The sequence below is a fragment of the Burkholderia sp. 572 genome, assembly GCF_040545135.1.
Lineage (GTDB): Bacteria > Pseudomonadota > Gammaproteobacteria > Burkholderiales > Burkholderiaceae > Burkholderia > Burkholderia cepacia.
The window spans coordinates 1-114,726 of record NZ_JBEPLH010000003.1 but is presented as its reverse complement, the minus strand read 5'-3'; the positions used below and the strand labels follow the sequence as shown (position 1 = coordinate 114,726).

Below are 114,726 nucleotides of genomic sequence, written 5' to 3'. Positions count from 1 at the left end.
CATCGCCTGGTCGGTCGTGCTCGAGCACACGTCGAAGCCCGGGTCGACGTCGTTGATCATCGTGAGGCCGCCCTGGCCGTCATTGATGTAGTACGAGCTGGACGCGAGCGTCGACGGCTGCTTCGACGTCTTGACGATCTGCATCCCGTTGGTCTGGCCGGACACCACGTTCAGCGCGCCCGGCGTCGACGGCCCATAGACCGTCGTGTACGTGTTGTCGCTCATCGCGAAGCGCTGGGCGTAATTCCACAGCGCGGTCACGGTGTTGCCGTCGAAGTAGCCCATCACCTGGCCCTTCGTGCCGAACGCGCCGGCGCCGCCGGACGAGCCCTTGCCGGTGTATTTCGGGAACAGGTCGGCGAGGCCGTTGTCCTCGGCCTGCTGTTCGGCCGTGTACGCATGGTTCTGGTCGGCGGTCGCGGCTTGCGTGCGGTCGAGGCGGAACGGGTTCGCCGCGTCGGCGCCGTTGGCCGTGTTCGTGAAGTTCGGGTTCGCGGTGAGCAGCGTGCCCGTCAGGCCGTTCGGCGTCGGCGTGCCGGCCTTCGCGGTGAACGCCGGTTCACCCGACGGGTTCGTCGCGTTCGGGTAGGTGCCGAAGTAGTGGTCGAACGAGATGTTTTCGCCATAGATCACGACGACGTGCTTGATCGGCGTGGCGGTCTGCAGCGCATCCTGCGACGACACGGCAGGCGTCGACGTGGGATCGTCGCTGCCGCCGCAGGCGAACAGCGCCAGCGCCGCGGCTGCGCAGGCGGTGACGAGCAAGGCTTGACGGAACATCGGGAAACTCCAGGTAAGGTCTTCGATGGTGGAGAGCGGCCCCGTCGCCGTGTCGGTTCGGCGCGGAGCTCGTGAGAGAGCACGCGCATTGGAACAGTCCCGTATGAAGATATGGGGACGGAGTGGTTTCGCGCCGATTGCGCTACGGTATCGATTTCATTACGCCGGGGCGCGAACCGAAAGAGAACGGAAAGGGGCGGACCGGCTGCCACCTTTGCGTCACATTCCGCGGCGGGCGGGACGATTGCCGCGGATGCCGCACGGGGCGGGCGGGACAGGCGAAACGGCGTGGCGGCGCGGGGGCACAGGACGCTGCGCAGCGCAGGTTTTTTGACAACCGGATGACGTATTCATACGATGAACGCCCTGCGGCGACGATTTCGCGTGGCCGACCGTCAGCGAGTACGCATCGTGCCGATCCCCGTTCTGTTTGCCGTTCTGTGTGCCGCGTTCCTGCATGCGTCATGGAATGCGCTCGTCCGCAGCAGCGGCGACCGGCTGCGGTCGGCCACCGTGCTGCAGATCGCCATCGGGCTGTTCGCGCTGCTGTTCCTGCCGGCCGCCGCGCCGATCACGCCCGCGAGCTGGCTCTGTGTCGTCGCATCGGCCGTGCTCCACGTCGTCTATACGCTGCTGCTGGTGCGCGCGTACGAGCACGGCGACCTGACCGTCGCATACCCGGTCGCGCGCGGCACCGCGCCGCTGCTCGTCACGCTCGGCGCGGCGGTGTTTGCGGGCGAGCACCTGAATGCCGGCGCGCAATGCGGGCTCGTGCTGATCTGCGCGGGCATCCTGGCGATCGGCTTGGAGCGCGGGCGCGACGCGAAGCACCGGATGATGCAGGTCCTGCCGACCGCGTTCGCGACCGGCGTGTCGATCGCGGCCTACAGCGTGGTCGACGGAATCGGCGTGCGGGAAAGCGGCAACACGGTCGGCTATACCGCGTGGATGTTCGTGCTGACGGGCGCGATGATGGCCGCGTACTACCGGCTGCGGGCGGGGCCGTTACGGCTGACGCAGGATGTCGGCGAAACGGCGAAGGCTGCGTGCGGCGGCGTGTTCGCGGCGCTCGCGTACGGCATCGTGATCTGGGCGATGGATCGCGCGCCGATGGGGCCGGTGTCGGCGCTGCGGGAAACGAGCGTGGTGTTCGCGGCGCTGATCGCTCGCGTATATCTTGGCGAGCGGCTGACGCCGCGCCGGGCGGCCGGTTGCCTGGTGATCGCGGCGGGGGCGTTGCTGATCAGTGCGTTCGAGGCAGTGAGGTAAGCGGGCCGGTGCTTCAGCCTTCCACCGGCATCGCGCTCGTGCACTTGATCTCGTCGAGGCACACGCTCGAATGCACGCCGCTCACGCCGGGAATGCGCATCAGCGTTTCGAGCAGGAACGTGGACAGCCCCTTCAGGTCACGCGCGACGACTTTCAGCACGTAGTCGATATCGCCCGTCACTGAAAAACACTCCTGGATCTGCGCGAGATCCGACACGAGTTTCTGGAACTTCGACAGGTCGCGGATATGCCCGCGCTCCATCGTCACGTGCACGAAGGCGGTGACGCCAAAGCCGAGCGTGTCGGGGCACAGCCGGGTTTCGTAGCGGCGGATCGCGCCGATTTCCTCCAGCCGCCGGTGGCGGCGCAGTGTCTGCGCGGGCGACAGGCCGACCGCCTTCGCCAGATCGAGGTTCGACGCGCGGCCGTTCTCCTGCAGGATCGCGAGCAAGTGGCGATCGAGGCGATCCAGAACCGGTTCATGCATTTTTATTTCCTCATCCGTCTCCTGGGTGCAATCTTATCTCATAATGTAGGGTTTGCATGAACGGGTTACGAAACCCGATTTCGCCGTCGCGACGCTAAACTGACGCCGGATTTTCGTGTGCGATCGCAGCAAGGCGGGCGCGGCGACGGTCGGCGGCCGGTCTGGCGGGGACGCCGACGCGAATCGGGCGCCGCCACGCGAAGATTGCAGTCCCCAACCCGGCGGCTCCACGAACGGCCCCGGCACAGCAAAACAGCGCCCGGCACACCGAGGCGCGCCGCACCCCGCTTCAGGCGGAGGCGGACAGAGTGGAGAAGACATGGTTTCTGGAAACGAGAGCGACGGCCTGAAGCGCGGGCTGAAGAACCGGCACATCCAGCTGATTGCGCTCGGCGGCGCGCTCGGCACGGGGCTGTTCCTCGGCATCGCGCAGACGATCAAGATGGCGGGCCCGTCCGTGCTGCTCGGTTACGCGGTGGCCGGCATCGTCGCGTTCTTCATCATGCGCCAGCTCGGCGAGATGGTCGTCGACGAGCCCGTCGCCGGCTCGTTCAGCTACTTCGCCAACAAGTACGTCGGCCACTTCACCGGCTTCCTGTCGGGCTGGAACTACTGGGTGCTGTACATCCTCGTCAGCATGGCCGAGCTGTCGGCCGTCGGGATCTACGTGCAGTACTGGTGGCCCGGCGTGCCGACCTGGGTGTCGGCGCTGGTGTTCTTCGTCGCGATCAACCTGCTCAACCTGGCGAGCGTGAAGTCGTACGGCGAGACGGAATTCTGGTTCTCGATCATCAAGGTCGCCGCGATCGTCGGCATGATCGGCTTCGGCGGCTGGCTGCTCGCGAGCGGCCATGCAGGCCCGGAGGCGAGCGTCCGGAACCTGTGGCAGCACGGCGGCTTCTTCCCGAACGGCGTGTCGGGGCTCGTGATGTCGATGGCCGCCATCATGTTCTCGTTCGGCGGGCTGGAGTTGATCGGCATCACCGCGGCCGAGGCCGACGATCCGAAGCGCAGCATTCCGCGCGCGACCAACCAGGTGATCTACCGGATCCTGATTTTCTACATCGGCGCGCTCGCCGTGCAGCTGTCGCTGTATCCGTGGGAAAAGGTCGTCACCGGCGGTAGCCCGTTCGTGCTGATCTTCCACGCGCTGAGCAGCAACCTGGTGGCCAACGTGCTGAACGTGGTCGTGCTGACGGCCGCGCTGTCGGTCTACAACAGCGGCGTGTACAGCAACAGCCGGATGCTGTTCGGCCTCGCGCAGCAGGGCAATGCGCCGAAGGTGCTGTGCTCGGTGAACAAGCGCGGCATTCCGCTCGCCGCGCTCGGCGCGTCGGCGCTCGCGACCGGCGTGTGCGTGCTGGTCAACTACTTCATGCCGGGCAAGGCGTTCGAGGTGCTGATGGGCCTCGTCGTGTCGGCACTGATCATCAACTGGGCGATGATCACGCTGATCCACCTGAAGTTCCGCCAGGCGAAGCGTGCGGCCCGGGAGGAGACTTCCTTCCGCAGTCTGGGCTATCCTTTCACGAATTACCTGTGCCTGGCATTCATGGCCGGCATTCTCGTCGTGATGTACCTGACGCCGGATCTCCGCCTGTCGGTGTACCTGATCCCGGTATGGCTCGCGGTGCTCGCGGTCGGGTATCGCTTCCGTCAGAAGAATGCAGGCTATGCGGTGCACGACGGCGCATCCGCACGCTGACGCAGGCCGGCCCGATCATTCTTCCAAACGAGACAGACTCAAGCCATGTTCGAACACATCGACGCGTACCCGGGCGACCCGATCCTGACGCTCAACGAGAACTTCCAGAAAGATCCGCGCGACCAGAAGGTCAACCTGAGCATCGGCATCTACTTCGACGCCGAAGGCCGGATTCCGGTGATGGGCGCCGTGCGCGAAGCCGAAACCGCGCTGCAGCGCGACCTCGGCGCGAAGCCGTACCTGCCGATGGTCGGCCTCGCCGCGTATCGCGACGCCGTGCAGGCGCTCGTGTTCGGCGCCGATCACCCGGCCCGCGCGGCCGGCCGCATCGCGACGCTGCAGACGCTCGGCGGCTCCGGCGCACTGAAGGTGGGCGCCGATTTCCTGAAGCGCTATTTCCCGGATTCGCAGGTGTGGCTCAGCGATCCGAGCTGGGAAAACCACCGCTTCATCTTCGAACGCGCCGGCTTCACGGTGAACACGTATCCGTACTACGACGAGGCGACGGGCGGCCTGAAGTTCGACGCGATGCTCGCGGCGATCGACGCGCTGCCGGCGCGCAGCATCGTGCTGCTGCACGCGTGCTGCCATAACCCGACCGGCGTCGACCTCGACGAAGGCCAGTGGGAGAAGCTGATCGACGTGATCGAGGCGCGCGGGCTGCTGCCGTTCGTCGACATGGCCTACCAGGGCTTCGGCGCGGGCCTCGACGCGGACGCGTTCGCGGTGCGCGAACTGGCCCGCCGCGGCGTGCCGGCGCTGGTCGCGAACTCGTTCTCGAAGAACTTCTCGCTGTACGGCGAACGCGTGGGCGGCCTGAGCGTCGTCTGCGAGGATGCCGCCGCGGCCGACCGCGTGCTCGGCCAGCTGGCCGGTGCCGTGCGCTCGAACTACAGCAACCCGCAGACCTACGGCGCGAAGGTCGTGGCCACCGTGCTCGGCACGCCGGCGCTGCGCAAGCAGTGGGAAGAGGAACTGGCGGCGATGTGCCGCCGCATCGCGCGGATGCGCCAGTCGATCCATGACGGCCTGCGCGACCACGTCAGCGGCGAGGCACTGACGCGCTACGTGAAGCAGCGCGGCATGTTCACGTACACGGGCCTGACCGAATCGCAGGTCGACGCGCTGCGCGAAGTGCACGGTGTGTACATCCTGCGTTCGGGCCGGATGTGCGTCGCGGGCCTGAACGACTCGAACGTCGCCATCGTCGCCGATGCGATCGGCAAGGTGCTGAAGAGCGGCGTCTGATCGCGGCGCGCCCCGGCGCGCAACGCGGCTGGCCGAACCGGCTGTCTCCCGCAAGGGGGCAGCCGGTTTTTCTTTGTGCGGCCGCAATGTCCGCCACCCGGCTGACGGGGGCGCAGGCGCGGCGGTACGATCACGCAATCGGACGCAACACGAAAAGGAGCGACATGGGCATCCGGATCATCCAGCTCGGCACGCCGCGCGCGGCCGGCGAGGGCCTGCGGATCGGCACGGTGCGGCGGCCGCCGCGCGGCGTGCCGAAGGCGGAATTCGCGTCGCGCAACTACTATGATGTATGGCTGCCGACGTTGTCTCCGAGCCCGGAACTCGTCGCGCAGGCGCAGGCCGCCGAAACGGACGCCGAATGGAACGCGTTCCGGCGTCACTTCCGCGCGGAGATGGCGCATGGCGACGCGCCGAAGGTGCTCGACCTGCTGGCGGCGCTGTCGGCGACCACCGCGTTCTCGATCGGCTGCTATTGCGGCGACGAACGCCATTGCCACCGCAGCGTGCTGCGCGAACTGCTCGCGGAACGCGGTGCGACGATCGAGCCCGACGCGGGTTGAACGTGGGTTGAAGCGGGTTGAAAGCGAGCGAGGGGGCGTCGCGCAGTCGCGGCCGGCACGCTGCCGCGCCGACCATCGTGCAGCGCAGCGAACCCGTTGACGTGGGTCAAGCGTGGAGGCGCGCGCGCCACTATGCTCTTGTCATGGAGCCATCACGACGATGACAGGCGGACAGATGCAGATTGCCTTCCCGCCGGAACCGCCCGAATATTGCGCACGCGACCTGGTCGTGGCGTTTTCGGCGCTGGTCGACGGACGTTGCGTGCAGTGCGCGGTCACGGCCGAGGCGCTGGAGGATCATTTCGGCGCGCCGTCGCTGCTCGAACGCGACCTGCTGGCCGCATTCGAAGCGCACCGGTCGGCGATCGAGGCGATGGCGCGACGCATGCTCGAGGAAATCGGCGGCCGGCCGGTGCTGTTGCACAGCGGCCACTTCCGGCTCTGAAACGGATACAGCAGGAGGGTGCATGACACTGCAGGGCAACATTCACGAACGCGACTGGTCCGTCGAAGTCGAGACGCGCCCGTGCGAATCGGGCGAATTCCGCTGCCGCGTGTCGGTCGAGCATGGCGCCGGCGCCGCGCGCTTTCACCATACGTTCGAGCACAGCCATGCGTATCCGACCGAGCGTGAGGCGATGATCGAAGGGCTGCGGGCAGGCATGACATGGATCGAGATGAAGGCGTCGCAGACCTTCAACGTATGAACGATCCCGCGCCGACGAAGGCGCGGGCAGACTATCGGCCGGGCAGCGATCGAAGAAATCGCGCCGTGCCACGGGCAACACGTGCCGCCGCATGTCGATGCGGGCGGCATATGCAAGGCGGTCGACGAGCGGGCGGCCCCGTCAGGAGACACGACATGGGCGTGGGCATGCAGATCGCCTGCCATGGATTCGCGGGTACCGCCGCGATCGAAGCCGAAGCCGGCGCGCTGCTGGTGCGGCTCGAGCGCTTCCGCGCGCTGATCGGCGGCTGCCACCTCGCCATCGAATCGCGTGCCGCCGCCGATGGCGCGCGCCGGTACGACGTGCGGCTCGACCTCGTGATGCGCGACACGTCGCTCTGGCTGCTGCCGGCGTGTGTCGGTGACGACATGGACGACACGCTGCGCCGCGCGTTCATGCAGGCCGAACAGGCGCTGATCGCGTGCCAGGCGGGCGGTGCAAGGGTGGGGCTGCGCGATGCGGCGGCAGGCAGCGCGGCGCAATGAGGCATCGCACGCGATGCCGCGCCGGCGCGCCCGGTCAGACCCGGGCGAGCGCTTGCGAGTCGATGATGCGCACGCGCTTGCCGCGCGTCTCGACGAGTGCTTCGCGATGGAACCGCGAGAACATCCGGCTGACGGTTTCGAGCTTCATCCCGAGATAGCAGCCGATTTCCTCGCGCGTCATCCGCAGGTTGAATTCCGTCGCCGAATAGCCGCGCGCCTCGAAGCGCGACGACAGGTTCAGCAGGAATTGCGCGACGCGCTGTTCGGCCGACATCGTGCCGAGCAGCAGCATCTGGCTCGATTCGCGGACGATCTCGCTGCTCAGCATCTGGTAGAGGAAGTGCTGCATCGGCTTGATCTCGCGGCACGCCGCTTCGAGCGCGCCGAACGGGATGATGCATACGACGCTGTCTTCGAGCGCGATCGCGTCGCAGCAGTGCTGGCCGCTGCCGATGCCGTCCATCCCGAGCGTTTCACCGGCAATCTGGAAGCCCGTCACGTGCTCGCGGCCGTCGCGATGCATCATCACCGTCTTGAACGACCCCGCGCGCACCGCGTAGATGCTCTGGAACGGATCGTCGGTGCGGAACAGCGCGTCGCCCTGGCGTACCTGCCGGGTCGTGCAGATGATCGCGTCGAGGCGGCCGTATTCGGCGGCCGTCAGTTGCGGCGGCAGGCACATCGAGCGCATCGCGCACGCCGAGCAGCGCGCGGCGGGATGCTTGGCGGCGTCGGCACGCGTGACCGCGCGAAGCGAAATCGTCGGCCGGGGCGTGATGGATACGTCGGCGGCGCAGGCGGTGGCTGTGGACATGAGTCACTCCGGCTCGTCAGGGGCGGTGCACGCGAGCGTGCACCAGGGATTCGATGACGCGGCATGCGGCGTCGAATTCGACGGTCTTGTCGAAGAAGTAGTCGGCTCCGGCCGACGCGCATGCCTCTCTGAATGCCGGCGCCGAGTGATTCGTCAGCACGATCGTGACGATGCGCGGCGCGGCCTTCGACAGCGTCCCGATCAGGTCGAGGCCGCTGCCGTCCGCCAGCCGCAGGTCGACGATCACGACATCCGCCTGGCTGCTGCGGATGTGCGTCCACGCGTCCTGGCCGTCTTCCGCCTCGCCCACGACGGCGACACCGCGGATCGCGCCGACGAGCAGCGCGATCCGCTGTCGGACGGCGACGGCGTGATCGACGAGAAACACCCGGAGCGCGGCGGGCAACTGGCTGGCATTCATGCCGGCAGTATCGTGTTGCGCCGCCGAAAATGAAATCGGCCGAATTGGAAGTTGATGTAGGCCGCGGCGACGCGTTGTAGGGCGATTCCTACAACGCGTACGGGAAACCGCCGGAGCGGCCCCGGTGTGACGTGCCGCCTGTGGGGCAGGCGGGTCGTGCTGCCGGATCAGCCGGCCCGGCGCGCGTCGAGCGCATCGCGCGCGGTTCGGCACGCGGCCAGATCCCACGCCGCACAGCCGACGCTCTTGAACAGCAGCGGCCCGGTGCGGTCGAATGCGCCGCCCAGCACGTCGGCGAGCGACGCGACCTGCTGCCAGTCGACCTGCGCGACGATCAGGTCGCCGGCTTCGTGGCGGGCGCCTGCCGGATCGTCGACGACCAGCCGGCTGGCACGCACGGTATTCGCGTCGATTTCCGCGGCATCCGCGGTGAACGCGCCGACGCCGACCACGAGCCGGCCTTCGCGCGCGGCTTCGCGGTAGACGGGCGTGCGGCTCGTCGTCAGCGTCACGACGACGTCGATCGCATCGGGAACCGTGTCGCCGTCGAGCGGGGCGAGATGCGGCGCATGCGCGCGGTGCGCGGCGCAGAATGCCGCCGCGCTGTCGGCGCGATTGCCGCGCACGTGCAGGCGCGCGTCGGGAAAGATCGCCGCGAGCGCTTCCGCGTGATTGGCCGCCTGCTTGCCGGTGCCGATCAACAGGATGTCGCGCGGCGCGGCGCCGTGCAGCGCCTGGATGCCGAGCGCGGTGATGGCCGCCGTGCGGCGTCCGGTGACCGTCGGGCCGTCGAGCGCGAAGCGCATCTCGCCGGTGGTCGCGTCGTACGCGGTCACATGGCCGAGGATCGTCGGCAGCCCGCGCGCGCCGTTGCCCGGGCACACGTTCACGAGCTTGTGGGTCGCGAGGTCACGCGCGCTCGACGGCATCGACAGCATCACGCCGCCGGCCTGCAGCGGCACGACCAGACGCTCGGGACTGACGATCTCGCCCGCCGCATAGTCGGCGACGGCCTGCCTGAGCGTGGCGAGCAGCGCCGGGTAGTCGAGCAGCGCGGCCGTGTCGGCCGCATCGAAAACGGGAATCGGGGAAAGCGCGGTCATCGTGTACGTCGCATGCGTCGGTGAGCGTGGACGACGGGCGCGTGCCGCGCCCGCCACAAATCTGCCGGGTACCGTGACACAGGGCAGTGTGGATCGAATCTATACCACTTGCTGGCCCGTCTGCAACCCAAAAAATAAAGCGCCTTGCCGGTTTTGGTTCTAATATCTGTCCAGAAGGGCCGCCATGGCCTCGATGCCGGCGCGCTCCGGTATAGTGCGAACCCATTCCAGATTCACGCCCTCGACCGGGCAGGAGCTACACGATGATGTCCGCGCGTCCCGACTCACTCGAAGGCGGTTTCAAGCCGCTGCAGATCTACGAGCAGGTGGCCGAGAAGATCCGCGACGAGATCCGCGCGGGGCGCTACGCCGCCGAGTCGCGGCTGCCGTCCGAGCGCGAGCTCGCGGGGCTGTTCCAGGTCGGCCGGCCGGCCGTACGCGAAGCGCTCGGCGCGCTGCAGAACGAAGGGCTCGTGTTCACGAAGCGCAATTCGGGCACCTACGTCGTCGCGGCGCCGCTCGACGTGCTCGCGCAGCGCGGCGACACGCACGAGGCGTCCGAAGCCGATTTCAGCCCGACGTCGACGCTCGACGTGCGCTTGATCCTCGAGCCGGCGATCGCGCGCCTCGCGGCCGCGCACGGCCGGGCCGACCCCGGCGCCGAACGCTATCTGGCGCAGATGGAAACCATTACCGACGTCGACGATCCGCATCAGCGGGCCCTGTGGAACGAGAGCGACCGGTTGTTCCACCGGCAACTCGCGTTGATGACGGGCGACGCGCTGATCGTGAAGATCGCGGACGAAGTCGCGAAGACGATGGATCAGCCGCTGTGGAAGCGGCTGAAGGACGACGGCATCTACGACGCGGGCCGGATCCGGCTCTACGTGTCCGAGCATCGGCTGATCTACGAGGCGATCGTGTCGGGCGACGCCGATGCGGCGGCGTTCTATGTCGAACAGCACATCCGCCGCGTGCGGCGCGACATCGCGCCGAAGTGACCGCGCCGAAATCGTTCTGGTCTGAAAAATGACCAGAATCGAACACTTTATTTTGAAATTGCTTGCGCGGTGACCACACGTGTCCTACATTGGTTTCACACAAAACCAATCAGGAGACATCATGCGACATCTCGTTACCGCGCTTTCGGTGGCCATCGCCGCCGGCGCGCTGACTTCCGCGCACGCGCAGGAAGTCGTGATGATCGGCCATTCGGCGCCGCTGACCGGCCCGCAGGCCGCGAACGGCAAGGACAATGAAAACGGCGCGCGCCTGGCCGTCGACGAACTCAACAAGGCCGGCATCAAGGTCGCCGGCAAGACCGTCACGTTCAAACTGGTTTCCGACGACGACCAGGCCGACCCGAAAGCGGGCGTGCAGGTGGCGCAGAACCTCGTCGACAAGGGCGTCGTCGCGGTGCTCGGCCCGTACAACTCGGGCGTCGCGATTCCCGCATCGCGCGTGTACTCGAATGCCGGCGTGCCGATGCTGCCGGTCGCATCGAACCCGGCGCTGACCAAACAGGGCTTCAAGAACATCTTCCGGATCGGCGCGAGCGACGAGCAGCTCGGCGGCACGATGGCCACGTTCGCCGCGAAGACGCTGAACGCGAAAACCGCCGCCGTGATCGACGATCGCACCGCGTACGGGCAGGGCGTCGCCGAACAGTTCATGAACGTCGCGAAGGCGAACGGGATCAGGATCGTCGACCAGGAATTCACGAACTCGTCGGCCACCGATTTCCTCGGCATCCTCACCAAGATCAAGGCCGGCAACCCCGACGTGATCTTCCTCGGCGGCTATGCGGCGCAGGGTGCGCCGATGGCCAAGCAGATGAAGCAGCGCGGCCTGCGCGCGAAGCTGCTCGGCGGCGACGGCATCTGCTCGGCCGACATGGGCAAGGTCGCGGGCGACGCGGCATCGATCGTCTACTGCGCGCAGGGCGGCGTCGCGCTCGAGAAGACGGCGGCCGGCCGCGAATTCCTGAAGAAGTACCACGACACGTATCACACCGATACGCAGGTCTACGGCGTGAACTACTACGACGGGATGAAGCTGCTCGCCGACGCGATGGTCAAGGCCGGTACGACCACCGACAAGGCGAAGCTGATCGCGCAACTCGCGAAGTCGAACTACGCGGGCGTCGCGGGCACCTATTCGTTCGACGCGAACGGCGACCTGAAGGGCGCGCCGACGACCGTCTACGTGATCCGCAACGGCCTGCCGGAGCCGTACGCGAAATAAGCGACGCACCAAGCCTGTCACCGGACGGCGGCGCGACCGCCGTCCTTCGTTTCCACGCATCCGATCGACCATGAAAATTTCCCGATCCCTTTCCACCGTCGAAGTGCATACGGGCGGCGAAGCGTTCCGCATCGTCACGAGCGGGCTGCCGAGACTGCCGGGCGACACGATCGTCCAGCGCCGCGCGTGGCTCAAGGAGAACGCCGACGAGATCCGCCGCGCGCTGATGTTCGAACCGCGCGGCCACGCCGACATGTACGGCGGCTACCTCACCGAGCCGGTGTCGCCGACTGCCGATTTCGGCGTGATCTTCGTGCACAACGAAGGCTACAGCGACCATTGCGGACACGGCGTGATCGCGCTGTCGACCGCCGCCGTCGAGCTCGGCTGGGTGCAGCGCACGGTGCCGGAAACGCGGGTCGGCATCGACGCGCCGTGCGGCTTCATCGAGGCTTTCGTGAAGTGGGACGGCGAGCATGCGGGGCCGGTGCGCTTCGTCAACGTGCCGTCGTTCATCTGGCAACGCGACGTGTCGGTCGAGACGCCGTCGTTCGGCACCGTGACCGGCGACATCGCGTACGGCGGCGCGTTCTATTTCTACGTCGACGGCGCGCCGTTCGACCTGCCGGTGCGCGAAGCGGCGGTGGAAAGGCTGATCCGCTTCGGCGCTGAAGTGAAGGCCGCCGCGAACGCGAAATACCCGGTCGTGCATCCGGAGATTCCGGAAATCAACCACATCTACGGCACGATCATCGCGAACGCGCCGCGCCATCCGGGCTCGACGCAGGCGAACTGCTGCGTGTTCGCGGATCGCGAGGTCGACCGCTCGCCGACGGGCTCCGGCACCGGCGGCCGGGTCGCGCAGCTCTACCAGCGCGGGTTGCTCGCGGCCGGCGACACGCTCGTCAACGAATCGATCGTCGGCACGGTCTTCAAGGGGCGCGTGCTGCGCGAAACGACGGTCGGCGGGATGCCGGCCGTGATTCCGGAAGTGGAAGGCAGCGCGCATATCTGCGGGTTCGCGAACTGGATCGTCGACGAGCGCGATCCGCTGACCTACGGTTTTCTCGTGCGCTGAGTCGCCGCGCCGATCGGCCGCGCGTTGCGCGGCTTCCCGTTTGTCGTACCAGGCTTGGCGCGTCGTTCCCGTGAGGGAGCGCGCGCCTTTTTTGCGTGTGAACCGGCGCCCGGCCGCCCGTGCAGGCGGGCGCGACGCCGTCGCGGTTCGGCGGGCCGCGCGAGTTTGGTACGATGCACCCTTTTCAGCCGAGCTCCACCCGCGTGAATCGCCGAAACGTGTCGTCAGTGCGTGACTTCTGTGCCAGATGGGTCGCGCGCGCCCAACCCGTCGCGGCTGCCGCCGTCGCGCGGGTCAAGCCTCTCGCCGCCGTTGCGTGGCACCACCTGCGTCATCCGACGCGCCGCGGCGTGCTGCTCGCGGGCGCCGCCGTGCCGGCGCTGTTCGTGGTGTACGTGGTCGTGCTCATCCCGTTTACGCCGGGCATCGGCGACATCCGCAAGGCGCGTGTCGACCAGCCCGCGCAGGTGCTGTCCGCCGACGGCAAGCTGCTGGCCGAATTCAAGCCGTCGAACCGGGAATGGGTGCCGCTCAAGCAGATTTCGCCGCACATGGTCGACGCACTGATCGCGACCGAGGATCACCGCTTCTACGAGCACCACGGCCTCGACTGGAAGCGCACGGCATCGGCCGCGCTCCATACGTTCTCGGGCAGCCGCCAGGGCGGCTCGACGATCACGCAGCAGCTCGCGCGCAACCTGTATCCGGACGAAATCGGCCGCGCGCCGACGCTCACGCGCAAGGTGAAGGAGGCGATCACCGCGCTGAAGATCGAGGCCGTCTACAGCAAGGACCAGATCCTCGAGACCTACCTGAACACGGTGCCGTTCCTGTACAACGCGTACGGCGTCGAGATGGCCGCGCGCACCTATTTCGACAAGTCCGCCGACGAGCTCGACGTGCTCGACAGCGCGACGCTCGTCGGGATGCTGAAGGGCAACAGCTACTACAACCCGGTGCTGAACCCCGAGCGCGCGCTGCAGCGGCGCAATACGGTGCTCGGCCAGATGGTGAAGTACGGCAAGCTGTCGCCCGCGCAGTTCGCGCAATTGCAGCGCCGGCCGTTGCGGATCGATTTCGAGCGCCAGAAGGAGCCGCCCGGGCCGGCGCCGCATTTCGCGCAGCAACTCCGCAAATGGCTGATCGCGTGGGCCGACCGCAACGACTACAACATCTACGCGGACGGGCTGATCGTGCGCACGACGATCGACTCGCGGCTGCAGCAGATGGCGACGCAGGCGCTCACGCTGCAGGGCAACCAGTTGCAGGGCATCGCGAACAACGCGTGGAGCGGCCGCGACGGCTGCGGCACCGACAACGAGGTATTCCGCACCTTCATGCGCGAGTCGCCCGAGTACAAGGCCGCGCAGGACGCCGGCAAGGACGACGCGGCCGCGATGAAGCTGCTCGCGGCCGACCGCGGTTTCATGCGTGCGCTGTGCAAGACCAAGACCGACGTGCAGGCCGGTTTCCTCGCGATCGACCCGCGCAACGGGCAGATCCGCGCGTGGGTCGGCAGCCGCGACTTCACCAGCGAGCCGTTCGACCACGTCGCGCAGGCGCGGCGCCAGCCGGGCTCGACGTTCAAGCCGTTCGTCTATGGCGTCGCGTTCGCGAACGGGATGAAACCGGACGACACGTTCATCGACCAGCCGGTCGAGATCCCGTTGAAGGGCGGCGAGATCTGGCGGCCAAACGACGACGTGCCGCCGACGGGCAAGCCGATGACGTTGCGCGACGCGGTCGCGCTGTCGCGCAACCGGATCACCGCGCAGGTGATGGAGAAGGTCGGGCCGGCCTCCGTCGCCAGGCTCGCGCGCGACATGGGCGTGCGGGAAAGCCCGCTCGAACGCGTGCCGTCGCTCGCGCTCGGCACGAGCCCGGTCACGCTGAAGGAGATGGTCGCGTCGTACGCGACGGTCGCGAACGGCGGGCTGTATGTCGAACCGCAGATGGTGACGCGCATCGAGAACCGCCAGGGCGACGTGCTCGCCGAATACGCGCCGGCGCCACCCGAGCGCGCGCTCGACGCCGAGACCGACAAGACGCTGCTCAGTGTGATGCGCGACGTCGTGACGCGGGGCACGGGCGGCAGCATCCGCACGCGCTTTGGGATTCGCGGCGACGTGGCCGGCAAGACGGGCACGACGCAGGACAACGCGGACGGCTGGTTCATCCTGATGCAGCCCGGCCTCGTTGCCGGCGCGTGGGTCGGTTTCGACGACGGCCGCGTGACGTTGCGCAGCGATTACTGGGGGCAGGGCGCGCACAGCGCGCTGCCGATCGTCGGCGATTTCTTCCAGCGTGCGCAGCGCGCCCGGATCGTCGACACGAAGGCGAAATTCGATACCGAGCCGTCGCCGGGCTGGTTCGCGTCGCTGCGCGAGCGCGTGACGGACCTGTTCGACACATGGTTCCCGCCCAAGCCTGAGAAGGCGCCCGCGCCGGTCAGGACGCAGCGGGTGGAGCGCGCGCCCGAGGCTGACACCGGCGCGGAATCGACCGCCTCGGCCGCCTCCGCGCCGGAGGCGGCATCGGGTGGCATCGTCGAGGAATGGGTACCGGCGTCCGAAGTGGCCGCGTCGGCTGCCGCGCTGTCGGCCGGCGCTTCGCAACCGCAGCCTGCTCAGCCGCCAGCGGGTGCGAGCATGCCAGGCGGGGGCAGTTCGGGCCTCGGTGCTGCGCCGGCCGCCGCCCCTTCGGCTGCACCGGCCCAGCCGCCCGTGCCGGCCGCTCCCGACGCGAGCGGCGCGTCGCAGTAACGGAGCCGTTCAGATTTCGCGCGCGGCTGCCGTAATCATGGTGTCACGACAGCTCGCGCGGTCGCTCCGCGCCTCTCCGATGAGGCTATCTTCCGACTACGTCGCGCTCGCGCGCGACGATCTCGCCGCCGGTGTTCCGCTCGCCTTCGATCTCTACGATGCCGACGGCGCCGCGCTGCTGCCGGCGGGCACGACGCTGCGCGATGCCGCGCAGCATGCATTCCTGTTCGACCATTTCCGGCCGGTACGCCGGCGCGACGACACCGAAGCCGTAGCCGAAACCGAAACCGCGCCGCGCGTGCCCGACGCGGTGCCGCATGCCACGCGAATGGGGTTGTCGGCGGGCGCCGCGATCGGCATCCGCCGCCGGGTCGGCACGACTCGCGGGTTGCAGCGCTACCGGCTGATCGGCATTGCCGCCTCGGGTGCGCTGTTCGTCGAGCCGCAGCCGGCGGCCGCGTTCGACTTCGCGAGTGGCGACGACATCGAGGCGGTGGCCATCGGCCGCGCCGCAGTGTCGCGTTTCGGTGCGACGGTGGAATCGGTGCACGAGGCCGGCGGCGCGCGGTTTCTGGTCCTGTCGCCGCCGGGTTTCGTCGACCGCCTGCGCACACGCGCGGAGCCGCGCGTGCCGGTGCGGATCGCCGCCTGCTGCGCAGGCGGAGCGGAGGGCGCGGAAGGCATCGGGATGGTGCACGACATCAGCGTGAGCGGGCTGTCGATTGCCGTCGACCGGCCGATTGCCGCCATCGGCGAGCCCTTGCGCGTGCTGCTGCCGTACGCGACGGGCGGCCGGGTCGAGCTGCTGGCGCTCGACGGCACGGTGCGGGCCGTCCATGCCGACCCGGCGGCGCCCGCGCTGACGCTGCATCACGCGGCGTTCGGCGAGACCGGCGCCGACGACCTGATTCGCCTCAAGGCGCTGCTGTTCGACCGGCTGATGGCGTCGTCGGGGCGCTGATGCCCGGCGGGGCACGCCGGGTACCGTATCGCGGCATTCTGTGCGCGAACGCCGATAATCGTCTGACGATTCAATGAATTCCGCGACGATTGTATGTTTTCCGTCAACAGTGAATTCGTGATTTAAGTATTTACCCTGATAGGGCCGCCTCCTAGACTTCTACTCATGCGCAACGACCCCGAGTCCGAAGCGCCTGACAAAACAATCCTGGAGGTAACGCATCATGAAATCGCTGATCAAGGCAGTTGCACTGGCCGCCCTGGTGGCCGCACCGGTCGTTTCGTTCGCCCAGAGCCAGCAGCCGCTGACGCGCGCGCAAGTGCGCGCCGAGCTGGTCCAGCTCGAAAAGGCCGGTTACAACCCGAACGACTGGATCAATTACCCGGAAAACATCCAGGCCGCGCAGGCAAAGATCGCCGCCGCACAGAACACCGGCGCGCAAGCCGATGCAACGGGCTACGGCTCGAACCCCGTCGGGACGTCGCAGTCGGGTCAGCGCGTGCTCGTGCCGACCGCCGCCGACCGTTCGTCGGTGTACTTCGGCCACTAAGCCTGGCAGCGCCCGCAAGGGCGCCCGGCGCTTGCCGTCTCTTCCGAAACCCGCGCACGGTGTCCGTGTGCGGGTTTTGCATTTTGGCTGCCTGATTCGTCGGGTCGGGCGCGAGCGCGTTGCGCCCGATGCGCATCAGCGGCGGCTGCCCGCCTGGCGCGCCCGGGTCGCGAGCACGGTCGCGACACCGCCGAGGATCGCGGCCGATGCGAGCGCGAGCCGCCAGGTCGGCTGTTCCGACAGGAACAGCACGGCGCCGCATGCAGCGATGGGGGGAACGGAGAGCTGGACCGCCGCGGCGCGCATCGCCGTGAGGTGCCGCAGCGCGGCGTACCAGAGCACATAGCCGAGGCCCGAGGTCAGCGCGCCGGAAAGCACGGCGAGTACGGCGCCGGCCGGCGTGACGTGAAAGCGGGCGGCGAGTGCGACGCTCAGCGCGAGCGCCAGCGGCGCGGCGCGCAGGAAATTGCCTGCGGTTGCCGCGACCGGATCGACGGGCCGACGGCCGCGTACCGAATAGATTCCCCATGCGATGCCCGCGGCCGTCATCAGCGCGGCGCCGCGCGGCGTCGGCGCGGCGAGCCCGGGCGACACGAGATACACCAGTCCGCCGAGCGCCGCGCCGAACCCGGCCCAGCCGGTCGCGGCAAACCGTTCGCCGGCGTGCCATCCCGCCGCAAACATCGTCAGTTGCACCGCGCCGAACAGGATCAGCGCGCCGGTGGCCGCGCTGACGGTCAGATACGCAAACGAGAAGCACGCGACGTACACGAACAGCATCGCCGCGGCGGGCCAGTCCGCAGGCGGGGCGGGCCGCCGCGCCCCCGCGCGCGCGACGATCGCGAGCATCAGCGCGCCGGATACGAGACGCAGGCTGCCGAAGCTGGCCGCGTCGATTCGTCCGGCCTGCAGCGCGAGCCGGCACAGCAGCGAATTCGACGCGAACGCGAGCATCGCGATCGACGTCAGCGCGGCGACGCGCATGCCCGGCCTGACATGCAGCGCGAACGTGGAGGCAAGCGGTCGCATCGCGGCCTCACGCGTGGCTGGCAACGATCAGCACGGCCGCACCGAACAACGCGGCGCCAAGCGGCGCGGTGAGTGCCTGGCCCCAGGCCGCATTCTTCTCGAGTGCCATCAACGCGGCGAGCGCCAGCATCCAGCCGAGACTGCCGGCGCCGACGACGAACATCAGCAGCATCAGCGCCCAGCAGCAGCCGACGCAAAAGAGCCCGTGGCTGACGCCGAGCGCAAACGCGTGACGCATCGGCGTGCGGCCACGCCAGCGGCTGATCACGAAACTGAACGGCGTGCGGCAACGATCGAGACAGTGCGTCTTCAGTCCGCTGAACTGGAACGCGCCCGCGAGCGCGAAGACGGCCGCGCCGATCAGCCAGCCGTGCCACGCGAGCGCCGGCACGCGCGCGACACCTGCCAGCACCAGCCCGTGCAGGCCGTGCGCGACGAGGCCGAAACCGCTCCACGTGGCGACGTAGCCGATGCCGACGAGCGCGAGCAGGCGCGTCTGGTCGGGGCGGCTCGCGACGACGCGGGCGAACGCATCGAACAGCGACAACGTCGTCGGCAGCATCATCGCGAGGATCATCAGCGTCCAGCCGGCCGCGTCGAACGCGGCCGGCAACCACAGCGTGCCGCCCGGCAGCGCGCGGCACAGCGCGCTGAACGGTGCGGACAATGCGCTGTCGCCGTGGTCGAGGTAGCGCCCGTACGGGCTGCGCGTCCATGCCCACAGCGTGAGCCACGCGAACGCGACGAGACTCGCGAGCACGAGCGGAAACAGGCGCCGATGCAGCGAAGCAGCCATGACCGTGGGCGTGCGATCGCGCTTCACGCGTCGAACAGGAACGTGCTCTGCAGCGCGTTGTGATTCTTCAGATCGACGTCGATGCCGATCGCCGCGTTCTTCGACCGGTAGACCGGCGCCTTGCCGACGAACACCGGTGCGCCGGGTACCGTCGAGAATACGGTGTCGGTCAGCGTCGTCTGCGCGCCGCTCGGGCCGAGATACGGCTCGAGTTCCGCGTGGTAGTCGGTGCCGATCGACAGTGTGCCGCGTGCCCCTTCGACGTTGAAGGCGATGGGGGCGCGTTCGATCGACACGACCGTGCCGATCAGTTTCGCGAGTTCGGCGATCGGGCCGCCGGCCTGGCCGGTGTAGACCTTCAGCAGCGCCTGCTCCTGCGCGTCGGATGCCGTGTCGCTGACGTAGATCGCGGCCGTCCAGTTGCCTTGCAGGATGTTGCCCGGCACGCGGCACACGGCGGCGATCGTGTTGCCGCTCACGTCGACGCCGTCGACGGTGCCCTTGTCGACATGCCATGCGACGATCGTGTCGCAGACGCCGAAATCCGGGTCCTCGCCGATCCAGCACGGGCAGAGTACGCGACAGTTGCAGACCTCGAGCAGACGGCCTTCCAGGTGATAGCTCATGATTCCCTCCAGGGAGCGACGGCGAAAGCACGTTGGGCCGGGTGGAGGAACCTGACTGACGAGTCGTCACCCCGCTCGGCGATGCGAACGCGAAATGCGCTGAGGAATGCGCGGAAGCGGAGACGGGATGGATGCGATAGCGCGGGCCTGAAGCGGCGTATCGATTTTCCAGTGTAGGTGCGCGGGGCCGATATGCAAGCCGTCGCGGGCGCTGCGATGCCGGCTGACAAGCCGGCGCGCGTGCGCTAGCATCGCGATCGGTATCGCCGCCGCACGGCGGCCGATGCGCGACAGCGCGACAGGCCCGGCACCGGGTTCCACGACTTCAACGAACAACAAGGAGCATCCATGCGTGTCTTGACCGGTTTGCTGTGCGCACTGGCGCTGGCGGCGAACGTCGCCCATGCGCAGGCGAATTGTGCCGACGCGACGGACCAGGCGGCGATGACGGCGTGCGCCGATCGCGCGTACAGGAAATCCGACGGGGAACTGAACCGGATCTACCAGGCCGTCACCGCGCGCCTGCGCGATGCGCGGCCGCTCGCCGACAAGCTCGTGAACGCGCAGCGTGCGTGGATCGCGTACCGCGATGCCGAATGCAGCTTCTCCAGCGCGAACGCCGAGGGCGGCAGCGCGTATCCGATGGTCGTGTCGACCTGCCTCGACGATCTGACGAAAGCGCGCACCGAAACGCTGAAGGGCTATCTGTCGTGCGAGGAAGGCGATCTCGCGTGCCCGGTGCCCGCGAAGTAGGCGTGGTGAGCCGCCCGCGGCCGGGCGCACGGCGCGCGGCCGGCGCACGCCATCCGCTGCCAGACGTCGCTAGACGTCGTCCGTTTCGTCGAGCAGCTTGTGCCGCATCGCGTAGCGCACCAGCGCCGCTTCGTGCGGCATCTGCATCTTTTCCAGGATCCGTGTCTTGTACGTGCTGACCGTCTTCGCGCTCACGCACAGCGCGTTGGCGATCTCGGTCAGCGTCTGGCCCGCCGCGATCCGCCGGAACACGTCGAATTCGCGATCGGACAGCCGCTGGTGCGGCAACGTCTCGGCCGGCTCGTTCAGGCTCTGCGCGAACTGCTCGGCCATCGCGAGGCTCACGTAGACGCCGCCCGACGCCACCTTCGTGACCGCGCCGACCAGCTCGGCGCTCGCGCTTTCCTTCGTCAGATACCCCGACGCGCCGGCACGGAACGCGCGCACCGCGTACTGCTGCTCCGCGTGCATGGTCAGCACGAGCACGCGCAGCGCGGGCTTCTCGTCCTTGATCTGCTTGATCAGTTCGACGCCGTTGCGGCCCGGCATCGACAGGTCGAGCACGAGCACCTGGGCGGGCGTGGCGCGCACGAGCGCGATCGTTGACGGGCCGTCGCAGGCTTCGCCCGCCACTTCGAACCCGGTGGCGTTCTGGAGGATGTGCCGCAGACCGTCGCGTACGAGCGTATGGTCGTCGGCGATGAGCACCTTGATCATGTGATGAGCGTTTCCTGTTGTACGGTGCTGAGCGGGAGTGCGACGGTGATCGAGAAACCGCGCGCGAGCGCGGTGTCGATCGTCACGGTGCCGCCCAGCATGTGGGCGCGTTCGCGAATGCCGATCAGGCCGAACGATTTGTCTTCGTGGGCCGGGCCGCCGGGTGCCGAGCCGCGGCCGTTGTCCGCGACGCGCAACACGCAGAAGCCTTCCTCCACGTCCAGCCGCAGCGCGACGCGCGTCGCATCCGCATGGCGCGCGACGTTCGTCAGCGCTTCCTGGACGATCCGGAACAACGTGGTCGCGCCCGCGCTGGTGAACGTGAGGCCACCCGTTTCGATGTGCCGCTCGACGTCGATCCCGTAGCGGTTCGTGAAATCGTTCGCGAGCCATTCGATCGCCGGCACGAGGCCGAGATCGTCGAGCATCACGGGCCGCAGGTCGGCCGCGATGCGCCGCACCGATGCGACCGTCGCATCGATCAGCCGCCGCATGCCCTGCAGGTGCGACAGCACGCCCGCGTCGGGCAGCGCGCGGCCGGGCATGCGCAGTTGCTGTTCGACCACCGACAGATCCATCTTCAGCGCGGTGAGCTGCTGGCCGAGGTCGTCATGCAGTTCGCGCGCGATGCGGGTCTTTTCCTCTTCGCGCACGTTCTGCAGGTTCGCCGACAGTTCGCGCAATTCCTCGCGCGACAGCTTCAGCGCATTCTCCGCGCGCAGCCGCTCGGTGATGTCGCGCAGCATGACCGTGTAGAGCTTGCCCGACGCGTCGCGGATCTGCGAGATCGATGCCTCGATCGGGAACTCCTCGCCGTTGGCGCGCAGCCCGAACAGCACCCGCTGGCGGCCCATCTGACGTTCGGACACGCCCGTCACGCCGAACTGGTCGACGTGCTTCGCGTGCGCGGCGCGGAACCGTTCGGGGATGAAGCGCGACAGCGGCGCGCCGATCGCTTCCATCGCGGACACGCCGAACACCTGCTCGGCCATCGGATTGAAGATCACGACCGTCTGCTTCTCGTCGATCGTGATGATCGCTTCCATCGACGAACGGATGATGCCCATCATCCGCGCCTCGTTGAGGATGCCGCGGCTGCTCGCACCGGAATCGGCGGCACCGGTGCGGCGCAGCAGTGCGTGGACGAGCATCGCGAACGCGATCGACGCGATCAGCCCGGCGGCGAGCACGGTGCCGGCCGCGCGTTGCGCGCCGGTTGCGCTCGGGCGGCCGTCCGCGGAATAGGCGAGCGCCAGCACGGTGCCGCCGAAGTTCAGCTCGTCGGTGCGCCGCATCAGGTCGGGCGATGCCGACGCCTCGTCGGTCGTCGTTTCGACGCTGACGATCGCACGCCGGTCGCCGCCGGCGGTCATCGACACGTCGATTCCGCGTTCCGCGTCGAGCGCGCGCTCGATCAGGCGACGCGGGCTCAACGCCGCGAACAGCACCCCGTCGGCGGAGGCTTCGCGCGTGCCGGACGGCGGGGCGGCCGCATGCGGCGACGCGGCGACCGGCACGAACAGCGTGAAGGTGCGGGCGTCGCGGGATGTGTCGTCGTCGGCCGGGTGGACGCCGAGCGCGATGTCGCCGGTCTGCAGCGCGCGCGCGAGCGGTGCCGCGTCGGAGGCGCCGAAGCGCACGACGGGCGAATTCGACGCCGGCGCGCTGAGCACCGCGGTCGCGAGCGTGCCGGCCGGCATCGGGTTCGTGCCGGCGAGTGCGGTGCGGGTCGCGGGCGGCAGCGGCGCATAGCCGATCTGGCGAACCGGCGAGCGGCCGCTGTCGAGGTCGAGCGTGTCCACGTACCGGCGCCACTGCTCGGGCGTCATGTCCGGGACGAGGCTGAACGCGCCGCGCGCGCCTGCGAGCACGGCAACGCCGGACTGCAGCTCGTGGCGGAGCATGGCCGTCACGTGCGACGTGCGGCGTTCGAAACGCGTATGGACGGCGCCTTGCCACTGCTCGCGCACGAGCAGCGCGACGCCGAGCGACAGCGCCGCGCCGGCGCACAGCGCAACGACGCCGGCCGCGAGCGGCTGGCGTAACATGATCTGGAGGCGCTTGGGCCCTCGGGCGTCACGCGTCGGGGTTCCACTGGCGGTCATTCGATGGCCATTCTGTTGTCGGGGGCCGCCCCGTGGCACGGGGGCAGCGCAGCAAAACCGGGCAAAACTCGCACCGGCTGCACGCAACGTCTAATTTCAAGATGAAATTGTGCGCGATTTACACGTTTTTTGTAATGGGGTCACTAGAAATTGCGGCAAACGGCGTGAAGCAGCGGGTGCGCCGGCCGCACTTGACGCGCATCAACGGGCGCGTCGGCACGTGGGGCAGACTGTTCGGCAGGCCAGCCGGCACCGGGCCGGGTGGCGATAACGGGCCGCCGTCGCGCGACGCGCGAGGCGTGCCCGGTCGGAGGGACGGACCATGTACAAGCGGATTTTCGTCGGGCTCGACGGCAGCCCGAGCGCGCGTCTCGCGCTGAACGAGGCGATCCGGATCGCGGCGGCGTCGGGCGGTGAAGTCACCTGCGCGTATGTCGTCGAGCACCGGCCGCAGCTCGTCGACGTCGATGCGGGTTTCGCGGCCGAGCGCGATGGCGATGCGGCCGCGACCGATGCCGCGACACCGGTGCTCGACGCTGCGAAAGCGGTGCTCGCCCAGGAGCACGTGCCGGGCACCGTGCGCGCGCTCGACGCCTACGGCGAGGATGTCGCCACCGTGCTGATGCGCACGGCGGCCGAAACCGATGCCGACCTGATCGTGATGGGCACGAGCGGGCGGCACGGCCTGCGCAGGCTGCTGCTCGGCAGCGTCGCCGAATCGCTGCTGCGCGCGGCCGACCGGCCCGTGCTGCTGGTGCGGCACAGCGAGCCGGGCGCGCCGTCGGCTGCGTGACGTACGCGGGCGCGGCGCCGACGCATGGGCGGCCGCGGGCGGCGGCTGTCGCGCGGATTCGCCGGATGACGGCCTGACGAAACGGAAACGCACGACGCGCCGTCCGACGCTCGGCGTGTGAACGCGACGGCCGTTACCGTCGCACCGGCCGGGCGAGGGCGGTACACCCGATGCGCCCCATGGGCGCAATCGCGTGCCCATGGTTGCATCCCGATGCGCAGTTCTGGCAGCATCGGCCGGTGTCCGCTTGTTCGCCGCGCGCATGGCCGCGGCGTTCGACCCAGCGGCATCCGGCGGCATGCGGTCGCGTTCGCGACGGGCGAAGCGATCCGGTGCGCCGGGTGTCCGGTTCCTTACCTTACCGACGTCATCCGCCATGCCGATTTCCGCTACCGACCTGATTCGCCAGTTCGACCTGCAGCCGCACCCCGAGGGCGGCTATTTCCGCGAAACCTACCGTGCGACCGATTCGGTCGTGCGTCCCGCCGACGGCGCGCCGCGCGCCGCGTCGACGGCGATCTATTACCTGTTGTGCGACGGCGCTTACTCGTCGTGGCATCGAATCCGTTCCGACGAAGTCTGGCATTTCTATGCGGGCGATCCGATCGAGGTATGGGTGCTCGACGAGCGCGACGGGTTGACGATCCACCGGCTGGGCAACCCGCTCACGCATCCGGGCACCGTGTTCCAGGCGGTCGTGCGGGCCGGGAGCTGGTTCGGCGCGCGCTGCGCGGCGCCGGAGCACGTCGCGCTCGTCGGCTGCACGGTGGCGCCGGGTTTCGAGTTCGCGGAATTCGAACTGGCCGACGCAGTCGCGCTGGCCGCCGCGTTTCCCGACTACGCGGAACACGTCGCGCGGCTTGCGCAGCGCCCGGACGCATGAGCGCGACGGCGGTGCCGGCAGCCTCCTGAAGCCCGCGCCGAAGGCGCGGGTTCCGCGCGATCGCGGCCAAACCCGTTTAGAATGCCCGTCATGCACTGGTTGGCTGCGGACGTGCCGCGGCGGCCGCTGCCCAGCCGGTCCGACGGCCCTCGTCGCGCGGCCGCATGTCTTCCAGGAGCGCCGCCGTGTGGCACTTTCCCATCGCTATTCCATCGTCGCTCGGCCCGTGGGCCGTGTTCGCGAGCGTGTTGATCACGCAGCTCGGCGTGCCGGTGCCGGCCGTGCCGATGCTGATTCTCGGCGGCACGATGGCGGCAATGGGGCAGGCATCCTGGGTCAGCATGTTCGCGGCGGCGATCGGCGCGACGATGCTGGCCGATTCGCTGTGGTTCTTCATGGGCCGCACGCGCGGCCGGCGCCTGCTGAACGGCCTCGTGCGCTTCTCGCTGTCGCTCGACACCACGCTGCGTTTCGCGCGTAACGTATTCGAAAGGTACGGCGCGCCGCTGCTCGTGCTGTCCAAGTTCCTGCCGGGGCTCGGCCTCGTGTCGGCGCCGCTGCTCGGCACGACCGCGATCGGTGTCGGCGTGTTCCTGTTCTGGGATCTGGCCGGCGCGTCGCTGTGGGCCGCGTTCTGGCTGGTCGGCGGTGCGGCCATTCACGACCAGATCGTCCAGTTCGTGCTGTGGGTGCGCGCGAGCGGCGGCACGATCCTCGACGCGTTCCTCGCGATCTTCCTCACGTTCCTGCTGTACCGCTGGGTGCGTCGCGTGCAGTTCCGCCGTTATCTCGCGCAGGTGCGCATTTCGCCACCGCAGCTCGTCGAGATGATGACGTCGGACGAACCGCCGCTGATTTTCGACGCGCGGCCGAAGGCGATTCGCGAGCGCGAACCGTACCGGATCGCCGGCGCGGTGCCGGTCGATCTCGATTCGCCGGACCTGCTCGACCCCGAATTGCTGAAACGGCCGATCGTCGTCTATTGCGTGTGCCCGAACGAGGCCACGGCCAAGCGCCTGATCGCGAAGATGCAGCGCAAGAAGATGATCCACAACATCCGCGCGCTGAAGGGCGGCCTCGATGCGTGGGAAAAGCACGGCTACCCGGTCGAGCCGATGCCGGCCGATCTCGACGCGTCGCGTTATTTCGTGCGGCCGGAACACGGGGCGCTCGAAGGCGAATATACGGTGCGCGCGACGCTGTCGAAGTAACGCCCGGAGAGGCAGTGCGTGACGAAAACTCCCAATAGCACACCCAATTTCGGGTAGGTAGTCGTCTGCCCCGGGGCGCTCAGAGGCCTCAATCCGAAAACCAAACTCATCTCGTTACGGGATTTGTCGGCGTATAACATTCGCGTTCAGTCAGTTGCATGGGCGCCATTTCAAGAAGATCTTGGTTTCGCCGCCGGTCTGGATCGGAATTTTATCCGTCAGATTGGCGGGCGCGGAAACGTATCGGGCGACAATGTCGAACGAATCGCGGTAGCGCTGGATATCGATCCGGCTCAATAGTGTTCGCGCCCCTGAGCGGGGGAGTCCCCACCTTCTTCGGCACACTTGGTAACAATCGGCGATGACCCCGGCCGGTCGCGCGACGCATGCGGTGCGCGCGCCGCTTTCGGCGGCTCTGCGGAAACGTTTGTCGAGTCGGTAAATATTCCTCAGACTTTAGCTACAATCGCGCGAGAGCGACCTTTCGTCGCCGCCGGCTGACCGTCTGTGTGTTGCTTCTCTGACGGTAGCTCGAACCTGAGAGAAGGACGACAAGAATGGCACTCAGACCACCCGTAATCGGGGACCTGAAGAATCGCGACCTGTACGAGGCCGTTCATCGCGGTTTGTTGCAGCGCGACCGGCTGTTGATGCTGGATACACCACTCGGCAAGAACGCGTTGACCCCGTTGCGGGCGCGCGGATCGTCCGGGATTGGCGGTGACTATCACTGGACTGTAGATGTCGCGTCGCTGCGCGACGATACGGCGCTGCTGTCGCTGATGCATCAGCCCGTCACCCTGTGGATTCAACAGCGTACGGCGCTATACGCAGATTCGGTTTATCGACCCGTGCACGGTTTCGTGCATCAGGTTGGATATTTGGGTGGTGACGGTAGCGTATCAACGTACCAACTTGAATTTTCATCCGCGCTGATTTTTCTGAGCAAGACCCGCAACGATGAAGGGTGGCTCGAAAAGGACGCGCGCGAAATCATTTCCGACGTGTTCAACCGCTATCCGCAGCTGCAGGGGCGGTTCCGGTTCGATCTGACGCGCGAACCTGCGGTGCGCTCATGGTGCCGGCAGAGCGAATCCGATCTTCATTTCGTGTACCGCCTTCTCGAAGATGAAGGCATGTATTTCCGTTGGGTCCACGAACCGACGAAAGAGGGTGAGCCGCCGAAAACGACGCTCGTTATCGTGGACCGCGTATCGTCGCTGCCGGAAGCGAAACTGGCCGAATATTATCGCGGCAATACTGATCACGAGGCGGACGGGTTCACGCAGTGGGCGGTCATGCAGACCATGCAGAGCCTGCGTTATATGTCGCGTGCGTTCGACTATAAGCACCCGACATCCCATTTCCAGACGGAAAGCGCCCTGCAATCCACGACCTACGAAATGGACGGCGGGCGGCAGTCGGAATCACGCAGCATCCCCGTTGCACCGATGACGATCTATCAGCCGACGGCGTACGGCTACCCCGATTCGAACAGCGGCGAGGGGCGTGCGCGGCGTCGTGTTGAAGAGTGGGATTCGCGTGCGCGTCGCTATTTCGGTGTTGGTGGTCTGCGATGGCTCGATGCCGGATCGCGATTCACGTTGGACAATCATCCGCGTCATCCCGATAGCGATCCCAAGAAGCGGGAATTTCTCGTCGTTGAGGCGCGATGGTTCATCGAAAATAACGTGTCGATTGGTCAACTGGCGACGGAATATCCGCGCAGTCTGCGCGCGACGCTGGCCGAGCAGCAGGCAGCACACGGGGCGCGATTCAAGACGCCGGAGCACCCGCAAGACGGAACAGCGGGATTTTTCGTCATCGAGGTTGAGGCGCAAGAGGCGAGCGTCGAATATCGCAGCCCGCTCGCGCATTCCAAGCCGAACATGACCATCGAGCATGCGATCGTCGTGACGCAGCAAGGATCGGAAGCGTGGACGAACGAGCGGAACCAGGTACGTGTGCATTTCGCATGGGACCGCAAGAACCCGGACGGCACGTTCGCATCGTCGCCGCTGCTATCGACCATGCAGGCGGATACGGGCAACGGCTACGGCTCGGTGCACGTGCCACGGGCCGGTGAATGGGTTTTAATCGCCTACTGGGCAAACGATTGCGACAAGCCGTTCATTTTGGGGCGCGTCAACGGCGGCACGACGCCTTCGCAATGGCATTCGAATGTGCTGCTGTCGGGATTCCAGTCGCAGGGGTTCGGTGGCACGGGCGCGTTCAATTCGTTCGTCCACGATGACGCCACAAATCAAAGCGGTACGCGGCTCGTCAGCTATACGGGCAGCAGCTACGCATCGATCGCGCAGGGATACCTGATTCAGCAGAGCGGCAATACGCGCGGGCGATATCTCGGTTCGGGATTGCTGTTGCACGCCGACCATTACGCATCTGTGCGCGGCAGCCGGGGCGTGTCGATCAGCGCCCATCCCGTGTCGCGTGACAGTGATCAACTCGATGTTGACGAAGCGCGTGAACAGCTTACACGCTCAAAAGACCTGCTCGGCAGTATTTCGGACGCAAGTGAACAGCATCAGGCCGAGAGCCTGAAACTCGGTGTCGATGCGCTGACGACGTTCACCGACGCAACGAAGCAGTCGGCATCCGGCGAAGCAACTGGCGGACGTACAGCGGGCGGTGGCACAGGTAACGCCAACGCGTTCGCTGCACCGCTGTTGCTGCTCGGCAGTCCGGCCGGTATCGGTCTGTCTACGCATCAGTCGCTTCACGCGAGCGCCGACCAACAGGCGAACTGGATCAGCGGCCAGGATTCATATTTCGCGGCGGGCGGATCGATGCACGCGGCCGCGATTGATCACCTGAGCCTGTTTGCGCGTAATCAAGGCATCAAAGCCGTAGCTGGCAAGGGCAAGGTCGAAATACAGGCGCAGGACGGCGATCTTGAAATGATCGCGCAGCAGCTTGTGAAACTGTTGTCGGTGGCCGGCCGGATGGAAATCGCAGCCGATCAGGAGCTAGTCCTGTACTGCGGCGGTGCGACGATCCGCATCAAAGGCGGCAACGTCTCGATACACGCACCGGGCAATGTTGACTTCAAGGGCGCGTCATTCAGCTTCGCGGGGCCGGCCAGCCAGTCATACGCGATGCCGCAGTTCAAACCGTCGTATCAGGCGCAATACGTCCTCAAAAGCGAGAACGACGGCACGCCGATGATTCGACACGCCTACGAAATGAAACTGCCATCGGGACGAACCGTGCTCGGCCATACGAACGATCTAGGCGAGACAGTGCCGGTTTTTACGCCGAGTGCACAGAGTGTGAGCCTCAAGGCGTTCGAGCAAGAAAAGCAGGATGTCGAGCCGTGGAAGTATGCAGGTGGTGGAGAGCCTGATATTTGGGCCGATTACCTGAAGGTTGACCCTGACGAGCGCACGTGAGTGCCGACGATACTTGGAGAACAAAATGGGCGGATCACTTCAACCGGCAGGCGCGTGCGAGACGATCAAAGAGCGCGTACCTGAGTACGCATATTTGCCGCCGGGAACCAAGGGATATTTGCAGGAAAAGGTCGAGAAAGCACTGAAAACGGCGGAATACGTTCCCGTCAAGTTGCGCGATGGATCGATCGTTCACCGGTTGCTCATGCAGTCCGCGATGAGTGTGCCGATGATCATCGAGGAAGAGTTCAAGTGGAAGTGGATATTTAAGTACAAGGCCGAAGTCAGCTTCGATATGACACCGGCAGATGCAATGATCGGTGGTATTCCTATTCCGTTCCTAAGTAACGAGAACCCCTACGGGGCGGAACGTCGCCGCAGTTTGAATCCATTTCCACCGGGGGCAACTGTCGGCCTGCTACGACGTCCTGATGTAATCATTGTTGATAAGGAAGCGATTCTTTGGCCGGGGCGTGGGACGATTGATCGCGAGGGCGGCCGCCATGTTCCGAATTTGTTGCGGCTTGTCGAAGTAAAGTTTCCGGGGGACTCTTTGGGTGAGGCTCAGCAAGAAGCCTATAAGCTGATCGCTGGTGACTACAAGAATCGCATGACCGTGATCGACGTGACCGATTGCAACGGTGAACTACAAAAGATCCCCAAGCCCGCGCCCGTTCCCGCACCGAAAACCAACGATGAGAAGGAGCGGCAGACTGTACCCATCCGCAGTGTTCCCGCTGTCCCGCACCATGTCTGGTATGAGGACTGGTGGCAAAAGGCGCACGAGTTCGGCGAAGAGGTCGAACATGCGGTCGCCCCTGTCTGGGATGCTGTTCATCGTGGATATTCATACGTGTCTGCTGAAACCAGTGCGTTCCTGCATCAGCATGCGGCGTGGATGTTTACGGCGGGTCAGTGGGTCGCTGACAAGGCACATAGCGCTTGGGTATGGGTTGACGAGAAAGGGCACGAAATATTCCGCTACACGGCTGCGCAACTCAAGGCCGGATGGGAGGCAATTGTGCAAATGACCGATATGACGTGGGATGTGCTCACGCATATCGATTGGGCGCAGGTCGGCGTGACGATGCTGAAGGGGGCCGCGATAGCGGTAGCCATTGTGGTCGGCGTTGCGATCGTGATCCTGTTGTTGCCTGAGTTGATTGCGATATTTGCTGCTCTGTGTGCGATTATCGCGGCTGGCGCGGAAGCTGCCGCGGGCCTGGCTGCGGCGCTTGGCGTAGTGCTTGGCGGTGGGAGTGCAGTAGCAGCGCTGGCTGCGAACTGACTGAATTTATGCCCGACTGATCAATAGACGACCCGATTATGACTTTGAGTGATCCGAAACCTGTCTTGACGCCGTTGCAGGCGCTTTCCCGCTATCAAGAAGATTTGAGCGTGCGCCTTGCCGACAACTCGATGGGTGTGTTGCCGGGTGTCATCGGTACGGTGTTCTTCGAGCGTGGTTCGCAGCCTGAGGTGCGACAGGCGATCCTCGACTGCTTCGACCGCTTCGCCGAAATGTTCGGTGAGCATCTGAAGGGAGGCAAGGACACTGACCTCGGTAAGTTTACGAAGCGGAACGACAAGGGTATCGAAAAAATTCGCCGTGCGATCATCGATTCGCCGCCGCATTTGAAAGTGAGTGTTGTTTTGTCTAGTGCGACGGATCAAGACACTGCGGCTGAATATAGCATCAAGACGCTCACGGGGTCGGCACTGGCACAGGACTATGTTCATCCCAACGGGTTGCTGCGCGTGGCGAAAGGGAGGGAATCTGGATTGTCGTATCTGAAGTTCAATGTGCCAATGAACTTGATGGCGACCAGTGAAGGAATTGCGCAGTACGAGGATTTTTTGAGATATATCTGCGGGAAACTCGTTGTGCGTGCTGGTTACGGTGGATTAGCGCCGATACTTGCATTTAATTATAATCGGTACATGCCGCAGGAATGGGCGCTTGCGGAACGTTTCAGTGGATTGGATATTGATAGCACTGCTCACCTGCAGAAATCAGATTACGAGGCAAACTCGTATGAGGGCGATTCTCTCGAAGAAATGACGGCTCAGTATGATTACCTGCGTCCTGGCGCTAAGGTTGCTCGATGGGGTTTCATCAAAGGAGTGAGTTGGTACACGATCCTGGGCGAATTGTTCATCGAGCGCTTGGGCGGCGAAGCGGTGATTCGAGAAAAACTGGATCGCCCTGATATTCACATCGAGCGCGCGAATGCATGCTTGATGATCCGTGCGGGTGACTTCCCGCGCCTTGGCGCTCCTGAAGAGGGTTTGCCTGAGCCGTACGTGTTCGTGAATAGCGTCCTGCGGACACTGCGCGATCCCAAGCCTGATGCACTGCATACCTACATTCCCGACCTTCCGAGCGCGGATGTGAAGAACGCGCGCAAGTGGGTAGCACGCTTCGATTTGCCCGATGCGCCGCCGATCCCTGAGCCGCCGACTATCGTTCCGCCGCCCGTGAATCGCGAACCGGCCCGCCAAAGTGTGCGGGGCGGCAGTGCATGCCCGGAAGCGGGGTGGTGGCATACACCAGCTAAGGCCGGAAGCCGTCGCTATTTCGAAGCGGGCGAAACCATGCCGGTGATCGAAGGCAGTTCTTGGGGTAGGACAAACTGGCACTGGTCGCCAAGTGAGAAACAGAACGGGTAGCGTTGCATATTCGACGTTGGGGGAAGAATGACTGGTGAAATTGAAGCGATCGTCAGGAAAAATATTTCAGGTGTTTGCGATTCGTTTGTCTTGAGTACAGTGTGTGTCGCGCTTCAGGACAATGGCTTTATCGAGGCTGCGGGACAGAACTTGTCCAGCGTTCGAGCAATTCATCGGGCAAGTGAGAAAATTTGCCCTGAAATAATAAAAAAAGACTTGCGATTTCAAGATTTTATAGTTGATCGCATTATGGTTGCGAGTGTAAGGCCGCAGCGACACTGGCTCATCGAGGCGCTTGGAAACCTAGACTCGTGTGTTGACCGGGGGAACATTTTCAAGCATGCGATTACACCTCAAACGTCTTTGCTGACGTTAGCTTGGGGGATTCCGATGCTCCTTGCAGATGTTGCTTTCGGGATTAAATCTAGCTATTTTCGGAAATTTACTGCTCATGGGAAGTTTGATCGGTTGGTGGAAGGGCACGTAAATGCTGAGACAATTGACGCACGCGTGATACTTGAAGAGCTATTGACCGGTAATGATGGAGCGCCTGCGAAATACCGTCAAGGACTCGAAGAGGCTTTGAAGAGGTATTGACGTGAGTAGAGTTTCGGTCTGGAGGTTGGTTATTGGCCCGTCCTCGCGGTAAGCAGGAAGTCAGTGCCAGTTCGAGAGAGGCATGAGCTCCGCCTGTCCTTGAACAGAGCCAGTTGGGTACGACACCTGACGAGAAATACAACACGGCTAACGATCATGACGAGATACATGATTTTCGACGGCGATCACACGACCGTGGCCGGGACGGTCCAAGCCAAGGCTACGCCGTTCGCGCTCGACGGCAGGCACATCGCGCATGAGGATGACGATGTGTTCTGCCCGGTATGCAAGACGATCGGCAAGATCAAATGCATCGGCCCGCGAGTTCCGATGACCGGGCCAGATGGTCGCCGCGTAGCGCTGAGTGATGATCTGTGCGTTTGCAAGTGTCCGGCGCCGCCGTTACTCATCCCGTCGCAGCACGTCATGTCGGTGGACGTGTGAGGTGCATCGGACGCAGTTGACGGTCGATGTTGTGACGTTCAATTGCGTGCTAACGTCAACTCACGTGTCGTCGTATTCCCGATGCAAGAAACGTTCGCCGACTCGATCATGTATCGCACCGAATCGAAAATAGTGCCGCTATCCCGTCAGTTTCTTGAGTCATCAATCGAGTTGATTGACGCAGCGTTCTTGCGTGATCCAACGCTTGCATGGTGCCTGTCTGCTCAAACCCCGGGATTTGATGCCCGCCGGGCGAATTACCTCAGAAGCTACCTGCAATATCATCACGACGCTTCCCTTCCTGTTCTCGGTGTATGGGTGCGGGATGCACTGGTTGCCGCCAGCTATTTTACGCCGGGTTCAACTACGGAAAATACATCCAGTCTTGCAGAACTAGGGCATCAGATCGCATCTGGTTGTGGCAAGCGATCTTTGCACAGAATTGACTTGCTCCGGAGGGTCGTAGAGTCAAAACTCTCGTGTCACGACTGCAGTCGGATTGAATTCATCGGCGTTTCTCCGTTGATGCAGGGTCACGGAATTGGCGCATCGCTCCTACGGGCTACGCTGGCATATCTCCACGATATCGAGCCAGACAAGAATGTATTCCTTGAGACTGGCGAGGTACGAAATCTTCCGCTCTATTTACGACACGGATTCTCCGTTCGGCAGCGGATTGGTTTTCCCGGACTAGATCAGTATCTCCTGCAGAAGGATGCGGTGTGCGGTGGTCTGGCAACGTCATATGAGTGAAGTCCGCAACGGTTCCTTAAGAGCCTGCGTTTGCCACGAACTGATCCAGACGGACATGAGCCGTCGCGATCACGCGAGTCGGAGCCCGCTACGATTTCCACGAAAATCGACTGGCGCGAAAACGCTGATCCTCCATATAATCCCGCCTGCATATTGCGTGCGCATGATCGCGCACATTCGACGCGTGTTCGTTCGCGCCGAAAGCGATTGATCCCGGTGCCGTCCGTTACGCGCTCAGCTGCGTCACACGGGCCGCACGGGCGTATTCCGTGAAAGGCCCGATCCGTTTTCCGGATTGTTCCGGAAGATACGGATAATCCGCGGCGATTCCCATCGGATTGACGCAGTATCCGTTTCATTTCTTATTCGGAAAATGACAGCGGAGATTATTTCGTTTTCGGCATGCCGGGTTCGGCATGAACGGTCGCGCATTGATATCGACAATGACGGCGGCCCGTTCACGGCTGCCAGGAGACGGACTTGAAACAACCAGAAGACCAGTTGCACCGCGGGCTGGAAGAGCGGCACATCAACCTGATGGCGCTCGGCGCGACGATCGGCGTCGGCCTGTTCCTCGGCTCGGCCAGCGCGATCCGCGTCGCCGGCCCGGCCATCCTGCTGACCTACCTGCTGGGCGGCATCGCAATTTTCCTGATCATGCGCGCACTCGGCGAGATGGCGATCGCCAATCCCGTCGCCGGCGCATTCAGCCGCTACGCGCGCGACTACCTCGGGCCGCTGGCCGGCTACCTGACCGGCTGGACCTACTGGTTCGTGTGGATCGTCACCTGCATGGCGGAAATCACCGCGGTCGGCGTCTACATGCACATGTGGTTCCCCTCCGTGCCGAACTGGATCTGGGCGCTCGCGGCGCTCATGGCGATGGGCTCGGTGAACTTCATCGCGGTCAAGCTGTACGGTGAATTCGAGTTCTGGTTCGCGCTGATCAAGATCGTCACGATCGTGCTGATGATCATCGGCGGCGGGTTGATGATCGCGTTCGGCATCGGCAACGGCAGTGTCGCGATCGGCCTGTCGAACCTGTGGGCGCACGGCGGTTTCATGCCGAACGGCATCAACGGCGTGATCGCCGCGCTGCCGATCGTGATGTTCGCGTATCTCGGCGTCGAGATGCTCGGTCTCACGGCAGGCGAGGCGCGCAACCCGGAGAAGTCGCTGACGAAGGCCGTGAACTCGGTGTTCTGGCGCGTGCTGATTTTCTACATCGGCGCGCTGTTCGTGATCATGTCGCTCTATCCGTGGGATCAGATCGGCACGCAGGGCAGCCCGTTCGTGATGACGTTCTCGCGGCTTGGCATCCCGGCTGCCGCCGGCATCATCAACTTCGTCGTGCTGACCGCGGCGCTGTCGTCGTGCAACAGCGGCCTGTTCAGCACCGCGCGGATGCTCTACAACCTCGCGCAGCAGGGCCAGGCGCCGGGCAAGCTTGGCAAGGTCAACCGCAACGGCGTGCCGGTGTACGGCGTGATCGTCTCGGTCGCGCTGCTGCTGATCGGCGTGCTGCTCAACTATCTCGCGCCGCAGCACGTGTTCACGTGGCTCACGTCGGTGTCGACGTTCGGCGCGATCTGGACGTGGTGCGTGATCCTGATCGCACAGATGCGCTTTCGCCGCACGCTGTCGGCCGACAAGATCGCGCGCCTGCCGATCCGCGTGCCGTTCTATCCGCTCGGTTCGTTCGTCGCCCTCGGTTTTCTCGTGCTGGTCGTCGTGCTGATGGCGTTCACGCCCGACACGCGCGTCGCCCTCGTGATCGGGCCAGTGTGGATCGTGCTGCTCGGCATCGCGTATGCACTGTTCTACGCGAACCGCCCGGCGGCATCGGTGCCGACGAAGTCGTAAGCGGCGCGGGCAGGGGCCCGCGCGACCCTTGATCGCGATCATGCACGCGCGGGCCGGACGTCCTATGCTGAACGCATCGATTGTCCGCGCTTCGCGTAACACCCCGCCGATCCCCGCGACCGCGGCGGCCGTCCGGCCGCCGCGCGCCGCTTCCGCGCGAAGCTCCCGTCGTCGTTCCGCGACGACGCGCACGCACGGAGGCCTTCGCCATGCAGCTTGCCCAGTCCATCCCGACGCTTGCGCGGATCGCGCTGGCCGTCGATCCGACGCCCGAATCGCTGTCCGCCGCACGCTACGCACGCACGCTGCTGCGTCCCGGCATGCGATTGCGCATCGTCTGCGCAATCGACAACCCCCGCCTCGTATTGCCCGACATCCCGCGCATCGACGCGCTGCTGACGTCCGCGCGCGAGGACATGATGCGCGAAGCGCAAGCCACCAACGAGCGGATCGCCGCGCTGTTCGCCGATAGCGGGATCGAGGTCGAGCAGGCCATCGTCGATACGTCGGTGACGGGTGGCTCGGTGGCCGATGCACTGGTGAACGATACGTCGGAATGGCGTGCGGACGTGCTGATAGTTGGCGCGAATCCGCATCACGGGCTGCTGCGGCTCGTCGAAGGCGCGATGTCGGACACGCTGACGACACGCGCGCGCTGCGCGCTGCTGATCGTGCCGGCCGCCTATGCGCTGCCGTCGAATGGCGGCCTGCAGCGGCTGATGTTCGCGGTCGACGGCAGCGAGCCGTCGCTGCACGCGGTGCGCGTCGGGCTCGGCTTCGCGACGCCGACAACGTTGCTGTACGCGGCATACGTGATCGATCGCGCGGTTCGTCTGACGGATATCGTGCCGGTGCGCGCGCTCGAGGATGCCTATCGCGCGGAGGGCGAGGATGCACTCGCGAAGATCGGCCCGCTGTTCCATGCGACCGGGAACCCGACCAAGCGCGGTATCGTCGAAACCCGCCCGACCAGCGACGACGTCGCCCATGCACTGATGCGCGACGCCGTGCACTGGCGTGCCGAACTGCTGGTGGTCGGCACGCACGGCCGGCGCGGCATTGCCGCCTGGCTGATCGGCAGCGTCGCGCGTCGCGTGGCGCATCTCGCCCAGGTGCCCGTGCTGCTCGTGCGCGGTACCGAGTAAATCGCGCGGTGTCGAGATCGAAACCGGCCTGGTTTGATCTGCATCAGAAATGGCGCAAGTATCGCGTGAGACATTGACGGAACAACCGGCCGCGCGGCCGGTCTGTCGTGCATGCACCGCGCAGCCGCGCGAGCGTCGAAGGCCGTGATCGACGGTGCATTCACCGGCATCACATCATTTTCCGGAGCCGCGACGTGCGATGCACGGCGCGTCATCCGGCCGAGAACTCTCTGGCACGAGGGTAGGCAGCCGTCGGCTGCCTTGGAGGACGGGCGGGGTGCAAGTCACCCCGTCCGCTTTCCGCGTTGGTGTTGTCGTTGGCCCCGTCTGAAGTGCATTCCCCGCAGGAATCGTTGTCATTGCGACCGTGTGGAACGGCGCGTGGTGATGCGTGATGGCGCGCGGTTGCGCCGATGCGAAGCGGTGAAGGTCGCGGCAGGCTCACCGTTGCCGCGCCGTCGTCCTACAGGCTCGGCGTGCGGCAGGCGCTGCCGACGTTGCGCGGTGAGCAGCCATTGCACGGCCCCGTGCCGTGCCGGCCGCTTGCCCGCTCAGCCGGTGCGAAGCATCGACCGCAAGTCGTGTCGCCGGCCAGCGCCGCGGCGTACCCGCGGGCGCTGGCGCGCGACGTGCAGCGGCGCGCATAGGCCGCATGTACGGTTGCGCAGGCGGTTTGCATGCGGCCAGCCGGGGCGCGCCTTGCGGCGTGCCTCGACCGCGGCCGGCGCGTCGGGTGCGGCCCGTGCGCATAGTGCCGCGGCAAACCGTTGCAGCGCGAGAACCGAGCCCGCGACGCTCTGGTACTTCTCGCGGCCGATCTGCCCGTCGAGCGTGACGAGCAACCCGGCTTCGCGAGCGAGCGCAAGCAAGGTGTCGATATCGTCCGACGGACGGTTGCCGGCCGGCACGGCCTGGGCGGGCAGGGCGCGCGTGTTGCCCGACGCGCGCCGTTGGCCGTCCCGGCCCGGTAAGTTGCGATGTGCCATGGTTGGTCTCCTGCGCCAGGCCCCGCATGCCGGCTCGACGGCCGGCTGAGCGATGACCTGTATGAACGTTTCGTCCATGTCACCAGTATCGTGGGGCGCCAGTACCCTGCCAAGCAGCGTGCGCTGAAGTCGCTGTCAGGGATTGCGCGGCGCGTATCGGAATCCGCTGACACGCGGGGCGCCCGATCGGCCGTCCGGGCGACGATCCGGCCCGTTCGTTCCGACGAATGGCCGGCGCGTGGCGGAGCGCGCTTGACGCATGATTTCGGCCGGTCTAAGTTCGCGGATGCATCGGCGTCGCGCAGCGTCCCATCGTTCGCCCGCCAGCCGGTGCCGCGCCCCGGGGTGGCGTGGCAGGTTTCCAGTCTCGTTCGCGGGCCGTTTGCGCCGCGAATCTTGCGCGGCCGGTTCGGGGACGGATCGGCACGGCGGCACGCAACGTGCCGTTGATCGCGCGCAAACACGCGCCGGCGCATCGCACGCCGCGCGGCCGTTCAGTCTTTAAGCTTCCAGTACCTTCTTCTTTTCGTTCCTCGACCGTCAGGAGTCTGTCGATGTCCAAGGACAGTTTGCTCGATTCACTCAAGGAAGCCGCCAGGCAGCGCGCGATCGGCGCGGATCAGTTGCGTGCGATGCTCGACGACGAAGTGCGCGTATTGTCGTCCGACGCGCGGGTGCACGATTACATCCACGTGTTCGCGATCCGGCACCTGCGCGAACGGATGCGCCGGCAGGACGAACTCGACAACGACACGCGGGCCGACGGGCCGCCCGCGGAAGCCGATCCGCGTCCGGGCCATCGCCTGTGACGGGCGCGCGCCGCAACTGATGACGCGGGCGCGGCGCGATCCGTCGCCGCGCCACTGCCGGGTTCCAATCGACACGCATGCATCCGTCGACCGAGAACCGGCCTGTCTCGACCTCCTTTTCGACGCCTCCTGCCCACGCTCGCAGGTACCGTCGTCGCGTCCCGGCGGCGTGAGCGCGCGTCGCAGGACCGCGCAGTCATCCTGACGATTCGCCGACGATCCGCTGACGATCGGCATTGCGTTTTGTCAGACGTTTCACTGAATTGTCACAGTGGCCTCAAGTAAGCGGCGCGATTGCCGTTTACCCGGTGAATTCGTCCACCGGGCGTTCGCGCTCCCTTACCGAGTCGTTGCCATGTTCTCGTCCATCCGCGCCCGCATTCTCGCCGCGTGCGTCGCCATCGTCGTATTCGCGCTCGTCGCCACCACGCTCATCAACTACTTCATCGCGCGCTCGTACAACGACGACGCGATCGACCGCAACCTGACCTCCGTCGCGAGCGGACACGTGGTCGGGATCGCCGACTGGGTCGCCACCCGGAGCCGGATGATCGCGTCGCTGCAGGATGCCGCGCTGACGCCCGATCCGCTGCCGGTGTTCAAGCAGATGGCCACGGCCGGCGGCTTCACGAACGTCTACGCGGGCTACGCAGACAAGGCGTTCCACTTCTCCGACCCGACCGGCATCCCGCCCGACTACGATCCGACCGGCCGCCCGTGGTACAAGCAGGCCGCGCAGGCCGGCAAGCCGGTCGTCACGCCGCCTTACGTCGATGCCGGCACGGGCAACCTCGTCGTCACGTTCGCGGTGCCGATCCTGCGCGACGGTACGCTGAAGGGCGTCGTCGCCGCCGACGTCGCGATGGACACCGTGATCGCGAACGTGAAGTCGATCCACCCGACGCCCGCAAGCTTCGGGATGTTGATCGACAGCAGCGGCCATGTGGTCGCGCACCCGGATCCGAAGCTCACGCTGAAGCCGGTCGCTGACGTGTCGCCCGAACTCGGCGCGACGAACGGCGCGACGATCGCGGCCGCGACCGCGCCGGTCGAGGTGAGCGTCGGCGGCGACGCGAAGCTGGTGCGCGCGCGCCCCGTGCCGGGCACCGACTGGTACGCGCTGGTGCTGCTCGACAAATACGAGGCGACGGCCGGGATGCGCTCGCTGCTGACCGCTTCGCTGATCACGCTGCTCGTGATCGTCGGCGTCGCGTCGCTGATCATCGGCGCGATCACCGCGACCGCGTTCCGCCGCCTGTCGCAAGTGCGCCAGGCCATGGCCGCGATCGGCTCGGGCGCCGGCGACCTGACGCAGCGCCTGCCGGCCGACGGCCGTGACGAAGTGGCCGACATCGCACGCTCGTTCAACAGCTTTGTCGACAAGCTGAACGACGTGATGCGCGAGATCCGCGATGCGAGCGAATCGGTGCGCACGGCCGCGAACGAGATCGCGGCGGGCAACCAGGACCTGTCGTCGCGCACGGAATCGGCGGCGGCGAGCCTCGAGGAAACGGCCGCATCGATGGAAGAGATCACCGCGACCGTCGGCCAGTCGGCGGCGGCCGCCGGCCAGGCCGACGAACGCGCGGCAGCCGCGTCGCGGATCGCGTCACACGGCGGCGTGGTCGTGTCGGACGTCGTCGCGACGATGGAGAAGATCGAGGAAGCGTCGGGCCGGATCGGCGACATCATCGGCGTGATCGACGGGATCGCGTTCCAGACCAACATCCTCGCGCTGAACGCGGCCGTCGAAGCGGCGCGCGCGGGCGAGCAGGGCCGCGGCTTCGCGGTGGTCGCCCAGGAAGTGCGCAGCCTCGCGCAGCGCAGCGCGCAGGCCGCGCGCGAAGTGAAGGTACTGGTCGAATCGACGGTCGCGAGCGTGTCGGCCGGGTCCGGGCAGGTGCGTCAGGCCGGCGATACGATGCGCGAGATCGTCTCCAACGTGTCGAACGTGACGACGATCATCTCCGAGATCACGCACGCGGCGAACGAGCAGACGCGCGGCATCCAGGAAGTGAATCGCGCCGTGACGCAGCTCGACGAAATGGTGCAGCAGAACGCGGCGCTCGTCGAACAGTCGACCGCCGCCGCGACCGCACTGCAGTCGCAGGCGAACGCGCTCGCGACCACGGTCGGGCGGTTCAAGGTCGCGTAATTCATGTTGCGCACCGCGCAACCGCGGCATGCGGTGCGCGGGCGACACGGCCGCGCCGCTCAGGAGCGGCCGTTGTCGCGCATCAGCGCGAGCCGGTTGTAGAGCGTTTTCAGGCTGATGCCGAGCGCTTTCGCGGCGCGCGGCTTGTTGCCGTCGAAGTGGCGCAGCGTCGCCGCGATGAAGCGCTGCTGCGCATGGTGCAACGTCGCGCCGAGCGGCAGCGCCATCGTGTCCTCCGACAGACGCTCGGGCGGCACCGCGGGCTTCGGCAGCGTGACGTCGATGCCTTCGTCCGACAGGATGTACGCGCGCTCGATCGTGTTGTGCAGCTCGCGGACGTTGCCGGGCCACGAATACGCGCGCAGTGCCGCGATCGCCGCGTCGGTCAGCCGCTTGTGCGCGCGGTGCCGCGCGTTGAGCGCGTCGACGAACTCCAGCGCGATCGTCTCGATGTCGCTGTCGCGCTGGCGCAGCGGCGGCACGTACAGCGCGAACGCGGCGAGGCGATAGAACAGGTCCTCGCGCAGCCGGCCGTCGCGCACGGCTTCGGCCGGGTTGTGGCGCGTGGCCGACACGATGCGCACGTCGAGCGGAATCGGCTCGGTGCCACCCACCCGGACGATCGCATTCGATTCGAGCGCCCGCAGCAGCTTCACCTGCAGCGACGCGGGCATTTCCGCGATCTCGTCGAGCAGCAGCGTGCCGCCGCGCGCGGCTTCGAAGAAACCTTCCCGCTGCGCGATCGCGCCGGTAAAGCTGCCCTTCTCGTGCCCGAACAATTGCGATTCCGCGATATCGGGCGGAATCGCGCCGCAGTTCACGGGCACGAACGGGCCGTCCCGCCGGGCACTGAGATCGTGCAGCCGGCGCGCGACGATATCCTTGCCGACCCCGCTTTCGCCGGCAATCATCACGCTGGCGCGGGTCGGTGCAATTTTTTCGATGCGGCCGAGCAGCGTGCGCATCGCGGACGAGCGGCCCGACAAACGGCGGGCGTCTGCACGCTGCTTCGAACGGTTTGCGGTATCTCCCATCGGCATTAGCGGGTCGTTTTGAAAATCGGCATCACCCGTTCCGTTGATTGCAATATTTATCATCGACAGCGAAACGGCCACGAAGGTGCCGCGGAATAGAAATTTCCAATGTGCGTGGCGGGGACGGAAGAAACAGGCCATCGATTCACGGCACGAATCGCGGCACTTCCGAGGTCCAGGCGCACATCGGTGCTTTTTTACAGCGCGCCGATGAAAAAGACGGTCGCGACGCCTTGCGTCGATGCGTACCCCGATACCGGCCGGCGCCCAGCCGGCCGCGGCCTTCGGAGCAGCCCGGCAGGCTGGCACCGGCCTGCCGCCTGAAGCACGCAGCGGGCATGTCGCTTGCGGGTGCCATCAGGCTCGCCCGACACGCTCGACGGCAGGCTGGTCGACAAGCGGCATGACGCCGTGCGACGGGAGCCGGCGCGAGGCAAGGATGCAATGAGGACCCTGACCCGTGAGCTGTTACGGCAGGGTGCATGGGTCGTGCTGGCCGTCGGGCTGGCGTCCGCGCTGCAGGCGTGGACGGTTCGCGTCGTCGGCGGGCACGCGCCATTTGCGCCGCTGCCTTTCTATGCAGGCGTTGCGGCCGTCGCATGGCTGGCGTCGTTCGGCGGCGGCCTGGTCGCGGCCGCCGCGAGTGTGGCCGTGATCTGCGCGCTCTGGTGGCGCAATGCGCCGCTCGCCACGCTGCTCGAGCAGGCCGGCGCGTTCGTCGCGATCAGCTTCGTCGAGTGTGTGCTCGTGATGGCCGTGAAGCCGCTGCTCGCGAGCGATCGTCTCCGCGAATTCCATGACGATGGCGACGCCGGTGCCCGCGAGCCGCATGGCGAGCCTTCGCCGGCCGCGCGCGTGCCCGTACCCGACGACGGCCTGCTGCGTCGGGTGGTCGATGCGTCGCCCGACGCGATCGTCGGCGTCGATACCGCACACCGGATCACGAGCTGGAACCCGGCCGCGCGACGGATCTTCGGCATCGATGCGGCGCAGGCCGCCGGGCTCGACGTCGCCGAGCTGATCGCGCCGCGCTGGTTGCGGCGGCATCCGTTGTCCGGGTCGTTCGCGACGCTACGTGCGCCGGTCGGTCCGTTCGACGTGCTCTGCGTGCGACGCGACGGCGGCCGCTTTCGTGCGACTTTCGCCGCGTCGCCGATCGTCGATGCGCGGGGCGACTGCACGGGGCTGTCGATGACGCTGCGCGACGCGCACGAACGGCGCCACGGCGAACGGCGCAACATGCGCTCGCTGCGCGGCGCGCGCGACGCACGCGCACAGGCGGACGCGTCGAACCGGCTGAAGGACGAACTGCTGGCCACGGTGTCGCACGAACTGCGCACGCCGCTCAACGTGATCTACGGCTGGGTCGAGGTACTGCGCAACGTCGACGGCGACGGGCTCGCGCAACAGGCGGTCGACGCGATCGACCGCAGCGCGCGGTCGCTGTCGCACATGGTGGCCGACCTGCTCGACGCGTCGTCGCTCGCGACGGGCCGATTGCGCCTCGAGCGCGTGCCGGTCGATCTCGTGCGGATCGTGCGCGATGCCATGCGGGAACTCGACGCGACGGCGCAGGCGAACGGGCTCGATCTCTCGACGAAATACGAAATGGCGACCTGCGTGATTCCGGCGGATCGCGAGCGCGTGCGCCAGATCCTGTCGAACCTGCTGTCGAACGCGATCAAGTTCACGCCGTCCGGCGGCCGCGTCGTCGTGTCGCTGACCCGGGCGGGCGAGCGTGTGCGGCTGTCGGTCGCCGACACGGGGCAGGGTATTGCGCCGGAATACCTGCCGCACCTGTTCGAGACATTCAGCCGGCCCGAACGCGCGTTCGCATCGCCGAGGCGAGGCCTCGGGCTCGGCCTGTCGATCGTGCGCAACATCGCGCAACTGCACGGCGGCGAGGTCGTCGCGACGAGTGCGGGCACCGGGCGCGGGACGACCGTCACGGTCACGCTGCCGACCCGGTGGGATGTCGACGATCCTGCCGAGGACCTGCTGCACGCGGCGGGCACGCCGGATACGGTGGCGCTCGACGGCCGGCGCGTGCTCGTCGTCGACGACGACGCGACCTCGCGCGCGAGCCTCGCCGCGGCACTCGAAACGATGGGCGCGCAGGTGTCGACCGCGCAATCGGGGCACGACGCACTCGAAGTGGTGGAACAGGATGCGCCGAACGTCGTGCTGTCGGATCTCGCGATGGCCGACGGCGACGGTTTCTGGCTGCTCGACCGCATTCGTCATTTACCGGGCGGCAGCGGACATCTGCCCGTCGTCGCGGTCACGGCGCACGCCGGCAACGCCGACCGGCACCGCGTGATGGCCGCCGGCTTCGACGCGTATCTGTGCAAGCCGGTGGACATGCCGACGCTGGCGAGCGTGATCGCCGATGTCGCGCCGGATGCCGGGCACGATCGGAACCCGCATGACCGGTAGCGGCGGGTAGCCGGGGCATCCAGCGATATCGACGTGCAGGTTCGCCATCGCGTGGCCGAACTGTCGGGCAGCGTACCCGACGAGCGGCAGCGCACGACGTCGACGGCGTGAGCGGCGTGCTAGACAGGCGGCAGATCCGCCGGAAGCAACGTGAGGCACCGGCAAGCACCGGGCCGGTCGAGCGCCGCGTGCGCGCGGCCCGGTCCGGTACTTTACCGGGCAGGAGGGACCGACATGGACACCATCATTGCCGGCCGTTTTTCGACGCTCGAGCAGGCGCAACACTGCGCGGAGCAACTGCGCGGCCACCTCGTGCATCGGGACGACGTGAAAGTCTTCTTTCTCAATCCGCCCGGGCAGCACGCGCTGTTCTGGCTCGGCGGCGACGCGTATGCGGATTCCGCCGCGCGGCCGGGCGGGAAGGGCGCGCTGGCGGGTGTGGCGATCGGGGCGATTGCCGGGCTGGCCGGAGCCGCGCTGCTCCACGTGGGTGGATTCCATTCGCCGCATGCATGGGTCGGCGTGCCGCTGGTCGGCGGTTACGTCGGCGCGTTGTGCGGCGCGCTCGGCAAGATGCGCGGCGATGCGCCGGAGGGTCGCGGCGCGCTGCAGCAGTGCGAGAACGGTGTTGTGCTCGCCGCGCATGTGACGCGACGCACGAGGGTGTTAGCCGAGCGGACGATGCTCGCCGCCGGCGCGCTGTCGGTGGAGCGAACCGAGGGGGCGTGGCGGCACGGCGCGTGGACCGATTTCTTCACGTCGTCCCGGCGCCCGGCGTGACGGGAGCCCGCGCGGACCGGCGCGTGCCGTCGCGACACACGGAGGTCGGAATGAAAGCGAACCGAACCCGCCGGCCGGCGGCGACCGTGCTGGTCGCGACCGTCGGCCTGCTGGCCGCCGCGTTCCCGCCGGCCCAGGCGTCGCCCGCTTCGTCGACGCGGGTCGGGCCCGGTGTGATCCGCCCCGGCACGACGGCCGACGAGGCCGGCATGACGCAGCGGCCGACCGGTATCGATGCCGAGTTCGTCGACAAGGCCGGCATGATCGGCAAGGTGGAGCGGCAGGCCAGCCAGCTCGCGCTCGACCGCTCGTCGAACCCGGACGTGAAGGCGTTCGCGCGCCGGATGGTCGACGATCACCGACGGATCGCCGGCGAATTGCAGCAACTCGGGGCGGCCAAGGGCCTGCCGGTGCAGTCGCGGATGCTCGTCGATCCGGCCGTCACGGCATTGAGAACCAGGGAAGGGCGCGCGTTCGACACGGCCTATGTCGCGCTGGCGGGCCCGCGCGCGCATGAAGCGGCGATCCGGCTCTACGAAGCAGAGGCACGGAACGGCCGCGATCCGCAGCTTCGCGCGTTCGCGGCCAACACGCTGCCGATGCTCAACGCGCATCTGGCAGCCGCCCGGCAACTCGAACGGACGGTGGCGGCCGCGCACTGACCGGCGTGACCGACGATCGCGTTACCGCTTGCCGCCTTCCGGACCTTCCGGCGACGCCTCGTACGGCGGCGAGTCGAGCGCCGTTTCGCCTTCCTCGATGAGCCAGTACGGCGAACTGCCGTAGTACGCATGCAGCGCCTCGGCCCAGTCCGGATCGGCCATTGCCGGCCAGCGATTCCTGTCGAAGCCGGGGGCTTCGCGCACCCGTTCGGTGGCCACGGGCAGCACGAAGCATTGGCGCTCGACGTCGAGCACGAGTACGTTCCACGGCACCGCGAGCAGCTTGTCGCCGATCCCCGGCCGGCCGCGTGACGAAACGACCGCATACGCGATGCGGCCGGAACGCACGTCGAGCATGATGTCGTCGACCTGGCCGATGTCGTCGCCGTCCATCGTCAGCACGCGATCGCCTTCGAGCGTGCGGGCGGCCATCACGTCGGGCCCCGGCCCGCCGCCGGCCGTGCGGCGGTCGTCGCCGACGATGCGCGTGGCGTCGCGCGACGGTCTGTCGGTTGTCATCGAACACCTCCTGGTCGAAGCGGCACCCGGGCGGGTCGCCGATATGAACGGCGCCGGTCAGCGCCGGCGCGGCAGCGACACGTCCTCGAGCGTATTGGCCAGTTCGTCGCGCTCGGGGCCGCCCGCGCGCGTCGCGATGTCGCCGAGCGATACCATGCCGACCAGCCGCCGGTGACGGTCGAGTACCGGCAATCGATGCAGTTGCACGTCGGCCATCCGCTGCTGGACGTCGCCGACACCGTCGTCCTCGACGCACCGTTGCACGGGCCTCGACGCAACCGCCTGCACCGGCGTATCGAACGAATGGCCGTGCGACAGCCCGCGCACTGCAAGGTCGCGGTCGGTCACGATCGCGACGAGTTCGTCGCCGTCGCAAACGGGCAGTACGCCGATATCGAAGCGCCGCATCAGCTCGGCCGCGTGGCGAATCGTGTCGGTCGGCGCGACGCACACCACGTCGCGCGACATGATCTCGGTGACGCGATACATGAAGCCTCCTTCGTGAGCGGGACGATGTGCAAGCAGACGGCGTGCCGCGCGCGTGACACACACGCCGGGGCACACGCCGGGCCTCGACGGCCATGCGACGGAGAAATTTGCCAGCCCGCTTGTACATCTTCCACGGCGCAAGCCGCGAACGGGCCGGACAGGGTGTCAGTGGCCGATGCCCGTCATCGCGACGATCGCGAGCACCACTGCGCTTTCGATTGCCGCCAGCGCGGCGACGCCGGCGGCGCCGCTGATTTCATGCCATCTGCGTTCAAGGCGTTTCATCAGATCAACTCCGGATTGCCCCGGCGCACCGCTGCACCGCCGCGCAGCGCGAGCCGGGTGCCGCCGTCAGCCGTGATCGCGGGGCGGGGAAGGAACGTGCGGCGCGCGGCGTTCGTGCTCGCCGGACGGCCTGGCAGGGTCGATACGGGTCGCGCCGCCAACGGCGGGCGGGTCGCTGGCCGGAAACGTCTCCTCGAGTCCCTCGTCGATGCGCTCCTCCGTCTTGTCTTTCGACGGCGGGCGCGACGTGGCGAGCCAGAGCAGTCCGGCAGCCGGTGGCACGGCGTGGTGGCGGCCGGGGGCGTGAACGGTCATGGTCGAACCTCCTTGATGGCGATTGAAGGCGCAAGCGCCGTGCCCGTCATGCTTCGGCGGCACGGCGCTTGCGCGCCGGGGGCGGCGGACGGGGTACGGCCACGAGGCACGCGCCGTCGGCGGGAACGAGAGGACAACGTGATGGATGCATCCAGGGAAAGGATACGTTACGACGCGAACGTGTGCGGCGGCGATTTCGGTCACGTGCGCGAGCGCTTCGACACGTGGAAACGCGAATCGCTGGTCTACCGGCCCGAGCGGCGCATGTTCGACGGCAAGGACGAGGTACGCGAACTGAACCGCACCGTCTACGACGGCCCGGAGCGCGCGCAGCGGGCGCTCGTCGAACAATGCGCGCCGTCCGACCCGTACGCGCTCGCGGTGCAGCTGACCGCGGAAGGACGCACGATGTGGCTGGTGATGGCGGCCTACGCCGACTGAGCGAAGCCGCCGACGTTCACGGCGCGACAGCAGGCATGCTGCTTGCGCGCTCGCCGCGCCATCGAAATGCGCACGCCGCCGCGCAGGAGCGACATGAATATGCCATCCATGCTGCACCGCCCCGAGCCGACGACTCCCGACGTCGACCCGGACCCGCCGCCGCCCGGACACGACGATCCGGTCGACCCGCCGGTGCCTGACGGGCTGCCGCAGGGCGACCCGCCGTCGAACCCGCCGCCGATGCGGATGCCGGGCGGAAGCGGTGCGCCGCGACCGGCCGCGCGAACCTTGAAAAGGAGGACCGTCATGGACATTCACGTGCAATCGCCAGACAAGCGCGCGATCGCTCAGGTGCTGGGCCGCTATTTCGAATCGCGTTCGCTGCGCTATCACATCGAGGAACTGCCGGGCGGCGTGCTGCAGATCGGCTATCGCGCCAGCGGCCGCCCGGCTGCCGTCACCGTGTCGTTCGACGATGCCGCGTACGACACCTATACGCACTGGGATGCGAGCCAGAAGCAGCTGGCGCTCGGTCGGCTCGCCGACGGCTTCTCGCGGATGATGTCGTCACGCAGCCCGGCCGCGCTGGCCGGCGACTATCACGTCGAACGATTCTGATTCGTCCCTGCTACGCCGCTCGATCCCCACGCAGGGCAAAGTGCCCGCGCGCAGCGGGCGCTTTGCGTCTGCGTGCGCGTCGCGTAGGATGTCCGTTAATTCAGCACACGCTACGTTCGTGCCGCAGCCTGGCCGCTGCGGCCGAAGAGGCGCGATGCGCTTTCCCTCAGGTTCGTTTCGCGCAACCGACGGAGACCACCTTGGCCACAGTTGCTCGCCTGTTGCTGTCACCCGGCGCACGCCGGTTCGTTTCCGGCCTGTCGGCGTGCGCGGCGCTTGCCGCGGCCGGCGCCCGCGATGCGTCGGCCCAGACGCCTTCGCCGCTCGGCGAGTGGCAATACTCGGCGGGGGTGCCGCTCGAAAAACTGTTCGACCCGAACATTTCCACGTGGAATATCAGCGTGGGCGCCGCGATGACGCTGCAGCCGCGCTATGCGGGCTCCGACCGCTATCGCGTGATGGGCGGCCCGAACCTCGACATCCGCTATCGCGACCTGTTCTTCCTGTCGACGGGCGAGGGGCTCGGCGCGAACGTGCTGCGCGGGCCGAACTGGCGCGTGAGCCTGTCCGTCGGTTACGACCTCGGGCGCCGTTCGGCCGACGATATCCAGCACCTGAACGGCCTCGACAACATCAACGCGGCGCCGGTGATGAAACTGGCGGCCGATTACGTGATCTCGAAGGAGTTTCCGCTCGTGCTGCGCGCGGATATCCGGCGCAGCATCGGCGGCTCGAACGGCTGGGTCGGCGATTTCTCCGCGTACATGCCGCTGCCGGGCAGCAACGAGCATTTCTTCTGGTTCGCGGGGCCGACCGTGTCGTTCGCCGATTCGCGCTACATGAACAGCTGGTTCGGCGTGAACCAGGGGGCCGCCGCGCGTTCGGGGCTGCCGGCGTATTCGTCGGGGGGCGGGATCAAGTCGTACGGTGCGGGCGTGACCATGGCCTGGTTCGTGAACAAGCACTGGTTCATCACGATCGACGGCGCGATCGAACAGCTCGTCGGCCGCGCCGCGCGCAGCCCGATCACGCAGCAGTCGACCAACGGCGTGTTCGACATGTCGGTGAATTACCAGTTCTGAGCAAGGCCGGGCAGCAGGGAGGCGATCGGGGCAGCGGCATTTCCCGTCACATTTGATATGATTCCGACCTGTACAAATGTACAGTGATCAATCCCCGTGACGCCTGCTTCGCCGACGCCCCCGGCGTTTTACTACCTGACCAATTTCGAACGCGCGCTGGCCTGGCTCGGCGCGCGTTACGACGACCTGTTCGATGCGCACGAGCACGCGTTCGTCCGGCAGTTCGCCGCGCTGCCGCAGGCGTCGCGCGCGCTGCTCGTCCGGATGCTGATGCGCAACGGGTCCGATTTCCGCGCGAGCAAGCTCGTGTACGACGAAATCGGCTGCGCGCTCGACGCGGCCGCGCCGCTCGTCGAACTCGGCTGGGTCGATCCGGCCCCCGCGCTGACGCTCGACGAACTGTTCGCGCTGTCGACCAAGGCCGATCTGCTGCGTATCTTCCCGGCACTCGCCGCGCATGCGGGCGAGCGCAAGCCCGAGTGGCTCGAACGGCTGCGGCCCGCGCACGACATCGCGCAACCGCTCGACGCGTGGTGCGCGCAGGCCGGCGACCGCGTGCTGCGTGTGACGGTCGGCGCGCTGTGCGACCGGCTGCGCCTGATGTTCTTCGGCAATCTCCACCAGGACTGGAGCGAATTCGTGCTCGCCGATCTCGGCGTGTTCCAGTACGAAAGCGTGCCGATCGCGCCGTCGTCGCGCGCGTTCCAGCAGCGCGGCGACGTCGACGCGTATCTCGCGCTGCAGACGTGCCGCGATGCGCTCGACGCATGGCCCGACGATCTGCCGTTCGACGACCTGGTGCGCGCGATCGACGCGGTCGGCTGCGCGCAGCCCTGGCTCGCGACGCGTCGCGCGAAGCTGCTGTTCGCACTCGGGCAGACGTGCGAGCGCCGGGCCGACTGGGCCGGCGCGCTCGACGCGTATGTGCGCAGCGCCTGGCCCGGCAGCCGCCATCGGCGCATCCGCGTGCTCGAACGCTGCGGGCGTGACGACGATGCGCTCGCGCTGGCGCTCGAGGCGCGCGGCGGTTTCGAGAGCGACGAGGAGCGCCAGCGTGTCGAGCGCATGCTGCCGCGCCTGCAGCGCCGGCTCGGCCGGCGCGTCGAACGCGCGGCCCCGGCGGCGGACGTGCCGCGCGAAACGCTCGTGCTCGCGCGCCCCGATGCGTTCGTCAGTGTCGAATTCGCGGTGCGCGACCATCTCGCGCAACCGGCTGCGCCGGTCCATTACGTCGAAAACACGCTGATCAATTCGCTGTTCGGGCTGCTGTGCTGGGAACCCGTGTTCGCCGCGGTACCCGGCGCGTTCTTCCATCCGTTCCAGCGCGGCCCGGCCGACCTGCACGCGCCCGATTTCGCCGAGCGCCGTGCGGACGCATTCGCCGCGTGCTTTGCGCAACTCGATTCGGGCGCTTATCGCGAGACGATTCGCCGGCATTTCGCGACGAAGGCGGGGCTGCAATCCCCGTTCGTGTTCTGGGGCGTGCTGAGTGACGCACTGCTCGACGAGGCGCTTGCGTGCCTGCCGCCGGAGCATCTGCGGCTGTGGTTCACGCGCCTGCTCGCGGATATCCGCAGCAACCGTTCGGGGCTGCCCGATCTCGTCCGCTTCTGGCCCGGCGAGCGCCGCTACGAACTCGTCGAGGTGAAAGGCCCCGGCGACCGCCTGCAGGACAACCAGACGCGCTGGCTCGCATACTGCGTCGCGCACGGCATTCCGGTGCGCGTGATCGATGTCGAATGGGCCGGCGCGGACGTCATGCCCGTCGAAGCGGCGGGCCTGTCCGCATGAGCTACGTCGTCGCGGTGCGGGCGATGTGCGAGTTCACCGCGCGGCGCGGCGATCTCGACCTGCGCTTCACGCCCGCGCCCACCGCGCTCGAAGGCATCGCCGGCCACGGCGCGGTCACGTCGAACCGCGGTGCTCGCTACGAAACCGAGATCGCGCTGACGGGAACGTGGGACACGCTCACCGTGCGCGGCCGCGCGGACGGCTACGATCCGGTGGCGAACCGCCTCGAGGAAATCAAGACCTTCCGCGGCAGCCTCGACGCGATGCCGGCCAACCACCGCGCACTGCACTGGGCGCAGGCGAAGGTCTACGCGCACCTGATGTGCGACGCGCGCGGCCTCCCGGAAATCGACGTCGCGCTCGTCTATTTCGACATCGTGTCCGAGCGCGAGACGGTGCTGACGCAAACGCTGGGGGCGGCAGAGCTCGCGGCGTTCTTCGCCGAGCAGTGCGCGTGCTTCGTCGGCTGGGCCGAACGCGAGACGGCGCACCGCGCGGCGCGTGACGCGGCGCTGCGCGCGCTCGCGTTTCCGCACGGGCAGTTCCGCAGCGGCCAGCGCGAGCTGGCAGTGGCCGTCTATCGCGCGGCCCGCGACGATCGTTGCCTGATGGCGCAGGCGCCGACCGGCATCGGCAAGACACTCGGCACCGTGTTTCCGCTGCTGAAGGCCTGCGGCGAGGGCGAGCTCGACCACGTGTACTTCCTGACCGCGAAAACGCCCGGCCGCGCGCTCGCGCTCGAAGCGGCGGCGACGCTCGGCGCCGGCACGCCCGCGCTGCCGCTGCGCGTGCTGGAACTCGTTGCGCGCGACAAGGCGTGCGAGCATCCCGACAGTGCGTGCCACGGCGAGTCGTGCCCGCTCGCGAAGGGTTTCTACGACCGGCTGCCGGCCGCGCGCGACGCGGCGATCGAGGCCGGGCTGCTCGACCGCGACACCGTGCGCGCGGCCGCGCTCGCGCACGACGTCTGCCCGTATTACCTGTCGCAGGAGCTCGCACGCTGGTCCGACATGGTGATCGGCGACTACAACTACTACTACGACGGCAGCGCGATGCTGCACACGCTCGCGCAGCAGAACCAGTGGCGCGTCGGCGTGCTCGTCGACGAAGCGCACAACCTGCTCGATCGTGCGCGCAAGATGTACAGCGCATCGCTCGATCCGTTCGCATTCGCGGCCGCGCGCGAGGCCGCACCCGCCGCGCTGCGCAAGGCCTTCGACCGGCTCGCCCGCGCGTGGGGCACGGTCAACCGCGCGCAGGCCGAGCGTTATGCCGCGTATCCGGAGATACCGGGCCCGATCGTGTCGGCGTTGCAGAACCTCGTCGCGGCGGTCGGCGAGCACCTGGCCGACGCGCCGCGCGCGAACGGCGATGCGCTGCTGCGGTTTCATTTCGAGGCGATCCAGTTCGGCGTGCTCGCCGAAGCGTTCGACAGTGCGTCGATCTTCGACGCGACGCTGCACGGCGAACCGATGCCGCGCCAGCCGGCGCTCGACGGCGTTGCGTCGGCCGGCCGCCGGCGCCGCGTCCAGTCGACGCTCTGCGTGCGCAACGTGATTCCGGCCGGCTTTCTCGCGCCGCGCTACGAAGCCGCGTGCGCGACCGTGCTCTTCTCGGGCACGCTGAGTCCGTTTCATTTCTACCGCGACACGCTCGGGTTGCCCGGCGACACGGGCTGGCTCGACGTCGACGGGCCGTTCCGCGCCGAGCAGCTGACGGTGCGCGTCGCGAGCCACGTGTCGACCCGCTGGCGCGACCGCGACCGGTCGCTCGAACCGATCGTGGACCTGATCGCCGCGCAATACGCGACGCGGCCCGGCAACTACCTCGGGTTCCTGAGCAGCTTCGACTATCTGGGGCGCGTGGTCGCGCTGTTGCAGGCACGGCACCCGGACGTGCCCGTCTGGGCGCAGGCGCCCGGCATGACCGAAGGCGAGCGCGACGCGTTTCTCGCGCGCTTCGACGCGGGCGGGCGCGGCGTCGGCTTCGCGGTGCTGGGCGGAGCGTTCTCGGAAGGCGTGGACCTGGTCGGCGAGCGGCTGATCGGCGCGTTCATCGCGACGCTCGGGCTGCCGCAGGTCAACGACGTCAACGAGCAGATGCGGCGTGCGATGGACGCACGCTTCGGCAACGGCTACGACTACATGTACCTGTATCCGGGCTTGCAGAAGGTCGTGCAGGCGGCCGGGCGCGTGATCCGCACCGAGCACGACGAAGGCGTCGTGCATCTGATCGACGACCGCTACCGGCGGCGTGAAGTGCGCGATCTGCTGCCGCGGTGGTGGCGAATCAAGTGACGAGGCGCGACGTTGCGCGCTCCGGCACGTCGCTACAGCACGTTGAGCATCGCGAGCGCGGCTTCCTGCAGATGCGGCAGCACGCGCCGCACGGCCGCGTCGGTCGTCTCCGCACCGATCGGCATGTTCGTGCTCAGCGCGGCGACCACTTCGCCGTGACGGTTCTTCAGCGGCACCGCGATGCCGCGCACGCCGACCTGCAGTTGCTGTTCGATCGCCGCGAAACCGGCGTCGCGTGCCTGGTCGACCTGTTCGAGCAGGCGCGCCTTGTTGGTGACCGTGTGCGGCGTGAACGGCGGCAGTTCGGTGTCGTCGAGCCACGCGCGCACGGCTTCGCGATCGGGATGATGGGCGAGCAGCACGACGCCCGGCGACGTGAGCGGCGCCGGCACGCGCGCGCCGAGCACGAAGCCGGTCGTCATCACGCGCGACACGCCGTTGCGCGCGATGAACACGAGCTCCCAGCCGTCGAGCACGCTCACGTACGCCGATTCGTTCAGCGACGCGCTCAGTTGCTGCAGATAGGGCTGGACCGTGCGCGGCAGGCGTGCCGAATCGAAGTACGACCAGCCGACCCGCAGCACGCGCGGCGTGAGGCCGTACAGCTTGCCGTCGGTGTACACGTAGCCGAGCGATTCGAGCGTCAGCAGGTAGCGCCGCGCGGCCGTGCGCGTGAGGCCGGTGCGCGCGGCGGCCTGGGTGGGCGTCATGCGCGCGTGCTGGCTGTCGAATGCCTCAAGGATCGCCAGGCCTTTTTCGAGGCCGGCAATCCAGTCGCGTCGGTCGAGTTCGGGCTTTTTCATCGTCGGAAGGTGGCGTCCCGGTGCGCGGCAATCGCGCATGAGTGGGCGATTATCGCGCAAATCGGATCTGCCGCGATGTATCGCCGGGCTTGCATGCGCCGGCGCTGGGTGCGTGCCCCGAGCCCGGAACATGTCCGTCGTTTAGAATCGGCGCCTCAACTGGACCACAACAATGAAAATTCGCGAATCCGTGTTGGCTGTGCTCGTCGCGGCCGTGCCGCTGCTTGCCGCGGCGAATCCTTCGTCCGGTACGTCGCTCCCGAAGCCGGCCGTCGACGTGCGTGCCTGGCCGCGCATGACGTCGCCGAAGTTCGGCTGCTACGTCGAATCGACCTTCGGCTACCGTGACAAGCGCTTCAATTGCGCATTGAAGAAGTACCGGAATACCGGCGATGCGTGCGGGAACACGAAGGCCTACTACGAAGGCCCGGTGTTCCCCGACCGGCTCGCGGCCAGCGTGCATCCGCTCGCGACGAAGGTCGAACTGGACTGGGAGCACGGCGACCTGCAGATGGTCACCGTCACGCTCAAGGGAACCTGGAACGAAGCGGACGTGCGCAAGGCGTTCGGGCTGCCGCGCGCGGAAGCGCGCAAGCTGACCGACGCGGAGTTGCGCTCGGCGCCGGGCAACCTGATGGACACGAGTGTCCAGTATCCGTCGTCCCCGCTCGACGAAAGCCTGGCGAAACGCCCGAGCAACCCGGCGCGCGGGACGACCGCCGTGATGCTCTACGGGTTCGACCACATGGGCGCCGGCGATGCCGATTGCGGGGGCGGCGAGTAACGGGGGGAGGGACGGGAGGGGGCGGCTGACACAGCCGCCGACCGGGTGCGGGTGGCGGTACGGCGCTCGTGTGCCGTGCGCCGTACCTTCAGGGTCTTACTCGCTGCTCGTCCATTCGACGTTCGCGCCGACCGAGCGCAGGTTCTCGACGAAATGCGGATGCGCGCGGCGGATCGGCAGCGCGTTCATGATTTCCGAGCGGCCTTCGATGCTCGCGGCCACCATCAGCAGCGCGATCGCGACGCGGATGATGTACGGGCTCTCGACGCGGGCCGGCGTCAGTTGCAGCCCGCCGAACGTGATCAGCCGGTGCGGATCGGACAGCAGCACGTGCGCGCCGAACTTCGACAGTTCGCCGGACCAGCCGAGCGCACCGTCGTAGACCTTGTTCCAGAACATCGCGCTGCCTTCCGCGCGCACGCCGAGCGCGATGAAGATCGGCAGCAGGTCGACCGGCAGGTACGGCCACGGCGCGGCTTCGACCTTGGTGAGGATGTTCTGCGTGAACGGCCTGCGCACGCGCAGCGGGCCGTCGCGTTCCGCGCGCGACCAGCCGTCGCGGTGCGTGACGTTGACGCCGAACTTCGCGAACGTGCGGTCGATCAGCGGGAAGTGTTCGGGCGACGAGTTGCGTACCGTGATGTCGCCGCCCGTGATCGCGCCGAGCGCGAGGAACGTCGCGATTTCGTGGAAATCCTCGGCGAAGCGGAACTCGCCGCCGCCGAGCTTGCGGCCGCCCGTCACGCAGAGCCGCGACGTGCCGATCCCCTCGATCGCGACGCCGATCATCGCGAGGAACTGGCAGAACTCCTGCACGTGCGGCTCGGACGCGGCATTCATCAGCGTCGACGTGCCGTTCGCGGTCGTCGCGCACAGCGCGAAGTTTTCGGTGGTCGTCACCGACGCGTAGTCGAGCCAGTGATCGTTGGCCGTCAGCGGGCCGTCGGTGCGGACGATCAGCGAATCGGGCGTGCGCTCGATGTGCGCGCCGAAGCGCTCGAACACCTCGACGTGCGGATCGATCTCGCGCACGCCGAGCGTGCAGCCCTTCACGTCGTTCTCGAGGCGCGCGACGCCGAAGCGCGCGAGCAGCGGCGGGATCAGCATGATCGACGAGCGCATCGCTTCCGGCAGCCGATGGACGGCCGGATCGAATTTCGTGTCGCGATGGTGGAGTTCGAGCAGGCCCGTCGTGAAGTCGACCGACACGTCGCTGCCGAGCGTGCGGAAGATGTCGAGGATCTTGCGCACGTCGGTGATGTCCGGCACGCCGATGAGGCGCAACGGCTGGTCGGTCAACAGGGTGGCGCACAGGATCGGCAGGACGGCGTTCTTGTTCGCGGACGGCTTGATGTCCCCGCGCAGCGGAGTGCCGCCGTGGACGATGAGATTCGACATGATATGGGGGCGTATCGGTGACTGACGTAGGCCCATATGATGCCATTGGTCGGCGGGCGGCGTGGAATGTTCAGAGGGGAAAAGGGGGAATCGGCGCGTATAACTGACAGTGTTTGACGTCGCGCGCGACGCACCGAGGCCGTTGGCAGTCGCCGTCGAGCGATGCGTGATGGCCGGCCACGGTTGGGGCCGGCCATCGGGTCGTTACTGCGCCGCCCGCATCCGCGCGGCGACGATCAGCGAGATCAGGCAGCCCACCGCGAGATAACCGGCGACGAGGTGCCACGAGCCGCCTGCCACGCTGACGAGGCCGACCGCGATGAACGGCGTGAACCCGCCGCCGACCACGCTCGCGAACTGGTAGCCGACGCCTGCGCCGCTATAGCGGTATTCGGCGCCGAACAGCTCGGTGAACAACGGCTGCTGGACGCTCACGACCATGTCGTGCGCGGCGTTCGCGAGCAGGATCGAGAAGATCACGATCCACGCGATCGACCGTGCCTCCAGCGCGAGGAAGAACGGCACCGCGGACGCGACGCCGATCAGCGCGCCGATCAGGTAGATGCGGCGCAGGCCGTAGCGGTCGGCCAGCCACGCGAAACACGGGATCGTCACGCAGCTCACCGCCCCCACCAGCAGGCCGATGTTCAGGAACAGGTCGCGCGACATGCCGAGGTTCGTCGTCGAATAGCTGAGCGCGAACGCGGTGACGATGTACATCGTGAACAGCTCGGCGAGCCGCAGCGCAATGATCAGCAGGAACGCCTTCGGATGGCGCGTCAGTGCCTCCAGCACCGGCAGGCGCAGCTTGCGGTTGCCGTGTTCGACCTTCTCGACGAACTCCTGCGATTCGTCCATGTTCTTGCGCACCCACAGCCCGATCAGCACGAGCACGATGCTGAACACGAACGGCAGGCGCCAGCCCCACGACTTGAACGCGGCCTCGCCGAGCGTGTGGCTCAGGATCGACACGATGCCCGTGGCCAGCACGAGGCCGACGCCGTAGCCGACCTGCACGCCGCTGCTGTAGAACGCCTTCTTTTGCTTCGGTGCGCTTTCGACGGCCATCAGCGCCGCGCCGCCCCATTCGCCGCCGACCGCGAAACCCTGGATCGCGCGCATCAGCACCAGCAGCACGGGTGCCCACCAGCCGATCGTCGAGAATGCCGGCAGCAGGCCGATCGCGACCGTCGACAGCCCCATCAGCATCACCGTCAGGACCAGCATCCGCTTGCGGCCGAGCCGGTCGCCGTAGTGGCCGAACACGATGCCGCCGAGCGGCCGGAACAGGAAACCGACACCGAAGGTCGCGAACGCCGCGAGCGTGCCCATCGTCGGGCTGACTTTCGGGAAGAACTCGGAGTTGAATACCAGCGCGGCGACGATCCCGTACAGCAGGAAGTCGTACCAGTCGACAACGGCGCCGACGAAGCTGCCGATCGCGGCCTTGCGGGCCTGGCTGCGTACGCGGGCACTGGCGGCGGCGTCGAGGGTGTCGAAGGTTGGGGTCATGGCGGTGTCTCCTGGCACGGCGCATCGTGGAATCGTGGCGGCGCCGCGTCCGATGCTGCATTGAAGTCGATGAGTGAACGGAGAATAGGGCGCGCGCCGTACGGCGGCAATCGGCCAATCGGGCAGAGTGCGCGATTATCGTACAAGTCCGTGCGATTATCGAACGCTTTTCGGGTTTGCACTAGGCGGCGCGACGATATCCCGTTTGGCCAGGGTGTGCCGCCGTGAACGATCTGGTTAAAATCTGCAGCATTGAGAACTTGCCCGTTCGGGGCGGATGCGGTCGCCACGCTGGCCGCGTTTGCCGCCAGCGACGGGCGCCATCCCCATCGAACGCATGCCCCCGGAGACTGGAATGCCCGGCAATTCCCACCCCCTGTCCAGCGATACGCCGCCCGTTGCCGATCCGGCCGCCAATCCGCTCGGGATGGCCGGCCTCGAATTCGTCGAATTCGCGGCGCCGGTGCCCGAGGCGCTCGCGCAGCGCTTCGAGCAGCTCGGGTTCAAGGCGATCGCGCGGCATGTCAGCAAGAACGTCACGCTCTACCGGCAAGGTCAGATGCATTTCCTGATCAACGCCGAGCCCGATTCGTTCGCCGCGCGCTACGCGGAGGAATACGGGATGGGTGTCTGCGCGATCGGGCTGCGCGTGGCCAGCGCCCGGCGCGCGTTCGAGCGGGCGATCGAGCTCGGTGCGTGGGCGTTCGAAGGCGAGAAGGTCGGCGTCGGCGAGCTGAAGATCCCCGCGATCCAGGGCATCGGCGATTCGCACCTCTATTTCGTCGACCGCTGGCGCGGGCGCGACGGCCAGCGGGGCGGCGTCGGCGACATCTCGATCTTCGACATCGATTTCCGGCCGATCGACATCGCGACCGCGCATACCGATCTCGACTGCGTGGGCGTCGGGCTGCAGCAGGTCGATCATTTCACGCAGACCGTCGGCGCGGGGCGCATGCGGGAGTGGCTGGATTTCTACCACGACCTGCTGCATTTTCGCGAGATCCACGAAATCGACGCGCACTGGCACGTGTCGGAGGAATCGCGTGTGATGGTGTCGCCGTGCGGCGCGGTGCGGATTCCGGTCTACGAGGAAGGCACGCGGCGCACCGAGCTGATGCACGCGTATCTGCCCGACCATCCGGGCGAGGGCGTGCAGCACGTCGCGCTGGCTACCGACGACATCCTGTCCTGCGTCGATGCGCTGCGGGCGAACGGCGTCGAATTCATCGAGCCGCCGGCCCGCTATTACGATGACGTCGACGCGCGGCTGCCCGGGCATGGTGTCGATCTCGACGCGCTGCGCCGTCGCGCGGTGCTGGTCGACGGCGAGATCGGCGGCGACGGCGTGCCGAGGCTGTTCTTCCAGACTTTCGTCAAGCGCCGGCCGGGCGAGATCTTCTTCGAAATCGTGCAGCGCAAGGGACACCACGGGTTCGGCGAAGGCAATCTCGCGGCGCTCGCCCGCGCGCGCGACGCCGGCTGAGCGACGCCGTCGCCCGCGTCGCACCTCACGCGCCGGCGGCCGGCACCCGGTTCGGCGCGGGGTCGTTCGGCTCGTGCAGGACGCACGCGGTGCCGCCCGGCGTGTACATCGACACGACACAACGGTTGCACGACGTGCAGCCCGACTGCGCGAGCCGGTCGTCGCGCAGTCCGTTGACGAAATCCGGCTCGAACACGAGCGCGCGGGCGAGCGCGACCGCATCGAACCCTTCGCGCATCGCCAGCTCGACGTTCCCGCGCGAACGCACGCCGCCGAGGTAAGCGAGCGGCATCCGGACGGACGCGCGCACCTTCCTCGAGTGCTCGAGGAAATACATCTCGCGAAACGCGCCCATCTTCGGCTCGGTGAGTTTCTGCAGCGCCATCGCCGCGCGCACGATCGCGTTGTCGGCGTTCGCGCGCGCGTCGCCGGGCAACGGGCTGCCGAACAGCTGCCACACCGATTCGACGTTCATCCCGCCGCTGAGCACGAGCAGGTGCGCGCCTTCGGCTTCGAGCCGCCGCGCGATCTCGCATGCGTCGTCGGCGGTTCCGCCGCCGCGCACGCCTTCGGTCACGCCGATCTTGCAGACGACGGCGAGATCGCGGCCCACCGCGTCGAGCACGCGGCGCAGCACCTCGGCCGGGAAAGCGGCGCGCCGTGCCGCGTCGCCGCCGTACGCATCGCGGCGGCGGTTGTACAGCGGCGACAGGAACTGGCTGAGCAGATAGCCATGCCCCATGTGGATCTCGACCGCATCGAAGCCGGCGTCGCGCGCATGGCGTGCGGCCTGCGCGAATTCGTCGGCGACCGCGGACATCTGGTCGCGCGTCATCGCCTGCTTCAAAAAGCGGCCGCTCATCACGCCGACCTTGTTGAAACCGCCCGATGCGCTCAACGGCCGTCGGGTCGACAGCGACGGCAGGAACGTGAAGCAGCCGCCGTGCGTGATCTGCGCGGAGGCGGCGGCGCCGTGGCGATGGACGGCGTCGGTCAGCGCGCGGAACTGGCGGACCGTCGGCACGTCGAGCCGTGCCTGGTCGACGAACGTGCGTCCGTCGTCGCTGATCGCGCAGTACGCGACGGTCGTCAGCGCGGCGCCGCCTTCGGCGATGCGTTCGTGAAAACGGACGAGCGCGCGCGACGGCACGCCGTTCGGCGTCATGCCCTCGTTGGTGGCTGACTTGATCAGGCGGTTGCGCAGCGTCAGCGGGCCGATCTGCAGCGGGCTGAACGCGGTCGTGAGGTCGGCGGATTCCATGAGGGGCGGGGGGCGGGATTGGGCACGGCGACCATTGTGCGGCGGTGGCGCAGGCGCGCATCGTCCGGGTGGACGAGCCCGGCACAACCCGTTCCGGGCGGGCGCCCGGTTCAGTACATCGAAGCCTGCCAACGGACGCCAAAGCCCGCCCCGAACCCGACCGCCCGCCGTCGATCCGTCACGCGAGATCGCCTGCCCGGAGCTTGCGGACCTGCCGCCGCATCCCGTCGAAGATCGCATCCGCCACGTCCACCGGAAATTCCGCCGGGATCTGCGCCGCGGCTTCCGCGATCGCAGGCTCCGTGCGAGCGACGACGGCCGCCATCGCGGCGTGCACGTCGTCTTCGGTCAGGCCGACGCGCCGGCCCTGCGCGACCCAGTGGCGCGGCTGGATCTCGCCGATCACGTAGTGCCGGTTCTTCCCGCACACGGCCATCGCGAGCCGCGCGCGGCGCGGCGGAAGCTGGTTGCGGCGCGTGCCGATGATCGGATGCGCGGACAGCACGTCGTACAGCGGCGTGCTGCGGTACGTGTTGCCGGGCAGGTGCGCGATGCTGAAGTTCTTCGCATGCCCGTCGATCGCCGCCAGCACCCAGAACACAAGCTGCGCGACGAAGAAATTCATCCGGTCGGGCTCGGCGTCGGCCGAATTGGCGAGGATGCCCATGATCGTGTCGATGCCCGGGCCGCCGTCGGATTCGTATTTCGCGCCCGACGGCGTGCCGGTCGCCTGGCACATGTCCTCCTGCGGCAACCGCAGGATCCACGTGCGGTCGCGCGAAGCACGCCGGTCGAAGCGCTCGACGATCAACGCCTTCTGGTCGTCGAACCGGCCGATGTCGCACGCCGCGACCGGCAAGCCGTACGCGGCGACGAGCTTCGCGCACAGCCATTCGTTTTCGACGGACGTCCGCATGTCGGCCTGCATGTTCCCGACACGCCCGAGCGGCAGCTTGAAGATGTGCGTCGTCGGCGTGCTGCCCGACGGCCGCAGCCAGCGGTTTCCCTGGCGCAGCAATGCCGTCTTTTCCTGCGCGCCGGCAATCGACAGGCGCAGGTCGCCTTCCGGCTCCGCATGGCCGGGCAGCGGCGCGGCGGTCGCGTGGCGCAGCACCTCGGCGACGGCCGTATCGTCGAGCGTCACGCCGTCGATCGTCTCGAGATCGATGGGCGTTTCGCCGGGCGGCAGCATCTGGATCGCGCCGACGCAATCGCGGCCGATCGACGCGAGCAGCTCGAACGGCGCCGTCGACCGGAGCCGGTAACGCTGCGCGATGCGGCGGCGGATCGGCTCGCTGTCCGGCAGCAGGTTGTCGAAATAATCGGCGACGATCGCGCCCTGGTGCGGCTGGTTGCCGGGCGTGAAGGGCAGCGACAGCGACAGCGGCCGCCCCTGTGGATCGTCGAGCCAGGCCGGCAGGTAGACGAGACGCTCGACGCCGCGCCGGACTTCCCAGTAGCCCACCGGAATGCCGTTCATCCACAGGTCGAGCCGGTCGTGACGGGCACGCGTGGCCATCGTCACCAGTCCTCCCGCTTCGAAACCCGTGGCTTGCCGGGTGTCGCCGTCGCCGGCCGCTTGCGCGCGGCGCCGGCCGCAGGCCGGGCTGGATTTTTGGCGGCCGTGGTGCCGCGCGCCGCATCCGGCTTGCGTTTGCTCGCGGCGGGTTGGCGAACCGCCGGCGCGGCATCGGGCGCAGGATCGGCCGATGCCGCCGAAGCGTCCTGCGTGCCCGGCGCGAGCGTCATGCGCACGCCGAGTATGTTCAGCACCTTGAAGAGCCGCTCGATGCTGACCGCCGACGGGTTGGCTTCGAGCTGCGCGTAGGATTGCTGCGTGACGCCCAGGCGGGCGGCCAATTGCGCCTGCGTGAGCCCCGCGGATTTCCGGAAGCCGACGAGTATCGGACGCAGCTGGGTCAGGGTCTGGACAGGAAAGGCCATCGGGCGCTCCGCGGAATGACAGGCGATCGTTTGTAATCGGAAAATACAATCTACAGCATGTATTGTCAAAATACAAACCAAATACTGTATTCAACAAAACAAACGATAGCCTGTCAAACGGGCAACCCGCCGACCATCCCGCGGCAGCGCGTCACGCCGCCCGCAGCGGGTTCGCATGCGCGCTTCGCGCGCTTTCCGGATCGTCGTCGCCGAGCGGAATGAACGCCATGATCTCCAGGTCGTGTCCCGACAGCGCGGGCAACCGGAACGGGCTCGACAGCACGTTCAGCCGCCGCACGCCGAGCTCGCGCAGGATCTGCGAGCCGATTCCCGTCACGCGTCCGTCGCGGCGCGCATGGCCGGCCGGCATCCGCATCGCGTCGCCGCGCATGTCGCAGTCGAGCAGCACCGCGACCCCGCAGCCGGCCGCGTCGATTCGTTGCAGCGCGGCATGCAGCGGCCACGAATGCGCGGACGGCTCCGCATCGAGCAGGTCGAGCAGCGAATGGCATTCGTGCACGCGCGTCAGCACCGGCGTCGACGGATCGGGCGCGCCGCGCACGAGCGCGAGATGCGGCGCGCCGTGCACGGTGTCGCGATACTCGATTGCACGGAATCGCCCCCACGGCGTATGCAGCGGCCGCTCGCCGACGCGTTCGACGAGCGATTCGTGTTCGCGCCGGTAATGGATCAGGTCGGCAATGGTGCCGATCTTCAGCCCGTGATGCGCGGCGAACGCCTTCAGCTCGGGCAGCCGCGCCATCGTGCCGTCGTCGTTCATCACCTCGCAGATCACCGATGCGGGCGTGAGCCCCGCGAGCGCCGCGAGATCGCAGCCGGCCTCGGTGTGCCCCGCGCGCACGAGCACGCCGCCCGGGCGCGCGGCGATCGGGAACACGTGGCCCGGCTGGACGAGGTCGTCGGGGCGGGCGCCGGCCCGCACCGCCGCGCGAATCGTATGCGCGCGATCGGCCGCCGAAATGCCGGTCGTCACGCCTTCGGCCGCCTCGATGCTGACGGTGAACGCGGTGCCGAACGGCGTACCGTTGTGATCGGCCATCGGCGGCAGGCGCAACTGCTCGCAGCGCTCGGCGGTCAGCGTCAAGCAGATCAGCCCGCGCCCGAAGCGCGCCATGAAATTGATCGCTTCCGGCGTCACGTGATCGGCCGCGATCACGAGATCGCCTTCGTTCTCGCGATCCTCTTCGTCGACGAGCAGAACCATCCGGCCCGCACGCAGTTCGTCGACGATCTCCAGCGTGCCGGCGAGGCTCATGGCGCCTCCGTCGCGTCGAACGCGCGGCGCAGCGCGTCGGCGCCGAAGGTCAGCACGCGGTCGGCCGCATCGATCGCGCCGAGCATGCTGGCGAAACCGTGAAGCTGGCCCGGCCAGCGCACGACGGTCACCGGCGTGCCGGCCTGTGCGAGACGCAGCGCATACGCTTCGGCCTCGTCGCGCAACGGATCGAATTCGGCGCTGACGATCGTCGCCGGCGCCGCGCCCGCGACGTCCGGCGCGGCAAGCGGGCTTGCAAGCGGCGACGCGCGATCGGCGCCGTCGTCGAAATAGTGGCGCTTGAACCAGCGCATCATGTCCGCCGTCAGGAAATAGCCGTTGCCGAGCGATTCGTACGACGGATGCTCGGTCGCGCAATCGACGACCGGATACAGCAGCAACTGGTGCGCGATCGCGATGCCCGAGCCGCGCAACTGCAGTGCGGCGACAGCCGCAAGATTGCCGCCGGCGCTGTCGCCGGCGACCGCCAGCGCGCCAGCGCGTGCGCAGAGATCGCGCGCGCTGGCGGCGGCCCAGCGCACGGCGTCGCATGCATCGTGCGCGGCGGCCGGGAAACGCGCCTCGGGCGCGAGCCGGTAGTCGACCGACAGCACGAGCGTGCGCGCACGGGCCGCGAGGCTGCGGCACAGGTTCGCGTGCGAATCGATGCCGCACGCGACGAAGCCGCCGCCGTGGAAGAACACCGTCAGCGGCAAGGGCCCGTCGGCAGCGGGCCGATACAGCCGTGCGGACAACTGACGGCCCGATGCTGGAATCTGCCAGTCCTCTTCGGCGGCGACGGCATCGCCCGGGGCGAACGCGCCGCCGGCGGCGAGACTCGCGCGATACGCGGGAACGGTGAGCTGCGCGAAATCGATCGCGGGTGCCTGGGCGAACACGGCGAGCAGCGCCTGCGCCTGTGGGTCGAGCGGCATGGGGACTCCTGTCTGAATCGGATGCGGTTTGAATCAGGTAAACCCGTGTCGCGGTTTTCCCTGAGGCCGTGCCGGACGCTTGCCGGCACGGCCTGACGGGCATTCCAGCGTAGCGGGCAGGGCGCCACATCATCCGATCGGACGATGGTTGGTTCGCCCGGATGGCCAATTCTCACCATTCAGTAAATCTCCCGATGACGCCGGAATTTAGACGCGTCTTAATCATGGCGGCGCGGTTGGGTCGCGTCGGAAACATGTCGTATGGAGGATGGAGCGTGCTGATGGAGACGAGATGGGCTCCGCAAGAGAGCCAGGCAACCAGTGACGAGGCCGACATCGGCGTCGCCGATTTCAGCGAGCTGATGGCGCGCATCTACCAGGGCCCGCTGGAAACGCCGCCGTGGGCGGGTGCGCTCGAGCTGGTTCGCCGGTTGCTGCAGGCCAACTACGTGACGCTGATCCTGCGCGCGGCCGCGAGCGACCGCCGCGCGCCGCTGTCCGTGCACGCATCGGAATACGGCCCGGTCGTGCCGGGTGACGGCGAAGCGTCGTACAACAACTACTACTATTCGCTCGATCCGTTCGTCGGCCTGCCGGCCGATCGCGTGGTGACGGTCGACGACGTGTTCGGCGACACGGGCTGGCTGTCGAGCGAACTGTACAAGCAGTTCCTGAAGCCGCAGGACGTGCGCTACATCCTCGGCGCGGATCTCCGCACGCCGTCGGGCGTCGAGTGCCGGTTCCGCGTATGCCGCAACCATGCTTCGAAACAGTTCTCCGCGCGCGACAAGGCGATCTGCGCGTTGCTGCTGCCGCACCTGAAGCGTGCGGTCGAGCTGCATTCGCGGCTCGACACGGCCGAGGTCGAGCGCTCGATCTACGCGAACGCGATCAACCGGATGCAGATCGGCACGATCACGCTCGACGAGAACGGCACGATCATCGACATGAACAGCGTCGCCGACGAAATCCTGAAGCAGAACAACGGCCTGACGATTGCGCGCGGCACGATCGAGGCGACCGACGCGCAGGAGAACCGCACGCTCAAGCGGCTGATCCGCCACGCGGTGATGGGGCACCACGGCACGGCCGCGGCGACCGTCGAGGCGATGCCGATCACGCGCAGCTTCGACAAGCCGCGCCTCGGGCTGCTGGTGCGCACGGTGCTGCTGTCCGACTGGTCGGAGGACAACAAGCGGCGGCCGGCCGTCACGCTGTTCCTGCGCGACCCCGACCGCAAGCCGCAGGGTGCGCAGGAAATCATCCGCAAGCTGTTCGACCTGACGCCGGCCGAGACGTCGCTCGCGCTGCTGCTGACGAACGGGCTGACGCTCGAGGAGGCCGCGGAGGAATCGGGGATCAGCAAGAACACGGCGCGCACGCACCTGCGCGCGATCTTCTCGAAGACGGGCGTCACGCGCCAGGCGACGCTCGTGCGGATTCTGCTCGGGAGCGTCGTGCCGCTCGGGTAAGCGGCAGCCGACGCCGATTCATCGAAACCGGCCGCATTCGTCCGGCGATACATCGGCAACGATCGACGTGGCACGTGTCACGTGCCACGCCGTGGCGACGACATCACGCGAAAGAGGCTCGCACCCGCGCGAGCCGCTCCTTCGTTCAGCGCAGCCGCTCGCGGAGACCGGATGCCCGACGCCGGCGCTGCCGGGCGCGTTCACCACCCGCGCGTGGAACGACCCGCCCACGACGCCAGCGCCGGCCACTGCGCGTAACCGCGCCGGATGAAACCCGCGCCCGTGCGGATCACGAGCGCGCCGATCGCGAGCGCGGCCAGGTCGTCGAGACGGCCGAAACCGATCCGTGCCGCGCCCATCGCGAGCGCCGCCAGCAGCGACGCCAGCGCATCGGTCCGGACATGCCAGCCGCTCGCCTCGAGCAGCGCGGAGCCCGTCTCGCGCGCCTTGCGCAGCATCCAGTGCGACAGCGCGGCCTTGCCGGCGAGCGTGACGGCGACGAGCGCGAGCGTCGTCATGCCCGGCTGTACGACGGGCGGCGCAGCGAACCGGTTCGTCGCGTGCCAGATCATCTGCGCACCGGTCGCCACGAGCAATGCGCCGAGGCCTGCGAGCGCAAGCGGCTCGCAGGTCGGGCGCCGTTCCGGCGGCAGGCGCGCGTCGAGCCGGCATGCAACGAGGATCAGCGCATCGGCTGCGAGATCGATCGCCGCGTGCGCGACGTCCGCGAGCAACCCCGACGAATGCGCGGACCATGCCGCGACCGTCTCGACGACGAGCAGCAGCAGGTTGATCGCAAGGCTGGCGGCGAGGGCACGGGACGTGGCCGCATAAACGTGGGGCGTGGCGCGCGACGTGCGCTGCATGGCGGATTCGTCTGTCGAAAGCGTGGGTCAGACCCGAACGCTACCGGGCAACGGTGGCAGATCAATGACAGGCGACGGTCGCGACGCGACCAGTCAGCGATGCGCATCCGGCGGTCTCCGCGGCCCACACAGATGCGAGACAAGTTGCCGGCGTGCGCCGGGTCGGCCGAACAGGCGCTCACCGGGCATCGCGATAGTGATCCCTGATGAATACGGGAAGATCGTTTGACGGTGGCGCGAAAGGCACCTGATACATCATGTCGCCGACAAATCCGCGGTGATAGGTGGCGTGATTGACGACATGCAGCACGATTTGCTCGCGGGTCATGACGCCTTCTCCTCCGCCAACAAACTCGAAATGAACGGCTTTCGCGAGATCCGCGTCCGACCAGGTGTCGACAAGATTGATGTACCAGCGGTCCATTTCCTGAACCGCTTTCCAAAGATCGGAAACGGCAGGCGTGTGGTCGGTGTTGCGCGAGGTATAGGTGTGCTTCTTTCCTTGCAGATGATGTCTGAAAATGTCGTCGACCACGTAGACATGATTCAAGGTATGCACCATGTTTCCGAACCGCGTCGGTCTCTGCCGAAGGGCTTCGCCAGCCGGCAGGTCCATCACGCTCTTGAACGTCAGTCCATTCGCCCAGGACTTGTAGCGCACCAGCATTCTTAAGGTGTCTGCCGCCGAGGCGGGCAGTGTGATGCGATCGGTGGTTACGGATGGAGCAATCGGGTTCTGCGGGGGGGCAGACATGCTGAACTCCTTGCGTGTTTTCGAGCGTCAGAACAGTGCTCAGGTTGATCCGGTGCTGTCGCGTCACGCCGGCAAGCAGTCTTGCGAGCAAGCTGTTCAGCGTATGGGGCGACCCGGACAGGCGTTATGTGCGCCAGCTCGCCCGAACATCAGGTTGCAGCTTTCTCGTTTGCCTTTTCAAAGGCCGTGGAGCCGGCCTTCGACATGCGTGCGAGTCTTGCCGCCGACCCAGATTTGGCCAGCCTCGTCGCGGGTCAAATGAATGCGGCCATGGCGGCCGAGGCGTGTCCCCTGGGCGGCGACATAGTCGTCCTCAACCACACCTGTCGCGAACAGCCACTGCGCCATTGAAGCATTGAGGCTTCCAGTAACTGGATCTTCGACGATAGCGCCCAGATGGTCGCTGAAGAAGGCGCGAACCTCGAAGGCCGCGTTGCCGCCTGTTGCATGAGGGCCAATAACGCCGACATCGATCCGGCCGGGCCAACTGCGGAGCGGATTGAGGGCAAGCACCGTCTCCGCCGATACCAGCCTGATGCCCAGCCATCCGGGGCCGTTGTCGATCCAGGCGGCATCGAGGACATCGCCCGATTCGATCCCCAGCAGTCGCCGAGCCTGATCCAATTCATCCTGCGTTGGCGCACCGGAGCGGATCAGCGGCGGGGCGGCGAAGGAAAGCCGCTCGTGATTGCGTCGGATCGGAACCAGCCCGGCGCCGCATTCCTGGACGATTTCCGCTTCGCTCTTCGGCACGCGGCCCGTCGAGAGCCACGCATGACAACTGCCGAGCGTCGGGTGCCCGGCAAAAGGCATCTCCCTGTCCAGCGTGAAGATCCTGACCCGGTAGTCAGCCTCAGGATGCGTGGGTGGCAAGAGAAAAGCGGTCTCGGACAGGTTGAACCACCGCGTCAACCGCTGCATGTCATCCGTTGCCAGGGCATCGGCACCGATAACGACCGCCAGCGGATTGCCCGAAAACGGCCCGGCGCCGAAGACATCGATCATATGGATCGCAAAAGTCATGACATCGCTCTTTCAATTCAGATCGGTTCGTGAGGGCGCCGACAAGCCGGGATATCAACGTTGCCAGGCAAGCAGCCGGACTCCCGCAACGGCGAACACCGCGGATAGCGTGCCTTCAATCCAGCGCCGGAGGCGGGTATACAGGGCGATCATCCGAGCGGTCGAGAAGAGGACCGCATAACCACCAAACACGATGACGGCGAGGAACGCGCAACCACCGATGATCGCCGGCAAGGTACCGCCGGGGGCGTGCTCCGGAAGCCCAAGTGACATGATTGCCATCCAGGCCAGAACCGCCTTCGGGTTTCCGATATGCATGAGAATGCCCTGGCGGTAGAGCCGCCGATAGCGAGGTGTCGAGCGTCCCGGTTCCATCTTCGCGAAGTCGGAGCCCGGTTTCAGCGCCGACCTGCCCGTGCGGAACGCCAGGTAGAGCAGGTAGACACCACCCACCATCTTGATGACGAAAAGCGCCTCGGCATAGGCCGCCAGCACGGCGGAAACGCCGGTCGCCGCCAGGATCGCCCAGAAGAGTGAGCCCGTGATGACGCCTGCCGCCAGAACGAGGGCAGGCAGGCGGCCGTCACGCATCGCTGTTCCCATGATCGCCATGTTGCTCGGCCCGGGGCTGGCGGTGGCGATGAGATAGGTGCCGTAGGCGAGTGCGATCTGACTGGCGATCATTCGAGTTTCTCCAGAGATGCGGGGCGTCTCCAGCGTTATGGCTGGAGGTCTCCGCGATGAACGATATGGATCTTGTTCCCGTCAGGGTCGCGCAGATACGCGCCGAAGTAGCCGTCACCGTAGCGGGGGCGTAACCCGGGTGCACCATCGTCCGTCCCGCCGTGCTCAAGACCCTTCGCGTAGGCCGTGTTCACGGCTTCTTGCGACGGGGCCAGAAAGGCGACCATGCTGCCGTTGCCGATGGTCGCCGGCTCGCCATCGTAAGGAATGTAGACATAGAAGCGAGGCAGCGGCGTTTGACCGGTTACCCAGCAAAGCGCCGGAGGCCCGCCATCGGACGTGACGACGCGACGCTTCAGTCCGAGCGGAGCGAGTACCGCGTCATAGAAACGGCCTGCCCGCCCAAGATCACGCGCCCCAACAGTTACATGGCTGAACATTTGACTCTCCACGCGCCCGTCATGGCGATCAGGCGCCTCCAGAAATGCATGACTTCATCCAATCACATCGCGCATGTTACGCTTGTTGTTTATATAAATAGTGTCACGTGACACTAATATCTAGGCGGCGAACATGCTCCTGCAATCTCCCTGGTCACCACGGCTTGCCGACATCGAGGCGAATACCGCCGAGCGGTTGGTCCTCGCCCTGGCCGACGACATCGTCGAGGGGCGGCTGACGGGAGGCGACCGCCTGCCCGCTCATCGCGATCTCGCGTTGAAACTGGGGATTGGCCTTGGCACGGTGACGAAAGCCTATGCCGCGCTTGAACGGCGCGGCCTGACGCGCAGCATCAAGGGCCGGGGAACTTTCGTGGCGATTCGCCAGGCGTATCAGGATCGCCAGATCGACCTTTCGTCCAATGTGCCGCCAGCCATGCTCAACGCTCGCTTGCTGGCGCGAACATTGACGGGGATCGCACGCAAGATCGATGCGGACCACCTCAATCTCTATGCCCCGCCCGCTGGGCATATGGAGCACCGACGTGTGCTGGCTCGCTGGCTCGAAACGCTGGGCCTGATGGTGGAACCGTCGCATCTAGTGCTAACGAGCGGCGCCCGCCAGGCGCTATCGTTGGCGTTCGATCTTGCCTGCGGCTCGCAAGGGCTGCTTCTGACCGAGCGGATTACCTATCCTGGCGCGATCGCGCTGGCTCGGCGCAACGGATATCGGATGCAAGGCGTCGAGACCGACGCGCAAGGGATGGTGCCGGGGGCACTGGCGGACGCACTCGACGGCACCGCGTCGACCGGCAGCAAGGCGGTCTATCTCACGCCGACGCTGCACAACCCGACCACTGCGACGATGGGCACGGAACGAAGGCAGGCCATCGTGGATATTTGCCGCCGGGTGGGCGCGTGGATCATCGAGGACGGCGTCTATGCGTCGGCAGAGCCGGCTTCGCCACCGCTTGCGGCATTGGCGCCCGAGATCGCCTTTCATGTGAACGGACTGTCCAAATCGCTTGGCCCCGGTTTGCAGATCGGCGTGCTCGCGCTGCCGGCCGGACTCAACGACGCAGCGGAGGACGCGCTGCGGGACCTGCCAATGGCGCCGTCGCCGCTCTCTTGCGCAGTGGTTGAGGAATGGCTGGCCACCGACGTCATCTCCTCGATCCAGCGGGATCTGCACCATGAGGCGCGGCGTCGATCCAATCTGGCCATCTCTCTGCTCGGCGCGAGCGAACTGGTCTCGCATCCCGGCGCCTACAACGCCTGGCTGCCGATGGAGCGCGATGCTGCCAATCGTGTCGCATCCGTCGCTACAGCGATGCGTATCAAGTTGACCCCTCCGGAATCCATGATGGTGAACCCGGAAGATCGGGCGAGCGGGATCCGACTTTGCCTCGGCGGCCCGTCGTTCGACGATCTGACGGAAGCACTGACCCTTCTGGCAGGGCTGCTGAAGCAGCGCGCTTGACGCCACCGGGCGAGCACCGTACTGGCCGAGGGCCGCGCGCCGCATACCGGCGGGGACATACCGATATTCCACGATCTCGACATTATAGAAATAATGTCAAATCTATAAATCGACATAATTGTATTTTTAACGGTTTACGTTATATTATTTACGAAATTGCCACCGAAACCTGCCATGTCCGATCTCGCCGCCGACGAATCCCGCCTGACCGCCGAAATCGAGCGCCTCAAGGCCGACTTCCCGAAAACCCGCGAGCTGTATCGCGAAGCCTGCGCGCTGCTGTTCTTCCGCTTCGGCATCACGCCCACCGCGAACCGCCTGTACCAGCTCGTTCGCAAGGGCAGCATGAGCACGCCGACGGCCGTGCTCGGCGAGTTCTGGGCCGAGTTGCGGGAAAAGAGCCGCGTCCGCATCGAGCATCCCGACCTGCCGGCCGATCTGCAAGCGGCCGCCGGCGAACTGGTCGCGGCGCTATGGAATCGGTCGAGCGCCGCCGCAGCCGCCGCGCTCGACGCATTGCGCGCGGAAGTCGAAGCCGAGCGGACGGCGGCGAAGGCGGAAGTCGCGGCGCTGCAAGCTGAGCTGGCCCGCACCGAAACCGCGCTGGAGCAACGCACGGCCGCGCTGCTGGCCGCGCAGGTGCGCATTCAGGAACTGGAGCAGGCGAGGGCGGCCGACGAAGCATCGCGGCAAGCGCTGCAAGCGGACATCGAGCGCCTGACAGCCGACAACGCGGAAGGCGACCGTGCACTCGCGCAGGCCCGCGCGGATTTCACCACCCAGCTCGACCGGTTACGCGATGACGCCGGCCGGGCCGAGGAACGCTTGCGTGCGTCGGAGAAGCGGGCGCTCCAGGAGATCGATCGAGAGCGGCTCGCCGCCGCGCGACTGCAAAAGGAGCTCGATGCCGTGACATCGCGCACGGAGCAGCGCGATGCGCAGCAGCGAAAAGACGTGGCCGCGCTGCAGGCGCAACTGGGCGACGCGCTGCATCGATGCGGCGTGCTTCAGGGGCAGCTCGACGCTGCGCAGGCGGCCGATGCGGCGCGCGGCAAGGAACTCGATGCGCTGCGGCGCGAGATGACGGTGCTCGTGCGCCGCGCGCCGCTGCGTGGCGCGAAGGCGGCACCGGCCGCGCAACGGGACGAGCGACGGGCACGCACGCGAAAGCGTGCTGACGAAGCGCCGCGCTGACGGCGCGGCTGCGAGCGTGCATCAGCCAACGGCGATGCACACCAACCGCCGGCAAGCAGGCAAACGAGACGACTACACCCCCGATCGCCCACCCACCCAACGTTACCGGTCAACTTGCCATATACCGCGACGGCAGCGTCGGCTCCGGTGGACAAAATCAGTTCATGAGAACAACAAAATCGTGATCTGACGACTGGATTATTCCGACGGAGAAATGAGCTTGAACATCATGGATCAGGATATTCGGAATATGCCCTGTCGCTACCGTGATCGAGATATCGGTTTGCAACAGCTTCGCGCGTGGTTGGACAGCCAGGGAGCGCGTGTCGAGGCCCAAATTCCACGAGTTATGCGGAAGCTCGATGAATCGCCCGCGACGAAGCCGGGTCGTGCGTGTGACGCCGTGCGCGGCAACGCGGAGCGAGGAAAGGAAGGCCGGCGCAACGTTTGGGTGCCCGGCGGGGATCGGGTAAAGTGCCGCTCAACATGCCGGATCGACGCCGCTAGACGACCGGTCTAATCGTTGCTAACATACGCCACCATGAACGCATCTTCGGGCGCCGAAGTCCGCCAGCACATCCTGAATATCGCCAAGCCGATCATGCTCCACAAGGGGTTTTCGGCGGTCGGCCTGAACGAGATTCTCGCTGCGGCAGGCATCCCGAAGGGCTCGTTCTACCATTACTTCGGCTCGAAAGAGGCATTCGGCGAAGCGCTGCTCGAAGCGTATTTCGACAGCTATCACGCGCATCTCGACAACCTGCTCAAGCATCAGGCCGGCACCGGCGCCGAGCGCCTGATGACGTACTGGCGCAACTGGCTGCACACGCAATGCGCGGACGATCCGCAAGGCAAGTGCCTCGCGGTGAAGCTCGGCGCGGAAGTGTCGGATCTGTCGGAAGCGATGCGCGCGGTGCTGCGGCAGGGCACGAGCCAGATCATCGAGCGGCTCGCAGGCGGCATCGAGGCCGGACTGGCCGACGGCTCGCTGAGCGGGATCGCCGATCCGTCGCACACGGCCGCGATCCTCTACGAGATGTGGCTGGGCGCGACGCTGCTGGAAAAGATTCACCGCGACCGCAAGCCGCTCGAAAGGGCGATGGTCGAAACGCGGCGCATGCTGAACCTGCCGCCGGCCGAGCATGGCGGCGCACAGTCGTAACCCGGGCGCGCATCGGCGCGCCTTGTTTTTTCCTGACTCTAGACGACTGGTCTACTCAAGCAAGTATGACGAACGTGCCACGCCGCGTTACGCTGTTCCCCATTGTTTCAAGCGCCCGCACGCAGCCGCGACGGCCCGACCGCCGACGTTGCCGCATGCGGGCGTCTCCGCTGGTCCACCCCTGATCCGATCGTGCCCACGAAGCACGTCCATTCCTGTTGACGGAGGCTCACATGCCGCAAAGCAAGACCGTAAACCGCCAGATCGTCCTGAATTCGCGCCCGGTCGGCGCACCGACGCCGGGCAACTTCCGCACCGAATCCGGTGCCGTGCCGACGCCCGGTGCCGGCCAGGTGCTGCTGCGCACGGTCTGGTTGTCGCTCGACCCGTACATGCGCGGCCGGATGAGCGATGCGCCGTCCTATGCGCCGCCGGCTCAACTCGGCCAGCCGATGGTCGGCGGCACCGTCAGCCAGGTCGTCTCGTCGAACCTGCCCGCGTTCCGAGAAGGCGACCTCGTGGTCGCGGGCGCCGGGTGGCAGGACTACGCGCTGTCCGACGGCCGCGACCTGATTCCGCTCGGCCGCGACGTCGCGCATCCGTCGTATGCACTTGGCGTGCTCGGCATGCCGGGCTTCACCGCCTACACGGGGCTGCTGAAAATCGGCGAGCCGAAGGCCGGCGAAACCGTGGTCGTCGCGGCGGCGAGCGGCGCGGTCGGCGCGGTGGTCGGCCAGATCGCCAAACTGAAGGGCTGCCGCGTGATCGGTGTCGCGGGCGGCGCCGACAAGTGCGCCTACGTGACCGATACGCTCGGTTTCGACGCGTGCGTCGATCACCGCGACCCGGCATTCGCCGCGAAGCTGAAGGACGCATGCCCGAACGGCATCGACGTCTATTTCGAGAACGTCGGCGGGGCCGTGTTCGAGGCGGTGTGGCCGCTGCTCAACGATCACGCGCGCGTGCCGGTGTGCGGGATCATCGCGCACTACAACGACGCGGCATACGACGACACCGCGGTGTCGACCGGCCGCGATCGCGTGCCGGCACTGATGGGCACGATCCTGCGCAAGCGCATCCGGATGCAGGGTTTCATCATCCTCGACCACTATGCGACCGGTTATGCACCGTTCCTGAAAGAGATGAGCGAATGGGTCGCGCAGGGCAAGGTGAAGACGCTCGAGGACGTCGTCCCCGGCCTGGCCGACGCGCCGGAAGCGCTGATCGGCTTGCTGGCCGGCAAGAACTTCGGCAAGGTCGTCGTGCGCGTGGGCCCGGACGAACTGGCCTGATACCGCGGCACGGCAAACCATGACGATTGCACGCTGGCGTCGCGCGACGCCGGCTTGTGGCATGCTCGATTTCGATTCAAAAGGAGTGACAAGATGGCGCTTCACGTGATTGCGTCCCTGTACCTGAAACCCGAACACGCGGAGGCCGCCGAAGCCGAGCTGCGCAGCATGGTCGCGAAGACGCGCGCCGAGCCGGGCAACCGGCGCTACGACCTGTTCCGCGAACAGGACGGTTCGCCCAACCTGCACCTGTACGAGATCTACGACGACCAGGCTGCGTTCGACGCACACCTCGCGAGCCCGTATTTCGGCGAATTCCGCGTGAAATCGGCCGACTGGTTCGCAGCGCCGGCGGTCATCAAGGTGCTGTCCGGCATCGACGTGGCCGAGTAACGAAGCAGCACCCACGCCGCGGCCCGCTCCGCCCCGGGCCGCGCGGCAGCCGTCTCGCCCGGCAACGGCGAAGACAGCGACGAAATCGAAAACCCCGCGCGGCGCGCGATGCGCGTCGTTTCCCCAATACACCGGCCCCGGAGGCTGAATGGTCACCCTCAACATCAACGGCGAAACCCGCACGGTCGACGCCCCCGACGACATGCCCTTGCTCTGGGTGCTGCGCGACGTCGTCGGCCTCACCGGCACGAAATTCGGCTGCGGGATCGCGCAATGCGGCGCGTGCACCGTGCATCTCGACGGCGTCGCCGCGCGCTCGTGCGTGCTGCCGGTCGCGGCCGTCGCGGGCCGCAAGATCACGACGATCGAAGCCGTCGGCGCGACGCCGGCCGGCCACAAGGTCCAGCAGGCGTGGCGCGAGCTCGACGTCGTCCAGTGCGGCTACTGCCAGTCGGGGCAGGTGATGGCCGCCACCGCGCTGATCGCATCGAACCCGAACCCGAGCGATGCCGACATCGACGCGGCAATGGCCGGCAACATCTGCCGCTGCGGCACGTACAACCGGATTCGCGCGGCCGTGAAGCAAGCCGCGAAGGAGGCATGACATGTCGCGAGGACTGATCGAAGCAGGCAAGGTCGCTGGACAAGCCGCCGGCGCGGGCGTGTCGCGCCGTTCGTTCCTCAAGCTCGGCATGTCGCTGGGCGCGGCGGCGGGCGGTGGCCTGCTGCTCGGTTTCAGCCTGCCGGCGGCAGGCGACGATGCGCGCCGTTCGGTGATCGGTGGCGACGGCGATGAAACCGCGCGCGCAGGCGTGTTCGCACCGAACGCGTTCGTGCAGATCGACCGCGCCGGCAAGGTCACGCTGGTGATGCCGAAAGTCGAGATGGGGCAGGGCGTCTACACGGCGCTGCCGATGCTGATCGCCGAGGAACTCGAAGTGCCGCTGTCGAGCGTGACGCTCGACCATGCGCCGCCGAACGAGAAGCTCTTTCTCGATCCGCTGCTCGGCGGCCAGCTCACCGGCGGCTCGACGTCGGTACGCTACGCATGGGAGCCGCTGCGCCGCGCGGGCGCGACCGCGCGCACGCTGCTGGTCACGGCCGCCGCGAAGCAATGGAACGTCGATCCGGCATCCTGCCGTGCGGTGAACGGCGAAGTGCAGCATCCGCCGAGCGGCCGGCGCGTGTCGTACGGCCAGCTCGCCGATGCCGCCGCGAAGCTGCCGGTGCCGAAGGACGTCGCGCTGAAGAAGCCGGCGGATTTCAAGCTGATCGGCACGCCCGCGAAGCGGCTCGATTCGCCGGAGAAGGTCGACGGCACCGCGCAGTTCGGGCTCGACGTGCGGCTGCCCGGCATGCTGTACGCGGTGATCGTGAACAGCCCGGTGTTCGGCGGCACGGTCGCGAGCATCGACGATACGGCCGCGAAGAAGATTCCGGGCGTGCGCCAGGTCGTGCGCGCGGACAACGCGGTCGCGGTCGTCGGCGATCACACCTGGGCCGCGAAGCGCGGCGCATCGGCGCTGGTCGTGAAGTGGAACGAAGGCGCGGGCGCGAAGGTATCGACAAAGGACATCGTTGCCGATCTCGCACAGGCCGCGGCGAACGGCAAGGGTGCCGTCGCACGCAAGGACGGCGACGTCGGCAAGGGTTTCGCGGATGCGAAGACGCGCATCGACGCCGTGTACGAGCAGCCGTTGCTCGCGCACGCGACGATGGAGCCCGTGAACTGCACGGTGCACGTGCGCGCCGACGGCTGCGAGATCTGGGTCGGCACCCAGGTGCCGACGCGGGCAGTCGACACCGTGCAGAAGCTCACGAGCTTTCCGCCGGAGAAGATCGTCGTGCACAACCACCTGCTCGGCGGCGGCTTCGGCCGGCGCCTCGAGACGGACATGATCGGCCAGGCGGTGAAGATCGCGAAGCAGGTCAACGCGCCGGTGAAGGTGATCTGGACGCGCGAGGAAGACATCCAGCACGACATGTACCGCCCGTACTACTACGACCGGATCTCGGCCGGCCTCGACGCGAACGGCAAGCCGATCGCGTGGCAGCACCGGATCGTCGGCTCGTCGATCCTCGCGCGCTTCGCGCCGCCCGCGTTCCAGCACGGTGTCGATCCCGACGCGGTCGAGGTGGCCACCGACCTGCCGTACGACCTGCCGAACCAGCTGATCGACTACGTGCGCCAGGAGCCGCGCCACGTACCGACCGCGTTCTGGCGCGGCGTCGGGCCGACGCGCAGCACGTTCGTCGTCGAGAGCTTCATCGACGAACTGGCCGCGCAAACCAAGACCGACCCCGTGCAATACCGCCGCGCGCTGCTCGGCAAGACGCCGCGCGCGCTCAACGTGCTCGACGTCGCGACGAAGGCGGCCGGCTGGGGCCCGTCGCTGCCGACGGGGCAAGGGCGCGGCGTATCCGTGATGCACGCGTTCGGCAGCTTCTTCTCGATCGTCATCGACGTCGCGGTGGATAACGGCGAGGTGCAGGTCAAGCGCGTCGTGTGCGCGGTCGATTGCGGCATGTCCGTCAACCCGAACACGATCGAGGCACAGGTGCAGGGCGGCATCATCTTCGGGATCACGGGCGCGCTGTACGGCGAGATCACGATCGAGGACGGCCGTGTCGTGCAGAGCAATTTCACCGATTACCGGATGCTGCGGATCAACGAGACACCGCCGATCGAGGTGCATCTGGTGAAAAGCGGCGAAGCGCCGGGCGGAATCGGCGAACCGGGCACGGCCGCGACGGCCGCGGCATTGTCGAACGCGATCTTCGCGGCGACCGGCAAGCGGCTGCGCAAGCTGCCGGTCGGCGACCAGCTGAAGACGGCTTGAGGGGAGGCGACGATCATGCGAAACCTCACCCTGAATACGTTCCGTGCATCGCTGCTCGCGCTGTCCGCCATGCTGGCCGGCCCGGCCGCGCAGGCCGCGCAGACGGCACCGGCCGACAGCGCGCTCGTCGCGCGCGGCGCGTACCTCGCGAAAGCGGGCGACTGCGTTGCGTGCCACACCGCGCCACGCGGCACGCCGTTCGCCGGCGGCCTGAAGATGGTCACGCCGATGGGGGCGATCTACACGACCAACATCACGCCCGATCCGGAAACGGGTATCGGCGGCTACACGGAAGCCGAGTTCGCCGGCGCGCTGCGCAAGGGCGTCGCGAAGGACGGTCACAACCTGTATCCGGCGATGCCGTATCCGTCGTACGCGAAGCTGAAGGACGAGGACGTGAAGGCGCTGTACGCGTACTTCATGCACGGCGTCGAACCGGTGAAGCAGGCGAACCGGCCGTCCGACATCCCGTGGCCGCTCAACATGCGCTGGCCGCTCGCGTTGTGGAACATGGTGTTCCTCGACACGACGCCTTACGCGGACAAGCCGGTCAAGGACGCGATGTGGAACCGCGGCGCGTACCTCGTGCAGGGGCTCGGTCACTGCGGGTCGTGCCACACGCCGCGCGGCGTCGGCTTCCAGGAGAAGGCGCTCGACGAAGGCGGCGCGGCGTTCCTGTCGGGGGCGCCGATCGACAACTGGTTCGCCTCGAACCTGACCGGCGAGCCCAACACGGGGCTCGGCCGCTGGAACGAGGCCGAGGTCGCGCAGTTCCTGAAGACCGGCGCGAACCGCCATGCGACCGCGTTCGGTTCGATGGTCAGCGTGATCAACCACAGCACGCAGGCCCTCTCGGACGACGATCTGGCGGCCATCTCCCGTTACCTGAAATCGCTGCCGGCGGCAGGCGGCACGGGCGCGCCGCCGTACCGCTACGATCCGAAGGCGACGCAGGTCGCGCTGGGCCGGCCGGCAGCCGATCCGGGCGCGAAGGTGTATAACGCTTACTGCCTGCATTGCCACGGCGCGGACGGGCGCGGTTACGCGCCGCTGCTCGCGCCGCTCGCCGGCAACCCGAACGTCCTCGAAGGCGATGCCGCGTCGCTGATCAACGTGACGCTGAACGGCAGCGAGACGCTCGTGATCGATGGCGTGCCGTCCGCTTATCCGATGCCGGCGTTCTCGAACCAGTTGAACGACCGGCAGATCGCCGACGTGCTGACCTTCATGCGCGCCGGATGGAACAACGGCGCGCCGGCCGTGCAGGCGGCGGACGTCGCGAAACTCCGCAAGGCGACGGCGGCCGCGCGCTGAGCGCGGCGTCATGCGGAACGATGGCGGGCCGGCGTGCCTGCCGTCGACGCCGCCGGGTGCGTGCCAGCCCCGGCGGCCTGGCTTTTTCTGTCAACCGGCGCGCGGCCGTTCGCGGCAGCGCGCGTTTATCGACGCAATGTAGGGGTGTCTGGATGGCTAACGTGACTTATACGGATACGCAACTGCTGATCGACGGCGAGTGGGTCGACGCCGCGAGCGGCAAGACGATCGACGTCGTGAACCCGGCGACCGGCAAGCCGATCGGCAAGGTGGCCCACGCGGGCATCGCCGATCTCGACCGTGCGCTCGCCGCCGCGCAACGCGGCTTCGAGGCCTGGCGCAAGGTGCCCGCGCACGAGCGCGCGGCGACGATGCGCAAGGCGGCCGCGCTGGTGCGCGAACGTGCCGACGCGATCGCGCAGCTGATGACGCAGGAACAGGGCAAGCCGCTCACCGAGGCGCGCGTCGAAGTGCTGTCGGCGGCGGACATCATCGAATGGTTCGCGGACGAAGGCCGCCGCGTGTACGGCCGGATCGTGCCGCCGCGCAACCTCGGCGCGCAGCAGACCGTCGTGAAGGAGCCGGTCGGCCCGGTCGCCGCGTTCACGCCGTGGAATTTCCCGGTCAACCAGGTCGTGCGCAAGCTGAGCGCCGCGCTGGCGACCGGCTGCTCGTTCCTCGTGAAGGCGCCGGAAGAAACCCCGGCGTCGCCGGCCGCGCTGCTGCGCGCGTTCGTCGACGCGGGCGTGCCGAACGGCGTGATCGGCCTCGTGTACGGCGATCCGGCGGAAATCTCGTCGTACCTGATTCCGCACCCGGTGATCCGCAAGGTCACGTTCACGGGTTCGACGCCGGTCGGCAAGCAGCTCGCCTCGATGGCCGGCCTGCACATGAAGCGCGCGACGATGGAGCTCGGCGGTCACGCGCCGGTGATCGTCGCCGAGGACGCCGACGTCGCGCTCGCGGTGAAGGCCGCCGGCGGCGCGAAGTTCCGCAACGCGGGGCAGGTCTGCATTTCGCCGACGCGCTTTCTCGTGCACAACAGCATCCGCGACGAATTCACGCGCGCGCTGGTCAAGCATGCCGAAGGGCTGAAGGTCGGCAACGGCCTCGAGGAAGGCACGACGCTCGGTGCGCTCGCGAACCCGCGCCGGCTCACCGCGATGGCATCCGTCGTCGACAACGCGCGCAAGGTCGGCGCGCGCATCGAAACCGGCGGCGAGCGGATCGGCTCGGAAGGCAACTTCTTCGCGCCGACCGTGATCGCAGACGTGCCGCTCGAAGCAGACGTGTTCAACAACGAGCCGTTCGGCCCGGTCGCGGCGATCCGCGGTTTCGACAAGCTCGAAGACGCGATCGCGGAAGCGAACCGTCTGCCGTTCGGGCTCGCCGGCTACGCGTTCACGCGTTCGTTCGCGAACGTGCACCTGCTCACGCAGCGCCTCGAAGTCGGGATGCTGTGGATCAACCAGCCCGCGACGCCGTGGCCGGAAATGCCGTTCGGCGGCGTGAAGGACTCGGGCTACGGCTCGGAAGGCGGGCCGGAAGCGCTCGAACCGTACCTCGTCACGAAGTCGGTGACGGTGATGGCCGTCTGACGACCGTCTGACCGCCGACCGATCGCGTGCGCGGCGCCGCCGGCGCGGCGCGCGCGATCGGCGCGGGCCGGGCGGCGCTCGCGTTGCGCACTGCGCAACGGCACGCCCGGTCTCCCGCCGGCCTTCCCGCCAGCCGTGCATTCGCATGGCAACCTGACGGCAATTTCAATACGCGTACCACTGCGGACGGATTGTTTCGATTCCGTCATCGGCAGCACCACACGCCACACTACGCGACGCCCCTCGGTGAATGAGCGCCGGCACCCGGTGCCGGCCCGAGCGGAACACGATCCGCCCGATACCGCTCAGGTCACGTCGTACGCAACCCGGCAAGTCAGGACTGCACCTCGTACCCGGAAGTCGTACTTTTTGGTATAGGTTATTCAGAACAAACCATAACGACCGGTGCGTCGGCGCCGGGCCAATCTGAGAGGACACGGATGCATCCGCGGTCGGCAGCGCCGTACTACGTTGTGCTGGCGGGGACCTTGATAGCGTGCGCGCTGATGGGCCTCTGCGTGTTGCAGTTGTTTCAGAGCCGTCACGATGCGCTCGATCGCGCGCGCGAGACGTCGCGAAATCTGGCGCTCGTCGCCGAGCGCGACATCGAACGCAACATCGAGCTGTACGGCCTGTCGCTCGAGGCGGTGATCCAGGGCCTCCGGCGGCCGGACGTCATGGCCGCCCCGCCGGCGCTGCGGCGCGGCATCCTGTTCGATCACGCGATGACGGCGAATTTTCTCAGCTCGATGCTCGTGCTGGATTCCGCCGGCAACATCATCCTGGATTCGGCGAACGACGTGCCGCGCCACGGCAATTTCGGCGACCGCAAGTACTTTACGGTGCACCGCGACAATCCGGACGTCGGGCTTTACATCAGCGATCCCTATGCGTCCCGCCTGCGCAGCGGCTCGCTCAGCGTTGCGCTGACGCGCCGCGTGTCGAACCCGGACGGCTCGTTCGCCGGCATCGTGATGATCGCGGTCAATCTCGAGTATTTCCACACGCTGTTCGCCGGCCTCGCGCTCGGCTCGCACGGCGCGATTTCGCTGATCGGCACGAACGGCATCATGTTCATGCGCCAGCCGTTCGACGTGCGCACCATCGGTCGCGACATCAGCAAGGCGCCGACGTTTCGCCACTTCATGACGGCACCGGAAGGCTCGTTCGTCGAAACCTCGACGATCGACAACGTGCGCCGCCTGTACTACTTCAAGACGCTGCCGCACCTGCCGCTGATCATCATGGTCGCCGAGGCGGAGCAGGACATCTACGCCGCGTGGCGGCACCGGGCCATCACGATCGGCGCGCTGGTCGCCACCTTCGGCGCGGCGTTCATCGTGCTGTCCTTCATGCTGGGCTCGCAGCTGCGACGCAGGATGCGCGCCGAATCCGAGCTGGTCATGCTCGCGCGCACCGACGGCCTCACCGGGCTCAACAATCGCCGCTCGTTCGGGGAGGTGCTGGATCTCGAATGGCGCCGCGCGCGCCGTGCCCGATCGGTGTTTTCGCTGCTGTTCGTCGACGTCGACCGCTTCAAGGCCTACAACGACACGTATGGCCACCAGGCCGGCGACGACGCGCTGGCGGCGGTCGCACGGTGCATCGGCGACAACATCCGGCGCCCGGCGGACACCGCGGCCCGCTATGGCGGCGAGGAGTTCGTCGTGATCCTGCCCGATACGCCGGCGACGGGCGCGACCGAGATCGCCGAAAGGATTCGCGCAGCCATCGACGGACTGGCGATCGAACATGCGGAAAGCGAATTCGGGCGCGTCACCGCAAGCATCGGCGTGGCAAGCTGGGCGCCCGGGCAGGAAGGGGAGGTCGAGTCGGTGATCAAGGCAGCCGACGAGGCGTTGTACGTCGCGAAGGAAACGGGGCGAAACAAGGTCGCGTCGTGTGGTGCGGCCACCTGACGCCTCCGCCGGCACCCATCGCCCGCGACCGATGGCGGGTGCGCGGTACGTCGCTCAATGCCTGCCGCTGCCGCGATAGCTTTCCACTTCCGCGTCGTACGCCGCCAGAAACGCCTTGCCGAACACCGACGCGAAATCGTCCTCGATCGCGAACACCGTGTCGCGATGGGTCGCCGCGTAGCGATCCCACATCCTCGCCTTGTACAGCACGGGCACGCGCTTCTCGTACCAGCGCATCGCGTCGTCGCGCTCGCGCAGGCGCTGCGGTGAAAAGCGCGTCAGCAGGTCCATCAACGCCGCGCGCATGCCGGCGACCATGCCGATCTGGTGCGCGTGCAGATCCTGGAACGCGTCGCTGACCGCGCTCTGCGGCGACATGAAGCCCGGCAGCGGCAGCCCGAACATCTGCCGCAGCACGGCGCCGCCGTCGGGCAGCAGCTTCAGCGGATTGTTCTCGCGATCGAGCAGCATCGTCATGTGCGCCTTCACCTCGCGCTTCAGGATGCTGCGCGACGACAGCAGCTCGACCGTGCCGTTCGCGAACAGCGCCAGCAACTGGCCCGCGATGTACAACTGCTCGGCCGACCACTGATGCGATTCGGCCGCGGTGTCGAGCCCCGCGCCTTCGAAGAACGCGCTCAGCAGTTCGTCGGGGGTCGGCGCGCGCGCAGCATGCGGCGCCGGTTCGTCGGCCCGCCGCGTATCGGTGCGCGCCGCGGCCGGTTGCACGCGCACGTGCTGCGTCCACTCGGGCGCGTGATCCGCCTGCGTCGCGGATGACGCATCGCGATCCGCGTTGCCGCGATCGGCGTGCGCCGCCGTGCCCGCTGCGCCGAGGTCGCTCGACGACTGCGCGAACAGGTCGAGCGGATCGGTCGACAGCTGGTGCAGGTCACGCTGCGACGGCGCGGGCGGTGCGGCCTGCTGCGCCGCGCCCGCACGTGCGGGGCCGCCTGGCCGCGCAGCGGCGTCCGCCGCCTTGCCGCGCGGCGCGAGACGATCCTGGAGGAGCCCCCACAGCCGGTTGCCGGCGCCTTTCGTATCGACACGCGATGACGACGGTTGCGCGGGCGCCGCTGCCGCCCGGGCCTGCGCTTGCGCCGGCATATCGACACGCGTGCCGGAATCGGTCTCCATGTCGATGACCGGTGCATGGCCGCCATCGACGCCGTCGCCGCCGTCGTCACGATCGGCGCGCAGCACGTACGGCCCGATGCGAATGATGTCGCCGGTGTTGAGCGCGCGCTCCTGCGCATAACCGACCGGCTCGCGGTTCACCTCGATCGTCGAGACGCTGCTCAGGTTCTTCAGCAGGCAGGCGTCGTCGCCCACCTGCAGCAGCGCCTGAAGCCGCGAAATCTGCCGCGTGTCGTCGCGCAACACGAGATGGTTGTCGCTGGCCCGGCCGATGGTGCCGCCCGGCGGATGAAACACGACGGCGTCGTAGGAGTCGTTTTCGACCGGCTCGCCGGCATGTTCGATCACGATCAGTTGCATGTCATACGTCGCTCGGTGAAGTGCTCGCGCGCAGGCCGGTTCGTTCAGGACGACGACGCATGCCTGCGGCGCGCGAATTCGAACGCAGGCCCCCAGATCGGATGTCCCTTCTCCGCAGGGGACAAGTCGAAGCGCGGGTTGAGGTCGAGAATTTTCGAGAACTCGGCGCGGCACGGCGTGATGCGGTTCGTCACGCAATAGCTGAACGCGAGGAGCTTGTGCGCGGCAACCTGCGTGTCGGTGTCGGCGCCGTCGATTTCCTTCGCGTGGCTCAGCAGCGCGATCGTGCGCCCGTAGTCGCCGCTGTCGTACGCGGCGCGCGCGCTGTCGACCGTCGCGCGTGCAGCCGACTGGGTCGGGGACGTACTGCACCCGCCGGCCCCCAGCAACAATGCGCCAAGGAAAAGAACGAGCGATGAACGACCTTTCATTATTGAAATTAAGAATTGGCGTAATTGGAAGGTGCCACACAAGCGCTGTTGGATTCTAGTGCCAATCATCGGCGCCGAATCGTCTGTTACGTTTTGTTTCATTTCGCCATTCCATTTCCACCTGAATACAGAATCGACTACGAATTTCAGTGCTTGTGAATCCGGAAAAACGGCCTATAGTTCGCTGTGTTTTTCGGATTCGTCAGTTGTTTGGTCAGCGCACGTCAATGCACGAAAAAACGGGCCGTCCGTTCGTGCGAAACGAATAGCCTGGCACACCGTCAGCGCCGCGAGCGTTCGTTGCCCGGTGGCCGGCCGGCTTGCGCCCGAGCCCATCCGACAGGTGTCCACGCCACAGAACCGGGCCGCGACGGCGAACCGGTCGGATTGATTTTTGCCATTAATTCATCAACCCCAATTCTCAATTGACCACCATCTCGCCAAATCGACTTTCAAAATACATGAATGATATGACCCGGCTTTTTACAAGAACAATTTGCCGATGCGGATTGCGATGGATGGATATACGGATTACACAATTACCGATCAATTAATCGTCCATTTTTCAATCGGATCAACCGGTTTCGCGGTCGAAAACCGGCGAACGGCTATTGGGTGGCGAGGGTGGAATATGCAATGGCGGTCGAGCAGTTTCATCGTATGGGGATGCGTGATGCTGTTGCCGGGATGCGGCGCGACGGAGCACGCCGCGGCGGTGCCGTATGCGATCACGGTCGACGTTGCACCCGACGTCAACCCTGACCCGAACCGCAAGCCTGCGCCGATCGTGCTGAAGGTGTTCCAGCTCCGCGCGGCATCGTCGTTCGACAGCGCGGATTTCTTCTCGCTGCAGGACAAGCCGGAGAACGTGCTCGGCACGGACCTGCTCGGCACCGATCGCGTGATCCTGCGGCCGGGCGAGTCGCGCACGCTGCACTATCGCGGCAACGTCGAGGCCGGCGCGATCGGTGTGGTCGCCGAATACCGGATGCTCGAAAAGAACCGCTGGCGGCTGACGGTGCCGCTGCCGCGCGCGAAGCAGCTCAATCTCTACAAGTTCTGGCAGACGTCGCCGGGCGAGCTGAAGCTGTCGATCGCGGTGCGCAACGGCGGCCTCGCGCTGAACGATGCGAAGGGGCGCCCATGACCGAACCGACGATGTCCGGGACACCGGCCGCGGCGCTCCGCCAGCGGGTGGTGTGGACCGAGGGGATGTTCCTGCGGCCGCAGCATTTCCAGCAGCTCGAACGGCACTGGGAACGCTACGTCGCGCTGCGCTGCCTCCCGCTGCAAGGCTTCTTCTGGGGCTTCGACACGCTGGAGCTCGACCGCGAGCAACTGGCGCTCGGCAAGGTCGCGCTGCGCACCGCGTCGGGCGTGATGCGCGACGGCACGCCGTTCGACCTGTCCCATCCGGACGATCTTCCCGAACCGCTCGACGTGCCGGCCGACGCGAAGGACCAGCTCGTCGTGCTCGCGCTACCGCTGTGGCGCGGCGGCGGCGAGGAGGTGTCGTTCGGTGCAGGCGGAGGCCATGCCCCGAACGGCGCGAACGGTACGAACGGCACGAACGGCGGCGCGGATGTCGCGCGCTACGTCGTGCGTGAATACGAAGTGGCCGACGCGAACGCGGTCGCGCTCGGTCCCGCACTGCTGCAGACGGGGCGCCTGAACGTGCGGCTGATGCTCGAAGCCGAGCTCACCGGCGACTGGCACGCACTCGGCGTCGCCCGGATCGTCGAGCGGCGCACCGATGCGCGGCTGCTCGTCGACGACGGCTACATCCCGCCGCGCCTCGTCGCGCAGCACGACGCCGTGCTGCTGGCCTACGCGCGCGAGCTGCACGGGCTGCTCACGCAACGCAGCGAAGCGCTCGCGGAACGGCTGTCGGAGCCCGGGCGCGGCGGCGTGTCGGAAGTCGCGGACTTCCTGCTGCTGCAGCTCGTGAACCGCTATCTCGCGCTGACCTGGCATGCGCAGCAGCACGTGTCGACGCATCCGGAGACGCTGTTCTGCGACTGGCTGAAGCTCGCGTGCGACCTGAGCACGTTCACGGCGGCCGGCCGGCGCCCGCAGTCGCTCGCCGTCTACGTGCACGACGACCTGCGCACGAGCTTCGCGGAGCTGATGACAGAACTGCGGCGGTCGCTGTCGACGGTGCTCGAGCAAAACGCGATCCAGATCGAGCTGCGCGATGCGGGCAACGGCATCCGCGTCGCGACGCTGGCCGACCCGGTGCTGCGCGACACGGCCGGCTTCGTGCTCGCGGTGCGCGCGGACGTACCGGCCGACAGCCTGCGCGCGCGTTTTCCCGCGCAGGCCAAGCTCGGGCCGGTCGAGCGGATCCGCGATCTCGTGCAGCTGCAACTGCCGGGCATCACGATGCGCCAGTTGCCGGTCGCGCCGCGGCAGATCCCGTATCACGCGGGCCATACGTACTTCGAGATCGACAAGGGCAGCGACCTGTGGAAGCAGCTGGCGCGCTCCGGCGGTCTCGCTTTTCATTTCGCCGGCGAATTCCCTGGACTCTCGATGGAGTTCTGGGCGATACGCGGGTGAGGGCGGGGCGACGCGATGAATTCCTCCTCCGATTCGATCTCCCCCGGCGCAGGCGGATTCGTGCCGCCGAATCCGGGTGGCACGCATCCGGCCGCGGCGGGGGCGGCCGGCCCGACCGCGACGCAGCCGCGCCCCGGGCGCTGGGCCGCGAGCGGCACGAACCCGCTCGTCGCGGCCGCCAATCCGCTGCTCAACCTCGTGCCGCAGATCCGTTCGACCGTCCATCACCCGAATCCCGCGTGGCTGCGCGAGCATCTCGTCGTCGAGATCCGGCAGTTCGAGGCGCGCGCGCAGGAGGCTGGCGTGCCGTCGGAAGCGATCATCGGCGCGCGCTACTGCCTGTGCACGGCGCTCGACGAGGCGGCCGCGCTGACGCCGTGGGGCGGCAGCGTGTGGTCGTCGCACAGCCTGCTCGTGTCGTTTCACAACGAGACCTGGGGCGGCGAGAAATTCTTCCACCTGCTCGAACGCCTGTCGCAGCAGCCGCGCCAGCATCTCGACCTGCTCGAGCTGCTGTATTTCTGTCTCGCGCTCGGCTTCGAGGGCCGTTATCGCGTGCTCGACAACGGCCATGCGCAGCTCGACGCGCTGCGCCACCAGCTCGCGCTCACGATCCGCTCGGTGCGCGGCGAATTCGAGCCGGCGCTGTCGCCGCACTGGCGCGACGTCGTCACGCGCGATGTCGCGCGCCGGTTCGTCGTTCCGCTGTGGGTGTGCGTGGCGCTCGCGCTGCTGATCGGCTTCGGCGTGTTCGTCGGGCTGCGGATCGCGCTCGCCGGGCATTCGGACCGGCTGTTCGCGTCGATCGACGCGCTGCACGTGCCGAAGCTGCAGCCCGCGCAGGCGCCGCCGCGCCCGGCACCGGCCCCGCGCATCGCGAAGTTCCTGGAACCGGAGATCGCGGCCGGCCTCGTGTCGGTGCGCGACGCCGCCGATCGCAGCGTGATCGTGCTGCGCGGCGACGGGTTGTTCAAGTCGGGTTCGACGTCGGTGATCGACCGCTACGTGCCGGTGCTCGCCCGTGTGGCCGATGCGCTGGACAAGGTGCCCGGCAACGTGCGCGTGACCGGTTATACGGACGACACGCCCGTGCATACGGCGCGCTTCGCGTCGAACTGGGACCTGTCGCGCGAACGCGCGGAAGCCGTGCGCGGCATGATCGCCGCGCGGCTCGATCATCCGGAACGGCTCGCGGCGGAAGGGCGCGGCACGCTCGACCCGGTCGCACCGAACGATTCGCCCGCGAATCGCGCGCTGAACCGGCGCGTCGAGATCACGCTGCTGCCGGCGCCCGGCAGTGCCGCCGCCGGCGCGAGCGCAACGCAGGGGGCCAACTGACATGAACCAGGCTGTCGCGCGTTTCGTCCGGCCGTTGCCGTCGCGGGAGATCTGGACCTTCGCCGGTCTCGTCGTGCTCGCGTGCTTCGTGTGGCTTGCCGGCCCGCTGTTCGCGTTCGCCGAGGTCCGCCCGCTCGAAAGCGGCTGGGCGCGCGGGCTGACGATCGCAGTGCTGTTCGTCGCGTGGGGCGCGCGCGTCGCGTGGCGCAGCTGGCGCGCCGGCCGGCTCAACGCGCAGTTGCTGAACCAGCTGCGCGAAGCGGCGCCCGGGCCGGCCACCGCCGACGATCCGGCGAAAGCGCAACTCGACGAGTTGCGCAGCCGCTTCGACGAAGCGGCGACGCTGCTGAAGAAGGTCCGCTTCGGGCAGGCCGACACCGTGCGCAAGGGCCTGCCGCGCTGGTTCGACCGGATGTCGCGCCAGTATCTGTACCAGTTGCCGTGGTACGTGTTCATCGGCGCGCCGGGCTCGGGCAAGACCACCGCGCTCGTGAATTCCGGGCTCAGTTTTCCGCTCGCCGAGCAGTTCGGCCGCGCGGCGATTCGCGGCGTGGGCGGCACGCGGCATTGCGACTGGTGGTTCACGAACGACGCGGTGCTGATCGACACGGCCGGCCGCTATACGACGCACGAAGGCAACCGCGCGCTCGACGAGGCCGAGTGGAAAGGCTTCGTCGACCTGCTGAAGAAGTACCGCACGCGCCAGCCGCTGAACGGCGCGATGCTGACGATCAGCGTGGCCGACCTGCTCGGCGCGTCGGAGGCCGAGCGCACGCAGCACGCGATGGTGCTGCGCAAGCGGCTGCTCGAACTGCGCGCGCAGCTCGGCATCCGCTTTCCCGTGTACCTGCTCGTGACGAAGGCCGACCTGCTCGCGGGCTTCGCCGAGTATTTCGGCAACTACGGCCGCGCGGAATGCGCGCAGGTGTGGGGTTTCACGTTCCCGCTCGCGCAAAGCGAGGCGCCGGGTTTCGATCTGCGTGCGGCATTCGACCGCGAATACCGGCTGCTTCACCAGCGGCTGAACGACGGGCTGCCCGAACTGCTCGCCGCGCAGACCGACGCGCGCCAGCGCGAGATGACGTACCTGCTGCCGCAGCAGATCGCCGACCTGCAGGACATGCTCGGCCAGTTCGTCGCCGAGGTGTTTTCCGTGTCGAGCTACGAACCGATGCCGATGCTGCGCGGCGTCTACCTGACGAGCGGCACGCAGGAGGGCACCGCGTTCGATCGCGTGATGAGCGGCATCAAGCGCTTCCTGAAGATCGAGGGCGTGCCGCCGGTCGCGCAGGTCGGCTCGACCGGCCGCAGCTTCTTCCTGAAGTCGCTGCTGCAGGAGCACATCTTCCGCGAAGCGTCGCTCGCCGGCAGCGACCTGCGCTGGCATCAGAAACGGCGTGTGCTGCAGATCGCCGGCTACGTGCTGCTCGCGCTGGTGTGCGTGGCCGTGCTGGTCGCCTGGCTGCGCAGCTATTCGAACAATCGCGCGTATCTCGACCAGATCGGCGCGCGCGTGCCGGCCGTCGATGCGCAGATTGCCGGCGCGAAATTCTCCGATGCGGCCGACGTCGCCCGCCTGCTGCCCGTGCTCGACGCGCTCGGCGGCCTCGCGAATACCGGTGGCGTCGACCTGCAGCATCCGCCGCTCGCGTACCGGTGGGGGCTGTTCCAGGGCGAGAAGATCGACGAGGCCGTCGACGCCGTGTACCGGCGCGCGCTCGAGGACGTGCTGCTGCCGATCGCCGCGAGCCGGATGGAGGCCGCGCTGCGCGACGCGCGGCCCGACGAGACCGAATTCGCGTATGCGGCGCTGAAGGCGTACCTGATGCTGTACGACAGCGCGCACTACGATCCTGCGTTCGTGCAGGCCGTCGTCGATCTCGAAATGGAACGCGCGCTGCCGCCCGATTTCTCGCCGGCCGAACGCACCGCGCTGCGTGCGCATCTCGCCGCGCTGTTCGGCGGCCGCGTCGCGGTGTCGCCGTATCCGATGAACGAGCGGCTCGTGGCCGACGTGCGCGACCGGCTGCGGCAGGTGCCGTTCTCGCAGCGGCTGTACCGGCAGCTCACAATGACGCTGCGGCCGGCCACCGCAGCGTTCGACTTCAGCGTCGCGCGCGCGGTCGGCCCCGACGCGTCGCTGGTGTTCCGCCGCCAGGGCGGCAAGCCGCTGTCGGAAGGCGTGCCGGGCCTCTATACGCGCAACGGTTATCGCAACGTGTTCGCGCCGCGCCTGGCCGGCGAGGTCGAGGCCTACGGGCGCGAGGAAGTGTGGGTGCTGAACCTCGGGCTTTCCGAGATTCCCGGGCCGAACGACGCGGCCGCGTGGGCCCGCGATATCCGCCAGCTGTACCTGAACGACTACCTGAAGATCTGGGACGACTATCTCGCCGACATCAAGCTGCAACGCACCGCGACGCTCGCGCAGAGCATCCAGGTGGCACGCGCGCTGTCGTCCGCCGATTCGCCGCTCACGCGGCTGATGGTCGCGCTCGCGCGCGACACGGCGCTCGGCGATGCACCGGGCGGCGGGGCGCGCAATCTCGCCACGCGCGCGCAGGACAAGGTCGACGAGGCGCGCAGTTCGCTGTCGCAGATCTTCGCAAGCAAGGGAAGCGATGCGAACACGTCCGCGGCAGCGCCCGCGAGCGCCGAGCAGATCGTCGACAGCCACTTCGCCGGGTTGCGCGCGTTCGCGCCGGGCAGCGGCGACCAGGCCCAGGCGTTCAACGACGTGCTGAAGTCGATCGACGCGCTGTACACCTACCTGACGGCCACCGACGACGCATTGAGGAGCGGCGCGCAGCCGCCGCCGTCCGACGCGCCGGCGAAGCTGCGCGCGCAGGCCGGCCGCCTGCCGACGCCGTTCCGCGACGTGCTCGACGACCTGTCGAACGTCGCGAACGGCAGCGTGGCGACCGTCGAGCAGCGCAGCGTCGCGACGCGGGCCGGCGCGAACGTCGGCGACTTCTGCCGGCAGGCGATCGCGGGGCGCTATCCGTTCGCGCGCGGATCGTCGCGTGACGTCGCGCCGGCGGATTTCGCGCAGATGTTCGCACCCGGCGGCCTGATGGACGACTTCTTCCAGAAGAACCTGCAGTCGATCGTCGATACGACGTCGCACCCGTGGCGCTTCGCGAACCGCAATGCGGACGCCGATCCGTCGGCCGCCGCGATGCTGGCGTCGTTCGAGAAGGCGGCGGTGATCCGCGACGCCTATTTCGGCGGCGGTGCGCGCACCGCGCAGCTGAAGGTGCAGATCCAGCCGCTCGAAATGGACCCGTCGATCACGGAGATGGTGCTCGACGTCGACGGGCAGATCGTCCGCTACGCGCACGGCCCGCTCGTGCAGAGCGCGGTGGACTGGCCGGGCCCGCGCGGCAGCAACCAGGTGCGGCTGCAGGTGTCGGGGCAGGCCGGCGCGACCGACGGCTTCTCGACCGACGGGCCGTGGGCGCTGCACCGGCTGTTCGACCGCGCGGCCGTATCGGCCGGGCGCGGCTCCGACCAGATGATTGCGCGCTTCACGGTCGACGGCAAACCGGTCGTGCTGCAAGTGAATGCGGGCAGTGTCCGCAACCCGTTCAGGCTGCCCCAGATGGAGTCCTTTACATGCCCTCCGAAGCCATGAGCCCGACACCGCCGTTCACGCGTACCGACGGCGATGCGCCGGCCTGGTACGGGAAGATTCCCGGCGCCGGCGACTTCGTGAACAGCCGGCTGCCGCATGCGCTCGCGCTGTGGTGGGAGCGCTGGCTCCAGCAGGGGATGGCCGCGATGCGCCAGCGCGGCGCGGACGAGATCGAGCGCCATTACACGGTCGCGCCGGTCTGGAATTTCCTGATCCCGGCGGGCGCCGGCGCGTCGTGCGTGCAGCCGGGCTGCCTCGCGCCGAGCTGCGACCGCGTGGGGCGCTACTACCCGGTGATCGTCACGCTGCCGATGCGTGCGGCCGATTACTGGAACGGGCTGCCGGACGCCGCCGACGCGTTCTACTGGCAGGTCGGACAGGCGCTGCTCGACGCGATCCGCCATGCCCGCGCGCCGGGCGATCTCGAGCGGACGCTCGAACGCGTGCGGCTCGCGCCGGGCGTCGACAGGCACGCGGACATCGTCGACGGCACGCCGGCGCCGCTGCCGGAGCGGCCGGCGCCGGCCGCGTGGCCGGGGCTGTCCGGTTACTTCGACCCGCACGGCGGCACCAGCTTCTGGTGGACCAACCGCGCGGACGGATCGCCGCTGCGCACGCACGCGCACACGGGCACGCCCGACAACGCGCTGTTCCTGACGCTGTTCGGCGGCGGTTAGCGGCCGGACAGAAGGACGGCGGGCCGCCGGGCGCGGCGGCGGGCGGAAAGGACGCGGTTTCGAGAGGTGGTGGAGATGAAGGACGCTGGATCGAGAGACAACGAGCACGACACGGCGACACGCGGCGACGCATCCGAATTCACGGTGCGGCCGCTGCCGCTCGGCCATCGCCTCGGCGAATTGCAGCTCGACGAGGTGCTGGGCATCGGCGGCTTCGGGATCGTCTATCGCGCGTTCGACCGCACGTTGCGGCGCGCGGTCGCGATCAAGGAGTACATGCCGTCGATGCTGGCCACGCGCGGCGGCGACTATACGGTGTCGCTGCGCTCCGAGCGGTTCGCGCAGGCATTCGACGCGGGGCGCGGCGCGTTCCTCAACGAAGCGCGCCTGCTCGCGCAATTCGACCATCCGGGGCTCGTCAAGGTCCTGCACTTCTGGGAAAGCCACGGCACCGCGTACATGGTGATGCCGTTCTACGAGGGGCGCACGCTCAAGCAACTGCTCGACGGCGGGATGCGGATCAGCGAGACACAGTTGCGCAACATCGTCGGCGCGCTGCTCGGCGCGCTCGACACGCTGCATCGCGCGCAGTGCTTCCATCGCGACGTCGCGCTCGACAACGTGCTGATCCGCCCGAACGGCAGCGCGATCCTGCTCGACTTCGGCGCGGCGCGCAAACGGATCGGCGATCTGGTCGACGACGGCGCGATGATGATCAAGCCCGGCTACGCGCCGATCGAGCAATACACCGACGATCCCGCGTTCAGCCAGGGGCCATGGACGGATATCTATGCGCTCGGCGCGGTGATGCACGCGATGATCACCGGCGAGTTGCCGCCCGCGGCCGTCGTGCGCAGCATCAAGGACACGTACCGGCCGCTCGCGTCGCGTGAACTGCCGGCCGGCGAGGTGTACAGCCCGGCTTTTCTCGCGGCCGTCGATCATGCGCTGCAGTTGCGGATTCCGGACCGGCCGGAATCGGTCGCGGCATTCGCGGCGGAACTCGGGTTGCGGGACTTCGACCGGACGGGCAGCGGGTATGGCGCGCCCGCCGTGCCGCCCGTGGGCGATGCGGGCAGGGGCGGGGGGGACAAGGGGGCGGCTTCTGTCGAGGCCGGTACCGCGTCGGTTGCCGCCGCGACTTCGATCGGCGCGGGTGGGGCTGCTTCGGGTAGCGCTGCGCCGGATGGGCGGCCGCCGACGCAGGCGGGTGCAGGCCCTGTGTCGACGCCTACGGACACGGCATCCGCATCGCCCGGTATGTCGGACGGCAAGCCGGAAACCGATGATGTGTCTTCAACGTTGAAAGCGGCCACGCACGGCGCAGCCGCCACGGCGGCTGCGGGAGCGCTCGCAGCGTCCGCAGCGCATGCGTCCCGGCCGGCCGCGGAACCGGTTGAATCCGATGCGCCGAATGGAAACGTCGAACGCGCGAAAGAACCGGCCGCTGCACGCACCGACCCGCACGACGAAACCAGCGCGCGATCCGCAAGTACCGATACGGACATCGGCGCGCGTGGTGCGGCGGGTTCCGCGAAAGCGGACGCGTTCGCGGCTGAAGGCGCTGGTGCCGGAGCCGGTGCCGGTGCCGGTGCCGCCAGTACGACCGCACCGTATCCCGCCGCATCGTCGACAGCGTCGTCAGGCGGCGCTTCCGTGCCGCCCGGCGCCCAGCACGGCCAGGCCCCCGCCGGATCGCGCAAGCGCCGGCTGCCTGTCTACGCCGGTGGCGCGGTCGTCGCGCTGATCGCCGTCGGCCTCGCCGCGACCTATCTGTCGCGTCCCGCCCGCGTGGCCGACGAGCCCGCGCCCGCCGCGAGCCAGCCGCAGGCCGGCACGTCACCACCCGCGAGCACGCCGGCTGCCACACTGGCCCAGCAGGGGCCAACTCCGATCGTCGTGCCGCCGTCCAGCCTGCCGGCCGGATCGTCTGCCCAGGTTGCGCCGCCACGCGTCGCCGCCGAGCCTGCCAGCACGCCTGCCGTCGAGGCCGCCGCGCCCGCGCCGCAGGTGGCGACCACCGTGACGAACGCGGCCCCGCCGCCGGCCGGCGCCAGTCCCGCCATCGCGCCCGCCGGCAGCCTCGACGCGTCGGAGCGCGTCGTCAACGTACCGCCGTCGGAAGCCGCCGTTCCGCCGGTGACGACGCCAACCCCGGCACCGAAACCGCCGGACAGCCAGACGGCCGTCGCCGCCGTGAACGCGCTGCCTGCCGAGCAACAGCCGCGTGCGCCGAAGGCGCAGGAAACCGTGCAGGTGCGTTTCAACGTGCGGCCATGGGGCGACGTCTACGTGAACGGCGCGCGGCGCGGCGCGAGCCCGCCGCTGCGTTCGGTATCGCTGACGCCGGGCGTCTACGTGATCGAAATCCGCAACGGCTCGCTGCCGCCGTTGCACCGCACCGTGGCGATCGATTTCGGCAGCAAACCGGTCAACATCGACTATGCATTCGAATGACGTCAGCCAGGCGGCGCTGGCCGCCGCCGCATCTTCCGCGGTGCCGCCCGGCATCCCGGCGACACCGCGCGCGGGCCTGATCGGCCCGTTGCTCGCCGATGTCGCGCCCGATGCGCCGTGCGGCGCGAACCTCGAATACGACGCCGAGTTCCTGCAGTTGCAGGAGCGTGCGACGCCGCGCGCCGAGCAGCAATACGGCGACACCGTGATCCCGGCCGAGGCGCCCGACTGGCGCGCGGTCGAGCGGCTCGCGCTGGCGCTGTCCGCGCGCACGAAGGACCTGCGCGTGATCGCCTGTCTCGCGCGAAGCTGGACCGAGCAGCACGGCATCCCCGGTTATGCGGACGCGCTCGCGCTCGTCGCGAACCTGCTCGAGCGCCGCTGGGACGCGCTGCATCCGCGGCTCGACGCGGACGGCGAACCGGACCCGACACCGCGGATGAACGCGCTCGCCGACGTGGCCGGCGCGCACGACTGCGCGCGCGCGGCGCGCCGCCAGCCGCTGTTCGAAGGCGGGCCGAGCGTGCGCGACGCCGAACGGCTGCTCGACGGCCGCGACGATACCGGCAGCCCCGTAGCCGGCAGCCGCGAAAGCCTGCTGGCCGCGCTGTCGGCCGCGTCGGGCGACGGCACGACGCCGCTCGACGCGGCGCGCGCGGCACTGCACGCGCTGGATGCGATCCGCGTGTGCGTGACCGACAAGCTGGGCCGCGAATGGGCACCCGACGAAGGCGACGCGGAGAGGGCGCTGCGGCGGATCGTACGCGAGGTGCCGCTACCCGAGCCGCAACCGGTGTCGCCCGACACGCAGCAGACCGTTCCCGGCGACGCATCGCAGGCCGCCTCGGCACTCGCTGCGTCGACGCCGATGCCAAACGCCCACGCGTGGCGCGAGGCCGACATCACGAGCCGCGACGACGTGCGCATCGGTCTCGACAAGATGTGCCGCTATTTCGAGCAGCACGAACCGAGCCACCCGGCGCCGCTGCTGCTGCGGCGCGCGCAGCGGCTGCTCGCGCTCGACTTCTACGAAATCATCCGCGATCTCGCGCCGGAGAGCCTCGCGAAGCTGGACCTGCTGAGCGGCGAGCGAAGCGAATGAAACGAATGGACCGAACGAAAGGAACCGCCATGCGGGCGGCAACGACGGACTGCGCAACCTGATCGATGTGAAGGAGTGGACGATGACGGACAGAACTAAGGCGGCGGGCAGCGGACAGAAGTTCATCGCGCGCAATCGGGCGCCGCGCGTGCAGATCGAGTATGACGTCGAGACCTACGGCGCCGAACGCAAGGTGCAGCTGCCATTCGTGATGGGCGTGATTTCGGACCTGGCGGGCAAGCGCGCCGAGCCGCTGCCGGACCTGCCGGAGCGCAAGTTTCTCGAGATCGACGTCGACAACTTCGACGAGCGGATGAAATCGGTCGCGCCGCGCGTCGCGTTCCAGGTGCCGAACACGCTGACGGGCGAAGGGATGCTCAACGTCGACATGACGTTCGAGCAGATCGACGATTTCTCGCCGGCCGCGATCGCACGCAACGTCGACGCGCTGCGCCGGCTGCTGGAGGCGCGCACCGAGCTGTCGAACCTGCTGTCGTACATGGACGGCAAGCACGGTGCCGAGCAACTGATCGAACGCGCGATCAACGACCCCGACCTGCTGAAGACGCTCGTGCGCGAACCGCACGCGAGCGCGCAGAGCGGCGACGCGACCCAACCGGAGGCCCGCGATGAATGATCCTGTCCAGTCCCGCGCCGATGCGCGCGATGCCGCGCGACCCGCCGTCGCGCACGACGAATTCGCGGCGCTGCTGCAGAAGGAGTTCAAGCCGAAGACGGCCGAGGCGCGCGAATCGGTCGAGCGCGCGGTGCGCACGCTTGCGCAGCAGGCGCTCGAACATATGGTCGGCATGACGAACGACGCGTACGGCAGCGTGAAGCAGATCATCGCGGAGATCGACCGCAAGCTGTCCGAGCAGATCAACCAGATCCTGCATCACAACGAGTTCCAGACGCTCGAAGGCGCGTGGCGCGGGCTGCATTACCTCGTCACGCACACCGAGACCGACGAGCTGCTGAAGATCAAGGCGCTGCCGGCGTCGCGCAACGAAGTCGCGCGGACGCTGAAACGCTACAAGGGCGTCGCGTGGGACCAGAGCCCGCTGTTCCGCAAGATCTACGAGGAGGAATACGGGCAGTTCGGCGGCGAGCCGTTCGGCTGCCTGGTCGGCGATTTCCATTTCAACCACAGCCCGCCCGACGTCGAGATGCTCGGCGAGCTGTCGAAGATCGCGGCGGCCGCGCACGCGCCGTTCATCGCCGGCGCGTCGCCCGAGCTGATGCAGATGGATTCGTGGCAGGAGCTGTCGAACCCGCGCGACCTGACGAAGATCTTCCAGAACACCGAATATGCGGCGTGGCGCAGCCTGCGGCAATCGGAGGATTCGCGCTACATCGGGCTCGCGATGCCGCGCTTTCTCGCGCGGCTGCCGTACGGCGCGCGCACCAACCCGGTCGACGAATTCGACTTCGAGGAAGACACCGACGCCGCGAACCACGACCGCTACACGTGGGCGAACTCGGCGTACGCGATGGCCGCGAACATCAACCGCTCGTTCAAGCAGTACGGCTGGTGTTCGTCGATCCGCGGCGTCGAATCGGGCGGGGCGGTCGAAGGGCTGCCGAGCCACACGTTCCCGACCGACGACGGCGGCGTCGACCAGAAGTGCCCGACCGAGATCGCGATCAGCGACCGCCGCGAGGCCGAACTCGCGAAGAACGGCTTCATGCCGTTCGTGCACCGGAAGAACTCGGATTTCGCGGCGTTCATCGGCGCGCAGTCGCTGTACCAGCCGGCCGAGTACCACGATCCCGACGCGACCGCGAACGCGCGCCTGTCCGGCCGCCTGCCGTACCTGTTCGCGTGCTGCCGCTTCGCGCATTACCTGAAGTGCATCGTGCGCGACAAGATCGGCTCGTTCCGCGAACGCGACGACATGGAGCGCTGGCTGAACGACTGGATCATGAACTACGTCGACGGCGACCCCGTCAATTCGTCGCAGGAAACCAAGGCGCGCAAGCCGCTCGCGGCCGCGCAGGTGGTCGTCGACGAGGTCGAGGACAACCCCGGCTACTACACGTCGAAATTCTTCCTGCGGCCGCATTACCAGCTCGAAGGGCTCACCGTGTCGCTGCGGCTCATCTCGCGGCTGCCGACCGCGAAGGCGGCCAACGAATGAGCGGTGGCGCATGCAACGATCGGACTTCAACGCGGCATTCATCCTGACATCGCACTGAAACGGAGACGGTTATGGGCGTGGCAATGTTTATGAAGGTGGACGGCGTGACCGGCGAATCGGCGGACGCGCAGCACAAGGGCTGGACCGACATCCAGTCGTTCACGTGGGGCGCGAGCCAGCCGGGCGCCATGGCGAGCGGCAGCGGCGGCAACGCGGGCAAGGCGAGCTTCAACGATCTGGTCGTCGCCGCCTACATGGACAAGGGGGCACCAGCGATCATCAAGAACTGCGCGAACGGCAAGCATTTGTCGTCGGTCGAGATCTCCGCGTGCAAGACGGGCGGCACGCAGGTCGAGTTCATGCGCGTGACGCTGCAGGAGGTGCTCGTCACGTCCGCGCAGGTCGCGGGGATCGATCCGGGCGACGTCGCCGACCGGCTGATGATGCATTACGGCTTCCAGGCCGCGAAGGTGAAGAAGCAGTACTGGCAGCAGAACGACAACGGCGGCAAGGGCGCGGAGGTGACCGTCGGCTGGAACATCAAGGAAAACACCGAGATGTGACGGCGCGGAGACGACCATGGACGACCCGCGAACCCGCGACGGCCGGGAGGGCAACCTGCGCGACCGGCTTCAGCCCGCGCTGCTCGACCGGCTCACCGACGACACGCCCCAGCGCGCGAGCGAAGCGCCCGGCGCGCAGTGGATCGGCACCGAACGCCTGCGTGCGGCCGTGCTGCGCGATCTCGCGTGGCTGCTCAACACGCGCAACGCCGAGGACGGTTTCGTCGACTGGCCGGCGTTCGCGCACGCGCAGGCGTCGGTGCTCAACTACGGGATGCGGCCGCTCGTCGGCAAGCCGATGTCGGGCGTCGAGCGGATGTCGGTCGAGGCGTCGATCCGCGACGCGATCGTCCGCTTCGAGCCGCGCATCGCGCCCGACAGCATCGACGTCCGCAGCGTGACCGATGCGCCGGGCGGCCGCGCCGGTGAACGGCGCCACAACGTGCTGCTGTTCGAGATTCGCGGCACGCTGTGGTCGATCCCGCATCCGCTCGAATTCGTGCTGCGCTCCGACCTCGATCTCGAGACGGGCGCGATGTCGCTGCAATCCGTGGCGGGAGCCTGACGCGATGGATACGCGACTGCTCGATTACTACAACCGTGAACTCGCGTACCTGCGCGAGCTCGGCGGCGAATTCGCGCAGCAGTTCCCGAAGGTGGCCGCGCGGCTGCGGCTCAATGAATCGGGGCCGCCCGACCCGTACGTCGAGCGGCTGCTCGAGGGCTTCAGCTTCCTCACCGCGCGCGTGCAGTTGAAGATGGACGCCGAGTTTCCGCGCTTCACGCAGGCGCTGCTCGATGCCGTGTATCCCGGCTATGTCGCGCCGCTGCCGTCGATGGCGATCGTGCGGTTCGCGCCGATGCTGAACGAAGGCAGCCTCGCGCAAGGCTGGCGGCTGCCGGCCGGCACGGCGCTGCGTGCACGGCCGGCCGCGTCCGAGCAGACCGCGTGCGAATTCCGTACCGCGCACGACCTGACGCTGTGGCCGCTCGAACTGACCGATGCGAGCGTCACCGGCGCACCGTCGTGGCTGCCGCGCGGCGTCGTCGCCGCACGGCAGGACGTGCGCGGTGCGCTGCGCATCCGGCTGAAGGCGCGCGGCGGCGCCAGGCTGTCGCAACTGCCGCTCGACCGGCTGACGTTCCATCTCGCGGGCCCCGAGCGCGACGCGCTGCACCTGCTCGAACTGATCGCCGCCCATGCGCTCGGCGTCGTGTGCCACGATCCGGCGCAGCCGCCGCGCTGGCTGCATACGCTCGATGCCGACGCGATCGTCCACGAGGGTTTCGATCCCGCGCAGGCGATCCTGCCCGACGACGGCCGCAGCTTCCACGGCTACCGGCTCCTGCGCGAGTATTTCGCGTTTCCGGCGCGCTTCCTGTTCTTCAGCATCGGCGGGCTGCGTGCCGCGCTCGCACGCGCGACCGGCGACGAGTTCGAACTGACCGTGCTGTTCGACCGCCACGACGCCGCGCTCGAGGCGGCCGTCAGCGCGCGCCACCTCGCGCTGAACTGCACGCCGGCCGTGAACCTGTTCGCGCGCCGCGCCGATCGCATTCAGTTGCAGCCGGGAGCGCGCGAACACCATGTCGTCGTCGATCGCAGCCGGCCGCTCGACTACGAGGTCTATGCGGTGCAGCGCCTCGCGAGCGAGCAGCGCGACGACGGCCAGTCGCGCGAATTCCGGCCGTTTCACGCGTCGTTCGCCGGCGACGACGGCAACCACGGCGCGTACTACACGGTGCGGCGCGAACCGCGGCTCGTCTCCGCCCAGGCGCGCGCGAACGGCACGCGCACCGGCTACGTCGGCAGCGAGACCTACGTGTCGCTCGTCGACAGCCAGTGCGCGCCGTACGACGAGACGATGCGCTACCTGGCGGCCGACACGCTGTGCACGAACCGCGACCTCGTGCTGCTGCAGCCGCCCGGCGACGCGAACACGTTCACGCTGCGCGTGTCGGCCCCGGTCGACAGCATCGTCGCGATCCGCGGCCCGTCGCGGCCGCGCCCGCCGATCGCCGACGCGCAAACCGCGTGGCGGCTGATCCGCCATCTCGGGCTCGCACGTCACACGCTGACCGATCTCGACGACGACGAGGGCGCGCATGCGCTGCGCGAACTGCTCGGCCTGCACGCCGACCCGGCCGATGCCGCGATGCGCCGGCAGATCGACGGCGTGCTGCGCGTGGCGTTCTCGCCTGTGTTCCGCCGGCTGCCGGCGTCCGGCCCCCTGATGTTCGGGCGTGGCGTGCAGGTCGACGTGACCGTCGACGATCATGCGTTCTCCGGCGACAGCCCGTTCCTGCTCGGCGCGGTGCTCGAACAGTTCTTCGCGCGCCACGTGTCGATCAACGCGTTCGCCGAATGCGTGCTGACCAGCGCGCAGCGCGGCACGCTCGCGCACTGGCCGGCGCGTGTCGGCAGGCGGCCCGCGATATGACGCGCGACATGTTTCCGCGTGCCGGAACGGCCACCGAAGCCGCACGCCGCGACGCGTGGTGGGCGCGCCTGCGTGCCGCGCCGCACGGTTACGACCTGTTCCAGGCGCTGCGCTGGCTCGATGCGCTGTCGCCCGGCCGCGCGCCGCTCGGCCATGCCACGCGGCCGCGCGACGAGCCGGTGCGGCTCGGGCAGCAACCGTCGCTCGCGTTCGCGGCGTCGATGCTCGCCGGCGTGACCGACGACGGCACCGTGCCGCCGCGCATTGCGATTCACGGATTCGGGCTGTTCGGCCCGAACGGGCCGCTGCCGACGCACCTGACCGAATACGCGCACGAACGCGCCGCGCAGCACGACGACCCGACGTTTGCCGCGTTCGCCGACCTGTTTCATCACCGGCTGATCCTGCTGTTCTACCGCGCGTGGGCCGACGCGCAGCCGACGGTGAGCCTCGATCGCCCGGAACGCGCGCGCTTCGACGGGTATGTCGCGAGCCTGATCGGGCGCGCGGCGCACGACAACGATCCCGCCGCGCATGCCGACGCCGACACGCTCGCGCCGCATGCGCGTTATTTCCATGCCGGCCATCTCGTCCGGCACACGCGCAACCCGGAAGGGCTCGTGCAGATCCTGCGCCGGCATTTCGGTGTCGAGGCCCGCATCGTCGAGCACGTGCCGCAATGGGTCGCGATCGAGCGGTCGCAGCGCTGCACGATCCGCGCGACGCGGCCGACCTTGCGGCTGGGCGCCGTCGCGCTCGGCATCGCGGTGCGCGATGCGCAGTCGCGCTTCCGGATCGTGCTCGGCCCGCTGTCGCTCGACGCGTACCGCCGCTTCCTGCCGGGCGGCCCGCATGCCCGGCAGCTCGCGTCATGGGTGTGCGAATACGTCGGCATCGAGTTCGACTGGGACGTGCAGCTCGAACTGGCGGCCGACGCAGTGCCGGCGATCGCGCTCGGCGCGCCGCAGGGCATCGGCCGCACCGCGTGGCTCGGGCAGCGGCTCGAACCGGGTCCCGCGCGCGACCTCGTCGTCCGCTACGACGTGCGGCGCGCCGGCGCCCCCCTTCATCGCGAAACCGCCTAAACGGGAACCGTCATGTCCGATATCGGCCGCGTCAACCTGTTCGGAAAACTGAATCCGTTCCTCTACGAGACGCTCGAGCAGGCGACCGGCTTCTGCCGGTTGCGCGGCAATCCGTACGTCGAGCTCGCGCACTGGTTCAAGCAGATGCTGCAACGCCCCGACGGCGACCTGCAGCGCGTGCTGCGCCACTTCACGATCGATGACGCCGCGATCGACCGCGGGCTCGTCGCCGCGCTCGACAAGCTGCCGCGCGGCGCGGGCTCGGTGTCGGATCTGTCCGTGCATATCGACGACGCCGTCGAACGTGCGTGGGTATACGCGACGCTGAAGTACGACGCGACGCGCATTCGCGGCGCGGTGCTGCTGCTCGCCATCCTGAAGACGCCGCAGTTGCGCAACGTGCTGCTGGCGATCACGCGCGAATTCGAGCGCATCGTGCCGGACGTGCTCGCCGACGCGCTCGAATCGATCGTCGAAGGCTCGCCCGAGGCGCCGCCGGCCGGGCAAGCGACGCCGGGCGGCGGCACGGCGATGCGCGGCGCGGCCGGCGCCGCGGACGGCCCGGCGCTCGCACGCTTCGCCGTCGACCTGACCGCCCGCGCGCGGGCCGGCGAGATCGACCCGGTCATCGGGCGCGACGCCGAGATTCGCCAGATCGTCGACATCCTGCTGCGGCGCCGGCAGAACAACCCGCTGCTGGTCGGCGAGGCCGGCGTCGGCAAGACGGCCGTTGCGGAAGGCTTCGCGCTGCGGATCGCCGCCGGCGACGTGCCGCCGTCGCTGCGCGACGTCGCGCTGTACCTGCTCGACATCGGGCTGCTGCAGGCCGGCGCGAGCGTGAAGGGCGAGTTCGAGAGCCGGCTGCGCGGCGTGATCGACGAGGCGATGTCGTCCGAGCGGCCGGCGATCCTGTTCATCGATGAAGTCCACACGCTCGTCGGCGCGGGCGGGGCCGCCGGCACCGGCGACGCCGCGAACCTGCTGAAGCCCGCGCTCGCGCGCGGCCTGCTGCGCACGATCGGCGCGACCACGTGGTCCGAGTACAAGCAGTACATCGAGAAGGACCCGGCGCTGACGCGACGCTTCCAGCTCGTGCACGTGCACGAACCGGAAGAGGCGGCCGCGCTGACGATGCTGCGCGGCCTGGCCGGGAAGCTCGAGGCACATCACCGCGTGCTCGTGCTCGACGACGCGCTGCAGGCCGCCGTCACGCTGTCGCACCGTTACATTCCCGCCCGCCAGTTGCCGGACAAGGCGATCAGCCTGCTCGACACGGCCTGCGCGCGCGTCGCCGTCAGCCAGCACGCGGTGCCCGCGCCGATCGAGGATGCGCGCCGCCGCATCGACAGCCTGCGCGTCGAACAGGAGCGGATCGGACGCGAATGCGCGCTCGGCACCGGCGATACCGCGCGGCGCGATGCGATCGATCACGACATCGCCACTGCCCGGGCCGAGCTCGACCGGCTCGACACGCGCTGGCAGACCGAACGCGACGCGTTGACGGCGATCGTCGATGCCCGCGCGCTGCTGCTCGACGACGACCCGTCGCACGTGCTCGACGCCGACGCGCGCGGCGCCGCTCAAGCCCGCCTGTCGGCCGCCCAGCAGGCGCTGGCCGACCTGCAGGGCGATGCGCCGCTCGTGCTGCCCGCCGTCGACACGCACGCCGTGGCCGCCGTCGTCGCCGACTGGACCGGTATTCCGCTCGGCCGGATGGTGCGCGACGAAACGCAGGCCGTGCTGAAGCTCGCCGATACGCTCGGCGAGCGCGTCGTCGGCCAGAAGCACGCGGTCGAGCTGATCGCCGAGCGCATCCAGACCGCGCGCGCCAGGCTGGACGACCCGAAGAAGCCGCATGGTGTGTTCCTGCTGTGCGGACCGTCCGGCGTCGGCAAGACCGAAACCGCGCTCGCGCTGGCCGACACGCTGTACGGCGGCGAACACAACGCGATCACCATCAACATGAGCGAGTTCCAGGAGGCGCATACCGTGTCGACGCTGAAGGGTGCGCCGCCCGGCTATGTCGGCTACGGGCAGGGTGGCGTGCTCACCGAGGCCGTGCGCCGGCGCCCATACAGCGTCGTGCTGCTCGACGAGATCGAGAAGGCGCACCGCGACGTGCACGAGATTTTCTTCCAGGTGTTCGACAAGGGCTGGATGGAGGACGGCGAGGGGCGCGACATCGATTTCCGGCATACGGTGATCCTGCTGACGTCGAACGTCGGCGCCGATCGCGTGATGCAGCTGTGCCGCGATCCCGAGCGCCTGCCCGACGTGCAGACGCTCGCCGATGCACTGCGCGCGCCGCTGCTCGACGTGTTTCCCGCCGCGCTGCTCGGCCGGCTGACCGTCGTGCCGTACTACCCGCTCACCGACGCGACGCTTGCACGGATCGTCGCCCTGCAGTTGCGGCGGATCGAGCAACGGATCGACGCGCATCACGGTATCCGGCTGCGCTGCACCGACGCGGCGACCGCACTGGTCGTCGAGCGCTGCCGGACGATCGAGTCCGGCGGCCGGATGGTCGACGCGATCCTCACGCATACCGTGATGCCGCGCATCGGCCGCGCGATCCTGCAGGCGACGCTCGAGGGCCGCACGCTGTCGTCGATCGAGCTGGGCGCGGCCGACGGCGAATTCGCATACCGGTTCGACGAGGAGGAGGCGACTTGAATCGCGTATTCACACTCGACAGCCCGCACGGCGACGACCTCAAGTTCCATACGCTCGACGGCAGCGACGAACTCGGCCGGCTGTTCGAATTCCGGATCGAGGCGCTCGCTGACAGTCACAGCCTGTCGCTGAAGGACATGCTCGGCAAGCCCGTGACGGTCCGGATCGAACAGCAGGACCTGTCGACGCGTTACCTGAACGGCATCGTGGCGCGCGCGTCGCTCGCCGGCCGGCGCGCCGAGCGGTACTACGGCTACGAACTGATCGTGCGGCCCTGGTTGTGGCTCGCGACGCGCCGCTCCGATTGCCGGATCTTCCAGAACAAGACCGTGCCGGAGATCGTGCAGGAGGTCCTGTCGACGTACGGCTTTCCGATCGAGAGCCACCTGGCGGAGACGTACGTGCCGCGCGATTACTGCGTGCAGTACAACGAGACCGACGCTGCGTTCGTGTCGCGGCTGATGGAGTTCGAGGGGATCTACTTCTGGTTCAGGCACGCCGAGGATACGCATACGCTGATGCTGGGCGACGCGATGTCGTCGCACACGGCGCTGCCCGGCTACGAGACGATTCCGTACATCGCGCGCGACCGCACAGCGATCGCCGACGAAGAGCGCATCGACGGCTGGCTGCCCGCGCAGGAAGTGAGCGTCGGCCGGCACCAGACCACCGACTACGACTATACGAAGCCGCGTGCCGACCTTTCGTCGCAGAAGGTCGATCCGCGTGGGCACGATCACGACAGTTTTGCGTCGTTTGAGTGGCCGGGCGGCTATCGCGACGATGCGCCAGGCGCACATTACAGCCGCGTTCGGCTCGAGGAGCAGCAGGCCGAGCATGAGCGGGCGAGTGCCGATACCGATGTGCGCGGTGTCGCGCCCGGTTACCTGTTCACGCTCGAACGTTGCCCGCGCGCCGACCAGAACCGCGAATACCTGATCGTGCGGTGCCAGTACCGCTTTCAGGAGAACGTGTATGCGAGCGATCAGGGCGCGGAGGCTGTGGTGCATCAGACGATGATGCTCGTGCAGCCGTCGAGCCTGCCTTACCGGTCACCGCGCGACACGCCGCGGCCACGCACCAACGGGCCGCAGACGGCCACCGTGGTCGGGCCGCCGGGGGAGGAAATCTGGACCGATCAATACGGGCGCGTGAAGCTGCAGTTCCGGTGGGATCGATATGGGCAAAGCAATCAGGATTCGTCGTGCTGGGTACGGGTGTCGAGTCCTTGGGCGGGTGGTGGGTTCGGTGGTGTGCAGATTCCGCGGGTAGGCGACGAGGTCGTCGTGGATTTCCTGAACGGCGATCCGGACGAGCCGATCGTGACCGGGCGGGTTTACAACGGCGAAAAGATGCCGCCGTGGGGGCTGCCCGGAAGCGCGACGCAGAGCGGGTTGCTGTCGCGCTCGTCACCGGGCGGGACGACCGAGCATGCGAATGCGTTCCGGTTCGAGGACAAGAAGGGCGCCGAGCAGCTCTGGATGCACGCGGAACGGAATTTCGATGCGGAGACGGAGCTCGATCATTCGCTTTCCGTCGGGAACAACCATACGCATACGGTCGGGAACGACGAAACGATGCAGGTGAAGAACAACCGGCAACGGAGCGTGGGGCAGAACGAGACGGTGAATATCGGGCAGAACCGGGTCGCGCAGATCGGGGCGAACGAGACGCATGGGGTCGTCGGCAACCGGACGCGAACGGTCGGACAGAACGAAACCGTGACGATTGCCGCGAATCGGGATGCGACCATCGGTGGCGCGCACACCGAAACGGTTGCAAAAGCCAAGACCGAAACGATCGGCGAAGCCAAGACGCTGAACGTCGGGCAGATGTATCAGACGACGTCGCAGGACATGAAGACGCTGGTTGCGTCGGCGCATACCGAAGAGATCGGCACGCGCACTTCGACGATTGCGAATGCGCACACGCACACGGTCGGTGGTGAGCACACCGTCAACGTCGGCGCGAACCATACGACGAACGTGCAGCATCAGGTGCTCGTCAACGCAGGCGATCAGCTTGCGCTCGTCTGCGGGATGTCGAGCATCGTGATGAAAAGCGACGGCACCATCATGATCCAGGGCGTCAACGTCGCGTCGACCGGCACGAACACCCACAGCGTGAACGGCAAGACGGTGACGTCGTCGGCGACTGCGGAGCACACGGTCGAAGGCGCCGTCCTGAAACTGAACCCGTGACGGAGGCCCGCACGAATGCAGAACTGGCAGCCGACCAATCCGGTGGAGCGCAGGTTCATGGATGCGCATGCGGACTGGATGAGTTTCGCGAAAGACAAAGCCGCGAGGTTGATGGTCTGGCAGACCGACGAGACCGATTCGGAACTCGTGCGGCTGTATTTCCAGGTTCAGGACGAGACGTCGTGCGCGGTCAGGACGATGCGGGCGTCGTTCGTCGATGAATCGGGTTATGCAAAGGCATTGACGGATGAACTCGTTGTGTTCTACGACAGCCGGCGAGAGGGGTCTGATGCGCAGGGCGTGCGTGCGAACTGGCAGCCGCCGTATGACGACGGCAAGAATCCGTTGCTGTATCTGTTCGCGGTTACCGACAGCCTGATGCAGCACCATCCGGATGTTTTTCCGGCGATGGTGTTCGTGCTGGAGCCGGCGAAAGTGCGGGATGACGCGGCATGGGTGCGATGGATGGACGATGTGCTGTCGATCATTGCAATCGCGCCGCAGCTTGCCGAGCGATTGCGCTTTGTCGTGCCGCGTATCGAAATCGCACCGTTTGCTGCGTTGATGCAACGGCATCGGGCGGCAGTGCGTGTCGTACGGGGAAAATATTCGATGGCGAGTGTGCCGCGCGAATTGCTGGCGGAATCGGGCGAGCGCGGGCCGAGCGGCGAGTTCCGACGGCACTTCGTGATGCTGACCGAGATGATCGAAGGCGGCAGTCCCGCACGGCTCGAGGAACTGCGTGCGGCGGCACTGGGCGTCGCGGAACGCGAGGAGTGGTTTGATCAGTGCGTGGTCGTCCATTTGATCGCAGGTTCGGCATATCTGAAGTGGCGCGATCGCGCGCGTGCGATCGAAGCGTATCGCAGCGCTGTCAGCAGCGGGATGCGTGCGGTCGAAGCAGGGCATCCGGCCGGGCACAAGCTTGTCGCGAATGGTTTGTTCGGCGAAGCGAGCGTGCATCTGACGCACGGGGATTATGCGCACTCGGCGTATTGCTATGAGCGTGCGGTGGCGTCGACTACCGCCGCGAAGGACGGGCTGATGACGGTCGAGGCATGGCGGATGAGCGCGGTGTGCTGGGAGCGGGCAGGGGAGCGTGACCATGCGCTGGAGGCCGGGTTCAACGCGCTCGATGCGGGATTGATGATCGACGAGCCGATGCGGGCGAACAGCAATCTGCCGATGGTTGTCGAGTGGATGGTGTCGCAGCTCGGTGTACAGGACCAACGGCGCAACGCGTTGAGCGAGAAGGTCGCGGCGTTGCGCAGTGGTCGCTGAGCGGGGGCGAAACCGTGGCACTTCTGGCCGTCAAGCATCTGGATCCCGTTGTTGGCGTGGACGTTCATTCGGTACTGGTCACGCCGGGTACGCCACCGGTGTTCCTGCCGCACCCCCATGTCGGGTTCATGCTCGATCTGCGCGAGTACATCCAGGCCGCAAAGGCTGTGGCCGGCTGCATTGCGATGATGATCGTGCAGGAGAAGGTGGCCGAATACATCGAAGATCACCCTGAAGATGTGGCGAAGCTCGAACACCTCGCCGATGAAGCGGGCCAGCAGGTCAATGAACTGACCAGCGACCCCAATGTCGCCGAGGGGATGAAACTGGCGAAAGCAGCCAACACGATCAAGAATCGCATCAGCGACGATCTTGGCTCGAACGTCGGATCGGGTGGCGGCAGCGGCAGGCCGATTTTCGTGAACGGCATGATGCGGGCCACGGCCGGAACGCATGCGTATCACGTTCCGGGTTTGCATTTTCCGCTTGGCGAATCGTTTGCCCCGCCGCCGGCCGAGTTCGAACCGTCAAATGACGGGGAATCGTTCATGGGCAGCAAGACGGTGCTCGCCAACAACGATCCGATGTCGTACATGGCGCTGGAGGCGTTGAGTTGCTGGTCGATCGGGATGGAGCCGCCACCGCATAACAGCGCGCATACCGATCGAACCTATCCGTCGATGCCGAGTTCGGTGATGCTGCCGATTCCGGCAGGAAGGCCCGTGTTGGTGGGCGGACCACCGATCATGAACATGGCCGCGGCGGCGAAGGGGTTGTTCAAGGCATTTCGGGGATCGAAGTGGGCGAAGACGCTGGCGGACAAGCTGCATTTGAAGCCGGGGTTCTTGCGCTGCAAGGTGTTGCACGCGGAGCCGGTGGACGCGTCGACGGGTGAAGTGGTCGTGGAGCAACGCGACTTCATCGTATCGGGACGCTTGCCGCTCGAGTGGGATCGATACTATTCAAGTCACGATACGCATGTCGGTGCCGTTGGAGCAGGTTGGCAGACGCCAGCGGATATCCGGCTGGAGCTGTTGCCGAACGGCGACGCGATCGGCGTGGTCGCCCATCTTCCGGATCATACGACTGCGTTCGATGCACTGCCCGCGACCGAAGGCTGGTCCTCGCGCGAATGCGACTGGCAGCAAGCGGATGCGTTGTACCTGCTCGGCGACCGGCTTTTGCTGCGCACGCGCGAAAGCATCGAATACGGATTCCCGTTGCCGCCGCAATGGCGGCAAACGATTATCCCGCCGAGCGGCGAGTCGAGACCGACGCTGCCCATCCATCGCATCTCCGACCCGAACGGAAATGCATGGGTCTTCGAACGCGATCAGGGCGGACGACTCGAACGCATCGCCGAATGGAGACGGGATGGCGCAACCGGGCGCGTCATCGCATGCGAGATCCGGGACGCTACGCGTCATGATGCGAACGGCGCCGCGCATGCCGGATTGCTGACCGCATTGACGCTGGTCGACGCGAATGGACACGCGCATCCGCTTGTTACCTACGAGCATGATCGAGACGGCAACTTGCGTGCCGCGGTCGATGCAATGGGATGCCCGTATCGCTTCGATTATGCGGACGGGCATCGGATCGTCAGGCATACGACCGCGCGGGGCATGTCGTTTCATTACCATTACTGCACCGACGACGACGGCGTTTGGCGCGTCGACCATGCATGGGGCGACGACGGCTTGTTCAATTACCGGTTTGTGTACGACCGCACACGAATGCAAACGTGTATCACCAATTCGTTGGGACATACGACAGTACTGCAACTGAACGCGCAGGGCATGCCTGTATTCGAGCTGGATCCGCTCGGCGGTATCACGAGTTACCGGTACGAGGCAAGGGGACGCACGAGTGTCGCGACCGATGCCGCCGGACGTATCACGTCGTGGGCATACGATCGGCGCGGCAATCTCGTGATGGAAACGCTGCCGGATGGCAGGTCGATTCGAACCGAGTACGACTCGAACCATCATCCGGTCTGCGTGACGTTGCCCGGCGAACGACAATGGCGATACGAATGGGATGAGCGAGGCAATTTGCTTGCACAAATGACGCCGTCGAATGCGACCTCTCGTTACGAGTACGACTCGTACGGACAGCTTGTCGCACAGATCGGACCATGCGGCGAACTTTCGCGATTCGAATACGACCGCGACGGTCATCTGGCGGCGGTGACGGACCCACTCGGTCATCGAACGCTCTATCGGCACGATGCGCGAGGACATCTCGTCGAAGTGATCGACGCGCTCGGACAGACGAGTCGGTACGAATACGATCGCAATGGCAATTTGACGCGCGCAATCGAGCCGAGCGGGAAGGAGATTCTGTGCGGGTACGATGCCGACGGCAACCTGACGCACTATCGCGATCCGGCCGGCGCTACGGCGCAGCTTCAGTACTCGACGCTGGGGCGAATCACCAAACGGCTATCGCTGGACGGAACCAGCGTCGAATACCAGTACGATACGGAAGGCCGGCTCATTGGCGTCATCAACGAGCGCGGCGAACGATACCAGCTCAAGCGCGATGCGATGGGCCGCATTGTCGAGGAAGTCGACTACTGGGGCCAACTGCGTCGCTACGAGTATGGCGAGTTCGGCGAACTGCGACGGAGTGTCGACCCGGCCGGGCTGGCTGTTCTCTACCTGACCGACAGGTTCGGGCGCGTGGTGCAGAAGCAGGTCGCGGACGCCAGACAGGCCGACGGTTTCCGCATCGAGAAATTCGAATACGACCGCATCGGCAGGCTCGTCGGGGCGCAGAATCCGGACAGTTGCCTCAGACTGGGCTACGACGACGCAGGCCGCCTCATTGAAGAAGGGCAAGGCGACGATTTCGTCATCGCTTACCGGTACGATACGGTCGGGCGGCGCATCGAGCGCCGCACACGGCTCGTGACCGGTCACGAAACGGTGACGCACACCGTACGCTACGGCTACGACGCTTTCGGCGCCGTCGCCTCGATCCAGATCGACGATGCCGCGCCCGTCAAGCTCGAGCGGGACGCGCTTGGCCGGATCTGCGTGGAATACCTGGGCGAGGCGTTGCGACGCGAGCTGGTGTACACGAAGGAGGGGCAACTGGCACGGCAAACATTGTTGTCCGGTACCGGCGCCATCTTTGCCACCGAGTACACATATGATGCCAACGGCGAGATGACCGAGAAGCGCGACTCCCGACTCGGTATCGAACGTTTCGATTACGACCCGATGGGCAAGCTGACCGCACACCTCGACCCGAGCGGCAAACTGCTGCGCTTCCTGCACGATCCTGCGGGCGACCTGTTGACGACGAGAAGCAACCCGGGCCATCGCACCGGTGTGTCGGACCCGACATTGCCACTCGATGCCTGGGTACGCGAGGGCGAGCACGATGGCTGTCGTTATACGTTCGATCGTACCGGCAACCTGATACGCAAGCGTGACGCGCAACAGGATTTGCTGCTGCGCTGGGACGGCGACGGGCTGCTGGTCGAAACATCGGCGGTACGCATCCCGGCGGACCCTGCGATCCAGGCGAGTCGTATTCATACCCGCTACGCGTACGACGTCTTTCAGCGGCGCATCCGGAAGACTACGCAGATCCTCGACAAGCCTGACGCGCCGGCCGGGTCGGTATCAGCATCGACAGTCAGGTCGCACCGTCACGATTACTTTTGGGACGGCGACGCGTTGGTGGGTGAAATAGCGCGCCCGGACCAGAACGTCGACGTGCCGTTGATCAATGTCGTCAACGAGCTGGATCCCGGCTGGGGAGCGGGCCCGGTCGACATATCTCCGGCGGATGGCTACGGAGAATCGTGCGAGTGGGTTTATTACCCTGGTACGTTTCGGCCGCTGGCAGCGTTGCGATACGCACCGAAGAACCGTTCGGATCAGTCGACGGCGGCTTCGGAATCTGCGGCGCGCAACGTGTTCTTTCAAACCGAGCCCAGCGGGGCGCCGACACGACTGATCGATCAATCCAGTGCAATCATCTGGGAAGGGCGCTACGGGGCGTGGGGGCATGTCGGTTCAGCCCGGATGCACGCTGCCGACGATCAGCGACTACGGCTCCAGGGGCAGTACGAGGACTGGGAAACGGGCCTGCACTACAACCGATACCGATATTACGATCCGGCGATCGGGAGCTTCGTCAGCCAGGACCCCATTCGAATCGATGGTGGAATCAACCCATACCAATACGCGCCCAACGTATTTGGCTGGCGAGATCCTCTCGGTCTTAAACGAGAGGAAACGCCATTTGACGGCTATCAAAGAATCCGGTCATTTCGGGAAAGAAGAGGGCTCGATCTGCCAAACAATCCTGATGGCCGGTTCAAGACCGGGGATAAATTGGGATCGATCGGCACGATCTTGGGCTCGGATCGCGTGTACGGGATCAATTCCACTTTGCGGGAGACCCAGGATTTCCAGTTGACGCGGGCGTGGCGTCAATGCCTCGGCCTTGATGGGTCAAAGGGAAACACGTTTCAATTTCTATTTCACTCCGAGGCGGGCACTTTATTGCTGGGGCATCGTGAAGGCCTGCTCGGCGATGAGGTCACCCTGATCAATGACCGGACGACATGCGCGCCTGCCTGCAGACCGATGCTGTCCCGGCTCTTGGCCCCACTGGGCATCGGCCGTTTGACGGTGTACTCCGGTGGTTCGATGTCGCAGATTGCGCGCGTGGACGTCTATACACGCGGCGGACGGCACGAATGCATGACCGGCAAGCGCGATCCCAAGTTGTAACGTCGGCACGCCCGCCGACCCAGGTTCGTGCCACGCGTCGCGGCACGTCCGGCCGCCACGACCCGGCAGCAGTTTGTTCAATTTTTCGAATTGACATAACGTGAATTATCGGTAGTTTGTGTTGTAGTGGCTAGATTGAAATGTCCGCTTTTGGCTACATAGAAATGTCCGCTTTCGGGCCGCGTAAGCTGTCCGGCTGCCGGTTGTCCGGCGCCGGAGGCTGCGATGTATCCAGGTGCACTGGTGACACTGAACATGCGAGAACTCGACCGTCTGAAGGTAACCCAGGCCGTGGTGGACATGGGACTCAAGCCCGGACGCGCGGCCGAACGACTGGGCGTGACCGTGCGTCAGCTCCAGCGTCTGGTGGATCGTTACC

The 114,726-nt window shown here is 67.3% G+C and carries 96 protein-coding genes and 1 pseudogene (1 of these 97 only partly in view); 66 read left to right on the top strand and 31 right to left on the bottom strand.

Annotation, left to right across the window (positions count from 1 at the left end):
- Positions 1–780: the start of a phospholipase C gene (locus tag ABIC51_RS06755; RefSeq protein WP_175897979.1), read on the bottom strand. The gene continues 894 nt to the left of window position 1, outside the view; the window shows 780 of its 1,674 coding nt (coding positions 1–780); the start codon lies at positions 778–780; its stop codon lies off the left edge, out of view.
- Between the two features lie 357 nt (positions 781–1,137).
- Here ABIC51_RS06755 and ABIC51_RS06750 point away from each other — a divergent pair, with 357 nt between their 5' ends.
- Positions 1,138–2,049 (top strand): EamA family transporter, encoded by a 912-nt coding sequence (locus ABIC51_RS06750; protein ID WP_049097555.1) that lies wholly within the window; start codon positions 1,138–1,140, stop codon positions 2,047–2,049.
- Between the two features lie 13 nt (positions 2,050–2,062).
- On the opposite strand, the gene ABIC51_RS06745 is transcribed toward ABIC51_RS06750, so the two are convergent.
- Positions 2,063–2,536 carry an Lrp/AsnC family transcriptional regulator gene (locus ABIC51_RS06745; RefSeq protein WP_021159174.1) on the bottom strand — a complete coding sequence of 158 codons (474 nt, stop codon included), beginning with the start codon at positions 2,534–2,536 and terminating at the stop codon, positions 2,063–2,065.
- A gap of 319 nt (positions 2,537–2,855) precedes the next feature.
- On the opposite strand from ABIC51_RS06745, the gene ABIC51_RS06740 reads away from it, so the two are divergent.
- The 6 genes from ABIC51_RS06740 (at position 2,856) to ABIC51_RS06715 (ending at position 7,265) form a co-directional block, all read left to right on the top strand.
- Positions 2,856–4,241, top strand: coding sequence for an amino acid permease (locus tag ABIC51_RS06740; protein ID WP_354006392.1), 1,386 nt, complete (start codon positions 2,856–2,858; stop codon positions 4,239–4,241).
- A 45-nt stretch (positions 4,242–4,286) separates the two neighbouring features.
- Positions 4,287–5,489, top strand: a complete 1,203-nt coding sequence (locus tag ABIC51_RS06735; RefSeq protein WP_027791545.1) for an amino acid aminotransferase — start codon at positions 4,287–4,289, stop codon at positions 5,487–5,489.
- A 164-nt stretch (positions 5,490–5,653) separates the two neighbouring features.
- The gene (locus ABIC51_RS06730; RefSeq protein WP_146253201.1) at positions 5,654–6,052 is read left to right on the top strand and encodes a DUF488 domain-containing protein; all 399 of its coding nucleotides are present in this window, start codon (positions 5,654–5,656) and stop codon (positions 6,050–6,052) included.
- 160 nt (positions 6,053–6,212) lie between these two features.
- Positions 6,213–6,497: a DUF1488 family protein gene (locus tag ABIC51_RS06725; protein WP_027791546.1), complete on the top strand. Its 285-nt coding sequence runs from the start codon at positions 6,213–6,215 to the stop codon at positions 6,495–6,497.
- 22 nt (positions 6,498–6,519) lie between these two features.
- Positions 6,520–6,759, top strand: coding sequence for a hypothetical protein (locus ABIC51_RS06720; RefSeq protein WP_006479066.1), 240 nt, complete (start codon positions 6,520–6,522; stop codon positions 6,757–6,759).
- Between the two features lie 155 nt (positions 6,760–6,914).
- Positions 6,915–7,265 carry a metal ABC transporter ATPase gene (locus tag ABIC51_RS06715; RefSeq protein WP_124838424.1) on the top strand — a complete coding sequence of 117 codons (351 nt, stop codon included), beginning with the start codon at positions 6,915–6,917 and terminating at the stop codon, positions 7,263–7,265.
- 34 nt (positions 7,266–7,299) lie between these two features.
- Here ABIC51_RS06715 and ABIC51_RS06710 read toward each other — a convergent pair whose 3' ends face one another.
- The 3 genes from ABIC51_RS06710 to lhpI form a co-directional block, all read right to left on the bottom strand.
- A complete protein-coding gene (locus ABIC51_RS06710) occupies positions 7,300–8,079 on the bottom strand; it encodes a helix-turn-helix domain-containing protein (protein WP_027791548.1) in 780 nt (259 codons plus the stop codon).
- Positions 8,080–8,095: 16 nt separating this feature from the next.
- Entirely contained in the window at positions 8,096–8,500 is a 405-nt protein-coding gene (locus tag ABIC51_RS06705) for a response regulator transcription factor (protein WP_027791549.1), read from the bottom strand.
- Positions 8,501–8,667: 167 nt separating this feature from the next.
- Positions 8,668–9,603, bottom strand: a complete 936-nt coding sequence (gene lhpI / locus ABIC51_RS06700) for a bifunctional Delta(1)-pyrroline-2-carboxylate/Delta(1)-piperideine-2-carboxylate reductase (protein ID WP_354006391.1) — start codon at positions 9,601–9,603, stop codon at positions 8,668–8,670.
- A gap of 263 nt (positions 9,604–9,866) precedes the next feature.
- Between lhpI and ABIC51_RS06695 the strand changes: the two genes are divergently transcribed.
- The 6 genes from ABIC51_RS06695 (at position 9,867) to ABIC51_RS06670 (ending at position 17,198) form a co-directional block, all read left to right on the top strand.
- On the top strand, positions 9,867–10,604 hold the full coding sequence (locus ABIC51_RS06695; RefSeq protein ID WP_059683474.1) for a FadR/GntR family transcriptional regulator: 738 nt from the start codon (positions 9,867–9,869) through the stop codon (positions 10,602–10,604).
- Between the two features lie 121 nt (positions 10,605–10,725).
- Complete coding sequence (locus ABIC51_RS06690) at positions 10,726–11,847, top strand: branched-chain amino acid ABC transporter substrate-binding protein (protein WP_124531279.1); 1,122 nt, start codon at positions 10,726–10,728, stop codon at positions 11,845–11,847.
- 70 nt (positions 11,848–11,917) lie between these two features.
- The gene (gene lhpH, locus ABIC51_RS06685) at positions 11,918–12,925 is read left to right on the top strand and encodes a trans-3-hydroxy-L-proline dehydratase (protein WP_091919674.1); all 1,008 of its coding nucleotides are present in this window, start codon (positions 11,918–11,920) and stop codon (positions 12,923–12,925) included.
- A 173-nt stretch (positions 12,926–13,098) separates the two neighbouring features.
- A complete protein-coding gene (locus ABIC51_RS06680; RefSeq protein ID WP_175897977.1) occupies positions 13,099–15,687 on the top strand; it encodes a penicillin-binding protein 1A in 2,589 nt (862 codons plus the stop codon).
- A gap of 79 nt (positions 15,688–15,766) precedes the next feature.
- The gene (locus tag ABIC51_RS06675) at positions 15,767–16,648 is read left to right on the top strand and encodes a PilZ domain-containing protein (protein ID WP_027791555.1); all 882 of its coding nucleotides are present in this window, start codon (positions 15,767–15,769) and stop codon (positions 16,646–16,648) included.
- A gap of 223 nt (positions 16,649–16,871) precedes the next feature.
- Positions 16,872–17,198, top strand: a complete 327-nt coding sequence (locus ABIC51_RS06670) for a DUF4148 domain-containing protein (protein WP_027791556.1) — start codon at positions 16,872–16,874, stop codon at positions 17,196–17,198.
- A 135-nt stretch (positions 17,199–17,333) separates the two neighbouring features.
- Here ABIC51_RS06670 and ABIC51_RS06665 read toward each other — a convergent pair whose 3' ends face one another.
- From ABIC51_RS06665 to ABIC51_RS06655, 3 genes are read right to left on the bottom strand one after another with little or no spacing between them, the layout of a single operon-like run.
- Positions 17,334–18,227 (bottom strand): DMT family transporter, encoded by an 894-nt coding sequence (locus ABIC51_RS06665; RefSeq protein ID WP_060085247.1) that lies wholly within the window; start codon positions 18,225–18,227, stop codon positions 17,334–17,336.
- Between the two features lie 7 nt (positions 18,228–18,234).
- Positions 18,235–19,023: a DUF2182 domain-containing protein gene (locus ABIC51_RS06660; RefSeq protein WP_175853511.1), complete on the bottom strand. Its 789-nt coding sequence runs from the start codon at positions 19,021–19,023 to the stop codon at positions 18,235–18,237.
- A gap of 23 nt (positions 19,024–19,046) precedes the next feature.
- On the bottom strand, positions 19,047–19,649 hold the full coding sequence (locus tag ABIC51_RS06655; RefSeq protein WP_059683480.1) for a DUF1326 domain-containing protein: 603 nt from the start codon (positions 19,647–19,649) through the stop codon (positions 19,047–19,049).
- A gap of 348 nt (positions 19,650–19,997) precedes the next feature.
- Here ABIC51_RS06655 and ABIC51_RS06650 point away from each other — a divergent pair, with 348 nt between their 5' ends.
- On the top strand, positions 19,998–20,402 hold the full coding sequence (locus ABIC51_RS06650) for a lysozyme inhibitor LprI family protein (protein ID WP_021159155.1): 405 nt from the start codon (positions 19,998–20,000) through the stop codon (positions 20,400–20,402).
- Positions 20,403–20,471: 69 nt separating this feature from the next.
- Here the strand turns inward: ABIC51_RS06650 and ABIC51_RS06645 are convergent, their stop codons facing one another.
- Both ABIC51_RS06645 and ABIC51_RS06640 read right to left on the bottom strand, forming a co-directional pair.
- The gene (locus ABIC51_RS06645; protein WP_006483707.1) at positions 20,472–21,119 is read right to left on the bottom strand and encodes a response regulator; all 648 of its coding nucleotides are present in this window, start codon (positions 21,117–21,119) and stop codon (positions 20,472–20,474) included.
- Positions 21,116–23,224 (bottom strand): PAS domain-containing sensor histidine kinase, encoded by a 2,109-nt coding sequence (locus tag ABIC51_RS06640; RefSeq protein ID WP_175897976.1) that lies wholly within the window; start codon positions 23,222–23,224, stop codon positions 21,116–21,118. The genes ABIC51_RS06645 and ABIC51_RS06640 overlap by 4 nt, the downstream gene beginning before the upstream one ends.
- 322 nt (positions 23,225–23,546) lie before the next feature.
- Between ABIC51_RS06640 and ABIC51_RS06635 the strand changes: the two genes are divergently transcribed.
- The 3 genes from ABIC51_RS06635 to ABIC51_RS06625 all read left to right on the top strand — a co-directional run bounded on the left by ABIC51_RS06635 (position 23,547) and on the right by ABIC51_RS06625 (position 26,111).
- The gene (locus tag ABIC51_RS06635) at positions 23,547–24,017 is read left to right on the top strand and encodes a universal stress protein (protein ID WP_021159153.1); all 471 of its coding nucleotides are present in this window, start codon (positions 23,547–23,549) and stop codon (positions 24,015–24,017) included.
- A 376-nt stretch (positions 24,018–24,393) separates the two neighbouring features.
- Positions 24,394–24,900: a cupin domain-containing protein gene (locus ABIC51_RS06630; RefSeq protein ID WP_175897975.1), complete on the top strand. Its 507-nt coding sequence runs from the start codon at positions 24,394–24,396 to the stop codon at positions 24,898–24,900.
- Positions 24,901–25,085: 185 nt separating this feature from the next.
- Entirely contained in the window at positions 25,086–26,111 is a 1,026-nt protein-coding gene (locus ABIC51_RS06625) for a DedA family protein/thiosulfate sulfurtransferase GlpE (protein WP_175897974.1), read from the top strand.
- A 150-nt stretch (positions 26,112–26,261) separates the two neighbouring features.
- Here ABIC51_RS06625 and ABIC51_RS06620 read toward each other — a convergent pair whose 3' ends face one another.
- Positions 26,262–26,408 (bottom strand): hypothetical protein, encoded by a 147-nt coding sequence (locus ABIC51_RS06620; protein ID WP_155253148.1) that lies wholly within the window; start codon positions 26,406–26,408, stop codon positions 26,262–26,264.
- A gap of 260 nt (positions 26,409–26,668) precedes the next feature.
- Here ABIC51_RS06620 and ABIC51_RS06615 point away from each other — a divergent pair, with 260 nt between their 5' ends.
- From ABIC51_RS06615 to ABIC51_RS06580, 8 genes are all read left to right on the top strand, one after another.
- Positions 26,669–29,521 carry a type VI secretion system Vgr family protein gene (locus ABIC51_RS06615; protein WP_175897973.1) on the top strand — a complete coding sequence of 951 codons (2,853 nt, stop codon included), beginning with the start codon at positions 26,669–26,671 and terminating at the stop codon, positions 29,519–29,521.
- A gap of 25 nt (positions 29,522–29,546) precedes the next feature.
- Positions 29,547–30,809 carry a VRR-NUC domain-containing protein gene (locus tag ABIC51_RS06610; protein ID WP_027791563.1) on the top strand — a complete coding sequence of 421 codons (1,263 nt, stop codon included), beginning with the start codon at positions 29,547–29,549 and terminating at the stop codon, positions 30,807–30,809.
- Positions 30,810–30,847: 38 nt separating this feature from the next.
- Entirely contained in the window at positions 30,848–32,191 is a 1,344-nt protein-coding gene (locus ABIC51_RS06605; protein WP_146253194.1) for a type VI immunity family protein, read from the top strand.
- Between the two features lie 27 nt (positions 32,192–32,218).
- The gene (locus tag ABIC51_RS06600) at positions 32,219–32,788 is read left to right on the top strand and encodes a hypothetical protein (RefSeq protein ID WP_175860912.1); all 570 of its coding nucleotides are present in this window, start codon (positions 32,219–32,221) and stop codon (positions 32,786–32,788) included.
- Between the two features lie 156 nt (positions 32,789–32,944).
- On the top strand, positions 32,945–33,232 hold the full coding sequence (locus ABIC51_RS06595) for a PAAR domain-containing protein (protein ID WP_124838434.1): 288 nt from the start codon (positions 32,945–32,947) through the stop codon (positions 33,230–33,232).
- An 81-nt stretch (positions 33,233–33,313) separates the two neighbouring features.
- Positions 33,314–33,985 (top strand): GNAT family N-acetyltransferase, encoded by a 672-nt coding sequence (locus ABIC51_RS06590; RefSeq protein WP_175897972.1) that lies wholly within the window; start codon positions 33,314–33,316, stop codon positions 33,983–33,985.
- Between the two features lie 480 nt (positions 33,986–34,465).
- Complete coding sequence (locus ABIC51_RS06585) at positions 34,466–35,848, top strand: amino acid permease (protein ID WP_175897971.1); 1,383 nt, start codon at positions 34,466–34,468, stop codon at positions 35,846–35,848.
- 209 nt (positions 35,849–36,057) lie between these two features.
- Complete coding sequence (locus ABIC51_RS06580) at positions 36,058–36,993, top strand: universal stress protein (protein WP_124544668.1); 936 nt, start codon at positions 36,058–36,060, stop codon at positions 36,991–36,993.
- 551 nt (positions 36,994–37,544) lie between these two features.
- Here the strand turns inward: ABIC51_RS06580 and ABIC51_RS06575 are convergent.
- Positions 37,545–37,979 (bottom strand): hypothetical protein, encoded by a 435-nt coding sequence (locus tag ABIC51_RS06575; RefSeq protein ID WP_146253316.1) that lies wholly within the window; start codon positions 37,977–37,979, stop codon positions 37,545–37,547.
- Positions 37,980–38,533: 554 nt separating this feature from the next.
- Here ABIC51_RS06575 and ABIC51_RS06570 point away from each other — a divergent pair.
- Together ABIC51_RS06570 and ABIC51_RS06565 are read left to right on the top strand one after the other, a co-directional pair.
- Positions 38,534–38,788, top strand: coding sequence for a DUF3562 domain-containing protein (locus ABIC51_RS06570; RefSeq protein WP_060085258.1), 255 nt, complete (start codon positions 38,534–38,536; stop codon positions 38,786–38,788).
- Positions 38,789–39,143: 355 nt separating this feature from the next.
- On the top strand, positions 39,144–40,943 hold the full coding sequence (locus tag ABIC51_RS06565) for a methyl-accepting chemotaxis protein (RefSeq protein ID WP_027791571.1): 1,800 nt from the start codon (positions 39,144–39,146) through the stop codon (positions 40,941–40,943).
- Positions 40,944–41,002: 59 nt separating this feature from the next.
- On the opposite strand, the gene ABIC51_RS06560 is transcribed toward ABIC51_RS06565, so the two are convergent.
- Positions 41,003–42,040, bottom strand: coding sequence for a sigma-54 interaction domain-containing protein (locus tag ABIC51_RS06560; RefSeq protein ID WP_060171245.1), 1,038 nt, complete (start codon positions 42,038–42,040; stop codon positions 41,003–41,005).
- A 381-nt stretch (positions 42,041–42,421) separates the two neighbouring features.
- Here ABIC51_RS06560 and ABIC51_RS06555 point away from each other — a divergent pair, with 381 nt between their 5' ends.
- The 4 genes and pseudogenes from ABIC51_RS06555 (at position 42,422) to ABIC51_RS06540 (ending at position 45,855) form a co-directional block, all read left to right on the top strand.
- Entirely contained in the window at positions 42,422–44,413 is a 1,992-nt protein-coding gene (locus ABIC51_RS06555; RefSeq protein ID WP_175897970.1) for a hybrid sensor histidine kinase/response regulator, read from the top strand.
- A gap of 15 nt (positions 44,414–44,428) precedes the next feature.
- Positions 44,429–44,559: pseudogene (locus tag ABIC51_RS06550) on the top strand (BON domain-containing protein); the annotation flags it as partial.
- An 88-nt stretch (positions 44,560–44,647) separates the two neighbouring features.
- Positions 44,648–45,193, top strand: a complete 546-nt coding sequence (locus tag ABIC51_RS06545; RefSeq protein ID WP_175897969.1) for a hypothetical protein — start codon at positions 44,648–44,650, stop codon at positions 45,191–45,193.
- Positions 45,194–45,243: 50 nt separating this feature from the next.
- A complete protein-coding gene (locus ABIC51_RS06540; protein ID WP_175897968.1) occupies positions 45,244–45,855 on the top strand; it encodes a DUF4142 domain-containing protein in 612 nt (203 codons plus the stop codon).
- Between the two features lie 21 nt (positions 45,856–45,876).
- On the opposite strand, the gene ABIC51_RS06535 is transcribed toward ABIC51_RS06540, so the two are convergent.
- From ABIC51_RS06535 to ABIC51_RS06525, 3 genes are all read right to left on the bottom strand, one after another.
- Positions 45,877–46,374, bottom strand: a complete 498-nt coding sequence (locus ABIC51_RS06535; RefSeq protein ID WP_175897967.1) for a PRC-barrel domain-containing protein — start codon at positions 46,372–46,374, stop codon at positions 45,877–45,879.
- 57 nt (positions 46,375–46,431) lie between these two features.
- Entirely contained in the window at positions 46,432–46,863 is a 432-nt protein-coding gene (locus ABIC51_RS06530) for a CBS domain-containing protein (RefSeq protein WP_354006390.1), read from the bottom strand.
- A 351-nt stretch (positions 46,864–47,214) separates the two neighbouring features.
- The gene (locus tag ABIC51_RS06525; RefSeq protein WP_021162008.1) at positions 47,215–47,463 is read right to left on the bottom strand and encodes a hypothetical protein; all 249 of its coding nucleotides are present in this window, start codon (positions 47,461–47,463) and stop codon (positions 47,215–47,217) included.
- 141 nt (positions 47,464–47,604) lie between these two features.
- On the opposite strand from ABIC51_RS06525, the gene ABIC51_RS06520 reads away from it, so the two are divergent.
- The 5 genes from ABIC51_RS06520 (at position 47,605) to ABIC51_RS06500 (ending at position 53,692) form a co-directional block, all read left to right on the top strand.
- Positions 47,605–47,904 (top strand): hypothetical protein, encoded by a 300-nt coding sequence (locus ABIC51_RS06520; protein WP_060207370.1) that lies wholly within the window; start codon positions 47,605–47,607, stop codon positions 47,902–47,904.
- A gap of 306 nt (positions 47,905–48,210) precedes the next feature.
- Complete coding sequence (locus tag ABIC51_RS06515; RefSeq protein ID WP_060085522.1) at positions 48,211–48,522, top strand: ATP-binding protein; 312 nt, start codon at positions 48,211–48,213, stop codon at positions 48,520–48,522.
- Between the two features lie 200 nt (positions 48,523–48,722).
- Positions 48,723–49,604, top strand: coding sequence for a MipA/OmpV family protein (locus tag ABIC51_RS06510; protein ID WP_146253186.1), 882 nt, complete (start codon positions 48,723–48,725; stop codon positions 49,602–49,604).
- 96 nt (positions 49,605–49,700) lie between these two features.
- On the top strand, positions 49,701–51,395 hold the full coding sequence (locus ABIC51_RS06505; protein ID WP_146253185.1) for a VRR-NUC domain-containing protein: 1,695 nt from the start codon (positions 49,701–49,703) through the stop codon (positions 51,393–51,395).
- Positions 51,392–53,692, top strand: a complete 2,301-nt coding sequence (locus tag ABIC51_RS06500; protein ID WP_146253184.1) for an ATP-dependent DNA helicase — start codon at positions 51,392–51,394, stop codon at positions 53,690–53,692. Before ABIC51_RS06505 ends, ABIC51_RS06500 begins: the two co-directional genes overlap by 4 nt.
- Positions 53,693–53,724: 32 nt before the next feature.
- On the opposite strand, the gene ABIC51_RS06495 is transcribed toward ABIC51_RS06500, so the two are convergent.
- Positions 53,725–54,495 carry an IclR family transcriptional regulator domain-containing protein gene (locus ABIC51_RS06495; protein WP_021162744.1) on the bottom strand — a complete coding sequence of 257 codons (771 nt, stop codon included), beginning with the start codon at positions 54,493–54,495 and terminating at the stop codon, positions 53,725–53,727.
- A 172-nt stretch (positions 54,496–54,667) separates the two neighbouring features.
- On the opposite strand from ABIC51_RS06495, the gene ABIC51_RS06490 reads away from it, so the two are divergent.
- Positions 54,668–55,279: a hypothetical protein gene (locus tag ABIC51_RS06490; RefSeq protein ID WP_027791584.1), complete on the top strand. Its 612-nt coding sequence runs from the start codon at positions 54,668–54,670 to the stop codon at positions 55,277–55,279.
- Between the two features lie 96 nt (positions 55,280–55,375).
- Here ABIC51_RS06490 and ABIC51_RS06485 read toward each other — a convergent pair whose 3' ends face one another.
- Together ABIC51_RS06485 and shiA are read right to left on the bottom strand one after the other, a co-directional pair.
- On the bottom strand, positions 55,376–56,677 hold the full coding sequence (locus ABIC51_RS06485; RefSeq protein WP_027791585.1) for a UDP-N-acetylglucosamine 1-carboxyvinyltransferase: 1,302 nt from the start codon (positions 56,675–56,677) through the stop codon (positions 55,376–55,378).
- A gap of 204 nt (positions 56,678–56,881) precedes the next feature.
- Positions 56,882–58,189: a shikimate transporter gene (shiA, locus tag ABIC51_RS06480; RefSeq protein ID WP_048023001.1), complete on the bottom strand. Its 1,308-nt coding sequence runs from the start codon at positions 58,187–58,189 to the stop codon at positions 56,882–56,884.
- 355 nt (positions 58,190–58,544) lie between these two features.
- On the opposite strand from shiA, the gene ABIC51_RS06475 reads away from it, so the two are divergent.
- A complete protein-coding gene (locus ABIC51_RS06475; protein ID WP_021162738.1) occupies positions 58,545–59,672 on the top strand; it encodes a 4-hydroxyphenylpyruvate dioxygenase family protein in 1,128 nt (375 codons plus the stop codon).
- Positions 59,673–59,697: 25 nt separating this feature from the next.
- Here the strand turns inward: ABIC51_RS06475 and ABIC51_RS06470 are convergent, their stop codons facing one another.
- From ABIC51_RS06470 to ABIC51_RS06450, 5 genes are all read right to left on the bottom strand, one after another.
- The gene (locus ABIC51_RS06470) at positions 59,698–60,933 is read right to left on the bottom strand and encodes an NADH:flavin oxidoreductase (RefSeq protein ID WP_175897965.1); all 1,236 of its coding nucleotides are present in this window, start codon (positions 60,931–60,933) and stop codon (positions 59,698–59,700) included.
- Positions 60,934–61,111: 178 nt separating this feature from the next.
- A complete protein-coding gene (locus ABIC51_RS06465) occupies positions 61,112–62,452 on the bottom strand; it encodes a type II toxin-antitoxin system HipA family toxin (RefSeq protein WP_175897964.1) in 1,341 nt (446 codons plus the stop codon).
- Between the two features lie 2 nt (positions 62,453–62,454).
- Positions 62,455–62,877: a helix-turn-helix transcriptional regulator gene (locus tag ABIC51_RS06460; protein WP_175897963.1), complete on the bottom strand. Its 423-nt coding sequence runs from the start codon at positions 62,875–62,877 to the stop codon at positions 62,455–62,457.
- Between the two features lie 151 nt (positions 62,878–63,028).
- Positions 63,029–64,153 (bottom strand): bifunctional 3,4-dihydroxy-2-butanone-4-phosphate synthase/GTP cyclohydrolase II, encoded by a 1,125-nt coding sequence (ribBA, locus tag ABIC51_RS06455; protein ID WP_175897962.1) that lies wholly within the window; start codon positions 64,151–64,153, stop codon positions 63,029–63,031.
- On the bottom strand, positions 64,150–65,088 hold the full coding sequence (locus ABIC51_RS06450) for an alpha/beta hydrolase (RefSeq protein WP_175897961.1): 939 nt from the start codon (positions 65,086–65,088) through the stop codon (positions 64,150–64,152). The genes ribBA and ABIC51_RS06450 overlap by 4 nt, the downstream gene beginning before the upstream one ends.
- A gap of 281 nt (positions 65,089–65,369) precedes the next feature.
- On the opposite strand from ABIC51_RS06450, the gene ABIC51_RS06445 reads away from it, so the two are divergent.
- Positions 65,370–66,560 (top strand): helix-turn-helix transcriptional regulator, encoded by a 1,191-nt coding sequence (locus ABIC51_RS06445; RefSeq protein WP_021162732.1) that lies wholly within the window; start codon positions 65,370–65,372, stop codon positions 66,558–66,560.
- Between the two features lie 200 nt (positions 66,561–66,760).
- On the opposite strand, the gene ABIC51_RS06440 is transcribed toward ABIC51_RS06445, so the two are convergent.
- From ABIC51_RS06440 to ABIC51_RS06420, 5 genes are all read right to left on the bottom strand, one after another.
- Positions 66,761–67,426: a cation diffusion facilitator family transporter gene (locus tag ABIC51_RS06440; protein WP_146253180.1), complete on the bottom strand. Its 666-nt coding sequence runs from the start codon at positions 67,424–67,426 to the stop codon at positions 66,761–66,763.
- Positions 67,427–67,604: 178 nt separating this feature from the next.
- Positions 67,605–68,180, bottom strand: a complete 576-nt coding sequence (locus tag ABIC51_RS06435; RefSeq protein WP_027791594.1) for a DinB family protein — start codon at positions 68,178–68,180, stop codon at positions 67,605–67,607.
- Positions 68,181–68,357: 177 nt separating this feature from the next.
- Positions 68,358–69,203 carry a PhzF family phenazine biosynthesis protein gene (locus ABIC51_RS06430; RefSeq protein ID WP_027791595.1) on the bottom strand — a complete coding sequence of 282 codons (846 nt, stop codon included), beginning with the start codon at positions 69,201–69,203 and terminating at the stop codon, positions 68,358–68,360.
- Positions 69,204–69,257: 54 nt separating this feature from the next.
- Positions 69,258–69,887, bottom strand: a complete 630-nt coding sequence (locus ABIC51_RS06425; protein ID WP_027791596.1) for a LysE family translocator — start codon at positions 69,885–69,887, stop codon at positions 69,258–69,260.
- Positions 69,888–69,922: 35 nt separating this feature from the next.
- Complete coding sequence (locus ABIC51_RS06420) at positions 69,923–70,327, bottom strand: VOC family protein (protein ID WP_027791597.1); 405 nt, start codon at positions 70,325–70,327, stop codon at positions 69,923–69,925.
- A 133-nt stretch (positions 70,328–70,460) separates the two neighbouring features.
- On the opposite strand from ABIC51_RS06420, the gene ABIC51_RS06415 reads away from it, so the two are divergent.
- The 10 genes from ABIC51_RS06415 to ABIC51_RS06370 all read left to right on the top strand — a co-directional run bounded on the left by ABIC51_RS06415 (position 70,461) and on the right by ABIC51_RS06370 (position 83,519).
- Entirely contained in the window at positions 70,461–71,807 is a 1,347-nt protein-coding gene (locus ABIC51_RS06415) for an aminotransferase-like domain-containing protein (RefSeq protein WP_146253178.1), read from the top strand.
- Positions 71,808–71,981: 174 nt separating this feature from the next.
- The gene (locus tag ABIC51_RS06410; RefSeq protein WP_175897960.1) at positions 71,982–73,001 is read left to right on the top strand and encodes a DNA-binding protein; all 1,020 of its coding nucleotides are present in this window, start codon (positions 71,982–71,984) and stop codon (positions 72,999–73,001) included.
- Positions 73,002–73,542: 541 nt separating this feature from the next.
- A complete protein-coding gene (locus ABIC51_RS06405) occupies positions 73,543–74,163 on the top strand; it encodes a TetR/AcrR family transcriptional regulator (protein ID WP_021162725.1) in 621 nt (206 codons plus the stop codon).
- 233 nt (positions 74,164–74,396) lie between these two features.
- The gene (curA, locus tag ABIC51_RS06400) at positions 74,397–75,455 is read left to right on the top strand and encodes an NADPH-dependent curcumin/dihydrocurcumin reductase (RefSeq protein ID WP_354006389.1); all 1,059 of its coding nucleotides are present in this window, start codon (positions 74,397–74,399) and stop codon (positions 75,453–75,455) included.
- 93 nt (positions 75,456–75,548) lie between these two features.
- Positions 75,549–75,848: a putative quinol monooxygenase gene (locus ABIC51_RS06395; RefSeq protein ID WP_059694835.1), complete on the top strand. Its 300-nt coding sequence runs from the start codon at positions 75,549–75,551 to the stop codon at positions 75,846–75,848.
- 148 nt (positions 75,849–75,996) lie between these two features.
- On the top strand, positions 75,997–76,452 hold the full coding sequence (locus ABIC51_RS06390) for a (2Fe-2S)-binding protein (RefSeq protein WP_021162722.1): 456 nt from the start codon (positions 75,997–75,999) through the stop codon (positions 76,450–76,452).
- A gap of 1 nt (position 76,453) precedes the next feature.
- Positions 76,454–78,688, top strand: coding sequence for a xanthine dehydrogenase family protein molybdopterin-binding subunit (locus ABIC51_RS06385; RefSeq protein ID WP_060207326.1), 2,235 nt, complete (start codon positions 76,454–76,456; stop codon positions 78,686–78,688).
- Positions 78,689–78,703: 15 nt separating this feature from the next.
- Positions 78,704–80,002: a c-type cytochrome gene (locus ABIC51_RS06380; RefSeq protein WP_175897958.1), complete on the top strand. Its 1,299-nt coding sequence runs from the start codon at positions 78,704–78,706 to the stop codon at positions 80,000–80,002.
- Between the two features lie 152 nt (positions 80,003–80,154).
- A complete protein-coding gene (locus tag ABIC51_RS06375; protein WP_060207320.1) occupies positions 80,155–81,600 on the top strand; it encodes an NAD-dependent succinate-semialdehyde dehydrogenase in 1,446 nt (481 codons plus the stop codon).
- A 440-nt stretch (positions 81,601–82,040) separates the two neighbouring features.
- A complete protein-coding gene (locus tag ABIC51_RS06370) occupies positions 82,041–83,519 on the top strand; it encodes a sensor domain-containing diguanylate cyclase (RefSeq protein WP_354006388.1) in 1,479 nt (492 codons plus the stop codon).
- A 54-nt stretch (positions 83,520–83,573) separates the two neighbouring features.
- Here ABIC51_RS06370 and tagH read toward each other — a convergent pair whose 3' ends face one another.
- Together tagH and ABIC51_RS06360 are read right to left on the bottom strand one after the other, a co-directional pair.
- A complete protein-coding gene (gene tagH, locus ABIC51_RS06365; RefSeq protein ID WP_175897957.1) occupies positions 83,574–85,016 on the bottom strand; it encodes a type VI secretion system-associated FHA domain protein TagH in 1,443 nt (480 codons plus the stop codon).
- Between the two features lie 44 nt (positions 85,017–85,060).
- Positions 85,061–85,447 (bottom strand): TssQ family T6SS-associated lipoprotein, encoded by a 387-nt coding sequence (locus tag ABIC51_RS06360; RefSeq protein WP_027791608.1) that lies wholly within the window; start codon positions 85,445–85,447, stop codon positions 85,061–85,063.
- A 631-nt stretch (positions 85,448–86,078) separates the two neighbouring features.
- Here ABIC51_RS06360 and tssJ point away from each other — a divergent pair.
- The 17 genes from tssJ (at position 86,079) to ABIC51_RS06275 (ending at position 114,347) form a co-directional block, all read left to right on the top strand.
- Complete coding sequence (gene tssJ / locus ABIC51_RS06355; protein ID WP_027791609.1) at positions 86,079–86,594, top strand: type VI secretion system lipoprotein TssJ; 516 nt, start codon at positions 86,079–86,081, stop codon at positions 86,592–86,594.
- Positions 86,591–88,006, top strand: a complete 1,416-nt coding sequence (tssK, locus tag ABIC51_RS06350; protein ID WP_175897956.1) for a type VI secretion system baseplate subunit TssK — start codon at positions 86,591–86,593, stop codon at positions 88,004–88,006. Before tssJ ends, tssK begins: the two co-directional genes overlap by 4 nt.
- Positions 88,007–88,021: 15 nt before the next feature.
- Positions 88,022–89,344, top strand: coding sequence for a DotU family type VI secretion system protein (locus ABIC51_RS06345; protein WP_175860885.1), 1,323 nt, complete (start codon positions 88,022–88,024; stop codon positions 89,342–89,344).
- 1 nt (position 89,345) lies between these two features.
- Positions 89,346–92,975, top strand: a complete 3,630-nt coding sequence (tssM, locus tag ABIC51_RS06340) for a type VI secretion system membrane subunit TssM (RefSeq protein ID WP_060314753.1) — start codon at positions 89,346–89,348, stop codon at positions 92,973–92,975.
- Complete coding sequence (gene tagF / locus ABIC51_RS06335) at positions 92,957–93,652, top strand: type VI secretion system-associated protein TagF (protein WP_063623160.1); 696 nt, start codon at positions 92,957–92,959, stop codon at positions 93,650–93,652. The genes tssM and tagF overlap by 19 nt, the downstream gene beginning before the upstream one ends.
- A 75-nt stretch (positions 93,653–93,727) precedes the next feature.
- A complete protein-coding gene (locus tag ABIC51_RS06330) occupies positions 93,728–96,109 on the top strand; it encodes a protein kinase domain-containing protein (protein ID WP_354006387.1) in 2,382 nt (793 codons plus the stop codon).
- Positions 96,096–97,211, top strand: coding sequence for a type VI secretion system protein TssA (tssA, locus tag ABIC51_RS06325; protein WP_354006386.1), 1,116 nt, complete (start codon positions 96,096–96,098; stop codon positions 97,209–97,211). Before ABIC51_RS06330 ends, tssA begins: the two co-directional genes overlap by 14 nt.
- Before the next feature lie 82 nt (positions 97,212–97,293).
- The gene (tssB, locus tag ABIC51_RS06320; protein ID WP_027791616.1) at positions 97,294–97,848 is read left to right on the top strand and encodes a type VI secretion system contractile sheath small subunit; all 555 of its coding nucleotides are present in this window, start codon (positions 97,294–97,296) and stop codon (positions 97,846–97,848) included.
- Complete coding sequence (tssC, locus tag ABIC51_RS06315; RefSeq protein ID WP_354006385.1) at positions 97,841–99,349, top strand: type VI secretion system contractile sheath large subunit; 1,509 nt, start codon at positions 97,841–97,843, stop codon at positions 99,347–99,349. The genes tssB and tssC overlap by 8 nt, the downstream gene beginning before the upstream one ends.
- Before the next feature lie 71 nt (positions 99,350–99,420).
- On the top strand, positions 99,421–99,912 hold the full coding sequence (locus ABIC51_RS06310; protein ID WP_027791618.1) for an Hcp family type VI secretion system effector: 492 nt from the start codon (positions 99,421–99,423) through the stop codon (positions 99,910–99,912).
- Positions 99,913–99,928: 16 nt separating this feature from the next.
- Positions 99,929–100,477, top strand: coding sequence for a type VI secretion system baseplate subunit TssE (gene tssE / locus ABIC51_RS06305; protein WP_021157089.1), 549 nt, complete (start codon positions 99,929–99,931; stop codon positions 100,475–100,477).
- Between the two features lie 4 nt (positions 100,478–100,481).
- Positions 100,482–102,353: a type VI secretion system baseplate subunit TssF gene (tssF, locus tag ABIC51_RS06300; RefSeq protein ID WP_124838467.1), complete on the top strand. Its 1,872-nt coding sequence runs from the start codon at positions 100,482–100,484 to the stop codon at positions 102,351–102,353.
- Positions 102,354–102,361: 8 nt separating this feature from the next.
- Positions 102,362–103,438: a type VI secretion system baseplate subunit TssG gene (gene tssG, locus ABIC51_RS06295; RefSeq protein ID WP_226128383.1), complete on the top strand. Its 1,077-nt coding sequence runs from the start codon at positions 102,362–102,364 to the stop codon at positions 103,436–103,438.
- A 12-nt stretch (positions 103,439–103,450) separates the two neighbouring features.
- Positions 103,451–106,111: a type VI secretion system ATPase TssH gene (tssH, locus tag ABIC51_RS06290; RefSeq protein ID WP_175897952.1), complete on the top strand. Its 2,661-nt coding sequence runs from the start codon at positions 103,451–103,453 to the stop codon at positions 106,109–106,111.
- The gene (locus ABIC51_RS06285; protein ID WP_175897951.1) at positions 106,108–108,312 is read left to right on the top strand and encodes a type VI secretion system Vgr family protein; all 2,205 of its coding nucleotides are present in this window, start codon (positions 106,108–106,110) and stop codon (positions 108,310–108,312) included. The genes tssH and ABIC51_RS06285 overlap by 4 nt, the downstream gene beginning before the upstream one ends.
- 15 nt (positions 108,313–108,327) lie before the next feature.
- Positions 108,328–109,593, top strand: a complete 1,266-nt coding sequence (locus ABIC51_RS06280) for a tetratricopeptide repeat protein (protein ID WP_175897950.1) — start codon at positions 108,328–108,330, stop codon at positions 109,591–109,593.
- 14 nt (positions 109,594–109,607) lie between these two features.
- On the top strand, positions 109,608–114,347 hold the full coding sequence (locus ABIC51_RS06275; protein WP_175897949.1) for an RHS repeat-associated core domain-containing protein: 4,740 nt from the start codon (positions 109,608–109,610) through the stop codon (positions 114,345–114,347).
- The last annotated feature ends 379 nt before the right edge of the window (positions 114,348–114,726 follow it).

What these genes read in the sequence shown, in the direction of transcription:
- ABIC51_RS06420 (WP_027791597.1), bottom strand. Translation starts at nt 70,327, where the DNA reads ATGTTCAGCCATGTAACTGTTGGGGCGCGTGATCTTGGGCGGGCAGGC.
- ABIC51_RS06560 (WP_060171245.1), bottom strand. Translation starts at nt 42,040, where the DNA reads ATGATAAATATTGCAATCAACGGAACGGGTGATGCCGATTTTCAAAAC.
- ABIC51_RS06635 (WP_021159153.1), top strand. Translation starts at nt 23,547, where the DNA reads ATGTACAAGCGGATTTTCGTCGGGCTCGACGGCAGCCCGAGCGCGCGT.
- ABIC51_RS06640 (WP_175897976.1), bottom strand. Translation starts at nt 23,224, where the DNA reads ATGACCGCCAGTGGAACCCCGACGCGTGACGCCCGAGGGCCCAAGCGC.
- ABIC51_RS06370 (WP_354006388.1), top strand. Translation starts at nt 82,041, where the DNA reads ATGCATCCGCGGTCGGCAGCGCCGTACTACGTTGTGCTGGCGGGGACC.
- ABIC51_RS06530 (WP_354006390.1), bottom strand. Translation starts at nt 46,863, where the DNA reads ATGTATCGCGTCACCGAGATCATGTCGCGCGACGTGGTGTGCGTCGCG.
- shiA (WP_048023001.1), bottom strand. Translation starts at nt 58,189, where the DNA reads ATGACCCCAACCTTCGACACCCTCGACGCCGCCGCCAGTGCCCGCGTA.
- ABIC51_RS06280 (WP_175897950.1), top strand. Translation starts at nt 108,328, where the DNA reads ATGCAGAACTGGCAGCCGACCAATCCGGTGGAGCGCAGGTTCATGGAT.
- ABIC51_RS06720 (WP_006479066.1), top strand. Translation starts at nt 6,520, where the DNA reads ATGACACTGCAGGGCAACATTCACGAACGCGACTGGTCCGTCGAAGTC.
- tssK (WP_175897956.1), top strand. Translation starts at nt 86,591, where the DNA reads ATGACCGAACCGACGATGTCCGGGACACCGGCCGCGGCGCTCCGCCAG.
- ABIC51_RS06330 (WP_354006387.1), top strand. Translation starts at nt 93,728, where the DNA reads ATGAAGGACGCTGGATCGAGAGACAACGAGCACGACACGGCGACACGC.
- lhpH (WP_091919674.1), top strand. Translation starts at nt 11,918, where the DNA reads ATGAAAATTTCCCGATCCCTTTCCACCGTCGAAGTGCATACGGGCGGC.
- ABIC51_RS06440 (WP_146253180.1), bottom strand. Translation starts at nt 67,426, where the DNA reads ATGCAGCGCACGTCGCGCGCCACGCCCCACGTTTATGCGGCCACGTCC.
- ABIC51_RS06645 (WP_006483707.1), bottom strand. Translation starts at nt 21,119, where the DNA reads ATGATCAAGGTGCTCATCGCCGACGACCATACGCTCGTACGCGACGGT.
- ABIC51_RS06650 (WP_021159155.1), top strand. Translation starts at nt 19,998, where the DNA reads ATGCGTGTCTTGACCGGTTTGCTGTGCGCACTGGCGCTGGCGGCGAAC.
- ABIC51_RS06535 (WP_175897967.1), bottom strand. Translation starts at nt 46,374, where the DNA reads ATGACAACCGACAGACCGTCGCGCGACGCCACGCGCATCGTCGGCGAC.
- ABIC51_RS06485 (WP_027791585.1), bottom strand. Translation starts at nt 56,677, where the DNA reads ATGTCGAATCTCATCGTCCACGGCGGCACTCCGCTGCGCGGGGACATC.
- ABIC51_RS06660 (WP_175853511.1), bottom strand. Translation starts at nt 19,023, where the DNA reads ATGGCTGCTTCGCTGCATCGGCGCCTGTTTCCGCTCGTGCTCGCGAGT.
- ABIC51_RS06435 (WP_027791594.1), bottom strand. Translation starts at nt 68,180, where the DNA reads ATGTCTGCCCCCCCGCAGAACCCGATTGCTCCATCCGTAACCACCGAT.
- ABIC51_RS06565 (WP_027791571.1), top strand. Translation starts at nt 39,144, where the DNA reads ATGTTCTCGTCCATCCGCGCCCGCATTCTCGCCGCGTGCGTCGCCATC.
- ABIC51_RS06345 (WP_175860885.1), top strand. Translation starts at nt 88,022, where the DNA reads ATGAATTCCTCCTCCGATTCGATCTCCCCCGGCGCAGGCGGATTCGTG.
- ABIC51_RS06665 (WP_060085247.1), bottom strand. Translation starts at nt 18,227, where the DNA reads ATGCGACCGCTTGCCTCCACGTTCGCGCTGCATGTCAGGCCGGGCATG.
- ABIC51_RS06445 (WP_021162732.1), top strand. Translation starts at nt 65,370, where the DNA reads ATGGAGACGAGATGGGCTCCGCAAGAGAGCCAGGCAACCAGTGACGAG.
- ABIC51_RS06465 (WP_175897964.1), bottom strand. Translation starts at nt 62,452, where the DNA reads ATGGCCACGCGTGCCCGTCACGACCGGCTCGACCTGTGGATGAACGGC.
- ABIC51_RS06490 (WP_027791584.1), top strand. Translation starts at nt 54,668, where the DNA reads ATGAAAATTCGCGAATCCGTGTTGGCTGTGCTCGTCGCGGCCGTGCCG.
- ABIC51_RS06670 (WP_027791556.1), top strand. Translation starts at nt 16,872, where the DNA reads ATGAAATCGCTGATCAAGGCAGTTGCACTGGCCGCCCTGGTGGCCGCA.
- ABIC51_RS06385 (WP_060207326.1), top strand. Translation starts at nt 76,454, where the DNA reads ATGTCGCGAGGACTGATCGAAGCAGGCAAGGTCGCTGGACAAGCCGCC.
- ABIC51_RS06725 (WP_027791546.1), top strand. Translation starts at nt 6,213, where the DNA reads ATGACAGGCGGACAGATGCAGATTGCCTTCCCGCCGGAACCGCCCGAA.
- tssA (WP_354006386.1), top strand. Translation starts at nt 96,096, where the DNA reads ATGCATTCGAATGACGTCAGCCAGGCGGCGCTGGCCGCCGCCGCATCT.
- tssJ (WP_027791609.1), top strand. Translation starts at nt 86,079, where the DNA reads ATGCAATGGCGGTCGAGCAGTTTCATCGTATGGGGATGCGTGATGCTG.
- ABIC51_RS06745 (WP_021159174.1), bottom strand. Translation starts at nt 2,536, where the DNA reads ATGCATGAACCGGTTCTGGATCGCCTCGATCGCCACTTGCTCGCGATC.
- ABIC51_RS06430 (WP_027791595.1), bottom strand. Translation starts at nt 69,203, where the DNA reads ATGACTTTTGCGATCCATATGATCGATGTCTTCGGCGCCGGGCCGTTT.
- ABIC51_RS06730 (WP_146253201.1), top strand. Translation starts at nt 5,654, where the DNA reads ATGGGCATCCGGATCATCCAGCTCGGCACGCCGCGCGCGGCCGGCGAG.
- curA (WP_354006389.1), top strand. Translation starts at nt 74,397, where the DNA reads ATGCCGCAAAGCAAGACCGTAAACCGCCAGATCGTCCTGAATTCGCGC.
- ABIC51_RS06410 (WP_175897960.1), top strand. Translation starts at nt 71,982, where the DNA reads ATGTCCGATCTCGCCGCCGACGAATCCCGCCTGACCGCCGAAATCGAG.
- lhpI (WP_354006391.1), bottom strand. Translation starts at nt 9,603, where the DNA reads ATGACCGCGCTTTCCCCGATTCCCGTTTTCGATGCGGCCGACACGGCC.
- ABIC51_RS06610 (WP_027791563.1), top strand. Translation starts at nt 29,547, where the DNA reads ATGGGCGGATCACTTCAACCGGCAGGCGCGTGCGAGACGATCAAAGAG.
- ABIC51_RS06680 (WP_175897977.1), top strand. Translation starts at nt 13,099, where the DNA reads ATGCACCCTTTTCAGCCGAGCTCCACCCGCGTGAATCGCCGAAACGTG.
- ABIC51_RS06600 (WP_175860912.1), top strand. Translation starts at nt 32,219, where the DNA reads ATGACTGGTGAAATTGAAGCGATCGTCAGGAAAAATATTTCAGGTGTT.
- ABIC51_RS06690 (WP_124531279.1), top strand. Translation starts at nt 10,726, where the DNA reads ATGCGACATCTCGTTACCGCGCTTTCGGTGGCCATCGCCGCCGGCGCG.
- ABIC51_RS06675 (WP_027791555.1), top strand. Translation starts at nt 15,767, where the DNA reads ATGAGGCTATCTTCCGACTACGTCGCGCTCGCGCGCGACGATCTCGCC.
- ABIC51_RS06710 (WP_027791548.1), bottom strand. Translation starts at nt 8,079, where the DNA reads ATGTCCACAGCCACCGCCTGCGCCGCCGACGTATCCATCACGCCCCGG.
- ABIC51_RS06525 (WP_021162008.1), bottom strand. Translation starts at nt 47,463, where the DNA reads ATGACCGTTCACGCCCCCGGCCGCCACCACGCCGTGCCACCGGCTGCC.
- tagF (WP_063623160.1), top strand. Translation starts at nt 92,957, where the DNA reads ATGCCCTCCGAAGCCATGAGCCCGACACCGCCGTTCACGCGTACCGAC.
- ABIC51_RS06715 (WP_124838424.1), top strand. Translation starts at nt 6,915, where the DNA reads ATGGGCGTGGGCATGCAGATCGCCTGCCATGGATTCGCGGGTACCGCC.
- ABIC51_RS06580 (WP_124544668.1), top strand. Translation starts at nt 36,058, where the DNA reads ATGCAGCTTGCCCAGTCCATCCCGACGCTTGCGCGGATCGCGCTGGCC.
- ABIC51_RS06460 (WP_175897963.1), bottom strand. Translation starts at nt 62,877, where the DNA reads ATGGCCTTTCCTGTCCAGACCCTGACCCAGCTGCGTCCGATACTCGTC.
- ABIC51_RS06375 (WP_060207320.1), top strand. Translation starts at nt 80,155, where the DNA reads ATGGCTAACGTGACTTATACGGATACGCAACTGCTGATCGACGGCGAG.
- ABIC51_RS06495 (WP_021162744.1), bottom strand. Translation starts at nt 54,495, where the DNA reads ATGAAAAAGCCCGAACTCGACCGACGCGACTGGATTGCCGGCCTCGAA.
- ABIC51_RS06735 (WP_027791545.1), top strand. Translation starts at nt 4,287, where the DNA reads ATGTTCGAACACATCGACGCGTACCCGGGCGACCCGATCCTGACGCTC.
- ABIC51_RS06470 (WP_175897965.1), bottom strand. Translation starts at nt 60,933, where the DNA reads ATGGAATCCGCCGACCTCACGACCGCGTTCAGCCCGCTGCAGATCGGC.
- ABIC51_RS06425 (WP_027791596.1), bottom strand. Translation starts at nt 69,887, where the DNA reads ATGATCGCCAGTCAGATCGCACTCGCCTACGGCACCTATCTCATCGCC.
- ABIC51_RS06695 (WP_059683474.1), top strand. Translation starts at nt 9,867, where the DNA reads ATGATGTCCGCGCGTCCCGACTCACTCGAAGGCGGTTTCAAGCCGCTG.
- ABIC51_RS06630 (WP_175897975.1), top strand. Translation starts at nt 24,394, where the DNA reads ATGCCGATTTCCGCTACCGACCTGATTCGCCAGTTCGACCTGCAGCCG.
- ABIC51_RS06545 (WP_175897969.1), top strand. Translation starts at nt 44,648, where the DNA reads ATGGACACCATCATTGCCGGCCGTTTTTCGACGCTCGAGCAGGCGCAA.
- ABIC51_RS06740 (WP_354006392.1), top strand. Translation starts at nt 2,856, where the DNA reads ATGGTTTCTGGAAACGAGAGCGACGGCCTGAAGCGCGGGCTGAAGAAC.
- tagH (WP_175897957.1), bottom strand. Translation starts at nt 85,016, where the DNA reads ATGCAACTGATCGTGATCGAACATGCCGGCGAGCCGGTCGAAAACGAC.
- ABIC51_RS06390 (WP_021162722.1), top strand. Translation starts at nt 75,997, where the DNA reads ATGGTCACCCTCAACATCAACGGCGAAACCCGCACGGTCGACGCCCCC.
- ABIC51_RS06475 (WP_021162738.1), top strand. Translation starts at nt 58,545, where the DNA reads ATGCCCGGCAATTCCCACCCCCTGTCCAGCGATACGCCGCCCGTTGCC.
- ABIC51_RS06595 (WP_124838434.1), top strand. Translation starts at nt 32,945, where the DNA reads ATGACGAGATACATGATTTTCGACGGCGATCACACGACCGTGGCCGGG.
- tssM (WP_060314753.1), top strand. Translation starts at nt 89,346, where the DNA reads ATGAACCAGGCTGTCGCGCGTTTCGTCCGGCCGTTGCCGTCGCGGGAG.
- tssF (WP_124838467.1), top strand. Translation starts at nt 100,482, where the DNA reads ATGGATACGCGACTGCTCGATTACTACAACCGTGAACTCGCGTACCTG.
- ABIC51_RS06360 (WP_027791608.1), bottom strand. Translation starts at nt 85,447, where the DNA reads ATGAAAGGTCGTTCATCGCTCGTTCTTTTCCTTGGCGCATTGTTGCTG.
- ABIC51_RS06615 (WP_175897973.1), top strand. Translation starts at nt 26,669, where the DNA reads ATGGCACTCAGACCACCCGTAATCGGGGACCTGAAGAATCGCGACCTG.
- ABIC51_RS06590 (WP_175897972.1), top strand. Translation starts at nt 33,314, where the DNA reads ATGCAAGAAACGTTCGCCGACTCGATCATGTATCGCACCGAATCGAAA.
- ABIC51_RS06570 (WP_060085258.1), top strand. Translation starts at nt 38,534, where the DNA reads ATGTCCAAGGACAGTTTGCTCGATTCACTCAAGGAAGCCGCCAGGCAG.
- ABIC51_RS06655 (WP_059683480.1), bottom strand. Translation starts at nt 19,649, where the DNA reads ATGAGCTATCACCTGGAAGGCCGTCTGCTCGAGGTCTGCAACTGTCGC.
- ABIC51_RS06575 (WP_146253316.1), bottom strand. Translation starts at nt 37,979, where the DNA reads ATGGCACATCGCAACTTACCGGGCCGGGACGGCCAACGGCGCGCGTCG.
- ABIC51_RS06705 (WP_027791549.1), bottom strand. Translation starts at nt 8,500, where the DNA reads ATGAATGCCAGCCAGTTGCCCGCCGCGCTCCGGGTGTTTCTCGTCGAT.
- tssE (WP_021157089.1), top strand. Translation starts at nt 99,929, where the DNA reads ATGGACGACCCGCGAACCCGCGACGGCCGGGAGGGCAACCTGCGCGAC.
- ABIC51_RS06520 (WP_060207370.1), top strand. Translation starts at nt 47,605, where the DNA reads ATGGATGCATCCAGGGAAAGGATACGTTACGACGCGAACGTGTGCGGC.
- tssH (WP_175897952.1), top strand. Translation starts at nt 103,451, where the DNA reads ATGTCCGATATCGGCCGCGTCAACCTGTTCGGAAAACTGAATCCGTTC.
- ABIC51_RS06405 (WP_021162725.1), top strand. Translation starts at nt 73,543, where the DNA reads ATGAACGCATCTTCGGGCGCCGAAGTCCGCCAGCACATCCTGAATATC.
- ABIC51_RS06555 (WP_175897970.1), top strand. Translation starts at nt 42,422, where the DNA reads ATGAGGACCCTGACCCGTGAGCTGTTACGGCAGGGTGCATGGGTCGTG.
- ABIC51_RS06500 (WP_146253184.1), top strand. Translation starts at nt 51,392, where the DNA reads ATGAGCTACGTCGTCGCGGTGCGGGCGATGTGCGAGTTCACCGCGCGG.
- ABIC51_RS06415 (WP_146253178.1), top strand. Translation starts at nt 70,461, where the DNA reads ATGCTCCTGCAATCTCCCTGGTCACCACGGCTTGCCGACATCGAGGCG.
- tssB (WP_027791616.1), top strand. Translation starts at nt 97,294, where the DNA reads ATGACGGACAGAACTAAGGCGGCGGGCAGCGGACAGAAGTTCATCGCG.
- ABIC51_RS06605 (WP_146253194.1), top strand. Translation starts at nt 30,848, where the DNA reads ATGACTTTGAGTGATCCGAAACCTGTCTTGACGCCGTTGCAGGCGCTT.
- ABIC51_RS06750 (WP_049097555.1), top strand. Translation starts at nt 1,138, where the DNA reads ATGAACGCCCTGCGGCGACGATTTCGCGTGGCCGACCGTCAGCGAGTA.
- ABIC51_RS06540 (WP_175897968.1), top strand. Translation starts at nt 45,244, where the DNA reads ATGAAAGCGAACCGAACCCGCCGGCCGGCGGCGACCGTGCTGGTCGCG.
- ABIC51_RS06395 (WP_059694835.1), top strand. Translation starts at nt 75,549, where the DNA reads ATGGCGCTTCACGTGATTGCGTCCCTGTACCTGAAACCCGAACACGCG.
- ribBA (WP_175897962.1), bottom strand. Translation starts at nt 64,153, where the DNA reads ATGAGCCTCGCCGGCACGCTGGAGATCGTCGACGAACTGCGTGCGGGC.
- ABIC51_RS06380 (WP_175897958.1), top strand. Translation starts at nt 78,704, where the DNA reads ATGCGAAACCTCACCCTGAATACGTTCCGTGCATCGCTGCTCGCGCTG.
- tssG (WP_226128383.1), top strand. Translation starts at nt 102,362, where the DNA reads ATGTTTCCGCGTGCCGGAACGGCCACCGAAGCCGCACGCCGCGACGCG.
- ABIC51_RS06450 (WP_175897961.1), bottom strand. Translation starts at nt 65,088, where the DNA reads ATGCCGCTCGACCCACAGGCGCAGGCGCTGCTCGCCGTGTTCGCCCAG.
- ABIC51_RS06515 (WP_060085522.1), top strand. Translation starts at nt 48,211, where the DNA reads ATGGACATTCACGTGCAATCGCCAGACAAGCGCGCGATCGCTCAGGTG.
- ABIC51_RS06310 (WP_027791618.1), top strand. Translation starts at nt 99,421, where the DNA reads ATGGGCGTGGCAATGTTTATGAAGGTGGACGGCGTGACCGGCGAATCG.
- tssC (WP_354006385.1), top strand. Translation starts at nt 97,841, where the DNA reads ATGAATGATCCTGTCCAGTCCCGCGCCGATGCGCGCGATGCCGCGCGA.